Below are 113,019 nucleotides of genomic sequence, written 5' to 3' on the forward strand. Positions count from 1 at the left end.
CCCAGGGGGGGGTCCGGGGGTTCGGCGGACAATGCTCCGCCCAAACCCCCCCGGGCGCGAAACCCTTCCACAAAAACACCTTCGACCCCAACCCCCCCCCCCCCCTCGGTTCCCCCGGGGCCGTGGCTGCTCGTACGACCAGCCGAAACGAGCGGCCCCGGGATTGCGCCCCAGGGCCGTTCAGCAGGTCAATCCGTGAGAGGAAATCCCTTGAGTCCCATCATTGACATCTCCCGCGCCTCCTGGTGCACGGGCAGACAGCAGCCCGGACATGGACGACATGTTGCGCCGGGCCCGCATGGACGACCAGCGCCGTTCGCAGCGGCCGGCTCTTCCGGCCTGCGTCCCCGGCCTTTACGTCCAGCACCGCGACCGTGGCTTCGTCGCCCACATCACGGCCTCCGAGTTCGCCTTCAGCACGGTGCGCGGTCTGACCGTGTCCGTGCTGAAGGCGTACGGGGCCGGCCAGGCGACCGCAGACACCGCTGAGTGGCTCGTCTCCGAGCTGCTCGGCAACGCCGTGCGGGCCTGTGGTGATCACGTGCCGCTGGTCGTAGAGGTGTACGTCCAGGCGCAGCGTCCAGGTGAACGTGCATGACCCCGCCGCCGATCTGCTGCCGCGACGCAGCGCGGTGGCGATGGACAGCGACAACGCGGAGTCCGGGCGCGGCCTGGGCCTGCTGGACATGCTGGCGCCCGGCTGGGACGTCGTGTCCTCTCCGGTCGGCAAGCAGATTTGCTGCCACATCGACGCCAACTAGCTCAGCCCGCCGCCAACACACGAGTCAGCCCCGGGGATACCGCCCCCGGGGCTGGCTCGTACACGGATCTTTTTGGGAGGCCCAAATGAAGATGCGAGTGTCCGTCGCCCTCGTACGCAGCCACGCCTACGCGCCCGTCTCCACTGACGCGATCGAGCGACCCCGCGCCGCCTGCGTCGATGAGGACCCTGAGCTGTTCTTCCCGATCGGCGACACCGGCCCGGCGCTGCTCCAGATCGAGGAGGCCAAGGCCGTCTGCCGCCGCTGCCCGCTGATCGAGAGCTGCCTCGAGGGCGCGCTGGAGCGGGGGGAGGCCGCGGGCGTATGGGGCGGGATGTCTGAGAAGGAACGCCGTTCCCTCAAGCGCCGCGAGGCCCGCAAGCGCGCCGCGGCCGCCTCCGCCTGACGCCCGCCGTACGGGAGCGACAGCCAACTCCCCGCCCGCACCACACTGTTCCACCAGGCCAGCCGCCCGCTGTACCGGAGGGCCGGCCTTTCGCACGTCTGCGGCCCGGGAAAGTCTCGGGCTCGCTTCCCCTCGCCAGGAGAGCTCATGCAGCGCAGCACCCAGATCGACACCGCGATGACCACTACCGGCTCCACTCGGCTGCCGGACTCGCTGTGTACGCACACGCCGAAGTGCCCGACCGCCGACAGCCCGGACCGCGAAGCCGCCCACGCCGTGGCCAGCCACCCGGAGTAGGGCTGGAGCCTGCTGTGTAACGGCGCCATAGTCTTCGATGTTATGTCGATCTCGGACGCGGAAGAGGCTGCTGACCAGGGACACTACGAGACGGACATGTCTTCGTCAGGACCGGAGGCATTCTCCCTGCGGATCGAAGCAGATGAGTCCGTGCTCACGAGCCAGCGCAGCGGCGTACTCGGACACTTCCTCAGCTTTGCCATAGGACATGAGCAGGTACACGATCGGGCCCGATGCCTCGTCGAGGACCGGTGGCGACGCCCATACGACACTGCGCTCGTCGTCGGGGTATCGCGCCACGAGTGCTTGCACGTAGGCCGTGATGCGCGGCTCCGGAGGCACGATGACATCGTCCGATTCCAGGTAACGCTCGTAGAGCTCGTCGTAGGTCGAGCCTGCATGGTGATTGTCGAGGGGACGGTCACCGTCCCAAACAGCGAGGTCATAGCTCATGGGCGCATCGTCGCAGGCGGGAGCTCCGCTGGCGCCAGCAGGCCCCGAGATCGAACCTCCGCTCGTGACCCGTAAGAGGTCCTAGGCCAGGGTGCGGAGGCGGCGGATCTCGCCGTGGGCGGTCTCCAGAGTCGATGACACCGGCGACCTGCTCCCCGACGGCCGGATCGTTACCCGGCACCGCCCCACGACGGGGCGCTGGCCTTCCGGCTCACGGAGGCCCACGCGCTCATCGGGGGCACGTCCGGCAGCGGGAAGACCAACGCGGCGGCCGCGATACACAAGGCGGGGGCCCTGGCTGGTACCGCCGTGCCCCTCGAATGGCCTGACAGCTGCCTGATCCGCTCGTACCGACCGCTGCACCTTGGCGGCCGGGTCGGTCGGTGACGGGGAGCTGGACAGTCCCTTCCGCTACCGCCTGGCGGGAGCCGCGGACAGTTTCGAGCCCGCCCCCCAGCACTCCCCCGGACCCGCCGCCCGCACCACGGGCGACCGGCCTTTCGGCTCGCTGGGCAAGGGCCAGCTGTTCGCGGTCGGTGTCGACGTCGGCATCATGGTGATGATCGCGGTGGACCTTCTGATGGCCTGGCTCAAGCGTCCCATCAGTTGGATTCGCTACCCGGTGTGGCTGCTGACGGCCGCCACCGTCGTCCTCAACGCGGCCTCCGGAGCCCCGGAAGGGGCCTGGAAGCTGCTGGACTACGTCGCCGCCGGCGCCCACGGCGTCGTGCCGGTCCTCTTCATCATGGTGGTGGAGCTGGGCCGCACCTCGATCGACCGCGTCGTCCGACCTGACCAGGACGAACGGGACTCGATCCCGTGGCTGCGGTGGGTCCTCGCCCCGGTCGCGACGGCCCGGATCTTCCGCCGGATGCGGCTGGGGGCGTCACCTCCTACCCGGAGATGACCCGCCGCGACCAGCAGCTCATCGCTTACGAGCAGTGGCTCAAGCGCAAGTACAAGGGCGAGCTCTCTGAGGCGTCCGAGGATGAGCTGCGATGCGCGTGATCGTCCGGGCGTTGTCCTCGAACAGATGCGCCTGCATGCCCGCCGCCTGGGCAGCCTCGACGTTTACTGCGACATCGTCGATGAACAGACAGCTCTCCGGCCGCACCTCCAGGCTGGCGCATACGGTCTCGAAGGCACGTGGGTCCGGCTTCTCGATGTCGACCTCGTGCGAGTAGACGATCTGCTCGACCAGTTCGTCGAAGTGGTACAGCGACGTCTCCCGCTCCCGGGCGCCGACGAAGCTGTTGCTCAGGATGCCCAGCCTGCAACTCCCTCGCAGCCCTTGCGCATAAGCGATGAGTTCCTCGTTCGGCTTTCCCAGGTATTCCGCCCAGAGATCGGCCACGAATGCTTCAACCTGGGGCGCGTCGAACCCCAAGCGTGCTGCCACCTGCTCGTGAACCTCTCGTTCACTGATGCTCCCGACGCTCCCGGCTTGCCACACGTCGCGCATCCGCTCATGCACGGTGCCGAGCGGCAACTCCAGCCGCTCTTCCCATCGCTGCACGCACCCGGTTTCCGGCGTGATCTCCAGCACGCCACCGATATCGAGAATGACGCAGGTCGATGTCACTCGAACTCCCCCTCATAGCGGCCCTCCACGAAGGCGGGCAGGTGCAGGGATGCGAGCAGGTGCCCCAGCCGGGCGGGAACGCGTTCCACGCGTCGCTGCGACCGTCGTCGTACGTCTGTCACGCTGAACGCGAATCACCCTGTTCACCAAACGCTGGCCCGATTCACTGGATGCCGGCTCTTCTGCGTTCGATGTGCCGGCGCGGTCGCCGGTGCCCGGCAGGTCCTTGGCGAGCCTGCCTGCGAGTGCGCTCGCCGGGCATCGACCGGGTGAGGACGCAGAGTGTGAGCAGAGCGAGCGCCGGCAGCACGGCGACGATGATTCCCATCGGCAAGGCGTCGGTGGCGCCACCCGCGCCGGCCAGCGGAGCAAGTGCCCCGCCGATCATGAACTGGCTGAAGCCGAGCAGAGCGGCGGCCGACCCGGCGTGTCCACCGTGGTCGGCCAGGGCCTGGGCCGCGGCGTTCGGCATGACCAGGCCCACGCTGGAGACCAGGACGAACAGGCCGATCAGGAGCACGGGCAGGGGTGCCCGTGTCAGCACCGCGCCCAGGACCGTGGTGCCACCGGCTGTCGCGCCCAGCAGACCGGCGAGCAGCAGCACGCGGGCGCCTGCCCGGGCCACCAGCCGACCGCTGATCTGGGCGGCCGCAATGAGTCCGGCGGCGTTGACGGCGAACACGGCGCTGTACTGCTGCGGTGACAGGCCGTGGATTTCCTGCAGGACGAACGGCGAGCCGGAGATGTAGGCGAACATCGCCGCGAAGACCAGGCCGTTGGCCAGGACGTACCCGGTGAAGACCCGGTCGCTGAGCAGCTGCCCGACGACGGCCAGCAGCGGCTGGCGTGACGCGGAGGACCGGGTCTCCGGCAGTCCTACGGCGGAGGCCGCCAGCATCACGGCGCCGAGTACGGCCAGGCCCACGAAGATCCCCGGCCAGGCCGTGACGCGCAGTAGCTGGCCGCCGAGGACCGGCGCGAACACCGGCGCCAGGCCGGTGATCAAGGTCAGTGCGGAGAAGAGGCGTGCGGTGCGGGTTCCGGAGGTGCGGTCGCGGACCATGGCGTTGGCGATGACGATGCCGAACGCCCCGCCGATGCCCTGGACCAGGCGCAGGCCGATGAGTGTCCGGACGTCGGGTGCCACCGCGCAGAGCGCGCTGGCGATCGTGTAGAGGGCGAGGCCCGCCAGCAACGGACGCCGCCGGCCGTAGGTGTCGCTCAGCGGCCCGGCGATCAGCTGCCCGATGGCCAGCCCGGCCAGGCAGGCGGTGATGGTGAGCTGGGTGGCCGCGGCGCTGGCGCGCAGGTCGCCGGCGAGGTCCGGCAGTCCGGGCAGGTAGCCGTCGATGGACAGTGGTCCCAGGGCCACGAGCGCTGCGAGCAGGACGATGAATCGGGTTTGCCGGCCGGCGGCGTCGTTGCTCATGGCTCAGTACGCCACGGTGATGCGGCGGCGGATCGCGGTGCCGCTCTCGATCGTGTCGGCCAGGGCGATCGCGTAGTCGGCGTACGAGATCTCGCTGGCGCCGGCGTCGTCGGTGAGCAGTGTGTCGCCGCCGGTTCGGTAGGCGCCGCGCCGCTCGCCGAGGCCGATGTGCGCGGCGGGGGACACATAGGTCCAGTCCAGGCCGGTGGTTCCCCGGTAGAGGTCGAGCGCCTCGGCCTGCGCCTCGGCGTTGGCCTTCCACAGCGCGGGGAAGTCCGGGTCGTCCATGACGCGGGCGCCGGTCGGCGTGCGCAGGCTCCCGGCGCCGCCGATGGTGACCAGGCGGGTGGCGCCGGCTCGGCGGAGTCCGTCGATCAGCGCACGGGCGGCGCCGACGATCGTGGCGCGGTCGTTCTCCTGGCCGATCCGGGGGCCGACGGCCGACAGTACGGCGTCGTGGGAGGCGGCGAGGCCGGCGACCGCGGCGGCGTCGGTGACGTCACCGGTGGTCACGGTCAGGGCCTTGTGCTCGAGGCCGTCGAGGTGGCCGGCTCGGGTGACCGCGGTGACGGTGTGACCGCGACGCAGTAGTTCCTCGGTGGTAGGCCGGCCGATGTTGCCGCTGGCACCGAACAGGACGATCTTCATGTGTTGCTCCTTGGTTCTGATGGTCAGAGGACGGGCTGGCCGTCGGCGACGATGGCCGCGGTGATGCCGCGCTCGGCGGCGGCGTGCTGGAACCGCTGCTCGATGTCGGGTTGTTCGGTGTAGAACGGCGGATTGTGGAACAGGCCGTAGTGCATGGCGCAGACGGTGCCGGCGCCGAGTGCGACGGCGGCCTCGACGCCCTGCTCGGGGGTCATGGTCGCCGGGACGTTGGCCGCGTAGCCCTCGAAGTGGGCGATGACGCCGTTGACCGGGACGAACGCGACGTCGAACGGACCGTGGTCGCGGGCGATCTGCCACCAGCTGCCGTGCCACTGGGTGTCGCCGCAGTGGATGATCCGCCGGCCCGCGCCTTCGACGACCCAGGCGACCTGGTCGCAGTCGTTGCCGCGCCAGTCCAGCGAGGTCACCGGGGTGACGGTCAGCTTTCCGATGCGGCGTGACTCGCCCAGGTCCTGGGCAACGGGGGTGATGCCCACCTCGTGCAGCGCCGCCGCGCTCGGGGTGTGACAGCCGATCGTGCCGGTGGCCGCGATCCGGGCGATCAGGTCGTGGTCGTAGTGGTCGGGGTGCAGATGGGTGATGAGGGCGTGGGTGCCGGGCGGGGTATCGACCGGGTCGACCGGCCGGTGCGGCGGCCCCATCACCGGCGCCAGCGCAGCGACGTTCTCGAGCGGGTCGATCAGCAGGCGGGTGCCGCCGAGACGGATCTCGACGCCGGCCCAGGCCAGCCGACGCACCGAAAGGGTGGGGGTCATGGGCAGCGACGCTAGACCGGCGTTGTTGAGAAAGTCAACAAGGGAGTTTTGAATCTCAACGCCGCGATGTAGGGTGATGGCATGCGCACCTACGGGCAGTACTGCGGCATCGCGAAAGCACTGGACACCATCGGCGACCGATGGACCCTGCTGATCGTCCGTGAACTGCTCGCCCTGGGCCCGTGCCGGCACACCGACCTGCGCAACGGACTGCCCGGGATCGCCAGCAACCTGCTGGTCGACCGGCTCCGCGAACTCGAGGAAGCCGGCCTGATCCACCGAGAGGCCGCCCCACCGCCGGTGGCCACAACCCTGTTCTCCCTCACCGAGCGTGGCCGCGCGCTGGAGCCGGTGCTGCAGGAGCTGAGCCGGTGGGGCGTGCCGCTGTTGCGTGAGCCGGGCGGCAACGACACCTTCCGCACCCACTGGCTGGACGTGCCCGCCCGGGCACTGACCGACCACCGCCCCGACCAGCCGGCAATCGCCCTGCAACTGCACGCCGACGGCAGCGAGGACCTGGTCATCGAAGTCAAGGACGGCTCGGTGCACACACACGCCGGCCGGGTCGACCACCCCACCGCGTCCCTGACCGGACCGCCGCACCTGTTGGCCGCGACCCTGCTCGGCGACCTCGATCTGAGCGCCGCAGTACAGCAAGGCCTGCAACTCAGCGGCGAACGCGAGGCAGTACTGCGCATCCTGCCCCGCTGATCGACCGGGAGCTCACCGCCCTGGCCGACCACCTGGTCGCGCATGACCTGGTCCTGGAGATGCTCGCCGGGCCGCTGGCCGTCGAAGCCGAGCAGCAAGCGTGGGAGGAGCAGGGCGAGGACCGCAATCACGAAGTCTTCCCCCTCATCCTGAACGTCCGCGAGGTACTGCGCTCCAACGGCATCCCCCTCCGCCCCCACACCGCCGGATGCAGCACCGTCTCCGGCGACCACGCGGCGCCCGCGCTCGCTCAGTCCGCAGGACCGGCCGCCCCCACCGAACCGGAATCCACCGCTGACTGCCAGGCCGACGGCTGCGGGGGATGCCAACAACACTGAGGATCCGCCAGATCGATAGATGCAGATATGCGGCACCCGGATGTGCGCTCCACCACGAACCCGATCCAGTTGGCTCTGTGGCACGGGCGGGAGCGGCGACCATCTACGCGACGCACGCCAGCCTCGCCGACCCCGACCCGCCACCGTCCTCTACCGCGGCGCAGACACGGGGCGTGTTTCCAGCAGGCGAGCCGCGGGGCAACTGTTCATAGCCGGTCGTCTGCCCGGCCGCGCATCAGTAAGGGTCATGTTCGGGGGGACTGCGGTGGGCAGGCAAGCTGCGGGCACAGCAGACGACGGGGCGGCACAGTCATCGACGCTGTGCCGCCCCGTTGCTCGCCCCTGCACCACCACTCGCCTGGGTTCCCGCCCGGTGCCCCTCTACACACCATCGCCTGCATGCGTTACCTGAACAGCGCAGGATTCGTTGAGCTGGTCATCGCGCCCTGAACATCCGCCACCCCGCGGACTCGCGAGTCCTCCTGAGGGCCCCTCTGCCAGCGCCTGGCCCCGAGCCCTCACACCCGCTCCTTTTCGGGCGTCACGTTGCTTGAGCTGGTTCCGGTCTGGCTACTCGCACGGGGCCGGGGTTCGGAAGGCAGCCCCCGTGTGAGTCCTCCAGACCGAGGCCTGGAGGACTCACGCGTTGTGGTCGGCAGCAGCCGGGGGGATGCTGAAGAGGAAGCCGGGCAGGCGAAACGTATGACTTCGACCCGTGCACCTTTGGATGAGCGCATGGCTCCCTCTGCGGATCCCAAGCCGACTCCCGCCACCGCGGCAGCCGAATGTCTCCAGGCCGAGGTCGAACGGTTGCGCACGGAAAACCACCAGCTGCGCCAGGCCATCCCCGCCCACGCCATCGTCGACCAAGCTATCGGCGTACTGACCACACTGGGCCAGATAACCCCCTACGACGGCTTCACCGTGCTCCGAGAAATCTCCCAGCACACCAACACCAAGCTCCACCAGGTCGCCGAAGAAATCCTCAAGCACGCCCAAGGCGCCGCACTGCCCGACGTGCTGGCCGGCGAACTGCACGCGGCCCTCGCCCGACACACCGCCAGCGGGCGGCCAGACCCCTGACAGGCCGAACCGCCCTACCCCGCCCGGTGTCCAGCACGGGCAGCGCTAGGCTCCTCAGAGGGCGATGCGAGCCGTGACGCGCTTGTCGACCGGCTCTCGCTGGGCACCAAACCCTCTGCAACGGCCATCACGATCTCCAGACCGTGCTGGCCGCCCGGTCGGCATCCGCGGCCCGCGCCAGCGGCAGCACCGGGTCGGAATCCCACACCACGACTTCCACAACGACGCCGTCGATCCGCAGATCCATCAGCACTGGACCGGGCGCGTACTTACGGGCGTGGGTGACCAGCTCACTGACCACCAGCTGGGTGAGTTCCATACACCGCTGCGAGACCGCCACCCCGTGTTCGCTCTGGATGCGCCGCAGGGAAGTCGACGGCCAGATGACGGGCCTGAGCAATGGTCGTGCCGTTTCCCTCCAGAGCAACCGTGCTCTGCAAGAAAAAAGGCCCCGGGCCAGACCCGCAGTCCTGGCCCGGCGCCCCCGGTTGGCTCATCAATACCGCCGCCACCCGTTCCCACGCCGCGTCTACCCGCCCCCGCACAGAGCGAGCTGTGCTGTCACAGCAGGCTCCCCACCGTCGCGGCCTGCCCGGCAACGAGCTCCTGGACAGCCCGGCGACGTCCTCCACAGCCAGGCCGGCCGCGTCGGCGAGCGTGGCCAGGTCCACGGTGCGGCCGTCGACCAGCGGGCGGCGCACCACCGCCTCAGCGGCCGGGGCGAACTCGAACGTGCTCCCGGCTGCGGACAGCGTCACCGCGTCCTCGCCGCCCTCCAGCACCGCGCGGGCGGTCGTCAGCCGCACCCGCAGGCCGGGGTCGGCGGAACACCATCGATGCACGGCAGGCTCGGCACCATCCTGCCGACGGCCTGTCCATCGATCGCCGCCCGGTAGCGGGCAATCAGCGTCGGGTCGTCCAGCAGTTCAGCGAGCCGCTTGCACATCCCGTCCACGGCGTCAGCCCTGCACGTCCGGCGCGGCGACCAGCGGCAGGTCGCGCCTCCAGTCCTCGTGCGTGAGCAGCTGCTCGGACACCCACGCCATCAGCTCGGTCGCCGTGTGGGTCTGCAAGCCGCAAGTGACATGCAGGGAGCGGGTGCCCTGGTCGGCGGAGACCGCGTGCCACACGCCGCGCGGCACGTACAGCACGTCGCCCGGCCACAGGACCAGGTCGGCGACCGGCTCGGTGGGCGCCTCGCCCGGGTCCTCGATGTCGCAGTGACTCGGTGAGACTGATGGCGCCGCATGAAGCTGCCGCGACGGTGCCTGGCTGAGAGCCCCCGGCCCGTGACCAGGAGACGGGTAGGCCCCAGACGCGCCGCGTCATCGCAGCAGATGAGTTGTGGCTAGCTGCCGTCCGCGTGGAGTCATGGGCTCGCGTACGAGGACCAGTCATGGCATCCCACGCACGTAAGAACGCCGCTCGTCGGCAGCACGGCCTATCGGGCGCGAAGCGTCGCGCAGCGCTGCAGGACATCCGCAACGCTGTCCCGGCCGCTCCGCAGGCCAAGAACCCAAGGAAGATTCCGAGCGGAGAGGTCCACAAGGTGAGGTCTCGCCTTCGTTGCGCCGCGGTCGCGCCGAGGGGGAGGTTCGTCACTCCGCAGATCGTGGCCGCCTCAGGCGAAGTCTGCTGCGGTGATGCCGTCGGCATGTCCTGACGGCCACTCCACCAACTCGATCCGGTAACCATCCGGGTCCGTGAGCCACGACGTCTTCGGGCCGTGAGGACCGCCCGGGTACTGGAGGGGTTCTGGCCTCAGGCCGACTTCGGTCAGCGTCTCGAGGGTGGTGGCGAGCCTCTCCACTTGGATCGCGAGGTGGTCGAAACCGCTGCCCACGTCGACCGGTCTTTCGCTGGGGCGGTGGACCAGTTCGAGTGAGGCCGCCGGTTCATCGGGGAACTTGAGGATCACGAGGCGAGCCCCGTCGCCGCCCTCGACCCTGCCCAATTCGGCGTAGCCCAAGGCGGTGTAGAAATCAAGCGAGCGGTTCAGGTCGGTAACGCGGTAGGAGACGAAGAGCGTCTTCACGCGGCCTCCTCGGGTCGATGCACCCGGTAGCGAAGATGCGTGACGTCTCGATCCTCGAGCCGTCGGACGAGGTCGAGTTCGATGTGATCGCTACCCAGGTGGTCGAACAGCCGTCGACCGTCCCCCAGGAGGACCGGAACCAGGTGGATCTCCATCTCGTCCATCTGCCCCGCTCGGAGAAGTGCTTGGGCCGCCCCCGCCCCATGGACCATGACCGGCCGGTCCCCTGCGGCTGCGCGAGCCTGACGGGCGCAGTCCTCGACTTCTGTGACGAAACGCGCGTGGCCGGGTGGCACGTCCCTGTCATCCACATGGTGGGTGAGTACGAAGATCGGCACGCCGTCGTGGTGATCGCCCTGCCAGCGCCCGGCGAGTTCGAAGGTCCGACGGCCGGAGATCACCGCGCCGGTCGCCAGCGCCTCGCGGTAGACCTGGCCGCTCGGGCCGTCGGACTCCCGGTCGTCGAGCCAGTTGAAGAGCCGTCCACCATTGCGTCCGAGCTCCTGACCTGGCCGATCGTCCGGGCCGGCGATATAGCCATCGAGCGACATCGACATGTACAGCCGAATCGGATTGTTCATCCTGGTCTCCATCTCTCGTCCATGACACCGGGATCCGGCGTTTCCTGATGCGCCGACGGGGCGGGCTTGTCACAAGGAAGACTTTGGGCAACCGGCAAACTCATCGGCCCGACGCGCCGGCCTGTTGCCGGGCTGAGGGGGCAGGAGTCAGGCCCCGTGGATCAATTGCGGTCGGTCAGGCCGTGTGGCACGCGGAGCGTTCGACGAGGTGGCCGCGCTCGCCAGGTAACCATTCCGCTGCACGACCTGCTGCAATGGGACGACGAAGGCAAGGACCGACAAGCGGCCCTTGACCTGTTCGACGCATTCGGCTCAAAGGAGAAGACGTTGAATGCCAACATGGGCGGGCACACCGGCGCCCCGGGGAAGGCTTGCCCGACGGCGAGAGCGTGCGCGACTATCTGGAGGACAACAGACTGGCCTTTCTCGACGCGGCCCGAGCGGTCATGGGATAGCCCGCTGTAGGCCTCGAAGGTCATTCACAGGACAGTCCTTTAGTAGCAAGTGGGTCACGGTCCAGGTACAGGGCGCATACATAGCGGTGATCATCACGAACGGGCGGGTCAGCGGCCCGGCCATCGCCTTCGCCAAGCAGCAACGGCTCCACGTCTTCGACCGCCAGACACTCGCCACATGGGCGACCGGCTCACGCCCATTGTGAAAACTACTGCGAGCGATACCACCCCCGCACCGCTCGTCACCCTTGAGCTAAAGCACGGCCTGCGGACGGCAGCTGATGCTACGGGCCTTACGTCTAGAGGGAACCGGGCAATTTTGCCGGGTTCCCCCTATTTTCACGAGTCCCGATGCGCGGACTACGCCTGAGTGCGCTGACGTCAGAATGTCCGATCAGGTGCCAGGCTGTTGAAGAGGGGCTCTGTCTACGGCAAGGCTGAGCGGGTTACGGCGGCTTGGGCCAGCCGGCTGCGCAGAGTCCGGCGTCGGACGGTGAGGTTGGGTGAGGGACTGAGGGTTCGGGAGTCGTGATGTTATCGCCCAAGGCGGTCAGGATCCGGTTGAGGCGACGGGTGGGAGTCTCGGTCGGTGATGGCGTGGGGGCTGGATCAGGGCCGGCTGCGGCCGGGCAGCATGATCAGGCGAAGCCGGGCGGCACACCAGCGGCGTTCCCGCGGCCGGGCGCTATGTCATCGGGCCGGTCTCCAGTGTTGTTCAGGCCGATTCGAGGATCGGGCGGATCTCGATGGTCTCCGGGGTGGGGAGGCTCTTGGCCAGTTCGAGGGCTTCCTCGCGGTCGGCCACCTCGATGATGAACCAGCCGCCGAGGGTCTCCTCGCCGGCGTGGGCGGGCCCGTCGGTCACCGCTGATGTCCCGTCGGCCTGTGTGCGCACCGTCGCCGGAGTGATGTGCTCGGTCTCCAGGGCCTCGCCGCCGACCAGTTTCCCGGCGGCGGCGAGGCTGCCGATCCAGCCTTCGTATTCCTTGCGATATGCGGCCCGGTCGGCCTGGATCCGGCGGCGTGACTCGTCCGTCTCGAAGATCACGAGTGCGTATTTCATGAGGTTCCTCTCCGGCCGCCGTACAGGCAACCGCTGCTGATGGGATGTAAGGGGGGGCAGCCTGGTCAGGGGCCGCTGGTCGCGGCGATGCGGGCGAGTGCGCCGGTCTCCAGTGCGATCCACAGGGCGCCGTCGGGACCGACGGTGATTCCATGCGGTTCGGAATGGGGAGTGGGCAGGTCGTGGACGGTGACGGAGCCGTCGGGGGCGATCGTGCCGACGCGGTTGCCTCCCCACTCGGTGAACCATGGGGTGCCCTGTTCATCGACGGTGATGGCGTGCGGTCGGGCGGTGCGGTCGGGCAGCGGGAACTCGGTGATCTGTCCGTCGGGAGTGATCCGTCCGATCTGACCGGCGGCGATCTCGACGAACCACACGGTCCCGTCGTTGCCTGAGGCGATCCCCACCGGTGCTGCCGCCTTTGTCGGCAGGGGATGGATGGTGACCGCACCGGTCATGTCGATCCGGCCGATGGCGCCGGCCTGGTTGAGCGTGAACCACATCCCGTCGTCACCGGCGGTGATCGCGGAGGGGAAGGCGCCTGTGACCGGCAGCGAGAACTCGGTCATGTGGCCGTCGGCGGTGATGCGGCCGATGCGGTCGGCGGCTGTCTCGGTGAACCACAGGGCGCCGTCGGGTCCCGTCGCGATGCCGAATGGTCCGCAGCCGGGTGTGGGCACGTCGAATTCGTCGATGACGCCGTCAGTGGTGATCCGCCCGATCCGGTCGGCCCGGTACTCGGTGAACCACAGCGCACCGTCGGGTCCGGATGTGATGAGGGTCGGCCCGCAGGTGGGGTCGAGCCGGTGGCTCGTCGGCTCCTCACCGGGGACGAGGCGGCCGATCCGGCCGCTGTGGACGAGGGTGAACCACAGCGCGCCGTCCGTTCCCGTGGTGAGGGCGTAGGGTCCGGCCTCGCTGTCGGCCACCGCGTGCTCTTCGATGGATATCCGGGTCAAAGGGGCTTCCCCAAACCGTGCTCGGTGGCGATGTGTTCGATGTCGGCCGGGGCTCCCGCCATGATGGTGCGGGCGTGTTCGGTGACCAGGTCGGCGGGCCAGTCCCACCACGCGGCGCGCAGCAGCCGCTCGGTGTCGGCGTCGGTGAAGCGCTGTCGGATCGGTCTGGCCGGGTTGCCGCCGACGATCGTGTAGGGCGGAACGTCGGCGGTGACCACGGCACCGGCCGCGATGATGGAGCCGTCGCCGATCCGCACGCCGGGCATGACGGTCGTCTTGTAGCCGAACCAGACGTCGTTGCCGATGACCGTGTCGCCGCGGCTGGGCATGGCGGTGACGATGTCCAGGGTCTGTTCGGCCCACCGGCCGCCGAACATGGTGAACGGGTACGTGGACACCCCCATCGTCGGATGCTCGGCACCGGCCATCAGAAATGTGGTTCCCGAGGCGATCGCACAGTACTTGCCGATGATGAGACGCTCCGGCCCGTAGGCGTAGAGGACGTTGCGGTGCTCGAAGTCCGTGGCGCCGTTCGGATCGTCGTAGTAGGTGTACTCGCCCACGGCGATGTTCGGTGAGGTGACCAGCGGTTTGAGGAACACCACGCGGTCGTGGGCGGGCAGCGGGTGAACGGTGGTCGGATCAGGTGACAAGGTCGAGGTCCTTTGCCGGGTTGCGGGATGTCGCACACGGTCCGGGCCGGGCGTTGACGGGGCATGGCCCGGATTCGGCCTGACGCGGTGGGCGGTCAGGCGTTCTCGGGGCCGGGCGGGGTGGTGGCCCATTCGACGAACTGGACGATCACCCCGTTGGGGTCGGTGACCTGGAAGAGGCGTTCGCCCCAGGGCTCCTCGCGCAGCGGCATGGTGATCTCGACGCCCTCGGTGCGCAGCCGCTTCTCCTCGTGCTCGATGCCGGTGGTGGTGAAGGCGAGGATCAGGCCGGAGGCGTGCTGGCCGCGCTGGTCGGCCGGCAGCACCTCGGTGCCGCGGGCGAGCAGGACGATGTCCATCGCGGCGTCGTCGCGCGACAGGGAGGCGAACCCATCGGCGGCGGCCTGCTCGACGTAGCCGAGGCGGGTGGTGAAGAACCGCTGGGACGCGGCGACATCGTCGACGGTGAGCGAGACGGTGGACGCGGTGATCTGCAAGGTGCTTCTCCTCAGTGGTTTCCGGGAGGCGGATCGGGGGGTGCCGGGTGAGCTCAGGTCAGTAGCCGGAGCGGCGCGGCAGATTGCGGGCCTTCGGGGGAACTCGCCGGTCGGGTGCCGGGAGCGCGCGGGAGGGACGCCGATTTGCGCGGGGCAGAGCTGGGGCGCGGTTGTCGCGTTCGGCCAGAACCGGGCCGAACGTGACGGGCGCGACCCGAAGTGCGACGGGGCGGGACTCGAGCATGGGCACATCCGTTCTTCGCTCCGCAGGAAATTTGCGACGGACGTAAATTTATACCGACCCCCTTGAGGGTGTCAACATAAAAATGCGACGGGGGTAAGATTGCTCCATGACTACCAACGCCACCTCGTCCGCACCCCCTACCGGCCTGCGGGAATCCAAGAAGCAGGAGACCCGTCAGCTCATCTCCGACGTCGCCACCGGCCTGTTCCTCGCCCAGGGTTTCGAGCGGACCACCATCGCCGATATCGCCGCCGCCGCCCGGGTGGCGAAGAAGACGGTCACCAACTACTTCTCGCGCAAGGAGGACCTGGCCCTGGACCACCAGGACGCCTTCATCGCCACCCTGGCCGCTACGGTGACCAGCCGTCGGTCCGGCGAGTCGGCCCTGTCCGCGCTGCATCACGCCTTCACCGAAGCGGCTGCGAACGCCGACCCGGTCGCCGGGTTCTCCGGCCCTGACTTCGCCCGCATGATCGCCGACAGCCCCACCCTCTCCGCCCGACTGCGCGACCTGCGAGAGGCCGCGTTGGCAGGCGCCTTGGCCGATGCCACCGGCGCACTCCGCGGCGACATCACCCCCCGCACCGCCGCCGCCCTGCTCGGCGCCGTACACCGCACCCTGTTCCAGCGCATCCAGGAACTCACCCTCATCGGCCAGGACAACGCCCGGATCTCCGCCACTGTCACCGCAGAAGCGGACAGTGCCTTCGGCCTGTTGGCGCCGTCGCTCGCCGACTACGCCGCAGCGTGAGCCAGGCGCTCGTCGGCGTTCCGACGGTGCCCGGTCTGGGGCAGCCACCGAAACTGCTGTGCCGTCTCCCTGGATCTAGCTCTCGGCCAGTGCGGCATCGACGTACTCGACCTCGAACCCCTCGTGCCCCGCAGGCCCCTCCTGCAAGACCACCACGCCCCCCTCGACGCTGTACGGACGCTCCGAACGCAGGATCAAAGCCGCCGGCTTCCCCAGGAACAAAAGCTGCGGGCATTCGACTTCGAGACCAACCCCAATGCCGACCCGGCCACCGTCAGCACCCTCGCCACCTGCGACTGGGTCAAGGAGGGAGAGCCGCTCTGCCTCATCGGCGACTCCGGCACCGGGGGCCCCACCTACTGATCGCGCTCGGCACCCCCCTGCGATGCACGGCTTCCGGGTCCACTACGTGCCGGCCAACAAAGTCGTCAACGAGTTGGTCGAAGCTGCCGACGGGAAGCAGCTGTCGAAGACGATCGCGCGCTACGGCCGTGTCGATCTTTTGTGCATTGACTAACTCGGCTGCATGGAACTGGACCGCAGGGGCGCTGAGCTGCTGTTTCAGGTTCTGACCGAGCGTGAGGAGAAGAACAGCGTCGCGATCGCTTCGAACGAGAGTTTCAGCGGCTGGACCAAAACCTTCGCCGACCCCCGGCTCTGTGCGGCCATCGTCGACCGGCCCACCTTCGGCGGCAACTCATCCAGACCGGCACCGAGTCCTACCGCCTCACCATCACCCAGGCCCGCCGCCGCACACGAAAACACCGGCTGAGGACGTCAGGCCGCTACCGTCGCAAGATGGCTGAAGATCTTGAGAAGTTCAACACCGCGATGACCACCTGGCAGGAGTGGCAGGACGCCCCCTGGGGCCGACTGCGCTACTCGATCGCTGAGGCAAACCTGCTCCGTCACCTTGGCGACCTGGGCAGCGAATCGCTGCGCATACTCGACCTCGCCGGCGGCGACGGCGGAGACGCCATCCGCCTCGCGGCCCGCGGGCACCATGTCACCATCGTCGACTACGCACCCGCCATGCTCGCAGCGGCCACCGAGCGAGCCATGGCAGGCGGCGTGACGGAGCTGATCAACTGCGTCGAGGCCGACGCGACCGATCTGCCCCCCGACCTCGCCAACGGCGATTTCGATGTCGTGCTCTGCCATAACCTCCTGCAATACATGGACGATGTCCCAGGCACTCTCGCCTCGGCACTCTCCCCGCTGAAGACCGGGGGCCTGATCTCCGTCATGGCGATCAACCGGCACTCGGCTCCCTTGAACATCGCCGTCCGGCAGATGGACCCCGCAGCCGCGCTCGCCGCACTCGACACCGATCAGGCGCGGACACAGATGTTCAACTCGGCGTTGACGCTCCACACAGCCGAAGAGATCATCCGCACCTTGCGGGAGCTCGGATGCCGCGACGTCGCCCACTACGGCATCCGCAGCTTCTGCGACTACATCACCGACGACGCACGCAAGCACGAACCGGACTTCTACGCAGCCCTCGAACGCCTCGAACTCGCCACCACCGCCCGGCCGCCCTACATGCACACTGCCCGGCTCTTCCAGCTCACCGCCAGGACACCGAGCTAGGAATCGGGCCCTTCGCGGTGTCAGTTCTCATCGACATTTCGAAACTCTGCGATCGGCAAGTGCTGCCCCAACTCACCGACGTGTGGTGTCCGCTCTCGGTTACGAAGCCAACTGGCCCGCGCCTACTCGGCAAAGGGCACAACTCCAGGACCTTCGGTCCTGTTCCGGTCCTCTCGATGTGCCCGTGAAGCCGGTCTTCGGCCAGGTCGTGGGCGGCGAGGGGTGGCGGACCCCGTCCGGCCGGGTGCCCCCCCCCGCCCGGGATCGGGCGGAGTCACGTGCGACGGGTCGTCACTTCGCCGTCGTGTGGGTGCCGGTGGCCCACAGGGCTCCGCCCTTGCTGGGACCTCCGATGCTGCTGTAGATGACGAAGTTGCCGTCGTTCTGCATCTTCCGAAAAAGGTGGGTGCGATGGGCGCCGCCCATGGAGAGCGGTCCGGCCGGTCCGTTGATGACACCGAGGGAGATTGACCGAGGGAGATTGAGGTTCCTCGGCAAGGTGGTGGCGGAGGAACGCGGCCTCGGTTGAGGTGTCTTGACCGAGACCGGACTTCTGTGACCCGGCAAGGGACCGGGTCAGGGGATCGGTGGTGGTGCGCCGAGATCCGGGCGCTACTGTCGTCTCTCCATCGATCTAGATCGCAGGGGAACAGACTGTGCGCAACGCCGTTGTGACGCCCGAGGGGGACCAGATCCGCTGGGTTGAACTGCCGGGACAGGAGCCGGCCCGGGTCTACGTGCATGGGTTGGGTGCCACTTCGCCGGCCTACTTCGCGGAGGTAGCGGTCCATCCTCTGCTGGCCGGCCGCCGTTCATTGCTGATCGATCTGCTGGGCCACGGCATCAGCGACCGGCCGACGGGCTTCGACTACACGCTGGAATCACATGCCGATGCACTCGCCGCAGCCCTGGCTCGCGCGGATATCGTCGGCGCCGAACTGGTCGCGCACAGCATGGGCGGCTCGGTCGCCATCGTCCTGGCCGCCCGACACCCCCGTTTGGTCTCCCGCCTGGTCCTGGTCGACGCCAACCTCGATCCGATCGAGCGCACGCCCGCCACAGCGGGCAGCAGCGGCATCGCTGCCTATTCCGAGCAGGAGTTCCTGGCGGACGGCTGGGAAGAGGTCCGCGACCGGGTTGGCGCCCACTGGTGGTCCACGATGCGCCTGGCCGGCCGGGAGGCGCTGCATCGCAGCGCGGTCCACCTCACCCGCGGCACTGTCCCCACCATGCGTGAGCTGCTGCTGGACCTGAAGATTCCCCGCACCTACCTGCTGCCCGAGGCCGACTGCCCGCTCCCGGGCACCGACGCACTCACCGAAGCCGGAGTGTCCGTCATCGCGATCCCGGACTGCGGACACAACATCATGCTGGACAACCCGGAAGCCTTCGCCCGCGCTACCGCAGCGGCGCTCACGGACCGAGACCAGGATTAACCAGGTCGCCAAACCAGAGCGGGACGCGGACAGGGCCGCACGGTTTTCCTCGTGTGTGATGACGAAGGAGTAGGCCCGTGCGGCCCTGCCCCATCCTGCCTTCACCGGCATCTCCTACGCACATCTCGACCCTTTGATCGAGGAGTTGGCAGGTCTATGGACCGCGCGGTGCGAGTCCGCGCTGCATGAGCGGCGCAGCGGAAAGCTCAAGCAGCAGGGCACGGGACCACAACACGATTTGGCTTTCAGCCACCAAGTACTGGTCACCCTGGTCCACCTGCGTCGAGGGGGCGCATGGGCCGGGCTGGCGGCTGCCACATGCCGACACGGCTATGCGTGGCGGATGACGTCATACATGGTCGTGGAAGCAGGCGCCGGAAGCGGAACGATGTTCCAGCCGATCTCCTCCGCGCGCCTCTCGATCGCCTTCCGCGCAGCTTGGGCTGCCGCTTCATCCTCGAAGAAGGCAATGCTCAGCCCGTTGCCACTGACGGGATCAACGAGGTGATAGCTGCCATGAACGCCGGGGACGTTGGCGGCGGCGTCCAGCACCCAGTCACGATCGTCGGTCGGCATCGGTTCCCATACAGCCACGCGCGCGATCATCGCTGACCCCTGTTCGTCAGTGTGCCCAGGCTGCCGAAAGCAGATTCCCAAGCAGCGACCCCGTAGCCAACTGTGACACTCCACGTGGTCAACTGGCGCGCCAGGCCGCCAACGTGAACGCTGCTGTACCTACCCGGCCTGCCCACCAAGCCCCCACCCCACCGCATGCACACCTGTGCAGTCCCCCTGTGGGGGTGCCACCGAACTTCGAACGCGTGCCTTGGCGGACGCCAGTTCGTGTCATCGAAGATTGATCGCACTGGTCTGTTAGCCTTTCAGAGGCCGTGCGAGACATTGAGGAGGTGGTACCCGTGAACGTATCGACGTGGGTGCTCTCCTCAGGGGTCACGGTCGGGCGATAGGTCGTCGTCCAGGAGCGCCGTTCTGTGCACTCCCGAAAGGCACGACCATGCATTTCACTTCTCAACAGCGCCTCGACGATGGTGTCCTTGAGCGCGAATTCACCCTCGGCGAGATCCCCGGCATCCTGTGGACGCCTGACTCCGCCTCCGTCTCCGCACCGGCGTCGCTGATCCTGCTCAGCCCTCCTCCTGTCGGACTGCGCAAGGCATACCCCCGGTTGGTGGGACGAGCCCGGCACGCCGCGGCGGACGGCTTCGCATCGGCCACCATCGAACTCCCCGGAAACGGCGACCGGCCCCGCCTGCCCGGCACTGAGCAGGCCGTCGCCGACCTGCGCCGGGCGATGGAGGCCGGCGAGCCGGTCAGCGACGAGATCATCGACGCTCTCATCCTCCCCCTGGTCGACAAGGCCGTCCCGGAATGGCAGGCCGCCCTGGACGCCCTCCTGGCGCTGCCCGAGATCGGCGGCCCGGTCGGATACTCGGGGGGAGTGATTTCCATCGGCACCCGGTTGGCGGTGGTCGAGCCGCGTATCTCGGCCGCTGTGCTGTTCGCCGGAAGTTTCATCCCTCGCGCCATGTTCGAGGAGGCTCGCCAGGTGAGCATTCCGCTGCACGTCCTGCTGCAATGGGACGACGAAGGCAATGACCGACAGGCGGCCCTGGACCTGTTCGACGCCTTCGGCTCCAAGGAGAAGACGTTGAACGCCAACATGGGCGGGCACACCGGCGTCCCGCAGTTCGCTGGGGATGCTGCCGCCCAGTTCTTCGCCCGTCACCTGCGCTAGTGCTGTGACCGGAAACGGTCACCGCGGCTGCTGCAGCTCATTGTCGAGTATCGAATCGTCATCACCTAGGGGAGAGACCTGATGCGGCGCTGCTCCGTGCTCATTACCGTCGGAGTCACGGAGTGGTGCTGGCAGTTTGAAGGAGACATGACGGCTGTGGATGAGCCTGGGGCGTACGAAATCCGGATCCATGGATGCCTGAGCGGGCAGGAGGCATTGGGGCTGAAGGAACCGGTCAAGCGTCTGCTGTGTCCGGACCCTGACCACGCGCCGCCGTGTGACGTGCCGTGGAGTTGTTTCACCGTGTGTGACGACGAGCGGGCTGACGACAGCAGCGAGGCCACGGTTCTTGTCCTGGGCGTCTATGCAACAGCCAGGCAGGCTGCGCAGGTGGCTGACCAGGTGCGCGGTGTTGTGGGCGAGACCCGTCCAGTCACGGTGAGCGCGGCTGCTGCCGGACAGTTCGACGAGTTGGCAGAGCAGTATCGAATCGAACGCGCTGTCCGGCAGAGCTGAACGGGCAGGGCGCTGGTCTGGAGTGTCCGGTGCTGTGATCGCGAAGTTCGCCGGGTTGTTCAGGCTGCGGTTCTGAGAGGGCGTCCGCCCCAGCGGATGCCCTTCTCGCTGCGGATGCGGGCGCGTTCTTTGCGTTCGGCGGCCAGGACGTCGCGGTGGCGGGCGTTGGCGTTGCGCCAGCGCGGGTAAGTAGGCGTGCAGTGCCCGGGTCTGCGCGGTGTGGTTGGGATGGTGAGAGTTGGCGATGGTGAACTGCCTCAGCGGTCCGAAGTGCGCCTCGATCGGGTGCGCCCAGGAGGCGTAGGTAGGCATAAAGCACAGTTCGACCTTGTTCTTCTTCGCCCAGCAGCGGATGACGGCGCCTTTGTGGGCGGACAGGTTGTCCAGGATCACGTAAACGGGTGCGCCGTCCGGGCGGGCGGCGCGGATCGACTTCAGCGCGGTGAGCGTGTTGGCGGCATCCTTCCTGCGGCAGTTGCCGCCCCACAGAGTGTCCTCGCCGACCGAGGAGTAGCCATGGAAGTAGCGCACTTCATGGATGCGGTGGTAGGTGGCGGGCAGCCGGTCGGGACGCCCCTGTTCAGCCCAGCCCGAGCCCGCGGTGGGACGGATGCCGAGCGGGCCGAACTCGTCGAAGGCGAAGTCCCGGTCCGGGAAGCGGTCCAGGACCTCCTCGATCCGGTCCAGTTTGCCGTCACGCTCGGGGTCCGGGGATTCCTTCCTCGTCTTGGTGCGCTGGAAGGTGATGCCTCGGCGGGCGAGCAGGCAGCGTAATGCTTCGCGGCCGATGCGGATGACCCGGCCGTGGACTTTGCGCAGGTAGGTGACCAGCTTGCGCAGGGACCAGCGGGTGAAGGGCCGGCCGCGCTTGGCCGGTCGGGTGGTGGCCGTCGCCACGACGAACTCCTCGTCGTCAGGCTTGAGCAGGCGGGGACGGCCTCCCGCCCGCTGAGGGTCCAGACAGGCCAGGCCGATCTCGTCGAACCGGTGGATCACGTCCCGGACAGTGTCCTCGTTGCCCTGCACCAGCTAGGCGATCACCGGCACCCGGGTCCCGCCGGCCGAGGCAAGCAGCATCATCGCGCGTCGATATCGCACCGAACTCATGCTGTCCCGGCGCACGATCTGCTGCAGCCGCTGCCCCTCCTGATCGGTCAGTCTGCGCACACGGACAGGCTCGGCCACCGCGCCTCCAGCGGTCGGAGCGGACGTCACCGCACATTCAACCGCCACAGCCATCAACCCGGCGAACCTACGCGGTCACAGCGCTAGCCGCGGCCCGGCCCCGCCGCCAAGCCAGTGGACGGGAGGCGTGCCGCCGGGAGGGGACGCCGCTCATCAGGGACAGGACCCCGCCTCAATGGCGGGGGCAGGCCTGCGAGAGCGAACGACACAGTCGCCGCCCGGAGTCGATGCCCGACCAGGGCCACACTGCACGAGGGACCCACGCCCTCCCCCGCGTGATGCCCTCTCGCAGAGGGCCGCAGCCCGCAATCGACGACCCGGCGGGAGGCGGGCTCCGGTCGGCAAACAAGCGGGAAGAAGGGGCCGCTCGTGTTCCCCAGGCGTGACACAGCCCTCCCCGGCAAGCGGGGGAAGCGACGAGTCAGCGCTTGCGAGGTGACGGAGTGCCGGTTGTTCGTCAGCGGGTCGGGCTGCTCGCGGACAGCAGCAGGCCCGCGATCCGGCCGGGGTCGTCTGACATGGGCGAGTGCCCGCAGCCGGGCAGCCGGACATGGCGGGCTCCTGGCAGGAGCCGGGCTGCGCGGTGGGCCTGGTGCCGGGGCGTCAGAAGGTCCCGGGTGCCCCAGCCGACCGTCACCGGGACACCGGGGGTGAAGCCGGCCAGCCGGTAGGTGCGCGCTGCTCGGCGGGTGGCTTTGAAGCCGGGTGAGCGGGCCAGGTCGCGCAGGGCGCCGTCGGCCGCTTCCGGCGTCATCCGCCAGGGACACGCGACGAGTTGCCAGAACGCGAGCGTGCGGCCCAGGGGGCTGCCGGTCACCCGTGCCGTGCGGTGGCCGAGGCTCTCCGCCATCGTGCGCGCCATCCGCAGCGAGCCGAGCGCGTAGGCGGCCTCGGGGCCCGTCCACAGACCGATCGGGGACAGGGCGACGGCGCTGCCGACCACGCCGGTCCGGGCGAGTTCGAGTGCGACGGCCCCGCCGAGCGAGTTGCCGACGACGGGCGGGCGCGTGAGGCCGACCGCGGAGAACCACCTGGCGACCTGGGCGGCGAGTGCCTGGACAGTGGGGGTGGTGCCACCTGGCAGCTGGGGGCTGTCGCCGAACCCGGGCAGGTCGACGGCCACGACTTCGCGTTCGGGGATCAGCAGCTCGATGACGGGCACCCAGCCCTCCCGGTCCAGCTGCCGGATCACCACCAGGGGCGGACCCGTGCCGCGGCGGCTGCTGGCGAGCTGAATATCCGACATATCGGAAGCATAAGGGCATGATCAGTGGTCGCACGAGCTCATCGGGCCGTCCGCGCAGCGACGGCCGGTCCACCCGGCGGTGGCCAGTCGTGGCGCTTCTTCACACCCCCCGGCCCGGAAGTATCGAGGTTGCCGGAAGTCGCCATGTGTCAACGCGGCATATCCACACCAGCTCAGCCGCGTTTCCTGCAAATCCTCGAATTCCGTCGGTTCTTCAAGGGTCGCCGAAGATACCCAGACGATCCGCGCTCCCGCGCTGCCCGACGCGCCTGCACTTCCGCAGCCAAATGATCCCGAAACCGGCCGTGGTGTTGGACTGCCGTCAGCAGCCACGTCGGCGAATATGAGAAAGTGCAGCGCAGGTGGGCGCTGACGAGCACACCGGGAGAAACTGTGACCAGCGGTGATGCCGTCCTGGCCGAGCTAGTGGCGCGTTCGCGCCGCGTGCCTGCGGGGCAGGTCCCTTCGCTGGTCGAGGCGGCGGGACGACGCCTGGGCCTATCAGGGGCGTTGGTGTACCTGGTCGATCTGCAGCAGAGCCGGCTGGTCGCCTTGCTCTCGGACGACGCGCCGGGCGGCAGCGCGACGCTGGATATCGACGGCTCCCTGGCGGGCCTGTCCTACCGAACACAGCAAATCCAGCGATCCCGCGACGGCGCCACAGCCTGGTTGCCGCTGATCGACGGAGTCGACCGGATCGGCGTCATGAAGGTCACCGCGCCTTCCCTGGAACCTGAACTCCTCGACTCCTGCCAGGCTCTGGCAGGGGTGGTCGCGTTACTGGTTGTGTCCATGTCCACCTACAGCGAAGTGCTGATCGCACAGGAACGCTCGCACGCCATGACCATCCAGGCGGAGCTGCTGTGGGCTTTCATGCCTCCGCGCACGATCGGCACTCGGCAGGTCACCTCCAGCGCTCTCCTGGAGCCCGCCTATGACGCCGGCGGTGACGCCTTCGATCACAGTCTCACCGACGACGTCCTGCACCTGAGCCTGCTGGACGCCATGGGTCACGACCTGGCCTCCGGAGGCACCAGCGCTGCTGCCCTTGCGGCCTGCCGTGCCGCCCGCCGCGACGGGGGCACTCTGACAGACGTCGCCACCACCATCGACAGCACTCTCAACCAATGGCTCCCCGACCGCATGATGACCGCCGTCCTCGCCCGTCTCAACCTCGCCGACGGCTCGCTCACGTGGATCAACTGCGGCCACCCCGCCCCCCTCCTCATCCGCGACGGCCACGTGCTCCCACACGCCCTCGAACGCCCGCCACTGCCTCCCCTCGGCCTGGGACTCGACACCGGCGCCCCACTCACCGAGCACCACACCCGTCTCCAGCCCGGCGACCGCATCCTCCTCTACAGCGACGGCGTCATCGAAGCCCGCACAACCGAAGGCTCCCTCTTCGGCGAACAACGCTTGGGCGACACCGCCATCCGCTCCATGACAGCAGGTGACAACGCCCCCGAAACCCTGCGACGCCTGCTACAGAACATCCGCCGAGACCATCAACTGCGCGACGACGCCACCCTCCTGCTGGCCCATTGGCATCCCACGTGACCCGCTCCACGAACCGCACAGGGCAGGTGCTCTTGCACAACAAGTAGTTCAGGGTGTGCCGAGATTTAGGGCCCTGAGCACGACAGTGGCACCGGCTCCTACGTGGTCGGAACCTCGTACCCATGCGCGGTCTGCTCACGGTCAGCGCGGTGGCGCGCCATCAGCGCATCTGCGGCCAGCAGGGCCTGCTCGGCGGTACGGGCCCCGGTCATCACACAGAGCGTGTACGTGACGTCCGCAAGAGCGCAGCTGGTGCGGTCAGTGGGGCTCCCGTCGTGGTCAATGCTCGCTTGAGCGAACCGGGCCAGCACGGCCCGCAGCTCCTTCTCCGACGGAAGGATCATGACGACGTCCCTTCTCACCCATCACAGCGCACGACGGCCGGCGCCACCCTCAGGGACAGGCTGCACGCTTGGCTTCTCACGTCACCCTCGACACTGAACAGCGTCGAGCGGACCTCCAAGTGCCCAGCCCTATTCGGACTATGCCTCCGCACGTCCTGGACCGCCACGCGGGGCAACATTCGTCCGGCCGTGTTCAGTCGATCGGCGACGCTGCCGAGGCTCTCTGCGGAGGCTCGCGTGAAAAGCTGGGTATAAGGCTCGACCACGGGACGAGCAGCGGAGGACGAAAAGTGGACTGGGATCGGTTCGCGCAGCAGATGGCGTCGATGGCACGGGACCTTCTGACGCGGAATTCGGTGGATGCCACGCTGGAGCGGATCACCGCTTCGGCCACTGAGCTGGTGGAAGGCTGCGACGCGGCCGGCATCCTCGTTCTGCACGACCACACGGTGGAGACGCTCGCCCCCACCCACCGGCTGGTCATCGACAGCGACCAGCTGCAACAGCGCCTCGGCGAAGGACCTTGCTTCGACGCCGCCCACAGCTCGACGGGAGAGCGGGTCTTCCGCATCTCCGACCTCACCAGCGAGCACCAGCGCTGGCCCGCCTACGCCCCGCAGGCACACGAGCTTGGTGTGGGCAGCATGATGGGCTTCCTGCTATACACCGACGAGGAAGACCTCGGCGCGCTGAACCTGTACTCCCGAAAGCCCGGCGCGTTCACCGAGAACAGTGAACTGGCCGGCTGGCTGCTGGCCTCCCACGCGGCCGTCGCCTTTTCCAGCGCCCGCACCCACACCCAGATGGAACAAGCCGTCGCCACTCGCCACCTCATCGGCGAAGCCATGGGCATCCTCATGGGCGGCCACCACCTCACCGAAGAGCAGGCCTTCGACGTCCTGCGCCGCTTCTCCCAGGAGAACAACATCAAACTCCGCGAGGTCGCCCGCCGGGTCTGCGAGCAAGGCGGCCTGTCCTGATCCCGGATTGCCCACCAAGCCCCGGTTCTCTCTCCCCCCACACACACCTACGCCGTCACCTTCGCCCTCGCCGAAGGGCGGGCCCAAAGCCTCAACTTCCTGCGGGCGCGGGCGGTCAGGTCCACAAGCGGGGCTCGGCAGCGGGACGATGGGCTCGAGGCCGCGTTTCTCGCTCCCGTCGGGCGGGAACTCGAACTTGCGGCGGGTCAGATGCAGAAAGAAGATGAGACGCCGTGACTACGGACACCGGGAAGACAACCCCCCTCCAACGACCCGAAACGGGCTGGGCGAAGGCACGCCGCCTCCACGGGCGGCGCATGCGCACCTGCGTTCGAGCTACCTTCGACGCCGACACCGGCCAGAAGCGGTCGGGGGACGACTGGAACGTCGTCAGGGGCGAGGACTGACACCACGCACCACCCACCGGTATGCGTGGCGAAGCACCCACCTTCATGGTTGTAGTCATGGCCGACAAGGCGTACTCCTCCCGCGTGATCCGCGAACGCCTGAGTAAGCGCGGCATCCGTGCCGTGACCCCCGTGCGGGCAGATCAACGTGGCCATCGGCAGTGGCTGCGGCAACAATCTTCGACGCCATGTCTGTCTGCCCCGCCCCCCGGGACCATCCCCACATCGCACTGCTCCAGTGACGTATTCATCCAACTCGTGGTCAGGGATGGGCGCTTCCGGCTTTCCACGCCTGGAGCTACTGCTTCGCCTTCGATCAGTCGATTTGGTGAGGGCTGTTCGCCTTGGAGAGCAGTTGCGGGGAAAGGGTTTTGATCATGGTGTTGGTCCAGCGCATCTGCCGCAGGGTCTGCGGGTGGCAACCGGTGGTGAGTTCGAGCAGGCGGCTGTCGCTGGTGGCTTGTGCGGCCTGGGCGAGCATCTCCCAGTGGAGGGAGTTCCCGGTGGCGGCGAGATGGAGGGCACGCAGATCGCTCAGCAAGCGCAGGTCGGGTTCAGAGGGCTCCTCGAGGGTACGGCTGGGTAGCTCCGTTCGCTGCCGCGCAGTCGGCGGCACGGCGGGGCCGGGCAGGTGGAGTCCGTGGAGTTCGGCGGCGCGGGCGAGACGTTCGGCGTGCTCGTGTGACCAGCGGGCGAGGTCGGTGGCGACGTGGTGGACCTCGTGCTCGGCCGGGTGACCTGCGGCGGTGGAGAGCAGGTCCTGTTCCAGGGAGCGTTCGCCGTCGTACAGGGCTCGTAGGACGGTCGGGATACCGTTCATCGCCGCTTGCCTTCCGCGGATACGACGGTGTGCTGGGCCACGGCGGAGGGGCCGCCCGTAGTGGGCTGGGCGGATCGTGGGTCGGTCGGGGCGGAGGCCGTGGTGGTCGGTGCCGGGCAGTGGGCGCCGTTGGCCCGCTCGACGAGGGTCAGGCGGGCGGCGGCGGTTTTGAACAGTGGTTGTTTGGAGACCGGGTCCCAGTCGGTGACGGTGGTCTCGTTCGCGGCCCGGCCGCCGTCCTTTCCGGGGTGGTCGCCTTCCGGGGTGTCCCAGTAGCCGTAGTGGAAGGGCAGGAACACCATGCCGTCGCGGATGCCCGTGATCCGCAGACGTCCGAGCACCGACCCGCGCGGGCTGGTGACCTCGACCAGATCGCCCTCCGCCACGCCGTGCCGCACTGCTTCTGCGGCTGAGAGCTCCACCCACACGTCGGGGGCGGCGGCGTTCAGCTGCGGGGTGCGGCCGGTCTTGGTGCGTGTGTGGAAGTGGTAGAGGGTGCGGCCCGTGTTCAGTTGCAAGGGATACGCGTCGTCCGTCGTCTCGTGCGGCGGTAGATACTCCGCCGCTTTGAGGACTGCCCTGCCGTCGGGGTTGAGCGCCCGGTACTCGGTCTCGGACACGGACGCGCCGGTGACCAGGTCCCTGCCGTACGTCTCGCAGGCGTCGGGGGCGGCCCAGGTGATGCCGTCGGTGTAGAGCCGCTCCGTGCCCTCGGGTGTTTCGTGCGTGCAGGGCCACTGGATGCCACCGTTGGCCCGCAACCGTTCGTAGGTCAGGCCGGTGTAGTCGCACGGCCGGCCGCGGCTGCACTCCTTCCATGCCGCGAACGCGGACTCGGCGTCGTGCCAGGGGATGAGCGGGCGGTCGTCCTTGTCGCGGAAGTCCATCCTGCGGGCGTAGTCGAGCATGATGTCCAGGTCCGGGCGGGCGTCTCCGGGCGGGTCGACCGCCTTGTCGGAGAGGTGGACGGTGCGGTCTGCGTTGGTGAACGTACCGGTCTTCTCTCCCCAGGTCGCGGCGGGCAGGACGACGTCCGCGAGTTGGGCGGTCTCGGTGAGGTACAGGTCCTGGACGACCGTGAAGAGCCGTTCCTGGCCGAGGATGGAGCGGATGCGGTGGAGTTCGGGCAGGGACACCGCCGGGTTGGTGCCGGAGATCCACAGCATCTGGATCGAGCCCTGCTCGGCGTAGCGGAAGATCTGCATCGCGGGGGTCGGCGGTGCGTAGTGGGGGATGCGGGACGGTTCGACGTTCCACACGCGCGCGAGGTCGGCGACGTGTGTGTCGTTCTCCCAGTTGCGGAAGCCCGGCAGGTCGCCGTTCGCGCCGCACTCGCGGGTGTTCTGGGCGGTGGGCTGGCCGTTCATCTGCAACACCCCGCAGCCGGGGCGGCCGAGCATGCCGCGGATCAGCTGGAGGTTGTTGACCTGGCAGGCGGCCGCGGTGGCCTGGTGGGACTGGTAGATGCCCTGGAGCACGGTGGACAGCAGCCGTTCGGCACCGCCGAGGATCTCGGCGGCCTCGGTGATCCTTGCGGCCGGTACGTCGCAGATCCGGGCGGCCCAGTCCGGTGTGCAGTGGGCGACGCCCGCGGCGAGTTCGTCGAAACCCACGGTGTGCGCATCGATGAAGCCGCGGTCGATCCGGCCTGCGCGGATGATCTCGTGCAGCAGCGCGTTCAGCAGTGCCACGTTCGTGCCCGCGCGGGGAGCGAGGTGGGCTGTCGCGTGCCGTGCGACCGGCGTCGGGCGCGGGTCCACACACAGCAGGAGTGGCGGGTCGCCGCCCGCCAGACGGTCCAGGACGCGCATCCACAGCACGGGTTGGGTCTCGGCCATGTTGTGCCCGAACAGGGCGATGACGTCGGCGTGATCAATGTCCGTGTAGGAAGCGGGCTGCCCGTCGCAGCCGAAGGTCTCCTTGAGGGCCTCGGCGGCGGTCGCCGTGCACAGACGAGTGTTGCCGTCCAGATGGTTGGTGCCGATCCCCGCCCGGGCCATCACCGCGAGGGTGTAGTACTCCTCCAGGAACAGCTGCCCGCTGGTGTAGAAGCCGACGGATCCGGGCCCGTGCCGGTGCAGCAGATCCCGGGTCCGGTCGACCATCTGGGCCATGGCCGTGTCCCAGTCGCAGGGCACGAGGCGCCCGCCTCTGCGCACGAGCGGGGTCGTCAGCCGGTCCGGGGAGCGGTTTGCCTGCCAGGCGAACAGGTCTTTCGGTCCGAGCCGACCGCGGTTCACCCTGTCTTGGGCGCGGCCGCGCACCCCGACGATCCGCTCGCCGGCGACGGCAACGTCCATGGCGTCCCCGTTGGAGTGCAGGAGCGACGCCGTCCGCACCCACCGTTCTACCTGTTCGGCCGTCACGCCAGGCTCCAGGAAGGAGTCGACCCGGGCCGGCCACTGCGAGGCAGCGTCGTAGGGGGTGCGCTCGCCCCAGGGCTCAGCGATCCGGTCTACTTCGGTCCGCATGACCGACCTCCGTGCTGTCACACCGGTTTCGACGATTTGCGCCCGCCCTCGCCGGGTGGGCTGTCCGGCCGTACCCACTGACGCTCGCGACCGGCCGGCATTCCTGCTTGGTAAGCCCGTCAGAGGACGGCGCCCGGGTCCTCCGGCCGGATACGTCCGCGCCAGCCGCCGGTCTGTCCGCCGCCGCTCTCGACGTAGTCCTTGAACCGGGGCAGGTCGCCCTTCACCCGCCGGTCGATCACACCCAGCGCGTCCGCGCCCTTCTCGGCAACACTTTCGAGCCCACGTCCACCACGCTCAACCGCATGGCCCGCGAGTACCCGCGCCCAAGACCACCACTCAGGGGCGTCCTCGCCCCTCTGCGTAACCGAGCGAGGGCGGGCCACCGCCGGGCACGGTGACCTATTGCCCACATCGTCCCCGGCCGACAGCGGGCAATGGCCCTCCAGCGGGGCAGCCCACTTCAGCGGCCCAGTGCGTTCTCCAACTGCTTCTTGGTCATCGAGGAGCGACCGTTGATGTTGCGCTTTTTCGCCTCTGCGTACAGCTGGTCCTTGGTCGGGCCCTGCGCACCACTGTGCGAGCGCTGACCACCTCGTTGAGACGCCGACTTGGGGTCACGAGTCGAGGTCTTGCCGGCGGACTTCGACTCCCCCGACCTGGCCCGCTCCTTGTTCACCGTCCGGGCAGCGATCTCCTTGGCCCGCTTCGGCGACTCACCACGGTCCTGGGCGCTGCTCTTGACGTGTTCGTACTGGCGCTCCCGCTTGGAGCTCGATCCAGCCGGCATGGTGCGCTTCCTTTCTCATACGGAAAAGGGGATGGCGAAGTGTCTTCAGCAACATCACCACGGGAGGCGGCCACTCGCCCGCCGATCAGGGGTGTTCTGGCTGCCGGTCCGGAGGCACCCCGCCGCCTTGGCCACGGCCCTTGTCCCCCTTGTCCGTGCTCTGCCCAGGGCGGCCCTTCGCCTCGGCTTCCCGTGCTTTGATCTGGCCGCTCTGCTGCGGTGTACCGCCGGCCTTTTGACTGCGGCGCTGTTGCGGCTGCTGCGGATTGGACATCTGCGGGCACCTCGCTCGAGTTGGAGGCTGTTCGGCCGGACGAGTGCCCCTTCGGGCCCCGCCCGAAGCACATCGAAGCGGGACGAGGCCGGTTTCTCGATGACGCCGCCGGCCACCCGCACCTGGTCCCGCCGCGGCCATACACCCGTGGTCCGCGTGCGCGGCCGCTCCCGACGCCGCTTATCGGTGGCGGCCCTGGCCTGCTACGAGGCCGGCGACTCCTCACGGCTGATCTACCGGCCCTGCCCGGACGCCCGGCCCGATGGGCGCAAGAGCTTTTCTGGAAGGACTACCGCGACTTGATCCAGACTGCCTACCAACAATTGGCGGCCCGGTTGTGCTCGTCTGGGACAACCAGACACCCACCTCACCGCCGGCATGCGCCGCTACATCGCCGACCGCGAGTGGCTCACGGTCTTCCAACTGCCGCCCTACGCACCCGACCTCAACCCAGTCGAGGGCATCTGGTCCGTCCTACGACGCACCACCGTGGCCGATCGCGCCTCGCCGACCCCGATGACTTGATCACTGCCGTCCGACGCGGCCCACGCCAGCTCGAGTACCGCCACGACGTCCTCGACGGCTGCCTCACCGGCACCGGCTTCCGATGCCGGCCACCATGACGACATGACGCACTCAACGCGGTAGTCCGGGAGCCCTTTCCGTACTCAGATGTGCTGCATCCAGATATTGGGCTCTACGTAGGTGCCCTGATCAGCGGAGTGGTCGAGCCGTAGCAAGCTCAGCCCTTCAGGGATGACGTAGTCACCCGTTTCGGGGAACACCATGCCGGTCCACCCCTCCCATTCGGCGATCGTGCCGGTCATGGTTTGCGACTCGGGAGCCGCTGCGAGAATGCGGGCGCCCAGACGCTGGTGCGTCCGGATCCATGGATCCAGGGCCATGCCGTCCTCACGGGTCCACCTCATGAAGGCCTCGATGGACGTCAGCGGGTAGCGGGCTTTCAAGGTCGGGCGGACCGGTGCGATGACGCGCGGCCATCCTGCATCCTCGGCGAGTTGGCGCAGTGCTTTGAGTGTCTCCCCGGCCAGGCCGTGTCCTTTGAGTGACGGGGTGACGATTGCTCCGCAGATCACCAGGGTGTCGGGTTCGACGCCTTGTTCTCGGCCCTCCACGGCGCGGATCGTGGCCTGGGTGTAGCCAGTGGGGAGGGTCTCCGTTCGCCCATCCCACCGGATCGGTATACCCCAGCCGGTCGCGACGGGCATGCCGTGGTCGTCCACCAGCGTGAGATTGAGGTCGGCGAACCACTCCCTGATCCTGCCGATGTACTGCTTGGCCAGCCGATCGGCTGTGATGAACTCCGGGAAGCCCTCGCTGAAAAGCTCCTGCATCTGCTCATCAGGCCATGTGCGTGCGTCTGTTCGCTCAACAGTCAAGGTCACCGGCCCGTTTATAGCGCACCGGCTCAGAGGGAGCGACAGAGTTCTTATTGCTTGGGCTGGAGCAGGCCGCCGGGATCACGCCCTGTCGGCCCTCACGACACCACGCTTGGAAAGTCAGTGGTCCGGCCCGGCCGGCCCTCGCGGACGGCATCCATGGCGTCGGCGGCGGTGCCGCCGACGGCCCCAGCCGCCACGGGGCCCTTCGTGTCTGGCGGACCGCGCGTCGCATGCAGGCCACCACCGCCTGGCGCGAAACGCCGAGGCCGGGCCGGCGACTGGCAGCCCACCTGAGCGCAGTCGCCGGCCCGCCACCATCGACGCCGGGCTCTGCCTCGATGCGTACGGTGCGGCCAGGATCCACGGCTCCAGGGGGTGTCCGAGCCTGGAAGGCGCCAGGGTCGCGCCATCGCCTGAAAACTTGCAGGCGTCTGCCGGGCGCCGAACCGTTCGTCCATTTCCCGCCACTGGCTGCCGGTGCGGAATCGCTGCAGCGCTGGTGAGGCTGCGCGTTGGGGGGTCGGGTATCGGTGGCTGGGGGCAACTCCGTGGCGTGCGGTGTGAGCGTCAGGGCGGTCGATCGCACGGCCCGGAGTTCGCACTCACACGGTGCTCATCGTGGACAAGACCCTGGTGCCCACCCGCGACCACACAGTGGCCGAGCCGTCGAAGAACAGCCTGCTCATGGGCGTGCGCCAATGGCACTCAACACAGTTGCCCGTGCCGTCGGCCGTGATTGATCGTTTGAACTGGTGTGACGATCAGTACTGTCCGGGGTCGCATGACGGGTTGGACGTTGGCGGGCGCCCTGCTTGCGATGATGCTCGCCGGAGGCTGCGCAGCGCAGTCAGGGCCGGCGCTGCCCGCCTCGGAGCGGGGCCGCAGTGAATTGATCAAGGCCGCCCAGCAGGTGCTGGTGGACCGCTGTATGAGGACCCGCGGCGCCGGCGGCCCGGTGTCAGATGAGAAGGCGCTCTTCGGCACTGGCCCGGCGCAGCTGTCGGTCACTCTCGCCACGGGTTACACCGTCCGCATGCACACGGACGGTTGCCTGGCCCAAGCGCTGCGCTTCCTTTATGGCGATCAGGCCAGCTGGTTCCGCGCCGAAGTCATCGTCAACAATCTGCGCCCCGAGGCCGAGGCTCGACTCGGCGAAGACCCCAGGTATCGGGCGGCACTCGCCCGCCGGGCTGCCTGCCCCGACGACGACACCCGCTGCGTACGAGCCAGCGGACTTCAGGAGCTGCGGGCCGCGCTGGAGCCCGACCTGCTCACCGAGGTGCGTCGCGCGCACGGCAAGGAGATCGCCACCTACGACCGGCTGCGCGACCGCGCAGTACACCGGGCGGCCGACGTGCTGGCAGCCCGCCGTACCCCCCACTAGAAAGGTCACGACCCTTCATGATGAACAGGCTGCTCACCGCCGCTGCCGCAGCGTTCCTCCTCACAGTCGGTGTTACCGGAACCAGCCCGGTGAGCGCGGCCGACTGTCCCTCCGGCGAGTTCTGTGCCTGGGAGCACTCCGATTACACGGGCCAGCGCGCCAACTGGTCAGGGGACGACGGCTGGTGGGAGAGCTGGATCGCGGACGAGGACTCTTCCTGGGCCAACCACGGCATCTCAGGCCCAGGTATCAAGGACGTAGTCAAGGTCTACTCCCGAGCTCACCAAGGCGGCCACATGACGATCTGCCTCACCCCCGGCCAGGAGGTCAACTACAACGGCGCGGCCAACGACAACGGCGACTCCCATACGTGGGCCATGAGCTGCTGAACCCACGCGCATGGCCGGGTCCCCGCCGGACGCAGACCGGTGGGGACCCGGCCGCAGCAGCTCCGCGATCATTGCGGGACAGCTAGGGTCCGCCTTCAAAGATCATCGAGTGGTGGATCATGGTGGGGTGATACTCGCCGCTGGCTGTGTCCCCCGGCGTCCTTCTGGCACGCAGCGCACACCCCCGTCACCTCCCTCAACGATCTTGAGAGGTTCGTCGAAGCAGCAGAGGAACGGCATCGCCTCGCATGGGCGCACCACCTCCGGTTGCGAGCAGCGGACGCGGGCAGCACCCTCGCCCAGGTCCGCCTGGGGATGCTGTGGGAGGCTGCCGAGGACACGGAAGCGGCGGAGACTCTCTACCGGCAGGCCGCCGACGCCGGCGACACCGACGGCCTGGGCCGCCTGGCCATGATGCGGGAGGCGGCTGGAGAGCGGGAGGCCGCCGAAGCCCTGGCCCGGCAAGCCGCCAACGCCGGTAACACTGACGCACTGCATTCGCTGGCTATCGCGCGGGAGCGTGCCGGGCAGCCGGAAATCGCCGAGGCCCTGGCCCGACACGCAGCTGATGTCGGGAAAACCGATGTCCTGCGCCACCTGGCCGAGTTCCGACGGCGCTCCGGGGGCAGGGAGGGTTCCGAGGCCCTCATCCGCCAGCAGCCCCCGACACCGGGGTTCTGTTCGACCAGATCCACGCGGCCGCAGTTACCGCCTGAATTGGCGAAGATCCTGCGAACAGTCGACATTCGCGCAGGTTTCCTTGACTCTGGGGACCCGGATGACCTGGTCGTTTTGGCCGACCCGCAGCAGCAGATCGGGGACCGCGAGGGGGCCGAAGCCTTGTACCGGCAGGCCGCCGACGCCGGCTCCGGGGCTGCCCTGCCACGTCTGGCCGTGATACGAGGACAGGGCGGAGATCTTGAGGGCGCAGCGACCCTGGCACGGCAGGCCGCCAAGACCGGCAGCACGAGCGCCCTCATGGACGTGGCCGGCATGCGGCAAAAGGCCGGCGACCGGGAGGACGCCGAAGCCCTCTACCGGCAGGCCGCCGACGCCGGCTCACGGATCGCTCTGATCCGAGCGGCCGGCATGTGGGAAGACATAGGCAATGCGGCATCTGCCGACGCCCTGCTGCAGCAATGCACCAACGCAGGAGCGACGTCGGCCATACTCCATCCGGCATGGATTTCCTGGGCCGAAGAGAGGTGGCTCGTCCCGGCCCAACACTGGCCGTACGGATTGGACCCAGACGGCAGGCCGTCAGCGCCATGGAATCCACTCGACACGATGACTATTCCCAAGCGTCCGTCTTGACGCTGCGCAGTGATCGATATCCGTTTCCCAGGAGCATGCCGCCGAGGCCCGGGGGACAACGCCACCACGCGCTCGCCGACCTGGCGAAGCAATTGGCGATTGACCTGCCCGATCTTCCTGGCCGTCTTTGCATGTGCTGGGAGACCCCGGGGGGGTGCGGCGGCGTCTTCCGTAGCGGCTTTGCGCCGGCCTGACATGCTGCAGCGCAGTGCCGTGCAACGAAGCGCTGCGGGGGCGGCGTCGTGAGGTCTTCTTCGCTGTCTTCTTTGCAGGGTCAGAGGTCCATGCCGCTGCCGCTCGTCATGCGCACCGTGCCCCATCGGCCGGGCTTGGCACCCGCACCTCCAGGCCTCTGATTCCCAGGTAAAAGAGCGCCCATGTACTTCAGCATGCGCCGCGCCATGCTCCAGGCGCATGCTGGAAGGGCGGCGACGAACCCAGCTGCGGCGCAGAGATCTGTGACACCGCTTGAGGGACAGCCGCGGTACATCAAAAGGTTCTTGGTGGCCCCAGTGCGCCGGCGCAGAGCGCGCCCGCATGACCTGGCACCCGAACATTCCCCGAACCCCGGGCTCGCCTTGATCGTAACCACGAGGAGCGCGCGATGCCGGATCAATTGAACGCCGCACTTTCGGGACAGGCCCCAACAGCGCTTGCCGAAGACGTATCTCTCGCGACTCCCTTGGCCGCACCCCGCATCGCCGGTCGCGACGCTGTTTCGGCAGCTCTCGACACGTACCAGCAGTCCCTGGGCGCGCCTGAAGCCACAGTCCGACTCAAGGGTGACGAGGTGGAGGGGGTCGTCTACAGCGCGAGCCCCGGCGGACGAGAGACAGAGATCGCGGCGCTCGCCCGGCACAACGAGGCGGGCCTGATTGCCACCATCGACGTCTACGGCCGGCCCTGGCCATTCATGGCCGCTCTGCGCGAAGTGATCGCGAAGACCGACCCCAGCCTCGCGGACCCGAGCCTCGGAGCCGGACCGTATACCCCGGAGGGGCCGACGCCGATTTGGGTCGAGCATCCAGCCGTCCCCCCGCTGGCGGAGGACGTCACCCTGTACTCCCCGATCCTGAGCGAAGAGCCGACGGGGAAGGGTGTCGTCGGGCCTGTCCTCAAAGCAGCGGCGCAAAGTTTCAGCGACCTCAAGGTTCGTGCCGTCCTCGACATCGAGGGCCAATCGGGATTCGCGGTGGTGATCGACGAATACGTGGACGGTCACGTGCAGCAACTCGTCGAGATGTTCACGCTCAACGATGCGGGCGAGGTCGCGGCGATCCGCATCTTCACCCGCCCATGGCTCGTGACCGCCCACTTCCGGAAGAACATGTATGCCCTGCTGAAAGAAACTCTCGGACCCGAATTCTGGGAGGGGCCCGACCCGGAAGGCCCCTTGCCCACACCCTGACACGAGGCCTACGCCTGGACGCGGACCGGCTCCCCACCGGCATGGGGGACGAGCACCCCGACGTGCCGCTGACCCTTGAGAGTGGATGGTGCCTCAGCGCGATCCACGGTGGCCTGCTGGTCTGGGAGAACCCGGACGACAACGCGGTGGCTGGAAGGGAGTTGCGCGAGGCCACTCGCGAGGATCCGGCTCTTCGAGCTGCTGGCAGTCGACGGCTTCGGCGCCGGCGCTCCGCCCGGCCGTCGACGCGTTCGTCGGACGAATTCGCTACCCGGCGGCCGGAGCGCCGTGATACACAACCGCGGTGCAAAACATCTTGGAGTTCCCCGAGGTCCTGCGGCTGATCGAAGACCGCTCGGCCGCGTTCCGCGCTGCGATCGCGTCCGCCCCCGACCTTGACGTCCAGGTCCCGACCTGCCCGGACTGGACGCTGCGCGAACTGGCGCAGCACCTCGGTGACGGCCGCCGCCGCCCGGCCGCCATCGTCGCGGCGGGCCCGGGCGCTGAGCCCCCGGCGAAAACGGACCCGAAGGGCGCCCCGACCGCGCCCCGCGACCGCGAAGCCCTGGACGCCTGGCTCGCCGAGTCGACCGAGCTCATGCTCGACGCGATGCGCGAGGCCGGTCCGGACTGCGGCTGCTGGACCTGGTGGGGCCGCTCGCAGGCCCCGGAGACCAGCGGAGCCGTGGCCCGGCACCAGATCCAGGAGATCGCCGTCCACACCTACGACGCCCAGCTCACCCAGGGCGCCGCACAGCCGCTGCCGACGGACGTCGCGCTCGAGGGCGTCGACGAGTTCCTGACGACCGTCTCGGCGACGACCGTCCCCTGGCCGTTCAAGCCGGCAACCATCGACCTGCGCACGACCGAGGGCCGCTCCTGGCGCCTGACCCTCAACGCCGACGGTGTCCGCTGCGACGACCTCGCCGCCGACGCGGAGCCGGGCGACATGGCGATGCGAGGCGCAGCAAGCGAACTGGTCCTCTACTTCTACGAGCGCGTCCCGCTCGACGGCCTGGAGACCACCGGCGACACCGAGCCGATGGAGCAGCTCGCGGACTGGGACCCGAACGCGTAAAACGCGCATGTGTGACGCATCTGTGGGTGGTGTTTGCGCTCCTGCGGGCGCCACTGGGCCCGTGGTTGCGGGCACCGCGCGGCTGCGGGCAGGCTGCGGGCCTGCTCTCGCGCGACGACCTGGACCGGGCGTCCTGACGTTGGTCGTTCGCCCTCTATGAGGTCTTGCTCCGCGCCCGCCGGCGCCGGCCTGGTGGACGTCCAGACCGGCGGACGGGGCGACGTCACGCAGGGTCGCCGAGCGGCGGGTGGTCGAGCACGCGGGGCTTGTACTCGACCAGCTGGATGCGGCCGTCGAAGGTGCGGTGCTCGATCATCTCGAGGGCAACGTCCGGATAGCCGTCGTAGATGCGTTCCTCGCCCGTGGCCCCGGTGATCACCGGGAACATCACGACCCGGAAGCGGTCGACGAGTCCGGCTCGTAGCAGGGACCGGCACAGGCTGAGGCTGCCGATCGTGCTGAGGAGCCCCGAGCCGTTTTTCGACTTCAGGGCGCGGACCGCCTCGACGGCGTCGTCACGGACGAGCGTGGAGTTGGCCCACGTCAATGGCTCCTGGAGTGAGGAGGAGAACACCACCTTGGACGCTTGCGTGAGCTCGTCGACGGACGCCTCTTCTTCGGGCCTGAACTCTTCCTGGCCATGGGGGACCTCGCCTTTGGCGAAGCCCGACATCAGGCGGTAGGTGTTCGCTCCCATCAGGTAGGTGGCCTCGGGCTGCTCGCCGAGCCATGCGAGGTACTCCGGGCCCTCGAGGCCCCAGAACCCGGGCCATCCCTCTCCCGATGCGTAGCCGTCGAGGGAGGTGATGAAGTCGACGAGAAGCTCCGACATGGCGCTGTCCTTTCCTAGGTGTCATGAGCTTGGACCGGCCGGGAGCCACAAACTCATCGGCCGCGCTGTGGAGTAACGAGAAAACCCATGACGCTGCGGCTGATCAGGCCAGCGGAACGGCACTGCTTCGGAGGACCCGGAGGGCCGATTCCGGTCTCGATGACGGCGCCGGCACGGTCAGTAGGGTGCCTCGCGTAGAGCATGACGCCCAGCAACTAATCCGGCTGCCGGCGTCGGGCCGGTCACGAAGGCACGAGCGAGGTGGAGCGGGTCCGCGGCCGCGGCCAGGCGGGCGCGGATCGACTGCCCGGCACCCGGTGGTGCGGCGCAGGGAGCGAGCCGCACCACCGACCGGCCCACGTTCGAGCGGGGCCGCGCCGCCCCAGTGATGTCACAGCAGTTACTGCGCCTGGCGGCCAGTACCCTGACCGTCCCACGCGGGCATGTGGAGGTGGTTGTGGTCGACGACACCGAGCACGCTGAGAAACTCGGAGTCCGGCTCACCAACACCAAGACCAGCCGCGCCAAGCTCACCACCGAACGCCTCGCCGCACTCACCGACCTCGGACTCCAATGGACGCGACAGGATCAATACATGGGGTAAGTTCATGGATAAGTGAGAGGTTGTTCTTGAGTAAAGGTGCGGGGCGTGGCATCTGAGGAAGAGCTGTTCGCGTCCGTCGACGCGTTGTTGAATGAGGAGCCGCAGCTGCCGGCTCCGGCGGAACGTGCCCGGCTGCGTGAGGCCGCCGGCGTCACCCAGGCCCGCCTCGCCACCGCGTTGAAGACAACGACCCAGTCGGTGAAGAACTGGGAGAACGGCCGTAGCGAGCCGAAGTCGCCGCGGCTGGATGCCTACCAGCGGCTGCTGAATGGGTGGGCTGAGAAGTACCCGGCCCACGATCCGGCCTCGGCCGCCGCGCCGGTGCCGGTGCCGGCGGCGTTCGCCGCACCGGCCGCGTCCGAGGTGGAGACGACGGATGCCCTGCCCGATCGCGCCGTTCCAGCTGCGCAACCGGGGCGTCCCGGCACCCGGGCCGGCGCGACATCACGGCGTCCGACCGCGACGAAGACGGCGAGGCCTGCACTCGACCCGCGGTTCGAGCACGGTCCCCTCGCGGTGCTCGACGGTGACGGTTGCGCGTACGGCGTGGGCGGAATCGTGCTGGACTGCCCGGCGGCCACGGTCCCGGAGCTGGTGGAGTGGACGCTGCGCGAGTCCGGCCTGGGCGCGTCGAAGCTGCACCGCAACGGCAAGGACAGCGACCCCCTGATCGTCCTGACCGCGGCGGCCGCCGTGAAGCTGGGGCTGCCGGAACGGCTTGAGGGCCATGAGCAGCGCCGGTCGCTGCGTCTGCCGGAGGATCATCCGGTGGTCAAGCAGGTGGTGGGCGCGAAGTGGCAGCTGACGCAGCGGGGGTTCGGGCCGTGGGCCAGGATCTATCGCAAGGCGCAGGGCACTGAGCGGCAGTGCGTGCAGTTGGCGGTCCTGTCGTGGGACGCCCTCGATGAGCGGTCCTGGCCCGGGGTGGCGCAGATGGAGCCGGCCGACATCGCCCGCGTCCTGGGGGTGTACGCCCAGCGGGTCATCACCCCGCGCGGATCGACGGCTGTCTCGGGGCTGGAGCTGATGACGGCGCTGCGCCCGCCCACCCGCGCGGTGCGGGACGAAGCGAGCGGGAACTGGGTGTCCGGCCACAACCCCGGCTCGCTGGGCACCGATCCGATGGATCCGGCACCGCCGGAGGCCACTCCCGAGCACCCCGTGGTCGTGAACAGCGGCTGGAGTGGCGGCTTCCTGAATGAGGAGGCGTACCAGTGGGTGCGCGACGTCAGCCTGCTGACGGATGAGGAGTGCACACTGCCGTACGCGGTCGGTCTGGACCTCAACACCGCCTTCCTCGCGGCGGCTGCCCGCCTGGTCGTCGGCCTGTCCGCCCCGGACCACTTCCACGCCCCGACGTTCAACCCGAAGATCCCCGGGAGCTGGCTGGTCGACCTCTCCGACGTCGAGCTGGATCCGCGCCTGCCCTCGCCGTTCACCCCTGAGGGCACCCGTCCGACGGGTCCGGCCTGGTACCAGACGCACACCATCGCCTACGCGCAGGAACTCGGCTACAACGTCCGGCCCTTGGAGGCGTACCTGCGCCGCGAGACCGGCGCATACCTGGACCCGTGGCACGACCGGCTCAAGACCGCCTACGTCGACACCCTCGCCGACCTCGGGGTCACCAAGGATCTGGACGACTGCCAGTTCCTCGCCGCCATGGAGCGGCACAAGGACGTTGACCCCGCCCTGACGGCCGTCCTCGCCGCCATCAAGGCGACCGTCAAGGGCGGCATCGGGAAACTGCGGGAGCGTCCCCAGGGCAGGCGGTACAAGGAGGGTGAGCGGTGGCCTGCCCTCCAGCGGCCGACCTGGCGACCCGACATCCGCGCCGCCGTCATCAGCAAGGCCCGGGTCAACATGCACCGCAAGCTCACCAACATGGCCAGGATGACGGGCCTGTACCCGCTGGCCGTGCTGTCCGACTGCGTCGTGTACCCCAGCCCCGGCCCCTCGCCGCTGGACTTCCTGCCCTACGCCGCGTCCGGCAAGCCGCAGCCCGGCGGTTTCCGTCTCGGGCCCACGCCGGGCCTGGCGAAGCTGGAAGGCGTCCAGTCGATGCTCTGGGCGGTCGATCTGATGGAGAAGGGCTACAACCCCGCCCGCCACATCAAGGGCGGCGACGCCGTCCTCGACGAAGGCGAGTAGGCCGTGCCCGACACCGGCCCGACACACACGACCTGGTACCCGCTGGTCGACACTCGCGGTCACAACCCCACTGTCGAGAAGGGCTGAGCCGTGGCTGAGATCGAGGACGCCATCGAGCGCGCCGACCGGGAAGCGTTCACCCGCGAGCCGCCCAAGACGCTGAAGGGCCAGATCAATTACCTGATCAGGCAGCTCAAGACGACCCGGGCCGTTGCTGCGGAGATCGGCGTCAGCCAGCGGTCGGTGGAGCGCTACCGCAAGGGAGAACGCAAGCACCCGCCCCAGGCCATCGCCGAACGGATCGACGACGCGGTGCGGCAGCGCTGGCAGCCGCAGGTGCGCAAGCGCCGGCAGCGCCAGGCCGCCACCACGGGCGGGATCACGGTGGAGACCCGGGCCCGGTTCGGGTACACCGCGCCCATCGGCACGACCGACGACGGACGCTTCCGACGACTGACCGTGCACCTCCCCCCGGCGTACGCACAGCGCCTGTTCGACGCCCGCAACACAGGAGCCGGCGACCAGCAGATGCGCGCGATCATCGCCGAAGGATTCAGAGAGATCTACTTCCAGGACGGCGGAGCCCGCGCTCTCGGACTCTCCGACGTGGCCATCAATGACATCGACTACCTCGACCTGGACTACTGACCCTTTCACCTGCTTCCGAGACGTCAGCAACTCGACTGCCCCGCCGTTCGGGCCGTTTCCTGTCCGTACGGCCCGGCCGGTGGTCCCGGGCTTTCCCTCACCTGTCCGTCAAGGCCGTGCTGTCCGGCCTCAGCACTCCAGGTGACCTGTGGTGTGCACGGCGGCGTGCAGGGGCGTCATGCGGTGATCGTGTGCCCTCGCCGGCGGTCCGCCCTGCCGCTTTGGATAGGTGGTTGCTCATGTCCCTGACCGCGCCCGTTCCCTCCGCTTCCGGCAGTCCGGCGCCGCCGCTGTCGCAGAGCCCGGTCGACATTCGCCCGCAGACCACCGACGTGTCGGTCCTGCCGCCGCTGCGGTTCCACCACCCGGCGACGCTCACCACGCGACTGCACTTCGACGACCCGCGGCGCCCTCGGCACGACAGTGGCCCAACCAGCAGTGGACTCAGTGCCGATGGCGCTCCTGCCGACTGCGTACCGGATGACGACGGAACGGTGAAGGCCGAGCCGCCGCCGGGGCAGGAGTGCCGGCTCACGATTGGCGCTGACCTGTACGTCCTGGCGGACGTGCACTGGCATACGCCTTCCGAGCACACCGTCGGCGGCGTGGCGTTGCCGATGGAGCAGCACATGAAGTACGTACGGTCCGCCGAGGACGGGACCGTGTCCGGCGAGAGTGGCAGCGAGGACGCGGTGGTCGGCGTCTTCGTCCATACCGAGCTGGAGGACGTCACGGACCGCACGGTGGAGTGCCCGTCATGCGGAGAAGGCGCCCTGGTGGTCGGTCAAGGGCCCCTCTCCCTGACGTGCCGTGCGACGCCCTCACGACGTGCTCTCCGCCCCGGCCGGGGGTGGTCCCACGCCCGCCCCCGCCAACACGCCTCGCACCCGCGGGGTGAGCTGCGCTCCGGCGGCCGGTGCGGCGTCCGTCACCGCAGCGGTCAGAACTTCGCCGGTCGAGCGCTGAGGCAGTCCTCGCACAGGTGAATGTCCTTGCCGCACGAGGGCACGTACATGCCCAGGCACCCGTGGCATCGGGGTCGGGCATGTCTGGAGGCCGCCCTCCGTATCGGTGCCGGGCAGGTGGTGGGACCGCCCCTGCGCGGGCGCGGAGATCGGCGGCCGCCCGGTCGACGGCGTGACGCGTGCTCACCCCGCGGCACCTGTCGTCTCCGACCGTTCGCGAGGGACCAACCGCGGAGCGCCGAGGTTGACCCGGTAGCCGTACCGGCACGAGCGGCGCGAGACATGACCCTCATGTCGACGTTGCGAGAGCTGCCGCCGCGGCGGAGACTGACGAGTGACAACGGCACTGCAGAGAGCCTGGGCCATGGGCGACTATGTGGACCTTCCCGGCGTCAAGACGTGGTACGAGACCGACGGCAGTGGCGATCCGCTGCTCATGCTGCACGGCGGCTTCTGCACGAACGACACATGGGGAGCGCTACGGTCCGATCTCGCGGCGAGGTTCCGTCTCTTCCTCCCCGAGCGGCGCGGCCACGGGCACACACCCGACGTAGAAGGGCCTCTCTCCTACCAGGACATGGCGGACGACACCGTGGCCTTCATCGACACGGTCATCGACGGTCCGGCCCATCTCGTCGGATGGAGCGACGGGGGCATCGTCGCCCTGCTCGTCGCCCTCGCCCGCCCTGATCTGGTACGCAAGGTCGTGATCATCGGAGCGAACTTCCGCCCCGCTACGGAGTGCTGGGTCGAGCCCGCCATGCTCGACCGCATGACGCCCGACAGCTCTGATCTGGAGTTCTTCCGCGAGCTGTACGATCCGGTGGCGCCGGAAGGCCCCAACCACTGGCCGGTGGTCGCACGCAAGGTGATTGACATGTGGCGCACCGAGCCGTCCCTGACCACCGAGGACCTGGCCCGCATCAGTGCGCCGACTCTGGTCATGGTCGGCGACGACGACATGATGACGCTGGAGCACACGACCGCCCTGTATCGCGCGATCCCCCGCTCCGAGCTCGCCGTCGTGCCCGGAACCTCGCATGTGGTCCCGCTGGAGAAGCCCGCCGAGGTCAATCACCTCGTCATCGAGCACCTCACCACGGAACCCGTCGAGACCATGCTTCCCATCCGCCGCGCCCAGCCGGCAGCCTAGGCATCAGCGGTCCATGATCCCGTCCGATGCGGGCAGCGCCGCTTCAGTGCGGGGCGGTGCGGCGCTGCGCTGCGCTGCGCTGGGGCAGAGTGCGCATGCCGCCTCATGCCCGATCCGGATTCCCGCCGGTCGCAGCGGAAAAGCTCGGGGATGCGACATCGCAGGCACCGATGACGAAGCCCACCGGCCACTTGAGGTCCTTCCGACGCCTCATGGTGCGTCCGGCCTGGGATTCGATGACGCTTGTCGCGGGTTCGGAGGGGAAGCGAGGCCTGCGGCACGTGAGCACGCGGCCTGCGCTGTCCGGCACGAGGCCCGGTCGTGACTTCACCGCGCCGCTCAGCCGGCCCACCGGCCGGTGACGAACGTCAGCGCGAAGACTGTGGTCAGAGGTGTACCGACGCAGAGCAACGCGATACCGAGGCGCGGTCTGCGCAGGGTGGCCTCGGCCAGGGCGATCCACAGTGGCCACCACAGGAGCATCGACCGGGGGACGGACATGTACCAGTACGAGGTACCGAGCGCCCACAGGCTGCAGCCGACGAAGACGGCCTCGGGCCACCGGCGTCGCCGTACCAGCAGGCCGGCCGTGCAGAGCCCGATGATCATGGCGAGGAGTTCCGCTTGGAGCATGAGGGCGTAACCGGTCTTGAAGGTGTGGTCGAAGGCTCCGTTCCAGGTGTGCGCCCACGCCTCCCACGGAGTGTGGAAGGTGCGGTACCAACCGCGTTCCTGGGCATGCGTCCAGGCATTCCAGTCACCTGTGCGGCTTTCGAGATACCAGCTGTACAGGCCCGCCGGGAGGGCGGGCAGCGCCAGCCAGGGCAGTGCCGCCCAGTGCCCGCGTCTGCGGGCGGTCGTCAGGAAGTGCACGGCTATCGCGGCCGCGAGGAAGAGACCGCTGACGCGGACGGAGGTGGCGAGGGCACACAGGACGGCGGCGAGCGGCCAGTTGCCGCGCTGGGCGGCGAGCCAGGCAGGCAGCGCCAAGGCCAGGAACAGCGCTTCGGTGTAGCCGACGGCCAGGAAGATCGCACACGGCGAGAGCAGGAGGAGCAGGACGGTACGCCGGCCGGTGCTCCCGCCGGGCAGGCAGGATTCAGCGATGCGTGCCAGTGCCACCACCGCGACCGCGCCGGCGAGGAAGGAGATGAGCAGCCCTGCCAGGGTCCAGTGCGGAACGACCATGTGGACCGCGCGCAGCATGAGCGGGAAGCCGGGGAAGAAGGCCTCGCGGTTGTCCCAGTCCTTCTGCCACGGTCCGTCCGTTCCCGGGAAGTAGCCGTCGCGGGCGATGTTCAGGTAGTGGTTCCAGTCCCATTGCTGGAACGGGGCGAGCAGCGGTTCGGGCGTGTGGGCGGCCTGGTCGGGCGGGAACAGCCACCGCGCGCAGTAGACCGTGATCCACACCCCGGCCCGGGTCAGCAGGTACAGCCACAGCACGTCACGGTCGACGGGGCTCAACCGCAGCCACGGGCGGCCCAGGACGGGCTTGGCCCGGCGGCCCCTGGCGGACTCGTCGGCCCGTGCCGCAGGTGAGGAGTTCCGCGGCCGTGCGGTGGTGCGCGGCGCCGGTATGGTGACGCGCTCCTGACGTCCTGGTTGGACAGTCGGCATGGGCCCTCCCGGGGGCGTGTGGGCATGCGGGACCAGCCCGTGGTGCCGGGGCGGGCACGGGAGGGCAGGGGTTCGGGGCGATGGGGGTGCCCACCCGCCGGGGGGCGGGTGGGTGGTGCGGGCTCGCCGGCTACTGCTGTGTGGTTGCCGCGGGCGGGGGAGGCGTCGTCCGCGATCCCGACGGCAGCCTGGTGGTCGGAGGGGTCGTAGGAGTGCGCGACGGCGGTCCGGTCGAGGGAAGTTCGGAGGACTCCGCAGAGGGCGTGGTGGCCGGACCGGTCGGGGCCGGCTCCCCTGGCAGGAGCACGGCCGCGGCGGCTCCTCCCCCGCTCAGGGCCAGGCACGCGGCGACGGCCCAGGCGATGTGCCGCCGGTGCGCCCGCTGTCCCCGCGCGGTGATGTCCGACACGGGCACGGGGACCATCCGCTCGCGGCCGGACCGGGCGGCCTGTTCGAACAAGGACCGCAGCGGGTCCTGGGACTCAGGCATCGGGCGTCTCCTCGATCCGCGGGTCCTGGAGTCGGTGGGCGAGCGCGGCCCGGCCACGGGTCAGGTGCGTCTTGACCGTGCTGGCGGACAATCCCGTCTCGGCGGCGATCTGTTCGACCGTGAGATCGCACAGGTAGTGCAAAGTCAGCGAGCGGCGCTGCTGACCCGGCAGCTCCCGCATCGCATCGACGAGGGCGACCTGCTCCGGCCCCGGCCCTTCGGCGTGCTGCGGCACTCCGCTGCGCTGCCAGGCGTGCGAGGCGCGGCGGCGCGAACGCCACCTGCTTACCGCGAGGCGCCAGGCGACGGTGCGGATCCATGCTTCGGGGCGCCCGTCACGGTCGAGCCGGGACCGTCGGCTCCACCCCTTGACGAACGCCTCCTGCACCACGTCCTGCGCCTCCTGTAGGTCACCGAGCATCACGTACAACTGGCCCGTGAGCCGCCCGACCGTCTCGGCGTAGAACGTCTCGAACTCCTCGACGGTCAATGTGCCACTCCCGGATCTTTGCGTCATGGGGCATACGCCCGGCTCGAGCCGTCTGGTCGACATCGCTGGTGAGAAATCAGAGTGAGGGCGGTCACAGATCATCTGGAGCACGGACACGGGGAGCCGGCCCGGGCCCCATCGCATGGCTCATCCCGGGTGCCGCGGAGGCAGGAACAGCACCCGGGTTCATGGCAGAGGTGGTTCACCGCGCACGACGACCGCTCAGCCGCTTGAGAATCTTTTTCACGAATGGATTCACTCGGTCAGTAGCGTGCTAACTTCTTGCAACTTTCGACTCTGATGTCTCTGCCGACGGCCGGATCTGGAGTGAATGATGAGAGCTGCGCCAAGAGGTGTCCCGCGAGGATCCGTGGTCATGGTGACGGCGGGAGCGGTGATCCTCGCCGGTCTCGCGGTCATCACGCCGGCCGCCGCGCCGTCCGCCGCCGCCTCAGCGGCAAAGGCGTCGAGTGATCCGGTGGCCCTGAAGAACAGCGGGTCAGGGCAGTGCCTGGACGTGCTGGGGAACAACAAGGAACCCGGAGGCTTGGTCGGAGTCTATGACTGCAACGAGGACCCCAACCAGAACTTCTCCTTCCGACCCAACGGCGAACTCCGGGCGATGTCCGGCACGTTGTGCCTCACGGTCGTGGGCACGCAGCTGCGCACAGCCAGGTGTCAACCCGCGGGCACGCCCACGATGAGCATCTCGCCGAAGTTCTCCCGCGGCGTGTACAACACCCTCGTGCACTCGGCCACCGGTCAGTGTGTCGCCAAGCCGGCGAACAGCACACCGGAAGCAACCGGGGTCACACTCGAAACCTGCACCTTCACGAAGAATCAGCAGTGGACGTCCCCGACCGTCGCCACGGCCGCGCCGCCCAAGGACCTGCGAGGCGTGAACTGGTCGGCGGAGGGCGACAACTTCCGGGCCGACGCGATCGTCCCCTCCGGACTGAGCGCCGCGGACGGGTACGCGGCGACGTATGAGAAGGCGGTCCCCATCGTCCGCGAGTTCAAGCGGTTGGGTGCCAACACCATCCGCTTCGGTGTCAACGCGCCGACCCTGAACTGGGACGGTTACCGGGCGGCCCTGGACGCCGCTCTCAACGAGGACGTCAACGTCATGGTCGGGCTCTGGACCGGGAAGCAGAAGCGGTTCTACTACGACATCCCCAAGACCGAATTCGACATGGTCTGGAGCACACTCATCGGTGAGTACGGTTCCGACCCGCGCTTCTACGCGAACGTGGTGAACGAGCCGAAGGACGAGTCCGTGGGGTGGCAGGACTTCGTCAACAAGTTCCTGCACACCTATCCGCAACTGCCGCGCAACCAGGTCGTCGTCGCCGGCCGCGGAGACGACAGGTACCTCACCGCCGTGTGCCAGGACAAGCGGCTGAGCGGCACCGTCGTGAGCTACCACCAGTACAGCGTGTTCGAGCTCTTCCACAAGTCGGTGTCCGCCTGGAAGGCATCGATGCGCGAACGCCTCGGGATCCCCGCCGGGGCGGACACGTCGCTGTGCTCCCAGCGCACCGTCGTCACCGAATTCGGTGACTGGTCGCGGTCGGGCATCAACTACAACGGCCCTCGCGACAACGACATGCATGTCTCGTACATGTACGCCATGACAGAGATCATCCGGGACTCCGGGACGGGGAGCCTGTACTGGCCCGGCTACGGCGAGAACGACGCGTTCTCGCTGACGACGCGGGAGGGCAGCGGGGCGACGGCCACCTTGAAGGTGACCAACCCCTCGCTCCTCGACCGTATTCGCTACGCCTGGAATCTGTCCGCGAACGCCGGTGGTGACGGTCAGGAGACCCGTACGACGTACTGGGAGCCCGGGGATTCGAACCTCTGCCTCGTTCCGCAGGGCAACTCCGTGACGACGGGCGTGGATCTGATCGCCGGCTCCTGCGGCGCGGAGTACAGCCGCAGTTCGAAGGACGTCACCTCCAAGCTGAACGGGCAACTGGGCATGAAGTGGCTCTGCATCGCCCCCGCGGCCGCCTCTGCCGTGCAGGGCACGGGTGTCCGGCTCGCCCCGTGCGCCGACGGCGACAACTCCCTGAGGTGGACCCATCGCAGTGACGGTGCGATGGTTCACGACGCGAGCGGTCTGTGCCTGAGCGTGCGCGGCGGGACGCCGGTGAACGGTGCGAAGCTGGAGCTGAGCGCGTGTACCGCCGCGCCCCGGGAGTGGTCGCGCAGGTGATGGCACCGGCGGGTGCGGCAGTTCACCGTTCGTCCGGGTGAGCACGCCGGGCGGGAAGGCTGCCGCGGCGTATCGCGGAGATATGGCGGCCGCCAGACCCCGGCCATAAGTCCTCCTTGGTTGGCTTCGTTCGGGCCGGGTGCCGGTCACCCGTAGCCCGCTGTCGCTGCCGCCCATCCATGGAGGAATGCCATGTCTTCCCCGGCTCGCCTCACCCGCCCCCGTCGCCCCCACCTGCGCGTCCGGCACGCCCGGCTCCTCGTCAGCGCGACGGCCCTCGTCCTCGCCACCGCATGCGGTTCCGGAGCGGACGGCGTCCGGTCGGAGGGTCCCGCACCGAGTGCGTCCGACGCCTCGGATCCGGGCGGCGGCACGCCCGGCGCGGACGCCGCGGGCTCGGACGACAACCGCGACGCCGGTCTGAAATACGCCGCGTGCATGCGCGAGAACAATGTCGACGCCCAGGACCCCGATGCGGAATCGGGCCTGGTCAAGCTCCCGTCCGATGTGCCGCAGAGTCAGGTCAAGCGCGCCGAGAAGGTCTGCGGACAGAACCCCACCGGCGGGGCACAGCGAATCGACATGCCCGACGAGGTCCTGAATCACCCGGAAGTGCAGGCGCTGCGGCTGAAGTACCAGAAGTGCATGCGCGAGAACGGCTACAAGGAGCCCACGCCCGACGCGGAGGGCGGCATCGCCATCCAGGACTCCCCCGAACTGCGGGCCGCGCTGAAGGCGTGCCGGACCGAGGAGAAGCGTCTGAACGACCGGACGAAAGCCCTGAAGGAACAGAGCGACCAGTGACGACGGACATCCCGACATCCGATCGGCAGTCCGGCATGGATCCCGCCACGGACACCTTCACGGCAGAGCCCGGCAGACGCCGCTCCCGGCGGGGGCCGCTGATCGCGGCGATCACCGTGGCGGTGGTGGCGGTCGCGGGCGGTGGAGCCTTCCTGCTGTACGACCGCCCCTCGCCCCCCTCCGAGCCGGCCGGCGCGGCTCAACGTCCGTCGGCCACCGAGAAGGTGGTGCGTGGCGACCTGGTCGAGGAGGTGCGAGCCTTCGGCCCCGTGCGCTACTCCGGAGAGCGCGGGGTCAAGAACCAGATCCGGGGGATCGTCACCTGGACACCGGCCGGGAACAGCGGCATCGGCCGCGGCGAGAAGCTCTACGCTGTCGACGACAAGCCGGTCATTCTGCTGCGCGGAAACCTGCCCGCCTGGCGGGAGTTCGCGCCCGGGATGGCTGACGGCCGCGATGTGCTGGCGCTGGAGGAGAATCTCGCCGCCTTGGGCTACACCGGATTCACCGTGGACGACGAGTACTCGGAGAAGACGGCCGCCGCGGTGAAACGCTGGCAGAAGGCCGTCGGACTGCCCGCGACCGGAAAGATCGAGCTGGGCCGGGTCGTGTTCGCGTCCGGGCCGGTACGGATCGGCAAGGCCCTGGCCCGGGCCGGTGACGCCGCCGAGCCCGGCGCGGAGATCCTGCGGATCAGCAGTGCCGCCCAGCACGTCGCCGTGGAGATCCCGGTCGCGGAGCAGGATCTGGCCGTCAAAGGCACCAAGACCACGATCATGATGCCGGACGGCAGCGAGACCCCGGGGAGGATCGCTTCCGTCGGCGCCAACAGGCTGAACAAGGACGGCGAGAGCGTGGTGCCGGTGTCCGTGCGGCTGTCCGATCCGGATGCGCTGAAGAACGTGCAGAACACCGACGTCCAGGTCGTGCTGAAGCGAGTGGAAGCCCGCGACGTGCTGTCCGTGCCGGTCACGGCTCTGCTTCCGGCGGACCGGGGAGGCTACGCGGTTCAGGTCGTGCAGGGCACGCGCGTACGGCTGGTGCCCGTCAAGACGGGCGCGTTCGCCGACGGGCGGGCCGAGATCAGCGGCTCCGGCATCACCGAGGGCACCCGGGTGGGGGTGCCGAAGCTGTGACTCCCGTCAACTCCGGCCCGGTCGTCGAACTCGCCGGGGTCGGCCGCGCGTACGGGCAGGGCGAGCACCGCGTCCACGCGCTGCGGGACATCGATCTGACCCTGCGGCGCGGCGAACTCGTCGCCGTGGTGGGCCCTTCCGGATCGGGCAAGTCCACGCTGCTGAATCTGATCGGCACGCTGGACCGCCCCACCAGCGGCACCGTCCACCTCGACGGGCTGGCCGTGGGCGGCCTCGGTGACCGCCGGCTCTCGGCGCTGCGGGCCCACCGCATCGGCTTCGTCTTCCAGCAGTTCCACCTGGCCGACAACACGCCCGCCCTGGACAACGTCGCCGACGGTCTGCTGTACACCGGTGTGCCACGCCGCACCCGGCGCCGGCACGCCGAGGCCGCGCTGCGCCGGGTCGGTCTGCACCACCGGCTCCATCACCGGCCCCATCAGCTGTCCGGGGGTGAGCGGCAGCGCGTCGCCATCGCCCGGGCGGTGGTCGGCAACCCGCCGCTGCTGCTCGCCGACGAACCGACCGGGGCGCTCGACACCCGGTCCGGCCGGACCGTGCTGGAGCTGCTGCGTGATCTGCACCTGGGCGGCACCACCGTCGTGATCATCACGCACGACACGGGTGTCGCCGCTCAGGTCCCGCGCCGTCTGGAGATGCGCGACGGCCGGCTCGTCGGCGACACCGCCACCGGGCCGGACACCGGAGACGGACCGGGCGTGTACGACGCACACATACCAGGCGCCGGAGGCCAACCGGGCGCGGGCGAGGGGCCGGAGGCGGCGGCATGAGCGACACCCGACGTGGTGAGAGGAGCGCTGCCCGGCGCGGAAGACAAGCCGCGCGGCTGCGTACGGCGGACCTCGTCCGGCTGGGGGTGCACGGGCTGTGGACCCGGCCGGTACGGGCCCTGCTCTCCGCCGCGGGCATCGCCATCGGCATCGCCGCCATGCTGTCCGTCATCGGCATCTCGACGTCCAGTCAGGCGCACCTCGACGCGCAGCTCGACGCGCTCGGCACCAATCTCCTCACCGTGACCCCGGGCGAGGACCCGAACACCGGCCGTCCCGTACCCCTGCCCGCGACGGCCGCGGCCACCATGGGCCGGGCGGCCGGGGTCGACGTGGCCTCCGCCACGGGGGAGGTGAAAGGTGTCGCCGCCTACCGCAACGAGCGTGTGGACCCGGCCGAGAGCAACGCGCTGACGGTGCTCGCGACGGACCGCGGCCTGCTGCGCGCCCTCAACGGAACACTGAAATGGGGCAGTTGGCTCAGTCATGCCCCGACCCGCTATCCCACCGCGGTTCTCGGCGAGCGTGCGGCCTCCCGGCTCGGGGTGACCGGCCCGGGAGAGCGCATCTGGATCAAGGACCGCTACTTCACCGTCCTCGGCACCCTCGCGCCGAGCGCGCTGACACCGGAGCTGGACACCGCCGTTCTGGTCAACGCCGCAGCCGCCGAGCGGTATCTGGGTTATGACGGCAAACCGACCAAGGTGTACGAGCGCTCCGCGGACGCCCTGGTCGGGGCCGTACGGGCCCGGCTGCCCCGCGCGGTGAACCCCGAGTCGCCGCAGTTCGTCACGGTCAGCCGTCCCTCCGACGCGCTGAAGGCACGTCAGGCGGCCGAAGGCTCCTTCGACGGGCTGCTGCTCGGGCTCGGGGGTGTGGCACTGCTCGTCGGTGGCATCGGCGTTGCCAACACCATGGTGATCTCCGTGATCGAGCGCCGCAGGGAGATCGGCCTGCGGCGGGCCCTGGGCGCGGCGCGCCGGCACGTCAGCCGTCAGTTCCTCGCGGAGGCGCTGCTGCTGTCGGCCCTGGGCGGGGTGGCGGGTGCGGCTCTCGGGGGCGCTGTCACCTTCGGCTACGCCTACAGCCAGGGCTGGCCCACCGTGCTGCCCGTCACGGCGCTCCTCGGCGGCCTGGCGGCGACCGTCGTCATCGGGGCGGTCGCGGGACTCTACCCGGCGTTCCGGGCGGCGCGCACACCGCCGACGGTGGCGTTGTCGTCCGCATAGGAAGCGGCGGCAAGCTTGCCCGGGACATCATGCGCCTGCCGCCGAGGAAGGGAGAGGGCCGTGCGGGTACTGATCGTGGAGGACGACTCGTTCATAGCGGAGGCCCTGGTCGCCGGACTCAGGCGCGAGGCCATGGCTGTCGACCTGGCCATGGACGGCACCTCGGCCCTGGAGCACCTGGCCTGCGCCGCCTACGACGTGGTGGTCCTTGACCGCGACCTGCCCGGTGTGCACGGCGACGAGGTGTGCCGGGAGATCAACGAGCGGTACAGCGGGGTGCGGGTGCTGATGCTCACGGCGGCTTCCGCGCTGCACGACCGGGTGGACGGGCTGCGGCTGGGCGCCGACGACTATCTGCCCAAGCCGTTCGACTTCCCCGAGCTGACGGCGCGGCTCAGGGCGCTTCAGCGGCGGGCCGGGACGCCGCCGCCGCCCGTGCTGCGCAGCCTGGACCTACGTCTCGACCCGTTCCGGCTGGAGGCCTACCGGGGTGACCGGTTCCTGCGGCTGACCCGGAAGGAGTTCGCGGTGCTCCATCAGCTGATGGCCGCTGACGGCGGCGTGGTCAGCGCCGAGACGTTGCTGGAGAAGGCCTGGGACGAACACGCCGACCCGTTCACCAACGCCGTACGGATCACGGTCTCCACGCTCCGCCGCAAGCTCGGCGACCCGCCGGTGCTGCACACCGCGACCGGCGCCGGCTACTACCTGGCGCCGGCGCGGTGAGGCGCCTGTTGCCCCGGGCCGGGCGCCGCCGCGTCACCTTGCGGACCCGGCTGACCCTGACTTACGGGGCTCTCCTCACGCTGGTCGCCCTGACCTTGATCGCGCTGCTGTACGGGTTCATGAGGTACGTCCCCGTCTACAGCGAGACCATGGAATCTCCCGGTGCGCCGGACCGGGGCTCCGCGGGCGTCGGAGCCGGTTGGAAGTCTCCCGCGGAGAGCCTCGCCATCAGTGAAAAGTGCGACGGGGACCGGTCCCTGGCCGAGCTCCTGAGCGAGATCCGCTGGCTGCTGACCTCCTCCGCTGACGTGGGCCCCCGGTCGTACATCTGCGGGCCCTCCGCGACGGGGGCGGACAAAGGAGCCGGTACCTGGGTCTCGTCGTTCCAGGTCTCCACCAAGGAGGACTTCCTGCGTGAGCTGCTGCTCTTCAGCGCCGTCGCCCTCGCCGTCCTGCTGCTCATCGCCCTGTTCCTCGGCTGGATCGTCGCCGGGCGCATGCTGGCGCCGTTGCAGCGGGTCACCGCGACCGCCCGTGGCATCGCCGGATCGACCCTGCACGAGCGCATCACCCCGACGGGCCCGAAGGACGAGATCCGGGAACTCGCCGAGACCTTCAACGACATGCTGGAACGGCTGGACTCGTCCTTCGACGCGCAGCGCCGCTTCGCCTCCAACGCCTCGCACGAACTGAAGACTCCGCTCACCGGCATGCGCGCGATCCTCCAGGTGGCGCTGGCGGCACCGGAGGAGTACTGCCTCCAGGACGTAGGTCCGAAACTGCTCACCCTCACCACACGGTCGGCCGACATCCTGAGCGCCCTCCTCACGTTGGCCCGCGCCGATCAGGGCGGCGTCGAGAGGGCAGAGGTGGCGCTGGACGAGGTGGTGCGGGAGGCGGCCGCCCAGCACCGGGCCCAGGCGCGGGAGATGGACGTGGCCGTCACCGTCGACGCCGTCCCGGCCCGGGTCAGGGGCAACCCGGTCCTGCTCGGCCAGCTGACCGCCAACCTGGTCTCGAACGCGATCCGTCACAACCACGCGGGTGGGACGGCCGAGGTCAGGGTGGAGCGCGATCCGGGGCGGGGACGGGCCCGCCTCGTGGTGCGCAACTCCGGCCGGAGGTTCAGCCGGAAGGAGATCGACATGATGCGCGAGCCCTTCCACCGTCTCGACACCCGGCAGGCGGGTCGGGCGGGGCGCGGGCCCGCCGCCGGTCACGGCCTGGGACTGGCCGTCGCGGAGTCCATCGCCCAGGCGCACGCCGGAGAGTTGCGCATCGCCTCGCCGCAGGGGGGCGGGCTGGAAGTCACCGTCACGCTGCCGCTCGCGGACCCGGTCGAACAGGCCCCGTCCCGGCTCGCGCTCACGACGAAGTGCTCAAAAGAATGAGCATTCCCGGGAGCCTGGTGTCGGCAGGGTGATGCCGCCAGCAGCGACCTGCCGTCAGCCGGGTGATGCCGGGGCACTGCGGGAGCCGGCAGGCGATCAGCGCCCGGCGGCGGCGCCCGCCGAGCGCGGAAGGACTCTCAGCGGCCTGCGGTCGTACTGCTCTTTGACCAGCTCCAGATGTGTCCACGACTGGAGGTCCCGCACGCCGTCGATCGCCCGCATCCGGTCCAGGATGTCGATCGTCTCGGCCCCTGTGCGGGTGATCAGCGTGCCCACCGCGTCGCAGCGCCCCAACGTGCGCGCCAGGAAGTCCACCTCGGCCATGCGGCCGATCGCGCTCAGGGCCGTCGCGCCGTCGGTTTCGAGATGCAGTTGGAACCCGGTCATCCGGGTCATGCCGAACGCGGTCGGATTCACGATCCCGGTGATGGCGACGACACCGGACTCGATGAGCCGCAGCACTCGTGACCGGGTCGCTCCCCGGGACAGCCCGACCCGGTCGGCCAGATCCGCGTAGGGCATCCGTCCGTCCTGCCGCAGCAGGTTCAGCAGCCGGCGGTCCGTGTCGTCGAACTGCTCCAGGCTCTCCGGCTGGTGCGCCGCCGGGAGGTGCGACTCCTTGACCAGGTGGGTGTAGAGCAGCGTGTCGACGCACTGGACCCCGTCGACGGACCGGATGAGGCTCACCGTGTCGGCGAGGTTCGCCACGTCCGAGGAGCGCAGCTCGGCGACGATCGAGTGCCGGCCGGACACGATCGACACGAACGGCGTGTCCGGGAACTGCGCGACGGATGCCGCCACTTGGGCCGTGGTTCGGCCGTGCACCGCGAGGGAGAGGTGTCCGAACGCGTGGATCCCGTCGAACTCGGGATGCACCATGGCGACCACGCGCAGCGCGCCTGAGGCGAGGACGCGTTGCACCCGTGCCCGAGCCGCCGTCCGTGAGAGCCCGACCTCGGCGCCGAGCGACTCGTACGAGGCCCTTCCGTCGATGCGCAGCCGCTCGATCAGGGCGAGATCGAACTCGTCGAGCTCCATGCGGATCCTTCCTGGTCAGCCACCACGCCGGACCCTAGCAATCCGGCACTGCCGAGGTGCTGCCCCCTCTCATCATCGATCTTCGATACGTCTGCAAAAGCCGAACTGGACGACCTTTTCGTTCGCTCTCTCAGCAAAATACATCCGGAAAAGTGTTGACGGTGCCGTTTGGCAGACATAACCTCGCCGCCATGTCCAGGAACTCCAACACCGGCGGGGCCCGAGCGGGCTTTCTGTCGTCGTTGTTCGCACCCACAGCCGTCGCGGTGGTCGGCGCGTCCAACGACACGGCGAAGATGGGCGGGCTGTACTTCCAGCACCTGCTCAAGTCGTTCGACGGCACCAGCTACCCGGTCTCCCGCAGCGGCCGCCCCGTTCAGGGCGTCGCGTCCTACCCCTCGCTCACGGACCTCCCCGAGGTGCCGGACGTCGTGTTCGTCGCCGTACCCGCCGCGGCAGCGGCGGACGTGACCAGGGAAGCCGCCGACCTGGGCGTGCCGACTGTCGTCCTGCACACCGCCGGCTTCGCCGAGACCGGCGCGGCGGGCGAGGCCGCCGAGCGCGAACTCACCGCCTACGCGCGGGCCCGCGGCACGCGACTGGTCGGCCCCAACTCGATGGGCGTCTACGGCGGCGCCACCGGGGCCAACCTCCTCGGTCTGCCCGCGCGGCCGGGCGGCGTGGCCTTCATCTCCGCCAGCGGCACGCTCATCGAATCCCTCGCACCCAAGCTCAGGGCCGTCGGCCTCGGGTTCCGGAACGTGGTCGGCTTCGAGAACCAGGCCGACATCGAGATCCACGAGTACATCGAGTACTGCGCGAGCGACCCGGGCGTCGACGTGATCGCCGTCTATCTGGAGGGGATCAGGAACGAGAGCGGCCGGCAGTTCGTCGACGCCCTCCAAGTCGCCGCGCGCACCAAGCCGGTGCTCGTCCTGCGCGGGGCGCGGACCAGTTCGGGGCAGCGGTCGGCGGTCTCGCACACCGCGGCGATCGTCTCGCCGTCCATGATCTACGACGGGCTGCTCGCCCAGGCCGGGGTCATCGAGGTCGAGGACGAGTCCCAGCTCATGCCGCTGATCGAGGCACTGTCCATCGCGCCGCATGCCTCCGGCGACCGGGTCGCGATCATCGGCAACGGCGGCGGCTTCGCGACGCTCACCGCCGACGCGGTCGAGCGGGCCGGGCTGCGGGTCCCGGAATTCTCCCCGGAAGTGCAGGCCGCACTGCGGCAGGCACTCAACCCGCTGGCCGCGGTCGGCAATCCGGTCGACGCGGTCATCGACGACCACGGAGACGGGTCTCTGTGGGGCGAACTCGCGGACATCGTGGCGCGGGACGACATCGGAGCCGTGCTGAAGTTCGGCCTGTTCAAGGACGAGGCCGCACCCCGCGACCTCTCCTCCGTCGTCGGCGAGGCACAGGCTCTCGGCCGGGTCAGCAAGACGGCCCGGATCCCGGTCTTCGTCTACTCCCCCTACGGCGACGCCGACGACGCGATCGTCCGGGCCTTCGTGAACGAGGGCATCCCCGTCGTGCGCACGCCGCGCATCGCCGGCCGGGTGCTGGCGGCGAGCGCCTCGATGGGCGGCGGTCCCCGGGCGGCCGAGCAGCCGCACACCGACCGACGGGGTCGGGAGCCTTTGGCGGCCCTGTGCGAGTCCGAGAGTCTCGCGACGGTGGCGCGACTGGGGCTGCCGGTACCGGAGCACCGGTTCCTGACCGCGCGCGAGCTGGAGTCGGACGACGCGAACGCTCTCACGCTCACCGCCTCCGAGGTGGTGCTCAAGGTCGTGATCGACGGCGTGCACCACAAGTCGGACATCGGAGGCGTGCGCACCGGCGTGCCCGGCCACCAGGCCTGGGCCGGCGCCCGCGCGATGTACCAGCGGTTCGTCTCGTCCGGTGACCACGAGGTCGCCGGAGTCATCGTCATGGAACAGGTCACCGCCGACGGCCCCGAGGTGCTGCTCGGCGCGCGGCGGGACCCCGCCGTCGGACCGGTCGTCACGGTCGGCGCCGGCGGCGTACTGGCCGAACTCCTCCGCGACGTCGGGACCTTCGCCGCCCCGCTCACCGACGCCGAGGCCGTCGCGCTCCTCGACTCGCTGAAGATCGCGCCGCTGCTGCGCGGCTACCGCGGCTCGCGGGGTGTCGACATCGCACTGCTCGCCGCCCGGATCGCCGCCTTCAGCCGGGCGTTCGCCGAGGACCCGAGCCTGCAAGAAGTGGAGATCAACCCGCTCATGACGGCCGCGGAAGGGTTCTGGGCCGTCGACGCCATCGTTCGAAGAGAGGACGGGACACCATGCTGAGCACGAACGAAGTCCGACTGGAGGACATCCCCGGCCTGCTCGGGCAGACGATCGAGAGTCCCTGGATCAGCGTCGACACCCGGCTTCGAGGACTCTTCGAGGAGTCCACCATGATCGACGAGTTCATGACGCCGGAGGACCGGCTGCTGTACCCGGAGGGGCTGCTGGAAGGTTTCCATCTGCTCGGCCTGCTCGACCACTTCATCAGCAAGTACATCAACTGGGACATGAGCTCGACCTACGGCCTCAACTACGGCCTGGACCGGGTCAGGTTCGTCTCCCCCATGGTGGCCGGCCGGCCGCTGCGCTTCCGCACGACGGTCACCAAGGTGGAACCCAAGCACGACGGCTACCTGATCGCCTTCGAGTGCGTTCTCGAACACGAGAACGCCGACCGCCCCGGCATGACCGCCACATGGCTCTGCTACCAGCTGCCCACGGCCGGCGTCGCGACAGCCGAAGAGGGCGCTCGGTGACCTCCGCCGTGGAGGCGCTGCGGTGCGAACCGGAGCCCGAGCTCCCGCCCGTCGCCGCGCGCAGGCAACCGTGGCGCACCGGCTTCGCCGTGTTCCTGCTGGTCGCCGCCGCCTGGTCGGCCTACCTGCTGTCCCGCAACGAGCGGTTCGGCTGGGACGTCATCGGCAGGTATGTGTTCTCCGGACCCGTGCTGGACGGCCTGGTCCTCACGCTGTGGCTGACCGCGGTCTCGATGGCGATCGGCATCCTGCTCGGCATCGTCCTTGCGGTGATGCGCAGTTCGGAGAACTTCGTCATCTCGGGGCTGGCCGCGGCCTACATCTGGTTCTTCCGCGGAGTGCCCCTGCTGGTCCTGCTGGTGTTCTTCTACAACCTCGCCGCGCTGTTCCCGACGATCGGGGTGGGCGTGCCCGGCGTCTTCTCCGTCGTCGACCTGAACACGAACGCCCTGATCACCCCGGTGGCGGCCGCGATCATCGGTCTCGGCCTGAACGAGGCCGCGTTCATGAGCGAGATCGTCCGGGCCGGCATGCGCTCGGTCGACCGGGGGCAGATCGAGGCGGCGCGGGCGCTGGGGATGTCGCCGGATCTGGTGCTGCGCCGGATCGTGCTGCCGCAGGCGATGCGGCTGATCATCCCGCCCACCGCGAACGAGATCGTGAACATGCTCAAGACCACCTCGCTGGTGAGCGTCCTCGCGGTCGCCGACCTCATGTACTCCGTGCAGCAGATCTACGCGAGCAACTTCCAGACCATCCCGCTGCTCATCGTGGCGAGCATCTGGTATCTCGCGCTGACCTCGGTCCTCAACGTCGGCCAGTACTTCCTGGAGAAGCGGTACTCCAAGGGCATGCAGGTCCGTAGATCCCGGCGCACGCCGCGCCGGGCCGAAGGAGGGCCCCGATGACCACGTCCCCGACACCGCCGGACACGATCGTCCGGGTACGCGGCGTCCACAAGCGGTACGGCTCACTGAAGATCCTCAACGGGGTGAGTCTCCGCGTCGGGCGCGGTGAGGTCGTCTGCGTGCTCGGACCGTCCGGCTCGGGCAAGTCGACGCTGCTGCGCTGCATCAACCACCTGGAGAAGGTCGACGACGGCATCGTCGTAGTCGGCGACCACACCATCGGCTACGAGAAATCGGGCGGTGTGCTGCGCGAGTTGAGCGAGCGCAGGGTCTGCAGGCAGCGGACTGCCGTCGGCATGGTGTTCCAGCGCTTCAACCTCTTCTCGCACATGACGGTCCTGGAGAACGTCGTGGAGGCGCCGGTCCGTGTCCACCGGCGCAAACGGTCCGTCGTCGAGGCGGAGGCCGTCGAACTGCTGCGGCGGGTCGGGCTCGTGGAGAAGAAGGACGCCTACCCGGACCAGCTGTCCGGAGGCCAGCAGCAACGCGTCGCCATCGCGCGGACCCTGGCGATGGAGCCCGACGTGGTGCTGTTCGACGAGCCCACCTCGGCGCTCGATCCCGAACTCGTCGGCGAGGTGCTCGGCGTCATGCGGGGCCTCGCCCACGACGGACTGACGATGATCGTCGTCACCCATGAGATCGGATTCGCGCGCGAGGTCGCCGACCGCGTCGTGTTCATGGACGGCGGCGTCGTGATCGAGGAGGGCCCTCCCGCCGCCGTACTCGACGCACCGCGCGAGGAGCGCACCAAGGCGTTCCTGTCCCACGTTCTGCACTGAACACCGGCCCCTCGGACCAGCACCCGCCTCGCACCACCGCGCACCAAAGGAACCGCCCCATGGCCAGATTCGTGAAGTCCCTCTCCCTCGTCCTGCTCTCCGCAACGGTCCTGAGCGCGTGCAGCTCGGACCTGGTGGCCGACGACTCCGCTCCCGCGGGCAACCCGAAGGTCGTCGCCCTGCTGCCGGACGACATAGCCAGGAGCAAGACCCTGCGTGTGATGACCGATCCGACCTATCCGCCGCTGGAGTCCATCGACGGTTCGGGCAAGATGGTCGGCTCGGACGTCGACCTGATGAACGCCGTCGCCGAGGAGATGGGCGTCAAGGTCGAGTGGAAGCGCGGCTCGTTCTCCGGGATCATCCCCGGACTGGCGTCCGGCCGGTTCGACGCGTCGATCGCCGGTATGTACATCACCGAGGACAAGTTCAAGTCGGTCACCATGGTGCAGTACGCCGAGGCCTTCGATCAGATGCTGGTCCCGGTGGATCACCAGGGCCCGGAGCTGAACTCGTATGCGGCGCTGTGCGGCATGAGCGTGACCATTCCGCAGGGTTCCACCGAGATCCCGCTGCTCAAGGACGCCTCGCGCGAGTGCCGGGCCGGCGGTGAACCCGCCGTCGACATCAAGCAGTTCGAGAACGCCAACAACGCGCTGCTCGCGGTGACCAGCGATCGCGCCGACACCGCGCTGGTGACCAACGTCAACGCCGACTACGTCGTCGGGAAGCTGAAGGCGGACGTGAAGGTGCACGGACGGCTGCCCGGGGTGTTCCCCATGGGGATCACCGTGGCGAAGGAGTCGAAGGACCTGGCCGAGGCCGTCTCGACGGCGCTGCAGGAGCTGAGGAAGTCCGGCGAGTACGACTCGATCATGGCGAAGTGGAAGCTCGGCGACTCCGCCGTGGACGCGTTCCCCGTGAACCCGAAGTCCGCACCCGCCGCCTGACCGCCGGCGTCGGCCCTCGACACACCCCGATCACCTCGCACCCCCTCATGCCGTGCCGCGCCATGCACCTCATGCCGTGTCATGCCGTGTCATGCCGCAAAGGGTGCGCCGAACCGACCCGCGCATCGCGCGGGCGCTCATCACGAAAGGCAGGTAGGACCATGCCGCAGGACCGCACGATGCGCGGTGTCGCCGCCATCGTCGGGATCGCCGAGGAGGCGTCGCCCACGGGAGAGCTCGACATCTGGGGCCGAGCGCTGGAAGCCCGAGTGATCAAGGCGGCACTCGACGACGCAGGGCTGACCCTCGCGGACGTCGACGGCGTCGCGCACACGGATTCCTCGCTCGACCTGGCCGAATTCCTGGGCATCGCACCGGTGTTCAGCGAGGCGACCTACAACGGCGGCTCCAGCTTCGAGCTCTATGTCGAGAAGGCGGCGGCCGCGATCGCGGCCGGGCTCGCGCAGACCGTCCTGATCGTCTATGCGGCGACACCGCGTGGAGACCGTCGCCGCGGGGGCGGCGGCTGGGTCGATCCCCCCGGTCCGCGGGACGAGTTCGAGGTGCCGTACGGGCTGGGCCTGATCGGCTCCTACGCCCTGGCGGCGAACCGGCACATGAGCACGTACGGCACCACATCGGAACAGCTCGCCGCCATCGCGGTGAACACCCGGCGGTGGGCCGCCATGAACCCGCGGGCCAGGCTGCGGGAACCGGTCACGGTCGATGACGTGCTTGCCTCGGCGCAGGTCTGTTCGCCGCTGCGTCTGCTGGACTGCTGCCTGGTCACGGACGGTGCGGGAGCGGTCGTGGTCACGTCCGCCGAACGGGCCCGGCACCTGCGGAAACCGCCCGTGTACGTCCTGGGCGCCGCCACCGCTCACTCGCACAGGATGATCCACGCGATGCCGGACCTGACGGTGACACCGGGCGCGGTGTCCGGGCCCCGCGCGTTCGGTGCGGCGGGCGTCGCCCACAGGGACGTCGACCTGCTGATGGCGTACGACTCCTTCACCATCACGGCGCTGCTTCATCTGGAGGACCTCGGCTTCTTCGCCAAGGGCGAGGCCGCGCAGTTCGTCGCGGACGGCGGGACGGCACCGGGAGGCGCGCTGCCGATGAACACCAACGGTGGCGGACTGTGCTACACGCACCCCGGCATGTACGGGATCTTCCTCCTGACGGAGGCGGTGCGCCAACTGCGCGGTGAGGCCGGCGAACGCCAACTGGACGCGCCGGACATCGCGGTGGCCCACGGCACCGGCGAAATGCTGTCGGCGACCTCGACGGTCGTCCTGGGCACGGAGGGCACCCTGTGAGCCAGAGCGATTTCCTTCCCCCCGAGCGGCCGGGCACGGCGCCGTACTGGAACGCCACCCGGTCCAAGAGGCTGATGCTGCAACGCTGCCGGGCCTGCCGACAGTTGATCCACCACCCGCGGGAGGCCTGCCCGAACTGCCTCGCGCAGGACTTCGACTGGGCGGAGTCGACCGGACGGGGCAGCGTGCATGCCGTCTCTGTCCACCATCGCCCCTTCGAAGTCATGACCGCGCAGGAGTGCCCGTACGTCGTGGCCTTCGTCGACCTCGACGACGGAGTCCGGTTCCTGTCCGACATCGTCGGCCCCGACCGTCTGGCGGCCTCGGCCGGGGACCGTGTCCGGCTCGTCTGGAAGCCGGTGGCCGAGGGCTACCACCTCCCGGTCTTCGAACTCGACCGCACCCCCGACCGGTGACGGGCATCGCCGCCGCCCGTCCTCATCACGCAACACGAAAGGAAACCCACACCGTGGAGATCAAGGTGCCGCGTCATCTGGAGGACCTCCCAGCGGGTACGTCGTTCGGCACGGCCGGACGGACCGTCACCGAGGCCGACATCGTCAGCTTCGCGGGTCTGTCCGGCGACTACGCGCCCATGCATGTCGACGACGCCTGGAGCAGGGCGAATCATCCCTTCGGCTCGCGGTTCGCGCACGGGATGCTGGTCGCCTCCATGTCGTACGCGCTGCACACCCCCATGCTCGCCAGCCTCCATGTGGTCGCCTGGCTGCAGACCACCCGGCGGTTCGTGGCCCCGGTCCGGCCCGGCGACACGGTCACCGCGACCTGGACGATCGCCGAGGCCCGCGAGCGTGCCTCGGACCACCGCACGGGTGTCGTCACCGCCGACATCGAGGTCCACAACCAGGAAGGCGTCGTGGTCCAGCAGGGCAGCGACGTCTGGCTGGTCGAGCGGCGTCCGGAGGAGGGACGATGAGCGGCGGCACCGCGGGCGAAACCCGCGCGATGCCCGGCTCCCGAGGGCGCGTGGCCCTGGTGACGGGGGCCGGATCGGGCATCGGTCTCGCCGTGGCCCGGCGGCTCGTCTCGGACGGCTGGACCGTCCTGCTCGCCGACCGTGACATCGCGGCGGCCCAGGCGGCGAACGCGGCAGTGGGCGGGTCGGCGACCGCGTCCCGTGCGGTGGGGCTCGATGTGTCCAGGCGTTCGGACTGGTCCCGGGTGGTGCAGGAGGTCCGCGACCGGGAGGCCGGGCTCGACCTGCTCGTCAACAACGCGGGCATCACACGCGACCGGACGGTGGAGAAACTCACGGACGCGGACTGGCGGCAGGTGCTGGACGTGCATCTGACGGGCACTTGGCTGGGCTGTCAGGCGTTCCTGCCGCTGCTGCGCGAGTCGGGCGGAGCGATCGTGAACCTGTCCTCGGAGGGCCGCCACGGCTCGTTCGGCCAGGCCAACTACAGCGCGGCGAAGGCGGGCGTGGTCGGGCTGACCCGCACCGTCGCCCTGGAGCAGGCCCGGCACGGGGTGCGTGCGAACGCGGTCGCGCCGGGCCCGGTGGACACACCGATGCTGGCCGCCGTGCCCGGTGACGTGGTGGACGGCTGGCTCGATCAGATCCCGCTGCGACGCCTCGCCCGGCCCGCGGAGGTCGCGGCGGTGGTCGCTTTCCTCGGATCCGCGGAGTCCTCCTACATCACCGGGCATGTCATCGCCGTCGACGGCGGCTCCTCACATCCCTGAGAGGGCGGAAGAGGGCGGAGCGGACCGATCAGGTGGCCTGTGCCCGGATGGTGACGGACAGTTCGGTGGCGGATTCTCAAGAAAAGCCCAAAGGCCGTAGCCGTAGCCGTAGAGCTGCGCGCACAACGGAAGATCTGCTCGGCCCCGTCGTGCGGTTCGGCCCTCAGGGCCGGCTCCCCCGGCCCTGAGCCCGCCTGCAGCGCGAGCCCGGACTCCTGCGGGCCTTGCCCGAGTGGTGGACCAGAACCCGGTGGAAACCCTCCCCGTCCGCTTCCGGCAGGAGATCACCACGGCGCTCATGTGCATCAATGGCTCAACAGCAGGGCGAACAGACCGCCCGGCTCGCCTCCGGGACCCGGGAAAGCGCGGCGCATTGCTCGTCGGCTTGAGCAGTTGCCCGTCGCCAGGACACCCACGCCGCCCCGTCAGACGGTCGTGCCCCGCCCCACCAACAGCGGGCGGGCGGGGCGCCAGGGGTCGCCGCGGCGGCGGGACGCCATGCCGGACAGGGCTTCCAGCACGATGCGGTGGGCGAGGAACGCGGTCATGTCAGGGTAGTCGTGCGGCGTCGCGATATCGACGACGTCCATCCCGACGAGCGGCAGCTCACATGCCAACCGGTTTACGAGGTCCAGGAGTTGGCGTGTGGTCAGTCCTTCGGAGGCACAGGCGTCCGTGGTCGTGCCCGGCTCGCTCGTGCTGACGCCGATCGAGAGGAAGACGCCGAGGCAGTCGCGGACGGCGCTCGCCATCGCCTCGTCCGGTGACGCGGGCACCGGCCACCCATCGCCGGCCCCCGTACGCACGAGGCGGTCCGCCGGAACGGACCCTCCCGCCAGAAGGCCGCTCAGGGGCCGGCCGGGGCCGTGGCCGGGACGGTGCCCCGGGCGGGCGCTTCCGGTCTCGGCGTACGCCTCGACATGGACGACCGCGATCCGGTCCGCTCCGTGATGCCGCGCCACGCCGGTGATGTCGGGCAGGGCGATCGTGCGGTCCGTGCCCAGGACGAACGGCACCGCACCCGACCGCGCGATCCGCGTGACCGCCTCCGCCACGGCCGCCTCACTCCTGCCGGCCCCTCCCCCGTGCATCTTCACGTCTCCCGCGTCGAGCACCCGCAACTCCCGGAGCGCGTCCAGCCGCAGCGGCAGTACCGGCCGGATCCCCGCACGGGGGTCGGACGCCGCGCTGACGATCACCACGTCGGCGCCCGCGTACGTTCCGGGGTCGTCCAGCGAGCAGGAGCCCACCCCGAGGAAGGTGCTGTCCCGGCCGGGCATCCTCGCGTGGCGGCTCATAGCGGCTCTCCTAGCTTCCCGAAGGCATTTCCTGATGTTAAAGTCAGGAGACGGTCCTGACATTAAAGTCAGGGGCTGGGAGAGGCAAGGGCTGGAGAGGCAAGGGGCTGTGAGGGGAAAGAGGCTGTGACAGGATCCGATCCCGTGGACGACAAGCCGGGCAGCGGCGACGTGGAGACCCGCGAAGGCGCCGAGACCAGGACGCGCGGCGCCAGGGAGGGCATCCTCCAGGCCGCCGTCGAGCTGATCGCCCGAGACGGTTTCGACGGGGTACGACTCGCCGACATCGCCGGTCGTGCCGGTGTCTCCAACGCGCTGGTGCACTACCACTTCGACTCCCGTGAGCGGCTGCTGACCGACGCGCTGGCGTACTCGCTCACCAGGGAAGAAGCCCGCCTCGCACGCCGCAGCCGCCAGTCGCATCGTGACCGCCCCGCCGAGCGCCTGGCCGATCTCATCGACTTCGGGCTTCCTCTCACCCACGACGACGTCCTGGAGTGCCGTCTGTGGGCGGAGTTGAAGATCCGCTCCACCGGGTCCGCGGAGATGAGCGGCAAGCTGGCCGAGTTCCGCCGGCGTCTCCTCGAACCCCTCGCCGCCGTCGTCGACGCCGGGCTGCGGACCGGCGACTTCAGCGACTGCGACCCGGCCGACGTCGCGACCGTCGCCATGGCTCTCCTGGAGGGCCTGACCCACCGGCTGATCACCGAAACGGGCGGCCTCACCCTCTCCGACGCCAGGCGCCTGGCCGCCCGCCAGCTCACCCTCGCCGTGGGATACGCCGGTGACCTGCCGTTCCGGCCGCTGCCGGACCCCGGCCCGCAGAGCATCGACCTCCAGGCCCCCCGCCCCCGGCGCCGCCGCGCTCCTCGCCCCTCCTCCCGCCCCTGAGGGACCGGGACGGAGCGCCTCCCGCGCTGCGCGCCGCGACAGGCGCGTGCCTGGGGCCAACAGGCAGGGCGCGCAGGCTACTTGGCGGCGCCTGCGGTGAGTCCGGCCACGATGCGGCGCTGGAAGAACAGCACCACGAGGGGTTCCACGCCAAGCTCGCCGTCATCATCGCCGAGGTGCGGCGGTGGCACCCGCGCCCGGCGTGGTCGCGTCGTGCGGTGCCACGATCATCAGCGGCGGCGTCGGGGCGATGAGCGGCCATACCTGCCGAATTCGAAGGCGCCAATGAGTTCCGACGAGATGACGGTGACCTCGTTACGCCACGTCGGGGCCTCACCCGTCCCCGTCCGGGTGAACCAGGCCCAGGCGTCGGGCGTGGCATTGCGGACGGCACGCCCGGGTCGTGCGAGGGAAGTGGCCGGTGTCGGCGTAGCCCCAGCGCGTGGCGATCACGTAGACGGGTCCCTGACGTGTGCTCAGTTCCGCGCGGGCGCGGGCGCGGGCGAGTCGGCGGGCCCGGACGACGTCGGCGGCACGCGCTCAGCGTCCGCATCCGCATCAGCTCCCGCCCTGGTTCGATCGTGGCGACGTCCCGGCCGAGGGCGGCTGCCGGCCCGGCGATTCAGCGGACGAGGGCTTCGTTGGAGGGGGCGAGCACGCCCTTGCTGATGTGGGAGACGTCCTCCAGCCCGGTGCGCACGCCACGGGCGCCGTGCAACAGGGCCAGGGCGAGCAGGCGTTCGTGGTTGCGGCCCACGCAGGTCACGGTCCAGAACGCGTCCTCGGGAAGGGGGCGCAGCATCGCGTCCAGCGCCTGGGGGCTCGCGTCGATGCCTCGCGGCACTCCGAAGACCAGGTTGATCCTGAGCGGAGCGGGCAGCACGCCCTCGCGCAGCAGCCGCGCGCGGCGATGACATGCCCGACCTCGAAGGCCTCGACCTTCAGGGCCGTGTGCTGGGCGGTGGCCCGGGAGATGATCTCCCGTCCTGCGGCGGGTGATCCTTTTACGCCGGGGTGTCCGTCTCGATCAGTCCCAGTCGCTGGGCTTTCCGGACCGTGGACACGCGGTTGTCGCAGCCCAGTTTTCGGTAGATGCGGATGAGGTGCGTCTTGACGGTGGCCTCGGCGAGGAACAGGGCGTCCGCGATGGCCCGGTTGCCGTGTCCCTGCGCGAGAAGCCGTACGACCTCGATCTCCCGTCCCGTGAGGGCCGGTTGCTGCCCCGTCAGGTGACCGGTGAGGTGACTCGTCGCCCGGGGGTCCATCCCGGTGCCGCCGGCCGCCGCGGCGCGCACGGCCCGGAACAGCTCCGCGGGTGCGCTCGCCTTGAGGACATAGCCGCTGGCGCCCGCTTCGACGGCGCGCAGGATGTCGCTCCGGCTGCCGTAGCCGGTGAGCATGACGACTCGGGTCTTCGGGGCGGCGGCCAGCAGCCTGCGGGTCGCTTCGACGCCGTCGCCCCCGGGTACGGAGCTGTCCGGCAGTCTGAGGTCCATCAGCACGACGTCGGGCCGCAGCCGCTCGGCCAGACGCACGCTGTCCGTCGCGTCGCCGGTCTCGCCCACGACGGTGAGCCCGGGCTCACCGTCCAGGAGGGCCCGCAGTCCGGCCCGGACGACGGCGTGGTCGTCCACCAGCAGGAGCCGCAACGGCGAGGGCGGTGAAGCCTCGTTCATCGCGGGCCTGCCGCGGCGGTTGCGCGGACGGGCAGAGTCGCTTCGGCGCGCGTGCCTCGGTCCGGGGCGCTGTCGATGGTCAGGACACCGCCCAGCGGGCGGAGCCGCTCCGCTGCCGCGGCCAGTCCATAGCCGCGGCCGCTGTCCCTCGGGCCGGGCGCGCCGGAGGGGATGCCCCGTCCGTCGTCGCGGACCGTGACGGTCACCGTCGCGCCGGTCCCGTCCGGACCGGCGTCGCCGTACCCGAGGATGACCTGGATGTGGGCGGCGCGAGCATGCTCGCAGGCGTTGGCCAACAGGCCCCGGGCCACTTGGAGCAGGACCAGGGCGCGGTCCGTGGGGACGACAAACGGCTCGTGCTCGCGGTGGAAGGTGAGACGCGGTGCACGGGGTCCGCTCAGCGCCCGCGCGGTGTGCGCGCACATGTCGCGCAGTGCCGTCTCCAGGCCGTCCCGCTCCAGCGCGGGCGGGATGAGGTCCCTGATGAGATCGCGGGTTTCCGCCAGATGGACGTCGAGGGCGGTGACGACCGCCTTCACATGCTGCCTGGCCGCGTCGGGCGACCGGTCCCAGTCCCGCTCGGCGGCCTGGAGCAGCATGATGCTGCCGCCGAGTTCCTGCGCCAGGGTGTCGTGCAACTCCCGGGCGATCCGGGCCCTTTCGGCGTCGCGACCGGCCTCGCGCTGCCGTCGGGCCGCCTCCCGGGTCAGCCGCGGCTGGGTCCGGTGGAGGACGACGGTGGCCGCGAGGGCCGCGAGCGGGGCTGCCAGCAGCTCCGGGTCCGCGGCCCCGCCCCCGCTGCCGCGTACCAGCGCGCTCACCTGCAGCGTGGCGATGATGCCGAGCGCCGTGATCCGCGTCCACCGGCCGGGCATCCGCAGGGCGAGGACGGCCAGCGGTACCGACAGCCACGCGTATCCGGCGGCGAGCGGGGCGGGGACGGCCCAGGCCACGCCGGTCCACAGCGCTGACAGGACCGCGAGCCAGACCGGCCGGCCGACGGTACCGAGCCGGTCCCATCGGGCCGACCCGACGGCGTACAGCAGGCCCGTCAGCGTGGTGGTCAGGGCGACGGACCAGCACAGGCCGCTGTTCAGCTCGACCAGGCGCACCACCGTGCCCAGGGCCGCCACCAGGAACACCAGATGCGGCAGGAGTTCAGCCCATGAGGTCAGCCGACGTCGAGGCATGGCAAGGGAATTGGGGGGCACGGCGACAGCTTCCTGCGGCGGCTGGTCGGGACTCGGCAAGAGAGCAGAACTCTAAAGCCCCGTCCATGGGATCTCCGTAAGAGAACCGATGCGATCCGTGCGGGAGTTCAGGCCGTCCGTCCGAGAACCGGGGCGGAGGATCACCGCCCGGGGTGCAGGCCCAGCCGGCCCGGCGACGGCTCACCCTGGACCTCGCCGAAGTACAGGGCGAAGGTCTGCTTCAGCCGCTCGATCTGCGCACGGTCCTGCATGAAGCGGGGGAAACCGTCGAGGTGTGCGTTCGGGAACTGCCACACCGGCTTCAGTGCGGAGTTCGGGACGATGTCCTCGCGGACGGACCATCCGTTGAACGACGCCCTCTGACGCGCCTCGGACAGCTGCCAGTTGAGGTACAGCTTGGCAGCGGCCGGATGGGCGGCGCGCTTGAGGATCGCGGCCCGCTGTCCCCAGGCCATGAACGGCGCCTCGTCCGGGACCACCCACTTCAGCGTCGTCGACGGGGACACCGCGCTGCCCGCGGCGCCGACCCCGAGGGCCTTGTGCCCGGCGCCGACCGCCGCACCCGGGGTGTGCGTGCCGCGGGCGAACCGCGGCTGCTGCGCGGCGAAGGCCTCCACCCACTGCCAGCCGTAGGCGCGCCGGTAGAGGTCGAAGAGGTAGAGCACGGCGTCGTCGTCGTGCGGGTAGGCGGAGGCGATGGCACCCTTCCAGCGCGGGTCGACGAGATCCTGCGGTGTCCTGGGCACGTCGGCCCCGACGGCGCGGGGGTCGTACAGGAAGCTGAAGGCGTAGACCATCAACGCCGTCCACGCCCCGTCCGGGTCCTTCAACCCCCGGTGGACCTCGGCGAATCCGGCCGGCTTGTAGTGCAGCAGCTCGCCCTGGCGCTTCCAGCGGGTGAAGTCCTGCAAGGTCTGGAGCTGGACGACATCGGGGACCAGGGTGCCGGTCGCGAGCTGATGATCGACGCGTACGTCGTGAAACTTGCTGTAGTCCACGACGACCGTCAGGTCCACCTCGGGGAAGGCGGCAGCCCATGCCGTCCGTACGGCGGCCGCCTGGCTGTCCACGTCGCCGCCCTGATAGAGGACCAGCTTGCCGCCCTCGGCGACCGCCGCCTCGTACAGGTCCTGAAGTGAACGCCTCTCCTCACGCGGTGAGTTGCTCGTGCCGCCCGTGCCGGGGCGCGCGACCGCGGTGCCGGCCGCTGCCGAAACCGTGCCCGCCACGCCGAGGGCGAGGCCCGTACTCGTGGCGAGGAGGCGACGCCTGCTGAATTCCCCGGACATGAACGATCCTCTCGGTCAACCCGCCGCCAGGAGTCGGCGGCACGGGAAGCCTGCCGCGGCAGGCGCCCGCCGCTCGTCGTCCGCTCGGTGTCCGTCGTTCAACCGTTCGGTGGAATCGGGGGCGCTCGCCCGCCCCGTGCCTCCGTGCCTGCTCCTTCCGCTCGCCCAAAGCGGCGCACAGGGGCTTTCAGGTCCGGCACCGCTGTGCGGAAGTGATTCAGCTGCTGAGGGAGTTGTGCTGCTGGACCAGGTTGCGCAGCTCGCGGCGGCCCGCGAGGGAGAACTTCTGGTAGATGTGGCTGAGGTGGTACTCGACCGTCTTGCTGCTGACGAACAGCCTCGCGGCGATCTCCCTGTTGGTCAGCCCCCGCCCGATGAGCTGGGCGATGTCGCGTTCGCGGTCGGTCAGTTCGGCGAGCGGGAGCCGGGCCGCCGGGTGGGGCGAGGGGGGCCGGTGGGCGAAGTCGTCCTGGAAACGGGTGAGGAACGGCTCCGCGCCGAGGGCCGAGAGCAGCTCGCGGGCCTCGGTGAAGGACGCTGCCGCCGGCCGGTGCTCCCCCGACCCGCTCAGCAGCCGGCCGTGGCTGTGCGCGAGCATCGCCCGGTGCAGAGGCGGGTCGTCGACGCCGGCGGGACGCCCCAGGCCCTCGGTGAACAGGTCCCGGGCCCGCCTGCTGTCACCGCGTTCCTGGGCGAGGAGACCGGAGAGCCAGGCCACGGAAAGGCGCAGTGACGGGGCCTCCCTGCTCAGCGCCACCAGGTCGGCGAGGGCCGTGCCCGCGGCGTCCAGGTCGCCGGTGCCGATGAGCGCCTCGACGTACAGGGGGCGCCACCAGGTCTGGAACGCCAGCGGTCCCGAGTCGGGCCGGGCGTCGAGGAGGGCGCGCAGGGCGGTCAGCACGGCGGGGTGATCGCCCGCGGCCTGTGCCAGGACGGCTTCCGCCAGGGCGACATGGGGCGCCCCGTAGACCGGCATCTCCCGCGTCCACTGTTGCGACTGCTGGGCGAGCCGGCGTGCCCGCTGCCACTCGCCGCGCCCCGCGGGCACCCAGGAGGCCACGGCGTAGGCGTACGAGAAGGCCCAGGGTTTCTCCTCGGCGTCCGCGATGGCCAGGGCGAGGTCGGCGTTGATCACGGCCGCGTCCCAGTCGCCGAGGAAGTACTGCGAGGCCGCGAGGTTGGCGTAGGTGAACTCCGCCGTCACGGCGCAGCCCTCGGCGCGGGCCATGTCCAGGGCGGCGGTGAGCTCGTGCTGGGCGTCGGCGAGGTCACCCGCCCACATGTGGAGCATGCCACGGTAGCCGCGCTGGATGGCCCGCTCCGCGGCGGAGTGCGTGGGGGCGGTCCGGGTGATGGTGTCGTACTCGGCCAGAGCGGCGCGTGCTCCGCGAGCGTACGCGCGTGCCAGCCCCCAGGTGCCGAGCGCCCAGGGCGCGAGCTGTGGTTCGAGGGGATCGGTCGCCAGCACCTCGCGCAGCAGGGGTTCGGCCTGTGCGCCACGGCCCTCCAGGATGTGGTTGATCCCCAGCCAGGTGCCCGCCATCGCGGATACGAAAGCGGTGTCGGCCTCGGCCCGGCTACCGCGGAGCGCCTCGGTGAGCAGGGCGGCGGCGCCGGGCTCTCTGCGGGGCGTCGCGTAACCGCCCAGGACCAGGCTGCGCAGCGGGCCCGGCTCGGCGGCCTCGATCCGGCTCAGCAGCGGCTCCACGCGGGTGTACTGCTGCGCCCAGAGCAGATGGGCCGCGGCGATGAGCAGCAGACGTTCCCGCTCGGCGCGGGTGGCGGCCACTTCCGACGCCCACAGCAGCAGGGTCGCGGCCCTGTCGTCCTCGCCGCCCGTGTGGCTGTCGGTGGCGGCTTGTTCCAGTTCGCGGGCGAGCTGTGCGTCGCTGCCGTGGGTGGCCGCGACCCGGTGCGACCAGCTGGCGGGACGGTCGACGAGGGTGGCGGCGGCCGCGTGCAGCTCCCGCAGCCGGCGGGGTGCGACGGCGTCCAGGATCGCGTCGCGTTGCAGTGCGTGGTCGATCGCGACCGGGGTGGTCGGATGGCTGGGCCACCAGCGCACCATGCCGTTCGCCAGCAGGGGTTCCAGCGCGGAGTCGGGCTCGGGGACGGAGGCGACCTGGGCGGCGGTGGCCAGGGGAGCCGGGCCGCTGAGCACGGCGATGCCCTCGACCAGGCCGCGTGCCGGGCCGGGCAGGGCGTCCAGCTGGCGGCGCAGGGCCTGGGCGAGGGAGGTGGGCACCGGCAGGGAGGTCTGCTGGCGGGACACCCGCTCCAGCGGGACCTCCGCGAGCAGTGTCTGGAGGTACAGGGCGTGGCCGTCGGTGTGGTCGCGCAGCCGTTCGACCGTTGCGGTGGCGACGGAGCGGCCGTACACGCGCGCGGCCAGTTCGGCCACGTCGGTGGTGTCCAGTCCGGTCAGGGTCAGGTCGCAGCTGTGCGGCATGCCGGCGATCAGACGGGGCAGGTCCAGCCCTCCGGCCTGGCCGGGGTCGGTGCTGCTGCGGGCGATCAGCACGGTCAGTACGGCGTCGGCCTCCAGTCGGCGCAGGACGAACCCGAGTGCCTGGGCGGAGGGCCGGTCGGCCCACTGGACGTCGTCGACGACGATCAGTACCGGTCCGCCGCTCTGCAACTCACCGATCAGCTCCAGCAGTTCCGCGCCCACGTGGAAGGGTTCAGCGGTCGGGGTGGTGCCGGCGAGCAGCGGGAAGCGGCTGAGCAGGACGGACGGGACGCGGGAGGTGAGCTGCCCGATCACGCCGTAGGCCAGGTCCTCCTCCGCCGTGTCACAGGCGGCGCGCAGGACCGGGTGGTTCTCCGGGGCCAGACGCGCGAGCCAGTGGCGTACGAGGGCGGTCTTGCCGATGCCGGCCGGGCCCTGGACGAGCACACTCGATGCCTTGCCGCACCAGGCCTGGCGCAGGCACTGGTTCATGCGTTCCAGCTCGGCGGCGCGTCCTACGAAGGTGGTGTCGCCGTTGGCGCTGACCACGGCACGCTGCTCCTGGCGGTCGGAGGCGCTGCGGCCGGCGTCCTGCGGGCCCAGCAGGTCGGAGGCGCCGGGGGCCTGAGGCGTCACGGCGGAACCTCCCTTGTCGTCCCGGGGCCGGGTGGGCTCCCGTGCGCCGGGTGACGCACTGAGTGGCCCGGTGCGCGGGGCCGCGCCCTGTCACGGTCGGCGGCGCGCGGCTCGATACCGTCCCCTGGGCGAAAATGTTAATCACTCCCGGGATGCTTCGCCCTCGGTCGTTCGGGCTCGGGGCGCGCAACCGGCCCCAGCCGCCGTTACCGTCGGTAACTGGAGGTTCCTTCCAGTGCGCCGCAGCCCGGTGTGACCAGCATGGAAAGAACCATGCTGAACAGTTCTGTCGCGCCCGTGGCCACCACGGAGTCTCCGTCCCGTCCGACGCCGTCCGGTCCGTGCCCGTCGGATCCGGACGAGGACACCGTACGCACCTGGCTGGGCGGCGTCGGCGCCCAGCGGGTCGTCGCCCGGCCAGGGCCGCTGCACGGGCTGCACGATCTCGCCGCCGGCTGGAGCCTGGAGCATCCCCGTGGGCTGCCCGACCACCTCGTCCAGTTCGTCGCCGCGGGGGCCTGCACCGTGTCGGCGGAAGGGGAGCACCGGCCGCTCACCGCGGGCAGCGTGCTGTGGATCCGTCCGGGCGCGCCCTTCGTGCTGCGCGGTGCCGGGCACCGGCCGACGACCGTCCACCGCTTCCGCCTGACCGGGGACCCGGCCGCCGACGCCCCGCTCGGCCCCGCCCTGTGCCTGGAGGACGCCTGGGACCTGAGCGCCCCGTTCGACGCGCTGACGGCGGAACTGCCGTCCGCGCTGCCGTACCGGGACGAACTCGTGCGCGGTCTGCTTCTCATCCTGTTCTCCGCGCTGTTCCGGCGGGCGAGCTGGCGGCCGGGCGGTGTGCTGCTGAGCGCTTCGGCGCGCTACGCCGTCGAGGACTTCGTGGACAGCACCCTCGCCCAGCGCCCCCGGGTCTGCGATCTGGCACGGGTCGCCGGGCTGTCCCCCGACTACTTCACGCGGGTCTTCCGCCGGACCTTCGGCATACCGCCCCGGGAGTGGATGGTCGCCCGGCGCATCCAGCGGGCGGCGGTGCTGCTCCAGCGGCACGACCGGTCGGTCGCGCAGGTGGCGGCGGACCTGGGCTACACCGACTCGTTCCTGTTCAGCAGGCAGTTCAAGGCGGTCACGGGGCTCGCCCCACAGAACTACCGCAGCAGGACGGGGCGTTCGGCCGCCCGCGCGGTCGGCGGGTGAGGAGCACGGCCCGCTGAGCGGGAGCACCGTCAGCCGATGAGGACCGTGGATGTGGCGATCACTCGGGAGGTGTGCCGGCGCGCGGGATCGTTGCACGTCGTGGCAGGGTCCTGAGCGCGGGCCGCCGGCCTGCCGCCGATGAACACCGTGGCGCTGCCGCGGGAGACCGTGCCCCTGTTGTCGGGCGGCGTGCGGAACACCCCGGCCGGCGGTATGTGCGGCGGAGTGTTGAGCGCGACGCTGCCCTCGGTCGCGGCCGGCCTGCCCGCGATGAGCACGGTGGGGCAGCATCCCTCCACCAGGGGGCCCGTGAAGGGCAGCGAAACGGGGGTGGAAACGGGGCCTCCGGCCGAGGGCATCATCACGATGTGCGTGTCCATGCCCACGATGTGGTCGCCGAGGGCCGCCGCGGGTTGTCCGGGCATGTCTTCCTCCTGCTTCGGATCTTCCCGACAGGTCGACAGGTCTACGGGTGGACAGATCGACAGTGCACGGCCGTTTTCATTCCGTGGTGACCAGGCGGCCCGAGAAGTAGACGGCCGGGGTGCAGGTCCTCGCACCGGCGGGCTCGACGAGTGTGCCGGGCGCGCGGCAGCTGACGGCGAGGACGACCTCCTCGCCGGGCCCGAACCGGATGGGCTCGTCGTAGTGCTCGTCCTCGTTGCTGAAGGCGTCGAGGGCGAGCCGGCGCAGCACCGTGTCCCCGCGCTGGAGCCTGATGACGCCCTTGTCCGCGGCGACGTTCTCGAAGACGACGTCACTGACGAAGAGCGTCGCGTCCTTGGGCACGGTGTAGCGGGCCCGGGTGTCGAATGCGGCCGAGGGCCGCGCATCCGCCTCCACGCGCTGGTCGAAGGCCTGGCCGTCCCCGCTTTCGCCGTCTCCTTCCGGGTCGGGCCCGCCCGGGCCGCCGCCGGAGGGCTGCCCGGTCTCGCTCTGCCCGCCGCTCGCACCGGGCGAGGGCAGCAAAGGGGGCAGGTCCGCTGCCCCGGGCGGCGGCGACGGTCCCGAGGGGGACGGCCCGGGAGAGGTGCCGTTCGAGGGCGATGGGGACCCTGAGGGGCCGTCGCTCGGGTTGGCCACGGGGGGCAGTTGCTTGCGGGCCTCGGACTCGACACTGGGTTTGAGGACGAACAGCCACAGGGCGATCAGGGCCAGGACGGCGGCTCCCACCGCCATCACGAACTTCACCACCGCGTCGGAGAGCAGGGCCGCCTGGACGACGGCCCCGTCCGCGGTCCGCTCCTGCACTGCGGACTCGCCGTGGTGTACCACCAGCACCTGGAACGGCAGCGACAGATCGGCCCCCCGCCACCGTCTGGTGAGGGGGTTGGCCTTGACCGGGACGAGGGCGCCCTTGCCGTGGGCGACCACGGTCTCGGGGTAGACGAAGGCGAAGCGCAGGGCGGAATCCCGGTCGGAGGCGTACATCCGTACCCGCAGCGGGGCGTTGCCGCGGTTGTCGACGACCGCGTGGAAGCGCGCCCCGAACCGGGTCCGCTTGGTGGTGGGGGCCAGTTGCACGTCGAAGTCGGTGAACGGACCGACGGTCACGCTGGTCTCCTCGACCACCGAGCCCTCGATGTCCTCGTGCGACATCACACGCAGCGCGAACGGCACCTCCCCGGCGGGGAGTTCGGCCGACCGGGGCGGTGTGAACACCAGCTCCACACCGACGGACTGGTCGGGGAAGACGTTGACCTCCGACGGTTCGACGCGGATCCAGGCCTTGGCGTCGCCGACGATGTCCAGCTCGAACCGGTCCACCACGGAACCGGAGTTGCAGATCTGCGCCGGTCGCCGGGTCTCCTCTCCGGGAACGGCCGGCTCGTCGTCGTCCAGCAGCAATACGATGGCGCCCACGCGGTCAGCTTTCACCGCCCCGCTGTGGGGGACGTAGCGACGACGGGGCGTCGATTAGGGCCAGGTGATCTGCACGAAGGGGCTGAATCGCGGGTCACGGCCGGTGATTTCGCGCCGTCGCCGCGGCTGCGAGGTCACAGGGGTCGACACCGGCCACGCCACTGCCCGTACAGGCACAGGGCTTTGCCCCACCGCCCTCCCCGGGGGACACGCACGGGCCGGCACGGAGTTGCGAGCATGACGCGGCAGGGTGCGCCGCGGCCCGGGCCGAGGGCGCCGGACCGAGAGCCGGCCGTCGTCGACGGGCGCGCGTCCCGACGGTCGACCGCGGGGGATGTGACGGATGGCGGATGCGATTCAGCGCGCCACACAGGGTTTCGCGGCACTCGCCGTGGCGGCCACGCTGGTGACGGTCGGCGCGACGGTCTACGAGCGCCGCGCCCCGGACCCGTCGGTCGACGCCACCGGCAGCGGCACCCAGTCCCTGCCCCGGCCCTTCGACACGGCCGCCCCTCCCGCGCCGGGGCCCTCGCCTTCACCCTCCCCCTCCGCGGATTCCTCCCGGACGGTGACCGCCACGGGCGTCACCCTGCCCGCCACCGTCTACAGGGCCTATGTCGAGACCGAGAGCCGCGTCGGTCGGTCCCAGCGGTCGTGCGGGCTGCGGTGGCCGATGCTGGCCGGCATCGGCCAGGTCGAGTCCGGCCAGGCCCACGACGGCGCGCTCACCACGGGCGGCGACACGGTCGAGCCCATCGTCGGCCCCACTCTCGACGGCAACGGGTTCGGCGCGGTCGCGGACACCGACGAGGGGCGGCTCGACGGCGACACCCGGTGGGACCGGGCTGTCGGGCCCATGCAGTTCATCCCCGGCACCTGGGCGGTGTGGGGCACGGACGGCAACGACGACGGGAAGGCGAGCCCGCACAACATGTACGACGCGGCGCTGAGCGCCGGGCGCTACCTGTGCGCCGCGAACCCCGACCTGTCCGACCGGCGGCAGTTGCGCACGGCGATCCTCACCTACAACAGGTCGGGCAGCTACGCCGATACCGTCCTGGCCTGGATCGACTACTTCTCCGGCACGCCGGCACCCGAAGCCGTCCCCGGCCCGAGCGTCACCCCGTCCACCGGCCCCTCACCGTCGGATTCCGGCTCCGAGCCCCCGCCGTCGCCCTCGCCCAGCGGCTCCGACGACGTGCTCCCCGCAGTGAGCGGGTCGTCCAGCGCCCCTCCCGCGGACCCGCCCGAGTCCTCCGGCATCTCCTCCCCTCCGCCCAGCGGGCCGCCGGGGACCGAGGACGAGGAGGACTGAGCGGGGGCTCAGCCGGCCTCCTCCGCGGCCGCGACCTGGCAGCCGCTCAGCGCCCTGCCGATGCGCCGGGTGCGCGGGGAGTCCGACAGGACCGCGCCCAGCAGCTTGCGGGTGTAGGGGTGCTGGGCGTCGTCGATGACCGCCTGGGCGGGTCCGTGTTCCACGACCGAGCCACGGTAGAGGACATGGACCTCGTCACTGATGCGCCGGACGACGTCGAGGTCGTGAGTGATGAACAGGTAGGCCAGGCCGTGCTCCTGCTGGAGCCGCAGCAGCAGGTTGAGGATCTGCGCCTGCACGGAGACGTCCAGCGCCGAGGTCGGTTCGTCGCAGACCAGCAGGTCGGGGCCGGTGGCCAGGGCCCGGGCGATGCAGACGCGCTGGCGCTGGCCGCCGGACAGCTTGTGCGGGTAGGAGTCCGGGTCGACGGAGCCCATGCCGACGGACTCCAGCAGTTCGCGCACCCGCTGCCTGCCGTCCTTGCCGTACATGCCGTGGGCGCGCAGCGGTTCGGCCACGACGTCGTTGAGGGTGAAGCGCGGGTCGATGGACTCGTAGGGGTCCTGGAAGACCATGCCGACGTTGCGGCGGAACTCCCGCCGGGCCTTTCGGCCCTGCACGGGCGCGCCGCGGTAGTGCACCCGGCCGGAGTCGACGGACTCCAGTCCCACGATCACCCGGGCCAGGGTGGACTTGCCCGAGCCGGACTCTCCCACGAGGCTCGCGGTGGTGCCCGGACCGAGGTCGAGGCTGACGTCGTCGAGGGCGGTGAAGGAACCGAACTTCTTGGTGACGCCCCGCACGCTGAGCAGCGGCGGCTGTTGTTCCCCGGTCGTCATGAGGGAAGCTCCAGATGGTGACAGGCCGCCTGGCGGTCCGCGCCGAGCAGGCGGGGTTCGGGCAGGACGGTCCGGCAGCGGTTGTCGTCCGCCTTGGGGCAGCGGGGGTGGAAGGGGCAGCCGTCGGGGACTCCCCCGGTCGGCGGTGAGCCGGTGATGGTGGTGAAGATCTGCTTGGGCCGCGCGGTGCGCCCCTCCTGGAAGCAGCGCAGCAGGGCCTGGGTGTAGGGGTGGCGGGCGTCCTCGAACAGCGAGACCACATCGCCCTGTTCGACGATCCGCCCGCCGTACATCACGGCGACATGATCGGCGATCTCGGCGACCACGGACATGTCGTGGGTGATCCACAGGACGGTCAGTCCGCACTGCTGCTGCAACCGGCCCACCAGGGCGAGGATCTCCGCCTGGACGGTGACGTCCAGGGCGGTCGTCGGCTCGTCGGCGATGAGCAGCCGGGGCCGGAAGGCCAGCGCGATGGCGATGACGGTGCGCTGGCGCATGCCGCCCGACAGCTCGTGCGGGTAGCAGCGCGCGACGCGTGCGGGGTCGGGGATGCCGACGTCGGCGAGGTTCTGCACGGCCAGGGCCGCGGCCTCGCGGCGGCCGGCGCCGTGCCGGACCCGGTGCACCTCGGCGATCTGAGTGCCCACGCGCACCACGGGGTTGAGGGCGACGGACGCGTCCTGGGCGAGGTATGCCGCCACACTCCCCCGGGCCTCGCGCAGTGGCCGGCCGCGCAGCGCGGCGAGGTCGGTGTCCCCCACGTGCACCGATCCGGCGGTGATGCGCGCGTCCGGCGGAAGCAGCCGGCTCGCCGCGAGGGCCAGCGTGGACTTGCCCGAGCCGGACTCGCCGACCAGGGCGGTGGTGGTGCCGGCGGGGATGTCCAGGTGCGCGTCGCGCAGCGCGGTGGTGGCGCCGTAGGCCACGGTGAGCCCGTCGATGCGCACGTCGTCGCCCAGCACCACCGGGGCGGAGTCCAACACGGTCACAGTGCCTCCGTCTTGACGCGCGGGTCGATGAACATGCGGGTGAGGTCGGCGGTCAGATTCCCGAGGACGACGATGACGGCGACCACGACCACCGTGCCGGTGAGCAGCGGGCGGTCCAGGTTGGCGAACGCCTCGGTCTGCAGCAGGCCGACGCCCGGCCAGGCGAAGATCTTCTCGACGAAGACGACGCTGGAGAAGAAGATCGCCACGTCCATGCCGAGCATGGTCACCACCGGGGAGGCGGTGTTGCGGGTGACGTGCCGCAGCAGGATCCGCCGCCGGCGCAGCCCCTTGGAGACGGCGGTGCGCACGTACGGCGAGGCGAGGGCGTCGCGCATGCTGTCGCGGACGACGTTGGCGTAGAAGGGTGCACCCAGGACACCGAGGGTGATGGCGGGCAGCACGATCTTGGCCACGCCGGTGCCGCCGTCGATGGGGAACAGCGGGATCTCGTAGGCGAACAGCAGCAGCAGGGCGAAGCCCAGGGAGAACGCGGGCACGGACAGCAGGCCGACGTGGAAGGTGGCCAGCAGCCAGCTGCGCTTGGGCCGCAGCGCCTCCCAGGTGCCCCACAGGGTGCCGAGGACGAGTTCGATGGCCAGCGCGGCGGCGGCCAGCATCGCGGTGGCGGGAATACGGTCGAGGATCAGGGACAGCACGGGGGCGTCCTTGGCGTACGAGGTGCCGAGGTCGCCGGTGGCCGCCCCGGCCAGGTAGTGACCCAACTGGCTCAGCAGCGGGTCGTTCAGGTGCAGTTGCTCCCGGATCTGTGCCAGGACCTCGGCGCTCGCCTTGGGGCCGGCGATGCTGCGGGCCGGGTCGCCGGGCAGCACGTACTGGAGCACGAAGGTCAGCAGCAGCACCGCGAAGATGGTGAGCAGACCCAGGAGGATGCGGATGCCTATGCGTCGAGCCATGAGTGTCTCTTCGAGAGAGGGTTACGGCGGTTGAGCCCTTCGGCGATGAGCACGAAGGCCAGGACCGTCGCGATGACGAGGACGAGTGGGACGACCATGGTGTGCGGGGCGTACATCATGCTGTTGGAGCCGTCGGCGAGGAGGTTGCCGAGCTCCGGGGTGGGCGGCTGGATGCCGGCCCCGAGGAAGGACAGTCCGGCGCCGACGACCACGACGGAGGCGCCGTTGAGGGCGGCGACGTTCAGCAGGATCGTCGACAGGTGGGGCAGGACGTGCCGGCGCAGTACGGTCCGCGGCGGTACCCCGTGGGCGAGGGCGGCCTCGACATAGCCGCGCGAGCGCAGCCGGGTGACCTCGCCGTGCACGAGTCGGGCCGTCCAGGCCCAGTACAGGGCGGTGATGACGACGATGGCGCCGGTGCGGCCGCGACCCACGATGCTCGCGAGCGCGAGGCCCGACAGCACGGTGGGCACGGAGAGGAAGACGTCGACGAGCCGCATCAGCACCTGGTCGATCCAGCCGCGGTAGAAGCCGGCGACCAGGCCGACGACCGTACCGAGACCGACGGAGGCCAGGTTGGCGAGCGCGGCGATGATCAGGGTGGAGCGCAGCCCGTGGGCGGCCCGGGCGAGCATGTCCCGGCCGATGGCGTCCGTCCCGAGCAGGTGCCCGGACGTGCCCACTCCGCCGGGCAGTCCCTGGTCGGTCAGCGACGCGGTGTGGATGCGGTAGGGGGAGCCGGTGAGCGGCGCGAGCAGGGCCAGCAGGGCGAGGGCCGCCAGGAGCACGACGCCGGTGAGCCACAGCCGGCGGCCGGCGGGGGCCGTCGCGGCGCTCACCGCCTCGGGGGCGGCCTTGGCGGCGACGGGCGAGGTGACAGTCAGACCGCTCATCGCCGCCCCGTACACAGAGGTCCGGCGCCCTGCCTGGCCGGGCCACCCGGTGCACGACCGCCGGCGGCGCCGACGGCTGCGGTGGTGGTCCGGACAGTGGTGTGCCGGCCGGTGGTGTGCCGGGCGGTGGTGTGCCGGGCCGGGGGCGGGTCCATCGGGCGGTGGTGGCTTTCGCGGCGGGGGTGCCGCCGTCTCCCCGGCCGTCGGCAGGACCTGCCGTCGGCCACATCGTCGTGGTGCATAACCTCTGGTCCTCTCCTGGCTCCGCCGCGGCGCCGGGTGGCGCGTGCCGGCGCCGGGCCGGGGGTCGGGAGCGGGCGGTGGCCGACGGCCGTCCGCCCTCACGTGGATGGTGGTGTACTCGAGGTGGCCGACCGCTGCGGGAGGCAGGGGGCCCGGGGCCGCGGTACGAGCCCGATGCGCGGGATCCGCGGCTCGCGAACGCGGTGAACACGGAGCGGGGAGCGAAGGTCCGGGGCTAGCGAGCGGTCGGCTCGCCCGCGGCGGACGGCGGGATGGTCGCTGACGGCGGGGTGGTCGCCGGTAAGCGGCGGACGGTGGTGAAGGCCTGTTCCCTCACGATCGCTCTCCTGTCGTATGGGCCCGGTTGCCCGGGCCCGGGGCGACTACGCTCGCGGAAAGCTCTTGCAGACACCGCGACAGTAGAGAGAGGCTCCGGGCACGTCAAGAGTTCGGCAGCCCGTCTTCTTCCTGTTGCCTGACTGACCCATAAGTCAGCTCAGACCCCGCGAACTCCACCCGGACACCGCCACGACGGCCTCACCCACGGCTATCCTCCCAGGCCAGCCCCGCATAAACGGGGAATGCCAGGAAGCGGAGACGCCGCCGGAGCATCACCCGGCAACCGTGGGATTCGATCGCGACGAGACGTATCTTGCTGACTGACGTGTCAATCATCCTGCCTCGACGAAAGGCTCACTCTCGATGAGCGATATGGTGACCGGCGTGGTCCGTAAAAAAGTTGTCCTGCGGCGCGAGGAGATCCTCGACGCGACGGTGGAGCAGATCAAGCAGCGCGGTATCGCGGCGACCCGCATCACCGATGTGGCAGGCGCCCTGAGCGTGAGCAGCGGCTTGATCTACTACCACTTCGAGACCAAGGAGCAGTTGATCGAGGCGACGTTCGCGCATGCCGCGCGCAACGAGCTGGACGCGGCCCGGGCCGTGCTCTCCCGCCCCGCGCCGGTCGTGACCCGGCTGAAGGCGCTGCTGCGGGTCTACAGCCCCGCCGCCAAGGCGGTGCCGGGCTGGCGGCTGTGGATCGACGGCTACTCCGCCGGGCTGCGCGACCGGGGCCTGATGGAGGTCATGCAGGACCTGGACGGCGAATGGAAGAAGATCTTCACCTCGTTGATCGAGGAGGGCATGGCGGGCGGCGACTTCCACTGCGAGGACGCCCGGGCGGCGACCTGGCGGATCACGCTGTTCCTCGACGGCCTCGCCGTGCAGATGGTCGCGCGGCGAGGTGCCCTGAAGCGGGACGAGGCCATGCTGTGGATGCGTGAGCGCACCGCCGCGGAGCTCGGTATCGACCCGGAGGTCCTGGGCCCGCGGCGGTGAGCGAGGGGCGGTGATCCCGCGGGCGGCTAGTGCCCCCGCCGGATCCAGTCCTGGAGGTGGGGCGCCTCGGCGCCGATCGTGGTGGGCTCCCCGTGCCCGGTGCGGACCACCGTGCCCGCGGGGAGGTTCAAGAGCCGCTCCCGGATGGACGCGATGATGAGGGGGAAGCTGGAGTACAGCCGTCCCGTCGCCCCCGGGCCGCCCTGGAAGAGCGTGTCGCCGGTGAAGACCGTCGACAGCGTGGGGGCGTACAGGCACACCGCTCCCGGTGCGTGACCCGGTGTGTGGATCACCGTGAGGTCGACGCCCGCCACGCTCAAGGTCTGCCGGTCGTGCAGCTCCCCGTCGGGCAGCAGTTCGGGGTGGGTCAGCTTCCACAACGGCAGATCGTCGGGGTGCAGCAGCACGGGCGCGCCGGTCGCGGCGGCCACGGCGGGGGCGGCGGCGATGTGGTCGTTGTGCGCGTGGGTGCACACGACGGCCCGCAGCGCGCGTCCGCCGAGCAGGCCGAGGACGGCCTCGGCATCGTGGGCGGGGTCGATGACGATCGCCTCCGTGTCGTCACCGACGACCCAGACGTTGTTCTCGACCTGCCAGGAGCCGCCGTCCAGGGTGAACTCCCCCGAGGTGACCAGCCTCTCGATGCGGACGCCGCTCACAGCACCACCACCGAGCGCAGGACGTCGCCGTCCTTCATCCGCGCGAAGGCGTCCTCCACGCCGTCCAGGCCGATGGTCTCGGTGACGAACGCGCCCAGGTCGATCCGGCCCTGCCGGTGCAGGTCGACGAGCATCGGGAAATCGCGCGAGGGCAGGCAGTCGCCGTACCAGGACGACTTCAGGGAGCCGCCGCGGCCGAACACGTCCAGCAGCGGCAGTTCGAGCTGCAACTCGGGCGTGGGGACGCCGACGAGGACGACCGTGCCGGCGAGGTCCCGGGCGTAGAAGGCCTGCCGGTAGGTCTCGGGGCGGCCGACGGCGTCGATGACGACGTCGGCTCCGAAGCCGCCGGTCAGGTCGCGGATGGCGCCGACCGCCTCGGTGTCCCGGGAGTTGACGGTGTGGGTGGCGCCCATGGACCGGGCTGTCTCGAGCTTGCGGTCGTCGATGTCCACGGCGATGATCCGGGCGGCGCCGGCCAGCCGGGCCCCGACGATCGCGGCGTCGCCGACACCGCCGCAGCCGATGACGGCGACGCTGTCGCCCCGGCCGACGTTCCCGGTGTTGATCGCGGCGCCGATGCCCGCCATGACACCGCAGCCGAGCAGACCGGCCACGGCCGGCGCGACCTCCGGGTCGACCTTGGTGCACTGACCGGCGGCCACCAGCGTCTTCTCGGCGAACGCGCCGATGCCCAGCGCCGGGGAGAGCTCGCGCCCGTCCTCCAGGGTCATCCGCTGCCGGGCGTTGTGGGTGTCGAAGCAGTACCAGGGCCGGCCGCGCTGACAGGCCCGGCAACGCCCGCAGACGGCGCGCCAGTTGAGGATCACGAAGTCACCGGGTTCGACCTCGGTGACACCGGGGCCGACCTGCTCCACGACTCCGGCGGCCTCATGGCCGAGCAGGAACGGGAAGTCGTCGCCGATCCCGCCCTGCCGGTAGTGCAGGTCGGTGTGGCACACCCCGCAGGCCTGGACGCGCACCACCGCCTCGCCCGGGCCCGCGTCCGGCACCAGAACCGTCTCCACTCGAACCGGGCCGTCCTTCTCCAGGGCCACGACCCCCTGTACCCGCTGTGTCATGTCGTCTTCCTTCCATCCGTGCGTGATCAGGGCACCGGGCCCGTGCACCGGCGAGCACACCGACGGGTGGGCGGACCCCACGGGGACCGTATGGCTGTACTGATTCGCGAGTCAATATTTCGGTGGCGTGATCCACTGCGGTCAGGCGGCTTCTTGCCCCTTGTTTACTGCTTGACAGCGGATATGAGGCATCTGTTGACTGATTCGAAGGTCAGTATCTGACATCCAGCGCTCCTGCCTCTGCCTCTGCCTCTGCCCCTGCCCCTGGAGACCTCTCATGACCATCACCCGGGCGCCGGCCCTGTCCGCGGGACGCTGGGAGTACCGCGTCGCCCTCGTCGCGCTCGCCTGCGCGAGCGCGGTGTGGGGATGGTCGTACATCGCCGTGGTGTGGCTGCTGCCGGAGATGGAGGCCGCCAGCATGGTGGCCGCCCGGTTCCTCGCGGCGGGCGCGATCCTGGTCCTGCTGCGTCCCCGGGCGGTGTTCTCCCTCGGGCGTCGCACGGCCGTCGCCGGGGCGGCCCCCGGCCTCTGCCTGGGGCTGGCCACCCTGCTCCAGACGGAAGGCCAGCGCTACCTGTCGGCGTCCCAGTCGGGCTTCCTGGCCTCGCTGTTCGTCGTCCTGACGCCGCTGGTGGCGTGGGCGGCGTTCCGGGTCCGGGTGACGCCCGGTGTGGGGGCCGCGGTGATCGTGGCGACGGGAGGCCTCGCGGTCATCTCCTTCAACGGGGTCAGTGTGGGCATCGGCAGCTGGCTGACCCTGGCCGGTGCCCTCGGGTACGCCGTCCAGATGGTGCTGCTGTCCCAGTTCGGGGACCGCCGGGCGGTGTACGGCATGACGGCGGTGCAGATGCTGGCGGCCGGGCTGATCGCGTCGGTGGGCCTGCTGCGCTCGGGCCCGGACCTGCCGGACACCGGGCCCGGCTGGGCGTGGCTCGGCTATCTGACCGTCATGGCGACCCTGTTCATGTACGGGGTGCAGACGTGGGCGCAGGCCCGGGTGCCGGCCGCCGCCACCGCCGTCGTCATGGCCTGCGAGCCGCTGTTCGTCTCGCTGTTCAGTTTTCTGATCGGCTCGCCGCCGGGTACGCGCACCCTCGTCGGCGGTGCGTTCATCGTGGCCGCCATGTATCTCGTGCTCCGGCCGGCGAAGGCACCGGCACCGGCGGCGCTGTGACGCTGCGGGGCCGCTAACTCCCGCACGCGCGGCCGTCGACCCTGACATCGGAGACCCAGGCGGCGCCGTAGGCCTGTCCGCGCAGCACAACCCCGATGGTGAACGTCGCACCCGCAGGCTGCGTGCGCTCGTACGACGGGGCGGTCACCGTCACGACGTCGCCCGCTTGCGTGGACTGCCCGTACCAGGTCTCGACGGACACGTTGTCCGGGACGCGGAACGTCACCTTCCAGCCCTCCCCCAGCGCCGGTCCGGTCGTGACGACGAGGTCGCCCCGGACGCCGTCGGGCCAGGAGTCCTGCGGGGTGAAGGCCGCCCGGCAGACCGGGGCACCTGACTGCTCGTCGTCGGGCAACTGTCCGCTCTTCGACACACTCGGGTCCGGCGACGGTTCGTCCTCTGCGGACGATTCCGACGGCACGGGTGTGCTGGAGGGACCGTGAGTGTCCTCGTCTCCGGGAGCTGTTGAGCCGCCCGGCTGCGGGCTGCCGGACGGGGTGGCGAAGACAGGGGGGAGGATCTCGCCGGGCCCCGCCGGCGCCGCCGGGCCGTTCTGCGAGGCGGACTCGTCGCGCAGGAACAGCGGCGTGAGCGCGAGCAGCACCAGGGCGGCTCCGGCCGCCCACAGGCGCCTGGTGCGCAGGACGCCCGCGGAACGGGCCGGGAAGGAGCCGGGACCGGGCGGCCGCCCGATCAGTCCCACGGGCTCCTGGGCGAGCTGTCTGCGCCGTCTGGCGACGTACACGGTGCCGTGCCAGCGAAGAGCGGCACCGGCCACGATCTGCGGCAGCAAAGGGCTTTGGACATTCAGGCACTGGAAGGCGTCGTCGCAGCCGGGGCACTGGTCCAGATGCCCCAGCAGATCCGGCGGGGTGGGACCGGAGCCCTGCCGCGCCGTCGCCTCCAGCAGCCCGGCATAGGAACGGCAGACCGGGTTTTGCACCTGGAGCGTGTGGGCCAGCCGGGCGCGTTCACGGAACTCGGCCGTCACCCGCAGGATGTCCTCGGCGGCCCCGGGGGCCGGCCGGTCGAGTCGCCGCGCGACGACCTCGTCGGACAGCCCCTCGACCCGGGCCCACCAGAACAACTCGCTGTCGGGGGCGTCCATCGCGCGCAGGGCGCGCACCGCCAACGGCAGTTCCGGGGCGTCGCCGCCGCCCTGCCGGCCGGCCTTGCCCGTCTGCGCCCACTCGACGAGTGCGGGCGCCAGCACCGGACGCCCGGCCGGGGTGCGCGCCCACTCAACGGCCGTGTCCAGTACGGCGTTCAGCACGACCGGGACGGTGGGCAGCCCTTCAGTGTTTCCTGCGTACGGGGCACTGGCGAGGCGTTCCTCGGCCTGCTCGGCCAACCGCTCGGCGGCGGCCGTGTCCCGCGTGCACAGCTGCGCGTAGACGAGAACGGGGCCTGGCTCGTCCTCCCACAGCCGACGGCCGATGTCCGGGGCCGGGCCCGCCGTGTCGATGACCGAACGGCGGGCCGACGGGTACCGGGCGAACGGCTTGGACACGGTTTCCCCTCCCCCTGCTCGATCGTGACGCGAGGCGTGCGAGCCGGCCTCCTCCCGGAGCCGGATCCTGCCCCCTCGCACGCGTCGACGAGCCTGGCACGGGGCATCCGCTGATTCAAGATCTGTTCGGCGGGGCCAATTCCCTTGCAATTGGGGAGGGAATGGCGTCCGTCCGCCTGCCGGAACGGGGTTCCGCCCATCTGGCCGGGCCAAGCAACTCGCCGTCCTGGGCACGCGACTGGCCCGGTACTGCTTACCCATGGGTAGGAACCAGCCTGCTTCACAGGAGAATGCTCATCTCTGGTGAGCGATCGCGCGCTTCGCTCAACTCCCCGCGCACCTCCGCTGTTTCGGCCGGATCGCCGACAGGAGAGAGCGGTTTCCCCTGGATGAGGTCTTTCCCGTTGCCTGGAATTCATCATTCCCTTCACCCGAAGAAACGGTTTATCTGTAGAGCCGCACCCGCGAGGGCCAGATGTTTTCGGCCCACGTCCGGCGACCTCGGCTTTTCACGGGCTGGGGTCGGAAGCCTGCGGGCGGGGACGGGGTGCCGGGCCGGGGACGTCGGCCGCCCGCGGGGACGCGGGAGTGACCGAGGGACGGAGAGCCGAGACCGGGGGGACTCGGACCCTCCCGGTCCCTGCCCATGAAGCTGCAGGTCAGAGCGTTTCCAGGGTCGCAAGAAGGGACCGAAGGGACTCAACCTCCCCCTTATCAGCGGAGAATACACACGCAGTATGAATAGATGACTTATATGTACGCGTACGCGAGCGCACACATGAGAACCAACCCTAGAAACGCATGGAGCGCTGATAACTAGGGATCTCAGTCCCTTCAGACCCTGTTTCGGCATCGAAAACCGCGCTGACCGGCAAAAACACCTCAGGGACCGAACGTACTCCGCCCCCTTGGGCTTCAGACCCTGCCGGGGGAACATCTCGTCCCCATGGGAACAGACGATCGGATTACTGTGCTTCTGTGGCGTCGGGAGTTTTAACGGCGGGTGGACCCGGGTGGGGCCTGCCCGGCTATCGGGCAGGAGGGACTCAAGGGACCGGAGTACTGATAGAACGTGATGCGGAGCCCAGCGCTTCCACTCATCTCCGCTCACAACTCCTGCGAGAAGAACAGTCCCTACCGTCCAGGACGACCACGTGCCTTCGACTGCGAACGACTTCCCCGTGACACTGGTGAATGCGGCGCGCTGGTGCGCCGCGCACGGACCATCGGTCCGTCCACCGGTGCCCGGGCTCGCGACGCCCGCGGCGGGCGGCGGCATGAGCAGAACGGGCCGTCCCCGCCCGCTGGCCTGTCTGTGCCCGGCTCAGGGGAGCGCGTGAGCGCCGGCCGCAGCGTGCGCTTCGACGCGGTGGTGGCAGCACAGCAGATGCTCGACTTCGAAGCCCTGGAAAGCGTCATGCCGGGGCCTGCGGCGCCCGTTGAGGGCCCCGACGCCGCCCCGGCCCCGGCAGCGCGTGCGGACGGCCTTCACGGGGCTCTTCCCGAGTCTCTGACGGACCGGGGCAACGCCAAGCTCTTCATCGAGCGGTTCAGCCGCCAGTTCCGCCATGTGGACGGCCTGGGCTGGTTCTCCTGGGACGGGTACCGCTGGCAGCGCACCGGCGGAGAGAAGGCCGCTCTGTGGGCCGCGGGCGAGATGGCCGAGGCCATGCCCGACAGCGACCCCCAAGGGCGCTTCACCGAGCGCGAGTTGTCCGTGCACCGCAGGCGGACCCTGTCGACGGCCGGCATGAAGGCGTTGCTGGCCCAGGCAAAGGCGTCACCGAGGCTGTCCGTCGAGCCCGACAGCCTTGACGGCGATCCGTACGCCTTGTGCACCCCGTCGGGTGTCATCGACCTGCACACGGGACTGCTGCACCCTCCCGACCCGGAGCGCGGCTGCCACTCGCGCGCCACCAGCGTCTCCGCGCAGGCCATGCCGATACCGCGGTGGCAGCGTTTCCTCGAGGACACCTTCGGGGACGACGACGAGGGCCGGGAGATGATCGACTTCCTGCATCTCATGCTCGGTTACTCCATCACCGGCGATGTCGGCGCCCAGGTGCTGCCGTTCCTGCACGGCGAGGGGAAGAACGGCAAGTCGGTGCTGCTGGACGTGATGATCCAGATCCTGGGCGACTACGCGGACGCCGCTCCCCCGGGGTTCCTGATGGACCGTGGATCGTTCTCCGAGCACTCCACCGAGCTGACGGAACTGCACGGGCGGCGCCTGGTGGTGTGCAGCGAGCTGAAGCCCAACGACAAGTTCGACGAGGCCCGGGTGCGGCTGCTGACAGGCGGCGACAAGATCAAGGCCCGCCGGATGCGGCAGGACTTCTTCTCCTTCACGCCGACCCACCATCTGTGGCTGCTGGGCAACCACCGTCCCGAAGTCTCCACCGGGGGCTTCGCGTTCTGGCGCCGGATCCGGCTGATCCCCTTCGAACGCGTCGTGCCCGACAAACGCAAGATCGACAATCTCGCCTTCGAACTCGTCCGGGACGAGGGCCCCGGAATCCTGCAGTGGCTGGTGCAGGGGGCGAAGAAGTACCTCACCACCCGGGACCCGCTCACCGGACCGGACCGCGTGCGCATCGCCACCCACGCCTACGCCACGACCGAGGACCACATCGGGCGCTTCCTCGCCGAGTGCTGCACGCGGGACGCGGAGCCCAGCGCCGAACTCCGGGTCGAGCAGGGCCTGCTGTACGCCGCCTACAGTGCGTGGTGCCAGGCCGGGGAGGGTATCCGTCCCGCCAGCACGCGGACGTTCGCGCTCCGCGTCCGGCAGGAGGTGGGGCTCAGCAGCCCGGCCGAGATGATCAAATCCAACGGCAGGAAGTACTATCCCGGCATCGGACTGGTGGTGGACTAGGTGTCGCGAAATGATCGGGCGCGCTGCCCGGAACGGGCGAAACGCTTCGCGGCCCGTGAGGGCGGCTCATACGATGGCAGCAGGCCGGACACCGAAGTCGGCACCGGACGTCGTGCTCCGGCCGCAGCCGGCACGGCCCGCCTCGGATGGTCGAGCTCGGCGGGCCGGAGGATGGAACAGGCGGCCGGCCGTTCCCCGGCGGACCGGAACGAGGAGGAATCGAGGTCATGAGTTCGCTACTGAGCGACAGCGATCTCACCTACGAGGCCCAGGTGGTGTGGCTGGAGAACGTGGGCAGCCTCGATTACGTGCGCCAGGCCCTCGACAAGACACCGCGCCGCCGTAACAAGCCACGGTACGCGCGCGACGGGCGCATGGTCGGATACACGGAGCTCGACGACTCGGCCCCGGCCGATCCCGACAGCGGGCTGTACCGGCGGCGCGTGTTCTTCCTGCTGCCGCACGACCGTGACAACCAGCCCGACGGGATCTACCGGAAGGGGGCCCCGGGCGAGGCGGTCGACCCGCGGACCATCCGCCCGCGCAAGGTCGGCGAGAAGACGCCTCGCTCCCAGCGCGGGCCCGCCGCCATGACGGGCTGACGAGCTCTGGGTCGAGGGGCTGCGAAGCTACCCTCCCCCGGCTCGTCCGTGCCATACCGGCCATCCGGGGGCATCCGGCCTGTTCGGGCCGCCGGGCCGCCGGGCGGTCGGGCGGTCGGTGCGGCAGCCGCCCGGGGGCACGAGCGGTTACGCGACGGGGGGCAGCTGCACCAAGGCCACTCCCCCGGCATTGCGCGGCCCGGGGCGGCCACCGGATGCCGGGGCGGCTGCCGCGCCGTGTGTCACAGGGGCAGTGTTATCCCGAGCTTGCGCATGGCGGAGGAGGGCGGGCCGCCCTCGGAGCGTTCCGTCTTGTAGCCCTTCACTCGGGCCTGGAGCGTCCGCGGGTCCACCGCCTCGGCGGGCGCGCTCTTGGCGTACAGGCCTTCCGGTTCGCTGTCCCGGTCATGGGGCAGCAGCCAGAAGACGCGCCGGCGGAAGGTGCCGGAGGCACGGGAGGCCTTGGCCGTGGGTCCCAGGAGGGCGTAGCCGACCATGCGGCCGTCACGGTGGTAGGCGGGCTTGCCCTTGCGCGTGGGCAGACGGTCCAGACTCTGCCGGACGTAGTCGAGGTTCTCGACGTCCTCCAGCCAAAAGAGCGAGGTCTCGTGGCTGATCTCGTCCTCGGTGATCAGGGAGCTCATGCGCCTGCGTCCTCCTGGTCGGTGAGCAGTCCGATACCCGGGTAGTGCTTACGCTGGTTGGACAGGACCATCTCCTTGGGCGAGGCGATTCCTACGAGTTCCCGAGTGCGGGCGGCGAATGCCCTCGAGGACATCAGTGGTGCCCCTTCATTCTGGCACCAGGTCTTGTACGCGGCGTAGAGGGCCGTCTGCTCGGCCCTCAGATCCGGCCCGAGGACACAGGCCTCGTCGTAGAAACGGCCGGTGTGGTCCTCGGTCTCGGCGTAGGCGGTCGTGGCGATGCTGACGCGCTCGGGGCCGGTGAGGTCGCGGTCGCCGGCGAGGTAACGGCGGGCGCCGTCGATGAGCCAGCCCAGGATGCCCGGCCCTTCCTCGGTGACCAGGATGTCGGCCAGGTTGTCGATCTTCCGGTGGTCGGGCACGACGTGCTCGAAGGGGATCAGCCTCATGCGGCGCCAGAACGCGAAGCCGCCGGTGCCGACTTCGGGACGGTGGTTGCCCAGCAGCCAGAGCTTGTGGGTCGGGGTGAAGGAGAAGAAGTCCTGGCGCATCCGGCGGGCCTTGATGCGGTCGCCGCCGGTCAGCAGCTTCACGCGGGCCTCGTCGAACTTGTCGCCGGGCTTGACCTCCGAGCAGACGATGACGCGGCGGCCGTGCAGTTCGGCCAGATCCGTCGGGTGTCCCTCGTAGGGGCGGGCCATCAGGAACCCGGGCGGGGCCGCGTCCGCGTAGTCGCCCAGGAGCTTCATCAGAACGTCGAGCAGGACCGACTTGCCGTTCTTGCCGGAGCCGAACAGGAAGGGCAAGATCTGCGCACCCACGTCGCCGGTGAGGGAGTACCCGAGGAGCAGTTGGAGATAGTCGATCATCTCGCTGTCCTCGGCGGCCTCGCCGAAGGTGTCGGTGAGGAACCGTGCCCAGCGGGGCGTGGGGCCGTGTTGCGGGCCCACCGTGGTGGACCGGGAGTGGAAGTCCTTGTTCGGGTCGGGGTTCTGCACCAGCCCGGTGCGCAGGTCGACGATGCCGTCGGGCGTGCACAGGGCGTAGGGGTCGGCGTCCAGGCGGGCGGCGTTCAAAACCATGCCGGGGGCGGACTTGGCCTGGGCGAGCATGGCGTTGATGCCGGTGGTGGACAGGGCCCGGCGGCGGTGCTGTTGCAGGGCGGTCGTCGTGAAGGCGCCGCGCGGATCGTGGGCGGCGATGCTTTCGGCGAGATCGCCCGCCGCCCACAGGACGGTGTCGTCCTCGTCGATCTGCCAGCGGGTGGTGTCCCAGCGGTACCAGCCGATGCCGGGCACGTGCCGGTAGTCGTTGGCGTACAGCTTCACGAACAGCTTGGCGTTGCCGCGGTCGGTCAGGGTGTCCGGCAGCAGCCCGTCGGCCGTCGCAGCGGCCGACGGGGCACGGTCGCTGCCGTCCCGCGCCGGGCGCGGGACGGTGGTCGCGCCCTGAGCACGGATCTGAGCGGCGACGGCTTCGGGGTTGAACTCGAAGAGCGCTTCCGGCTTGGGTGACGTCACGAACGCCTCCCTCCTCCGTGCAGGGGCTTTTCCTGGCCTGCGGTCAGACCGCTGCGGATGATCTGCTCGATGCGTCGCGTCTGCCCCGGGCGGGCCGCCACTGCGGCTTCTCGCAGCGCCTGTTCGGCCTCGTCCCGGCCGAGGCGGCCCGCGGCGACCAGTCCGCCGAGTGTGAAGGCGGCACGGTTGAGGGCGTCGGAGAACCCGGCCCCCTCGGCGACCTGACCGCAGGCCTCCACGGGGGCCAGCACGGCAGCGAGGACGTACTGGACACGGTCCCTGCCGCCGCCCGCGGCGAGCACGGCCTGCCGGGCGCGCGGCGGGACCGGCCTCGGGGCGGGGATGTGCGGTGCGGGGAGATGTCCGGTGCGTTCCAGCTCCTGGGCGAGCCAGAGAGGCAGCGGCGCCGGCTGCCGGGGCTGGCCGACGGGTGTGTAGGTGCCGTGCCGGGTGGTGGTGCCGGGAGCGACGATGTAGCTGCCGTGGGCGCGGATGTCGACCTGCCAGGCCAGGGCGCGGCCCCTGCCGGATCCGACGGAGGACTGCCAGCGGCGGCTGTCCCTGGCCCGGTACCAGACATGCAGGCCGCCCGAGGGGGTGCGCACGCGCAGGGTGGTCTCGTCGTCCGCGGGGCTCGGCCTGCCGCGCAGTGCGGCGAGCAGGGCCAGGGTGTGAAAGCCGTTGGCCAGGCCGGTGAGGTCGACGTGGTCGGCGATGGGGATGCCGGGCAGGATGCGGTCGCGGGTGGGCGGTTCGGCATGGTGGGCGTCGATGTCGATGACGACCAGCTCGGCCGGGCCGCAGGAGACGCCGATGCCGTACTCGGGGTGGTTGCCCCACCAGTCGCCGATGCGGTTCTGGTCGAGGGTGGCGGCGTGGAAGCCGTGGCACCAGCGACCAGCGGGGAGGCAGGGGCAGGCGGTGGGCGGATGCGGTTTCGTGCGGCACTCACGACAGTTGGCGGCCGGCGTCTTGAGGCCTGCGGAGAGGGGGTGGACGGGCCATCCCCGGCGGGCACACCAGCGGGCGACCGCCAACGACTGCTCAGCGACTGACGGACGCTCGTCGCGCACCCGTGAGTCGCTGAAAGGAAACCGCAGTTCAGCAGACATGCACACCCCCTGACAGCGACCGAAGCGACTCAACGACGGACACACACTAGCGAACGTGACGCGAGGGAGCGTGGAGCACATGCGGAACGACGTACCTCTGTGTCGATGATGCGACCGGCTGAGGGGGGCACAGCGGCTGAACGGGCGGCGCAGCTACTGAAGGGGCTTCGGTAGCTACTCAATCAGTCGAGGGAAAAGGCCAGTTCAGAGGGGGTGGCCGAGGAAAAACAGCGACTGAAGCGACTGAAGCTCTCTATATATCACGCACACGCGCACACAGGAGTCCTTGATATATGCGGAACTTGAGTCGCTTCAGTCGCTACCTACTCTGGCATAGGGCCTCTGACCTGCGGTTTTATCGCTCTACTGAAGCAGCGACTGAACAGTCGCTGAGTAGCTGGGCTTCAGTCGCTCCAGCTGAGCGGAGGAAAACCGGCAGCGACTGAAGCGACTGAGCCGGGCTCAGCGACTGAAGCGACCGACCAGGGTGCTCGGCACCACCCGCCGGCCGACGAGCCGCTCCCCCGCAGGCTGTTGGCTTCTTTCGGCGTTTCACATTCTGTGAATCGAGGATTCCCGGGGGCAGACTGCTCTCATGGCACGCAGCGGGCGAAGAGCTTCCTTGGCAGCTAAACCACTGGTCAAGCCGCAGATGCGCATTGGCCGGATCGATGCCGTGGCGGCCGCCGCAGAGCTTCGCAGACTGCACGAGAGTGCAGGGGATCCGGCCGTGGAGCGCATGCCCGCGGACGATGAGATCTACGGGGTCCTGCTCCATGCGGAAAAGAACGCCCCTGCCCTGCGCACCCTCTCTCAGGAAGTACAGCGGGCGGCGGCGTTGCACCGTGTGCGGTTGTGGGAGTACGTGCGGGAGCGGGCAGACGTCCATCAGGCTAGAGCGGTGGCTGCCGCACGGGCGGCCGGTGCCGAGTGGCTCCACCTGGCGCCGGCCTTGGCGGTGAGGGCCGCGAGCGCCGCCTACAACAAGGCTCGCCGACTGCACGCCGCACTGCTCACGGACGAGACTCCGCAGACTCCCCCGGTCCGGCGGACACCGGAGGCGGTTCGGGAGGCGGAGCGGCACCGCGCTCAGCGCAAGGCCGCCGAAGAGCGGGAGCAGGCAGAGGCCCGGCAGCGGAATCACTTGCTGATGCCGGTGGCACATCGTCTGCTGGAGCACCGGGAGGGTCTGGCCCCGGATGAGGATGCCGAGTACTGGCTCGACGAGATGACGGAAGTCCTCCCCAGCTGTGTCACCCCCACGCAGATGGTGAGCCTGGAGCGGTATCTGGACGCCGCGTTGCGTGCGCTGGCCCGTTGCGAACAGCGCACGGCTGAGCCCGTGGCGACGACGGAAGACGCCCGCGCCGCACTGGCTGCGGCCAGGCACTGGCAGACGCACTGAGCGGTGTCCGCCTGCACTGAGCAGTGTTCGGCCGCCCTGAGTCCGGTGTGCGTGCGATGTGCTCACTCGCGGTGCGAAGTTGCTTCTGCTGGATGGGGTGACGGTGCTTTGCTGGCAGAGGACTGACACTGCGGCCACTCCCCCGGTTCTGCGTCCCAGGAGTCCCGGAGGGTGATTACGACGTAATCACTTCCGCCAATCGGACATATCACACCTCCGATTGGCGGGACGTCAGCAAAACTAACGTGTCCTGACGTCAAAAGATCTTGAGCGTTAGTATGGTGTCCCCATGAATGCGCCAACCTTCCCCGGCGACCGCGAGAAGGTCGTCTCCAAGCTGCCGACATGGCTTCGGCAGAACCTCAAAGTCAGAGCCGCCCAGCACGGCGTCGAGATCCAGACCGCGGTGGAACAGGGCATCAGCGCTTGGTGTGAACTCGCCTCCGCCACTGCCTCCGTGGACACATCCGGTGCCGACTCCTTTTCCACCTTCCTTCCGGAAGGCCAGTGGGAGCAGTTCCGGGAGATCAGCACCGACCGGAAGGTGTCCCTCATTCAGGGACTCGCCCAGTCCGTGCAGTTGTGGCTCGACACCAACCCGGCCCCGGACGTGGAGCGCCCCGAGATCACCCGCCGCGTCGTCGTCTGCAATCAGAAGGGCGGAGTCGGCAAGACGGCCATCACGGCTGGACTCGGCGAAGCTCTGGCCGAGGACGCCGGCTCCCTCCACCCGGCCAGTGTGTCCAAGGCCCTCACCAAGGCGCTCAAGGCCAGCGAAACGCAGGGCGCCGACGCCGACGTGGACGACATGGCACTTGAGGTCGAGAATCTGCCCGGCCCCGGACAGCGGGTGCTCCTGGTCGACTTCGACCCCCAGTGCCACCTCACCAACCAGCTCGGCGCCGAGCCGCTGCCGATGAACGGCGACAGCCTCACCAACCACATGGCGGGTGACCCCAAGGGCGACCTGCGTGACCTCATCGTCTCCGTCGACGACGAGGCGTTCGACGGTCGGCTGCACCTGCTGCCCGCGTGCAACGACGCCTTCCTGCTGGATGTGCGGCTGTCCGCGGTGCGGGCGCGCGAAGCGGCACTGGAGAGGGCGCTCGCTCCTCTGGAAAGTGATTACGACGTAATCATCGTCGACTGCCCGCCGAGCCTCGGGCTCAGCATGGACGCCGCTGCCTACTACGGCCGTCGCCGCGAGGGAGAGAAGCCCGGCCAGTCGGGTGCGCTCATCGTGGTCCAGGCCGAGGACAGTTCCGCGGACGCCTACGAGCTGCTGACCACCCAGATCGACGATCTGCGCGGCGACCTCCAGGTCGACATCGACTATCTCGGCATCGTCGTCAACCTCTACGACTCCCGCCGCGGATACATCGCGACGTCATCGCTTCAGGGCTGGGTCGACATAAAGGATCCGAAGGTCGTCGGGCTCATCGGGGACCTCAAGGAACAGAAGGAGGCTGTCCGAGTGAAGAAGCCGCTGCTGTCGTATGCGCCCCGCTCCCAGCAGGCCGTCGGCATGCGTGCGCTTGCCAGGGAGGTGCTGTGAGCAAGGCCAGTCAGCTCGGAACCGGGCGGTTCGGTGGTGGGGCCCGGACCGTCAGCGCCCGTCGCCAAGCGGTTGCTGCGGCGACGGGCGTGCCTACGGACGGGGTGGCACCACCGACCGAACTCCCTCCGCATCGCGTCAGCCTGAACCCGGACAACCCTCGCTCGGACCTCGGCGATCTGACGGACCTCGCCGGCAGCTTGCGAACGCACGGGCAGAAGCAGGCCATCACGGTCATGAACCGGGACGCCTACATCAAGGTGAATCCGAAGCGCGAAGGCGATCTGGAACCGGACACGACGTATGTGGTCATCGACGGCAGCAGTCGCCTCGCCGCTGCCCGTGAAGCAGACCTCCCCACCATCAAGGTGATGGTGAGCGACGACCAGGGATCCACATCCGAGGAACTCCTTGAGTCCGCGCTGGTCGCCAACATCCACCGTCAGGACCTCGACGAGCTTGACGAAGCCCGCGCCCTGGAGCGGCTGCTGGCTATCCACGGGAGCCAGCGCGCCCTCGCCAAGCGGTTGCACCGTTCCCAGGGCTGGGTCTCTCAGCGCCTTGCTCTGCGGAATCTGACCCCTGAACTCCAGGCGCGTATCGGAGAGGAGCCGATCGATCTTCTGCGGGCAGTTGGCAACCGGCCCCCGGAGGAGCAGGAAGCGGCGCTGGAAGACCTGAAGGCGCAGCGAGCCGAAGCTCAGGCAGCGAAGGCGGCGCCACGTCCTCGGGTCGGCGTGGACACGCCGCCCGCGGCGCCGAGCACCGGTCCGAGTGATTACGACGTAATCACCGACGGCGCTGTAGGAGAGGACAGCAGCGGCAGCGGTGGGGGAGACCTCGCCGACCGGCGTAGTGATTACGACGTAATCACCACGGGAGGCGACGGAGACACCGGAGGCTCGGACGGTGTTGACGACGGGGGAGTGCCCGCCGGCGACGGGGGTGATTACGACGTAATCACTGAGGGCCCCGGAAGTGGTGTCGTTCTGGGCGGCACGGACAGCGAGCGGGCAGCGGTCCCGACCAGCCTTGGGCAGAACCCTCCGGCCGTGGCGACGGCCTCGGAGTCCGTTCCGGAGCCGCGCAGCGACCGTCGTGCGGAACCTCAGCCCGCTTCTTCGGACACCGTTCCGAAGACCCGCGAGTTGACGAAGATCCCCTACGACGACGGGATCTTCGTGGCGATGCACCTCATCCTGAAGATGAGCGACACCGAGTTCGACAAGATGCTGGTTCTTCTCAATCAGCACCAGCAGAAGAGGGGGAACCCCGCTACCGCTGCTGAGCAGTGACCGGGCCGTGGGAAAGCCCCTGCCGTTGGCAGGGGCCCGCCCTCGGTCCGGTCAGCGACCGAAGCGACCGAAGCGACTGGCTCTCCGGATTGCCTCGGCCGGTCCCTGGCCTTCCAGGGGCCGCCGCTCAGCCCTCCTGAGTGAGGATGCCGCGCTGCACATGGTCCCGGAGTTCGCGGCGGTTGGTGAAGCCCAACTTCTCGTAGACGCGGCTGAGGTGGTACTCGACGGTCTTGGAGCTGACGAACAGCTCTTTGCCGATCTCCTTGTTGGTCAGTCCCCGGCCGATGAGATGGGCGATCTCCCGTTCCCTGGCGGTGAGTTCGCCTGCGACGGCAGTATCGCGGGTGGTCGCAGCGGGTTGCGCCGGCCGGGAAACGTCGCGGGCGCAGCGTTCGAGGAAGGGCCGGGCCTGCACTTTTTGCAGACGCTGATGTGCCTCGTCGAACCACTTGCCGGCGATCGCCGTGTGCCCCGAGCGACGCAGGACCAGGCCGTAGTCGTGCGCCAGCAGTGCGGTGTGCAGCAGGGGCGCGTCCGACTCGTGCAGCGTCGCCAGGCGTTGCTCGAACGTGGTGCGGGCCTGTGGCAGGTCTCCGCGACTCGCGGCCAGCCGGCCGGACAGCCACGACGCGGATGTCCGCAGGCAGGGGATGTCCTCCGCGACGCTCCGCAGGTGTGAGATCTCGGCCTCCGCCTCGTCCAGCCGTTCCAGCCCGAGGAGAGCCTCCGCGTGCAGGGGCAGCCAGTACAGCTGCAACTGGCGGGGCCACCCTGCCTCCCAGCGTGCCAACGGCTCCACGGCATTCAGCATCGCCCGGTGATCACCGCGGGCCTGCGCATAGATCGCCCTGCTGACCGCGCACAACGCGGATGTGTGCGTCTCGTCCGCCCGGTCGGCGTCGGACCAGTTCTCCATGGCCCGCAGGTGTTCCAGCGCCGCTGCCCACTTGCCCCGTCCGGCGGAGAGCCAGGACAGAGCCGCGTACTCCCATGCGTACGCGGCCGTCTTGCCGTCGCCGTTGGCGGTAATGGCAAGGCCCCGCTCGCAGCTGATCGGGACGTCCTCCCAATCCCCGAGAAGGTACTGGCCGGTGGCCAAGTGGCCGTAGGCGAAGTCGGCCAGCGCGGACATTCCGTGCGCCATGCCCAGTTCCAGTGCTGTGCGGCAGTCGTCGGCTCCAGCCTTGAGCGAGCCTGAGGCGATCCGCAGGATTCCCTGCAGGGTGAGGAGAGCCACGTCGTGCGGCCCGACCTCGGGCGCGGCCCGTGGCACCGTCGGTGTGACCTGGGAAAGTTCCCGCAGCGCCGTCTGCGGTCCTTTGGCGAGGGCGAGCCCTGTGCACAGGTTGACCCAGGCAAAGGACGCGCCCGGGTCCAGCGCGAGCGTCCGGCGGGCTGCCTCGATGCCCTCGTCGTAGCGGCCGAGGAAGTTCAGAACGGCGCTGAGTGCACCACGCGCCATGATCTCGGTGCGGACGTCTCCCTCCTCCTCGCTCTCCGTCAGCGCGGCGGAGTAGTGTGCCTCGGCTGCCGGCAGTGTCCCGCGGTACAGGGCATGAGCTCCCAGCGCCAGGCTGCGCGCCGCGCAGGGTGCGCTGGCCCGGACGCGCAGCAGCAGCGCGGCGACCCGGGTGAACCGCTCGATCACCAGCAGTCGCTCGACCGCCGTGAGCAGGAGGCGCTCCCGTCCGGCTCGGGTCACTTCCAGGTCGGCCGCCCACAGCAGCAGGGTCGCCGACCGGTCTGCCTCACCGGCGGTGAACGCCTCGTCCGCGGCGTCGACCAGTTCGGCGGACAGCCGGAGATCGGAGGGCTCGGCCGCGGCGACTCGGTGGGCCCAGGCCGTGTGCCGGTCCACCAGGTGGACGGCTGCCGCGTGCAGGCGTCGCAGCCGGTGTGGGGGGATGGCCTCGATGACGGCCTGCCGTTGCAGCGCGTGGCCGATCTCTACAGGGACCGCAGGTTCGTCGGGGCGCCAGCGCACCAGTCCGGACGGCAGGGCGGCCTCGAGGGCGGACGACGGGGCTTCCACCTCCGCGAGCCAGCCGACCTTTGCGAGGGGGGAGGAGGTGCCCAGCACTGCGGCGGCCTCGACGAGAGCTCGGGAGGGCTCGGGCAGATGCGCGAGCTGGGACCGGATGGCGGCTGTCAAGGAGGGGGGTACGGGCAGTCCCGTGAGCGAAGCCTCGGTCAGGTCGCTGTCGGGCAGCTCTGCCAGCAGGGTGCTCACATACAGCGGGTTGCCGCCGGTGCGGTCCCGCAGGCCTTCCGCGAGGGCCGTGGTGACCCGCTGCCCGGTGACCCGGGTGATCAGCTCTGACACATGCTCGACGTCGAGTCCGCGCAACGCCATCCGTACGCTGCCGGGCACCGCGCCCACCAGCCGTCGCAGCACGTCGTCTCTGTGGGTTTCACGTCCGTCGCCGGTGCTGCGGGCGGTGAGTACCGCGAGCACGGAGTCCGCCTCCAGCCGCCGCAGCACGAAGGAGCACGCCTGGAGGGAGGCCACGTCAGCCCACTGCACGTCGTCGATCAGCAGCACGACGGGCTGCTCGGACTGGAGGGAACCCAGGAGCTCCAGCAGCCGGCTGCCCACGTCGTACGGCGGTGTTGAAGCCGGGATCACCCCTTTGAGCAGCGGAAGCTCGCCGACCAGTGAGTCCGGTGCCGACGAGGTCAGCTGCTGGAGAGCCCCGAAGGCGAAGTCCTGCTCTGCCGCGTCGCAGCGTGCTCGCAATACGGTGAACCCGCTCAAGGAGGGGTCGGTCAGCCAGTGGCGGAGCAGTTCGGTCTTGCCGATGCCCGCTTCTCCCTCGACGAGCACCAGTCCCGGCCGCCCGGCGCAGGCGGCCAGGGCACACTCCCGCAAGCGAGCCAGCTCGGCTTGCCTGCCGACGAACGTGCCCTCGACGTGCATGGGTGATCACCTCGTCAGGGGGAGGGGCCACCCCCGTGCTTGGACGCCAATTCTCCCACGGCACTGCTCTCGCCCGACTGCCCGACCGTGGCCAATGACAGAGAGTGAGGGGTGGCAACAATGGGTGACTCGACCCGTGGCGAGAGTCTCCGTTGCCGGGACAGCGCTGCCCCAACAGGACTTGCGCCAGCAGGCGTTCAGCGTGAACAACCAACTGGTCCGCCCATTCGGGAATTTGACGCATGCAGTCGGCAGTCCACGACAAGTGGCCCAATTCTGAAGGTACTTCGCCCACCCGCGCATGCTCGGTGCGCACTGTCGACTTCGATCCCCGAAGCTCCGGGTTCGCCAACTGGCGGATAGGTAGGGTGCGGACGCGGTGTCCCGGCCGGGGCCCGATTCCCCCACCCAAGAGACCCCCATGAAACGCGTCAAGGGCACAGGTCTGTGCTCACTGGTCTGCGCTGCCGCGCTGTTCGTCACGGGATGTGCGGACACGGCCCCTGATCCGGCCGAAGCCGCCCCACAGGCGGAGGCGCCGCCCCCCGGCTCACCGGGGGAGCAGCCCCCGGACCCCGACCGCAGCCACGCCCGCAAGGACGCCTCGGCCACCTCCGGGAGCGCCGAGAAGTCCCGGACGCTCCCTGTCACCCCAGGCGGGAGCGGCACGGCCTCCGTCACCCGCCCCTCGGACAGAACGTTCGGCGGGGACACGGGCACCCGGGTCACCCTCGTCGCGTACGATGCCGCCTCTCGCAAGGCCGTCGTACGCCATGACGCCCGGGGGCCGGCTGCCGCCCTGCGCAAGGGTGATGTCGTGGCCGGCCCACCGACCAAGGCCTCTCCCAAGGGAGCCCTGTTCAAGGTGACCGGAGTGGGGTCCGTAGACGGCCGGAAGACGGAACTCACCACCGCTCCGGCGAGCTTGGCGGACGTGCTCGGCTCCCGCACAGCCAGTGGGACGGTTCCCGTGGCGCCGTCCGCCTGGACGGTGGACCCGCTCATCAAGGGACTGGATGTGGTGCGTGGCCTGGCCGGAGGCGGGAAGACCGACGCCACGGCAGCCGCAGGAAAGCCCCTGCGCCTCGAATTCGACGCCCATGTCCCCATGTTCGGCGGCAAGCCCTGGCTGGAGCGTGAGACCCGGATCGGGGGCTTCTTCGAGTTGACGCCCGAGGTCTCCTTCGCCTACGACGGCCGGGGCACGGCCGATGCCTCCGACGCGACCGCCTCCGTGAAGGTGAGCGGGCCCTACCGGGCGGGCTGGCGTCTGAAGGGCCCTGTGCGGGCGCCGAGGATCGCACCCCGCATCCCCCTCGCCGTGCTCGCCGCCTACCCGGTCATCATGGTCGGCTCCGTGCCCGTCGTGGTGTCGCTCAAGTTGCAGCTCGTCCTTCAGGTGCGGGTCGACGGTTCGCTCACGGTGGACGTCGAGCAGACGACCGGCGGCACCATGCGGATCGGTACCCGGTACACGAAGGAAACGGGTTGGAAGGGCGACGGGCACGCCGACGGAAAGCCCGTGGACAAGGGCACCGCCGAGGTGTCCGGGGACGGTGACCTGCGCGTGCTGCTGGGCCCCGAGGCGAGCATCGGCCTGTACGACGCGGTAGGCATCGACGCGCTCTTCGGGCCGTACCTGCGGGTGAAAGCCGAACAGCCCGGCCTCGTAGGCGCGTTGAGGGACCGGCGCAAGGGCGAGTGGAGCGTGCACGGCGGGGTGACCCTGGAGGGTTCCCTCTTCAGCCGGATGCCGTTCACCATCCTCGGCATCCGCCCGACGCCACGCCTGCTCTTCCCGCTCATCACCGACGAGTGGCCCCTCGCGCGGGGCAGCCTGCCGCCTCTGCCGTGAGACGCCCGCGCGGCCCGTCGTGGTGGACGGGCCGCGGACGCTGCCGTGAGTCAGGAACTTCCTCCGAGACCGGAACCCGACGAGCCCATCACGGCCTCCTCGGCCTTGGCCGCGTCGAATGTCCGGGCGGCCGGGGGAGTGGCCGGGGGAGTGAACGGCTTGCCGAAGTCGGACAGCAGCATGTCCGTGACCTCGCCGTCCTTGGACTGGGCCGCCTTCAGGATGTACGGCTTCCCGTCGGTGGCGACATGAAGGGTGATGACGTCCTCGCCCGAGGTCACCTTCACCGAGACCGTGTTGTGGCCGTCGACCGTCGACTTGCCGCCCTTGACCGCGGAGTTCGACTTGACGTTCTTGCCGAGGTCGCCGAACTCGCAGTAGAGCGAGAGCAGGCCCAGAGAGAACGAAGCGTCCTTGGTGCCGTGCATGTACTTACCCTTGGCGTCGGGCACCGCCGCGAGGAGAGATTTTCCTTCTTCGCTGGCGTAGTAGGCGGCTTCGTCCTTCGGCTTGACCCACACCTCGTCCTTCTTACGCAGCACCTGCTGCGGGGAGGTGACGGTGACCGTACCGGCGCAGTTGCCCTTCCGGTCCATGGTCAGATCGACGCCCTCGGGCACGACCAGGCGCTTGGTAGGTGCCGCGTCGGTCGCCGCCACGGCCTTGTCGACGATCGCCTTCGCGGAGAGATTCTCCACCCCGTTGGGCGCCTGCTGCTCCCCGCCGTCATTTCCGCCGCCGTCCTGCCCGCCGCCGCCGTCCTTGCCGTCGCCGTTCGTGTTGCCGCCCGCGTCGGCGCTGTCCTTGCCCTTGGTGGGCTTGTCGTCGCCGGAGTCGCTGGAGCACCCGGCGGCACCGAGCACGACGACCGCGGATACGGCGGCGGCCAGCGCCTGGTACTTCCTTGCCATGACTGTTCCCATCCTCGAACTCGTTTCGGCGTTCACCGGTGGACCCCGCCGCCGGTACCGAACGCGGGATCCATGTGAGCACGGGGCACTGACAGTGAATGGCGGGCGAAACAGTCCCGAAGGCTCCGGCGCTGATGGCCGAAAGTGCGAATTCGGCGGTAGGCGAGGGTTGTTCACCAACAGAACCGGTTGCAAAGGGGAGAAAGAGGGCCCTCAGCGTAAGAGTGTGCCGGGGCGAATCGCTCAATTTCCCTGAGCAAAGAGAGGTTATCTCTTGTCCGGTGCGAAGCGTGCATGCCCGTTGAGCACTGTGTTGTGCGGTAAACCATCGCCACCGGCGGGACAAAAGCGTGCCGCTACCGTGTGTGAATGAGTGAGGAGATCTGGACCGCGTTGCAGCGGACTTCTTTGGCGGACCTGAAGCGACGTGTGACGGTGGTCGACGCATTGCTGACGGACACTCAAAGAGTCACTGTCACCGGGGCAGAGCGCTTCGCTCACCACAACGGCGGCGGGGATTCGGCGGTCTGGTACTTCACTGCCGACGGCAGAATCCTGCTGCTCACCCAGTGGCATGAATCGGAACTGAATACCTACGGTGACCACGACGAAGCGGACGAGGACTTCGCCGTGCAGGACTCCTACTTCGACGGGGTGCCGGCGGACCTCGTCGGGCTGATACGCAACCAGCCCGAGACGACGGAGTCGTTCAACATCAGGACACGCCTGGGTGACAGCATCCACAGTGCCACGGGTGTCTTCTGGTTCGACGGCGTCCGCTGGCGGGTGGCCGAAGGATTGGTCGAGCACTGCCGGCGAAAGAACATCGACATGTACGAGGAATCGGGGCTGTTCTGCATCGATTCCTGTCTGCTCGGTGAGGAGTTCACGCCGGAGCGATACTTCGCCCACCATCGATGCGCCCATGACCTCGGCGAAATGGAACAGCGAACCGCAATGGATGAGATTCGAGCGGCTTTCGCCCGCCACGCGCGAGGCGAGCGGGCACTCGGATCCATCGACGGAGAGGGCTGGTAGGTAGCTATGGAAGAGCCGCGTCGCCTCGGCGGCCGGTACGAGCTGGGCCAGGTGCTCGGCCGTGGTGGCATGGCGGAGGTATACCTCGCGCATGACACCCGGCTCGGCCGCACCGTGGCGGTGAAGACGCTGCGCGCGGACCTGGCGCGCGATCCGTCTTTCCAGGCCCGGTTCCGCCGGGAGGCCCAGTCGGCCGCCTCGCTCAACCATCCCGCGATCGTGGCGGTCTACGACACGGGCGAGGACTACATCGACAACGTGTCGATTCCGTACATCGTCATGGAGTACGTCGACGGCTCCACGCTTCGTGAACTGCTGCACTCCGGCCGTAAGCTGCTGCCGGAACCGGCCATGGAGATGACCGTCGGCATTCTTCAAGCCCTGGAGTACTCCCACCGCGCCGGCATCGTTCACCGTGACATCAAGCCGGCGAACGTCATGCTGACGCGCAACGGCCAGGTCAAGGTGATGGACTTCGGCATCGCCCGTGCCATGGGCGACTCCGGCATGACGATGACGCAGACCGCGGCCGTGATCGGCACCGCCCAGTACCTCTCGCCTGAGCAGGCGAAGGGCGAGCAGGTCGACGCCCGCTCGGACCTCTACTCCACCGGCTGTGTGCTCTACGAGCTGCTGACCGTCCGTCCGCCGTTCGTCGGCGACTCCCCGGTGGCCGTGGTCTACCAGCACGTTCGCGAGGAGCCGCAGGCTCCCTCGGTCTTCGACCGGGAGATCACGCCCGAGATGGACGCGATCGTCCTGAAGGCGCTGACCAAGGACCCGAACTACCGCTACCAGTCGGCCGACGAGATGCGTGCCGACATCGAAGCCTGCCTCGACGGCCGGCCCGTCGCCGCGACCGCCATGGCGTACGCGGGCCAGGGGGGTGCCGGTGACTGCCCGTCGGCCGCTCCGCACGCGTCGACCGGTGCCGCGGCACCCCCGTCGATGCTGCCGCCGATGAACCCGGACGACGGCGGCTACGGCTACGACGACCGCCCCGACCGGCGCCGCGGCCCGCAGCGCACGTCTCACACCTCCACGGTCCTGCTGGTCGTCGCAGGCGTCCTCGTCCTGGTCGGCGCCCTCCTGATCGGCCGCTGGGTCATGAGCGACGGTGGCGACGCCAAGGGCGGCGGCACCGGCAGCAGTGTGGGCAGTGAGACCGTGGCGGCTCCGGACTTCGTGGGGGAGACCCGGGTGAGGGCCGAAGAGCTCGCCGCGCAGAGGGAGTTGAAGCTCTTCTTCGAGAAGAAGCCCTGTGAGGATCAGAGCAGGGGCAAGATCTGCGCCCAGGACCCGGCCGCCGGTACGGATGTGACGAAGGGGTCCACGGTCAGGCTGGTGGTGTCGACCGGGGCGCCGAAGGTCGCGGTGCCCAGCGTGACCGGTCTGGATGTCGAGGCGGCCAGGGACAAACTGGAGGATGACGCGTACGCCTTCGTCGTCAGGACGGAGAGGCGGGTGTCTCCCGAGCCCGCGGGAACCGTGCTGGAGCAGGACCCCGTCACGGGCACGGAGGTGGAGAAGGGGACGACGGTCACCCTCGTCGTCGCCAAGACCGAGCAGGAGCCCAGGCAGGAGGAGAGGGCCACGGTTCCGGACGTCGTGGGGATGACCTGCGAGGCGGCGAAGGCGCGGATGACGGCGAACGATCTCGTCGGTGAGTGCACCGAGCAGGAGACCGGCGATCCGAACCGGATCGGCAAGGTCGTCTCGACCACGCCGGGGGCACTTCAGCAGGTCGACAAGAAATCCACGGTGCGCATCGTCGTCGGCAGGGCTCAGCGCAGCGAGCAGGTCACGGTCCCGGACGTCGACGGCCAGGACCTCAGGGCCGCCCAGAGCATGCTCCGGGCCGCCGGGCTGGAAGTCGGTGAGATCACCGGCTCGCGCGATCCCCAGTCACGTGTCCTCGGCTCCACCCCGCCTCCCGGCACCCGGGTCGACAAGGGCACAACGGTCGGTCTGTTCACCGCCGACCGGCGGGGCGACGATGAGGATGCGGAGGAAGAGTAGGAGCGGTCGAGCACTGACGTGGACAGACGGCTCACGGCGCTCGGTCGGCCGAGCAAGGGTCTGGGGGCTGCCTCCCCTCGCTTCGGTCGCTCCTCCTCACCCCGCCACGAACCGCAGGTCAGAACGTTGCGAGGACGTGCTGAGCGACTGAAGCGACTGGCGTTCGCACTTGGCCGGGGTGCGCCGGTGCCGTCCCCCGGAAGTGGCGCCCCCGCCGGGGACCGTGACGGCGCCCGGGAAATGATCAGAATTCTGAGCGGGGGATTGCGGGGGACCGGGCCGCCCGTGCGAGGCTGCCGAGGTGACGACGCAGAAAGACCGGACCCGGGACACGGGTGAGGAACGGCTGCTGTACGGGTGCATGGGTCTCGGCGGGGCCTGGGACACCACCCCGTACGGCCCGGCGGAGATCGACCAGGCCGAGGCCGCGATCGAGGCGGCGCTCGGCATCGGCATCACCGTGTTCGACCACGCCGACATCTACCGGCACGGCAAGTCCGAGGCGGTGTTCGGCGAGATCCTCGCCCGCACGCCCGGGCTGCGCGAACGTATCGTGCTCCAGACCAAGTGCGGAATCCGCCTGGCCGAGGACGGTCTGCCCGGCATGTACGACTTGCGCGGCGAGCACATCGTGCGCCAGGTCGAGGCCAGTCTCGGACGGCTGCGTACGGACGTCATCGATGTCCTGCTGCTGCACCGGCCGGACCCGCTGGCCGACCCCGAGGACATCGCCCGCGCGCTTGGGTCGCTGCACCGGCAGGGACTCGTGCGCAGCTTCGGGGTGTCCAACATGAGCGCCGCCCAGATCTCCCTGCTCCAGGCCCGGCTGGACGTCCCGCTGGTCGCCGACCAGTTGGAGATGAGCCTGGCCCGCAGGGACTGGCTGGAGGCGGGCGTGCTGGTCAACACCGTCGAAGCGGCGTCCGTCGGCTTCCCGGAGGGGACCCTGGAGCACTGCCGGGCGAACGGGATCCGGCTCCAGGCGTGGGGCGCACTGGCGCGGGGCCGTTTCACGGGCCTTGAGGAGACGCCCGAGGAGCGGGCGACGGCCGCGTACCTCTCCGCGCTCGCCGAGGCGAAGGGCACCACCGAGGAGACGATCCTGCTGTGGTGGCTGCAGCGGCATCCGGCGCGGATCGCCCCGGTGGTGGGCAGCGCCCGCCCGGACCGCATCCGCGCCTGCGCCGACGCGGCCCGCCGGGAACCGGAGCTCAGCCACGAGGAGTGGTACCGCCTGTGGATCACGGCACGCGGCGCCGCACTGCCGTAGCCGGGGACGAAGCACCGGGTGCACCGGGCGGTGCCGTCAGCTGCCGGCGTCGTCCGTGCGGTGCAGGCGTGCCCGGTAGGCGAGGGGAGCCTCGCCGTAGTGATTGCGGAACGCGCGCGAGAAGTACAGCCGGTCCTTGACGCCCACCCGTTCGGCGACGGCCCCGACGGGCATGTCCGTGAAGCGCAGCAGGCGGGCAGCCTCCACCATCACGCGTTCGGTGATGAGCGTCCTCGGCGGGTGGCCGGTCGCCCGGGACAGGGCTCGCCACAACGCACCGGTGGAGACGTGCAGTTGCCGCGCGTAGTGACCCACGTCGTGGTGGCGGGGAAAGTCGCGCTCCAGTGTCTCGGCGAAGCGGCGGGCGAGCCGGAGGTCCGCCGGTGTGTCGAGCCGCGTGGACGGGGCCCGTACGCGCCAGCGTTCGGTCCACGACAGCAGGGTCATCAGGAGATGGCGGTGGATGTCCGTGCTGTGGGCGTCCGCCGGGCGGTGGCTCTCGGCGGCGAGTGCGCGGACCACGGCGTCCAGATGCTCGCTCTCCTGCGGTGGTACGTCGAGCGTGAGGATGCCGTGCTCGCTGAACAGGCGTGCCGGGTCCGACGGTGAGCCCGGCCGGGCGTGCAGGAGTTCATCGCCGAAGCGGATCACGGCACCGGAGATGTCCTGCGCCGTCTCGAAGCGGTGGATCTGACCCCTGCGGGTCAGCATCACGGTGTTCGCCGTGACGACGGCGGGCTCACCGTCGAGAAGGTGCCGGCCCTCACCGCTGCTGGTCCAGAACAGCTCATGGAACGCGTGCCGGTGCGGGCTGCGGACCGGGCAGGACTCGTCGGTGAAGGTGTCGTTGTCGAAGAGGATCACTTGCAGGGCGGGGGCGGCCATGACCAGCCGCTCGGTGACGACGTCGCCCCGGCCCCGGGCGGATGTGCTGCTCAGGGGGAGCCCTGCCTTTCGCCTGCGCCGTGCCGACAGCATGTCAGGGCGCTGTCGGCACGAGAAGCGGGATTCACGCTGCATGGCCCCTTAGGGCAGATCGTTGCGGACGACCTCGCCGCCCTTCATGACGAAGCGGACGTCGTTGTAGGAGGTGGGGTCCTCGGGGTCGCCGGTCACGGCGATGAGGTCGGCGTATTTGCCCGGGGTGATGGAGCCGATGCGATCCTCCCAGCCCATGCACTCGGCGCTGGTGAGGGTCGCGGACCTCAGTGCCTGGAGGGGTGTCATGCCCCATTCGCACATGGTGGCCAGCTGACGGGTCTGCAGGCCGTGCGGGAAACAGCCGGCGTCGGTGCCGAACCCGATCCGCACCCCGGCCTCCACCGCCTTGCGGAAGCTCTGCCGTTGCCGCTCGGTCGCCGCGTCGTTCTTGGCCCGCTGCTCGTCGTCGAACTGCTCGGGGTGCTTGTTCAGCCAGTCGCTCCACCAGATGTCGGCGGACAGGTAGGTGCCGTGCTCCAGCATCAATTCGATGCTCTCGTCGTCGAGTTCCGTGCCGTGCTCGATGGAGCGCACCCCGGCCCGGATCGCCCACTTGATGCCGTCGGTGCCGTGCGCGTGGGCGGCGACGTATGCCCCGTACCACTGCGCCTCCTCCACCGCGGCCCGGATCTGCTCCTCGCGCAGTTCGGGCGCGCCGGGGACAGTGCCGGGGGTCAGCACGGCCCCGGTGGCGATGAGTTTGATGACGTCGGCGCCGCCGGTGAGGATCTCGCGGACGCGTTCGCGGATGTCGGCGACGTCGCGCACCGCGCCGAGCCGGTACTGCCGGGGCAGTTCGATACCCGGGGTGAGGCCGACGATCATGCCCCCGCCGGTGGAGACACCGACGAAGGCCCCCGCGACCGCCATGCGCGGCCCGGGCACGACGCCCCGGTCGATGGCGTCGCGCAGCGCCACGTCCACGAAGGCGTGGAAGGCGCCGACGTCCCGGACGGTGGTGAAACCGGCGTTGAGGGTGTCGCGTGCGTGCACCACCCCGTCGAGCGCCAACTGCGCACCGGACTGGCGCAGTTCCTGCATGAAGTCGCCGCAGCCGGCCGGGCCCACCAGGTGGGTGTGCAGGTCGACCAGTCCGGGGGCGAGCGTCGCCTCACCGAGGTCGATCAGCCGCATCCCCTCGGGTACCGGTTCGCCGCCCGGCCGTACGGCGGTGATCCGCTCGCCCTCGACGACGACGATGCGATCGGGCAGCACCGCACCCGCCTCGACGTCCACCAACCGCGCGCAACGCAGTGCAACGGCCATCTGCTTCCCTCTCTCCTTCTACGGCGCACGGGACGCCGTGGTCAGCGACCGACCCACAGCCGGTCGTAGTAGGTGCCCGTCTCGCCGCGCATCTGGTAGTTGTGGATCTCCGGCCGCCTGGCGCCGAGGAAGTTCATGTTGGCGAGGAACACCGCGGGCGCGTCCCGGACGAGTTCCTCCTCGACCTGCGCCAGCAGTGAGTTGGCCGCTTCCACGGTGCGGCTCCTGCGGGCCTGGGCGGTGAGGTCGTCCACCCGCTGGTTCTTGTAGCCGGTGTAGTTGTACGAGCCGTCCGAGGTGTAGTTGGACGACACCATCTCCGCGGCGCTGTTCAGGCTGAGGTAGAGGCGGCTGCCGTACATGTCGCCCTCGCCCTTCGCCGTGATCTGGTCGAAGGCGGGCTGGCCCATGGGCCGCAGGTCGATGTCCACACCCACCTCGGCCAGTTGCTGCTGGAGCACCTGGGAGAGCAGGGGCCACGGTTCCTGGGTGCCGAGGGGGAAGTCCAGCTTCAGGCGCTTGACCCCGGCCTCGCGCAGCAGGGCGCGGGCCCGGTCCGGGTCGTAGGTGTAGGGCTTCGCCGTGCGCTGGTACCGGTCGAGGTTCTTGGGGAAGGGGGAGCCCCACGGGTCGGACAGTCCGAAGGTGACGCGCATGAGCTGTTCGCGGTCCACCGCCCAGTTCAGGGCCTGCCGTACGCGCCGGTCGCGCAGTTGTGGGCGCTTGAGGTTGAGGGCGAGCCACTGGTTGCCGCGGATCGGCACGGGGTGGACGAACTTCTCGCGGATCCCCGGGTCCGCGGTGAACCGGGCCGCCTGGCTGGAGACCAGGCCCTCGCCGAGGACGTCGACGCTGCCGCCGTTCAGCTGGAGCGACTGCATCGCGTAGTCGATGCCCCAGCGGTACTCGACGGTGTCGATGAGCGGGGTGCCCGGCCAGAAGTACTTCTCGAAGCGCTGGAAGGTGGCCCGCTGGCCCTTGCCGTCGTAGCGCGTGATGCGGAAAGGGCCCGTGCCGACGGGCGTGCGGCCGAAGGAGCTGCCGAGGCGGCGGATCTCCTCGGCGGGCAGGGCGGCGGTGTAGGGCTGGCACAGCAGCGCCAGCATGAGGACGTCCGGTTCGGCCAGCCGGATGCGCAGGGTGTGGGAGTCGAGGGCCTTCAGCCCGCTGACCTTCTTGGCCTTCTGCTCGTAGAACGCCTGCGCGCCCTCGATCCCGAAGAGGTAGCTGGCCGCCCAGGAGGCGACGTCCGGGTCGAGGACTCGGGTCCAACTCTCCACGTAGTCCTGCGCGGTGACCGGGCGGCCGTTGTGGAACCGTACGTTCCGGCGCAGCGCGATCGTGTAGGTCAGGCCGTCCTTGGACACCTTCGGCAGGGCCGCGGCGGCCAGCGGGGCGGGCCCGCCGTTCTGCCCGTCGTAGCTGTAGAGCGGGGAGTGCAGGACCGTCGAGAT

At 69.9% G+C, this 113,019-nt stretch carries 103 protein-coding genes and 9 pseudogenes (1 of these 112 cut by a window edge); 61 read left to right on the forward strand and 51 right to left on the reverse strand.

The genetic code is table 11. The features are described from left to right. Positions 1-271: 271 nt before the first annotated feature. The 4 genes and pseudogenes from ACZ7L5_RS29445 to ACZ7L5_RS29460 form a co-directional block, all read left to right on the forward strand. On the forward strand, positions 272-598 hold the full coding sequence (locus tag ACZ7L5_RS29445; protein WP_471520238.1) for a hypothetical protein: 327 nt from the start codon (positions 272-274) through the stop codon (positions 596-598). Next, entirely contained in the window at positions 591-761 is a 171-nt protein-coding gene (locus ACZ7L5_RS29450) for an ATP-binding protein (RefSeq protein WP_471520240.1), read from the forward strand. Before ACZ7L5_RS29445 ends, ACZ7L5_RS29450 begins: the two co-directional genes overlap by 8 nt. Before the next feature lie 91 nt (positions 762-852). Then, positions 853-1,167 (forward strand): WhiB family transcriptional regulator, encoded by a 315-nt coding sequence (locus tag ACZ7L5_RS29455; RefSeq protein WP_471520874.1) that lies wholly within the window; start codon positions 853-855, stop codon positions 1,165-1,167. A gap of 177 nt (positions 1,168-1,344) precedes the next feature. Further along, a pseudogene (locus ACZ7L5_RS29460) lies at positions 1,345-1,461 on the forward strand (DUF5999 family protein); the annotation flags it as partial. Between the two features lie 108 nt (positions 1,462-1,569). On the opposite strand, the gene ACZ7L5_RS29465 reads toward ACZ7L5_RS29460, so the two are convergent. After that, positions 1,570-1,917: a hypothetical protein gene (locus ACZ7L5_RS29465; RefSeq protein ID WP_471520242.1), complete on the reverse strand. Its 348-nt coding sequence runs from the start codon at positions 1,915-1,917 to the stop codon at positions 1,570-1,572. Between the two features lie 364 nt (positions 1,918-2,281). Here ACZ7L5_RS29465 and ACZ7L5_RS29470 point away from each other — a divergent pair, with 364 nt between their 5' ends. Continuing rightward, positions 2,282-2,824, forward strand: a complete 543-nt coding sequence (locus tag ACZ7L5_RS29470; RefSeq protein ID WP_471520244.1) for a DUF2637 domain-containing protein — start codon at positions 2,282-2,284, stop codon at positions 2,822-2,824. A gap of 39 nt (positions 2,825-2,863) precedes the next feature. Here the strand turns inward: ACZ7L5_RS29470 and ACZ7L5_RS29475 are convergent, their stop codons facing one another. The 4 genes from ACZ7L5_RS29475 to ACZ7L5_RS29490 all read right to left on the reverse strand — a co-directional run bounded on the left by ACZ7L5_RS29475 (position 2,864) and on the right by ACZ7L5_RS29490 (position 6,352). Further along, the gene (locus ACZ7L5_RS29475) at positions 2,864-3,499 is read right to left on the reverse strand and encodes an HAD family hydrolase (protein WP_471520246.1); all 636 of its coding nucleotides are present in this window, start codon (positions 3,497-3,499) and stop codon (positions 2,864-2,866) included. A gap of 163 nt (positions 3,500-3,662) precedes the next feature. After that, positions 3,663-4,928 (reverse strand): multidrug effflux MFS transporter, encoded by a 1,266-nt coding sequence (locus ACZ7L5_RS29480; protein ID WP_471520248.1) that lies wholly within the window; start codon positions 4,926-4,928, stop codon positions 3,663-3,665. Between the two features lie 3 nt (positions 4,929-4,931). Further along, on the reverse strand, positions 4,932-5,576 hold the full coding sequence (locus ACZ7L5_RS29485) for an NAD(P)-dependent oxidoreductase (protein WP_471520250.1): 645 nt from the start codon (positions 5,574-5,576) through the stop codon (positions 4,932-4,934). Between the two features lie 23 nt (positions 5,577-5,599). After that, positions 5,600-6,352 carry an MBL fold metallo-hydrolase gene (locus ACZ7L5_RS29490; RefSeq protein WP_471520252.1) on the reverse strand — a complete coding sequence of 251 codons (753 nt, stop codon included), beginning with the start codon at positions 6,350-6,352 and terminating at the stop codon, positions 5,600-5,602. Positions 6,353-6,433: 81 nt separating this feature from the next. Here ACZ7L5_RS29490 and ACZ7L5_RS29495 point away from each other — a divergent pair, with 81 nt between their 5' ends. From ACZ7L5_RS29495 to ACZ7L5_RS29505, 3 genes and pseudogenes are all read left to right on the forward strand, one after another. Then, complete coding sequence (locus tag ACZ7L5_RS29495; protein WP_471520254.1) at positions 6,434-7,063, forward strand: winged helix-turn-helix transcriptional regulator; 630 nt, start codon at positions 6,434-6,436, stop codon at positions 7,061-7,063. 74 nt (positions 7,064-7,137) lie between these two features. Continuing rightward, positions 7,138-7,401: pseudogene (locus tag ACZ7L5_RS29500) on the forward strand (hypothetical protein); the annotation flags it as partial. A 735-nt stretch (positions 7,402-8,136) separates the two neighbouring features. Further along, positions 8,137-8,484: an ANTAR domain-containing protein gene (locus ACZ7L5_RS29505; protein ID WP_471520256.1), complete on the forward strand. Its 348-nt coding sequence runs from the start codon at positions 8,137-8,139 to the stop codon at positions 8,482-8,484. 54 nt (positions 8,485-8,538) lie between these two features. On the opposite strand, the pseudogene ACZ7L5_RS29510 reads toward ACZ7L5_RS29505, so the two are convergent. The 5 genes and pseudogenes from ACZ7L5_RS29510 to ACZ7L5_RS29530 all read right to left on the reverse strand — a co-directional run bounded on the left by ACZ7L5_RS29510 (position 8,539) and on the right by ACZ7L5_RS29530 (position 11,100). Further along, a pseudogene (locus ACZ7L5_RS29510) lies at positions 8,539-8,981 on the reverse strand (ATP-binding protein). A gap of 174 nt (positions 8,982-9,155) precedes the next feature. Next, positions 9,156-9,326 (reverse strand): annotated as a pseudogene (locus tag ACZ7L5_RS29515) (hypothetical protein); the annotation flags it as partial. Between the two features lie 117 nt (positions 9,327-9,443). Continuing rightward, complete coding sequence (locus ACZ7L5_RS29520; protein WP_471520258.1) at positions 9,444-9,635, reverse strand: JmjC domain-containing protein; 192 nt, start codon at positions 9,633-9,635, stop codon at positions 9,444-9,446. A gap of 470 nt (positions 9,636-10,105) precedes the next feature. After that, positions 10,106-10,519 (reverse strand): VOC family protein, encoded by a 414-nt coding sequence (locus ACZ7L5_RS29525; RefSeq protein WP_471520260.1) that lies wholly within the window; start codon positions 10,517-10,519, stop codon positions 10,106-10,108. After that, the gene (locus tag ACZ7L5_RS29530; RefSeq protein WP_471520262.1) at positions 10,516-11,100 is read right to left on the reverse strand and encodes a dihydrofolate reductase family protein; all 585 of its coding nucleotides are present in this window, start codon (positions 11,098-11,100) and stop codon (positions 10,516-10,518) included. Before ACZ7L5_RS29530 ends, ACZ7L5_RS29525 begins: the two co-directional genes overlap by 4 nt. Positions 11,101-11,316: 216 nt before the next feature. On the opposite strand from ACZ7L5_RS29530, the pseudogene ACZ7L5_RS29535 reads away from it, so the two are divergent. Both ACZ7L5_RS29535 and ACZ7L5_RS29540 read left to right on the forward strand, forming a co-directional pair. Further along, positions 11,317-11,472: pseudogene (locus tag ACZ7L5_RS29535) on the forward strand (alpha/beta hydrolase); the annotation flags it as partial. Positions 11,473-11,551: 79 nt separating this feature from the next. Then, positions 11,552-11,761, forward strand: coding sequence for a restriction endonuclease (locus ACZ7L5_RS29540; RefSeq protein ID WP_471520876.1), 210 nt, complete (start codon positions 11,552-11,554; stop codon positions 11,759-11,761). A gap of 509 nt (positions 11,762-12,270) precedes the next feature. On the opposite strand, the gene ACZ7L5_RS29545 is transcribed toward ACZ7L5_RS29540, so the two are convergent. From ACZ7L5_RS29545 to ACZ7L5_RS29560, 4 genes are all read right to left on the reverse strand, one after another. After that, a complete protein-coding gene (locus ACZ7L5_RS29545) occupies positions 12,271-12,618 on the reverse strand; it encodes a YciI family protein (RefSeq protein WP_471520264.1) in 348 nt (115 codons plus the stop codon). Positions 12,619-12,683: 65 nt separating this feature from the next. Beyond that, entirely contained in the window at positions 12,684-13,577 is an 894-nt protein-coding gene (locus ACZ7L5_RS29550; RefSeq protein ID WP_471520266.1) for a Vgb family protein, read from the reverse strand. Continuing rightward, positions 13,574-14,230 carry a CatB-related O-acetyltransferase gene (locus ACZ7L5_RS29555; protein ID WP_471520268.1) on the reverse strand — a complete coding sequence of 219 codons (657 nt, stop codon included), beginning with the start codon at positions 14,228-14,230 and terminating at the stop codon, positions 13,574-13,576. Before ACZ7L5_RS29555 ends, ACZ7L5_RS29550 begins: the two co-directional genes overlap by 4 nt. A 95-nt stretch (positions 14,231-14,325) precedes the next feature. Beyond that, positions 14,326-14,727 carry a VOC family protein gene (locus ACZ7L5_RS29560; protein ID WP_471520270.1) on the reverse strand — a complete coding sequence of 134 codons (402 nt, stop codon included), beginning with the start codon at positions 14,725-14,727 and terminating at the stop codon, positions 14,326-14,328. A 350-nt stretch (positions 14,728-15,077) separates the two neighbouring features. Between ACZ7L5_RS29560 and ACZ7L5_RS29565 the strand changes: the two genes are divergently transcribed. The 4 genes and pseudogenes from ACZ7L5_RS29565 (at position 15,078) to ACZ7L5_RS29580 (ending at position 18,751) form a co-directional block, all read left to right on the forward strand. Continuing rightward, entirely contained in the window at positions 15,078-15,722 is a 645-nt protein-coding gene (locus tag ACZ7L5_RS29565; RefSeq protein WP_471520272.1) for a TetR/AcrR family transcriptional regulator, read from the forward strand. 178 nt (positions 15,723-15,900) lie between these two features. Further along, a pseudogene (locus ACZ7L5_RS29570) lies at positions 15,901-16,469 on the forward strand (ATP-binding protein); the annotation flags it as partial. A gap of 51 nt (positions 16,470-16,520) precedes the next feature. Next, positions 16,521-17,315, forward strand: coding sequence for a class I SAM-dependent methyltransferase (locus tag ACZ7L5_RS29575; RefSeq protein WP_471520878.1), 795 nt, complete (start codon positions 16,521-16,523; stop codon positions 17,313-17,315). 656 nt (positions 17,316-17,971) lie between these two features. Further along, positions 17,972-18,751, forward strand: a complete 780-nt coding sequence (locus ACZ7L5_RS29580; RefSeq protein WP_471520274.1) for an alpha/beta fold hydrolase — start codon at positions 17,972-17,974, stop codon at positions 18,749-18,751. 330 nt (positions 18,752-19,081) lie between these two features. Here ACZ7L5_RS29580 and ACZ7L5_RS29585 read toward each other — a convergent pair whose 3' ends face one another. Next, positions 19,082-19,357: a hypothetical protein gene (locus ACZ7L5_RS29585; RefSeq protein ID WP_471520276.1), complete on the reverse strand. Its 276-nt coding sequence runs from the start codon at positions 19,355-19,357 to the stop codon at positions 19,082-19,084. Positions 19,358-19,766: 409 nt separating this feature from the next. Between ACZ7L5_RS29585 and ACZ7L5_RS29590 the strand changes: the two genes are divergently transcribed. Further along, complete coding sequence (locus tag ACZ7L5_RS29590; protein ID WP_471520278.1) at positions 19,767-20,507, forward strand: dienelactone hydrolase family protein; 741 nt, start codon at positions 19,767-19,769, stop codon at positions 20,505-20,507. A 147-nt stretch (positions 20,508-20,654) separates the two neighbouring features. Next, positions 20,655-21,023, forward strand: a complete 369-nt coding sequence (locus tag ACZ7L5_RS29595) for a hypothetical protein (RefSeq protein ID WP_471520280.1) — start codon at positions 20,655-20,657, stop codon at positions 21,021-21,023. 59 nt (positions 21,024-21,082) lie between these two features. Here the strand turns inward: ACZ7L5_RS29595 and ACZ7L5_RS29600 are convergent. Both ACZ7L5_RS29600 and ACZ7L5_RS29605 read right to left on the reverse strand, forming a co-directional pair. Then, a pseudogene (locus ACZ7L5_RS29600) lies at positions 21,083-22,208 on the reverse strand (IS630 family transposase). Between the two features lie 457 nt (positions 22,209-22,665). Then, a complete protein-coding gene (locus ACZ7L5_RS29605; protein WP_471520282.1) occupies positions 22,666-23,454 on the reverse strand; it encodes an alpha/beta fold hydrolase in 789 nt (262 codons plus the stop codon). A gap of 393 nt (positions 23,455-23,847) precedes the next feature. Here ACZ7L5_RS29605 and ACZ7L5_RS29610 point away from each other — a divergent pair, with 393 nt between their 5' ends. Further along, positions 23,848-25,014 carry a PP2C family protein-serine/threonine phosphatase gene (locus tag ACZ7L5_RS29610; protein ID WP_471520284.1) on the forward strand — a complete coding sequence of 389 codons (1,167 nt, stop codon included), beginning with the start codon at positions 23,848-23,850 and terminating at the stop codon, positions 25,012-25,014. Positions 25,015-25,112: 98 nt separating this feature from the next. Here the strand turns inward: ACZ7L5_RS29610 and ACZ7L5_RS29615 are convergent, their stop codons facing one another. Further along, positions 25,113-25,358 (reverse strand): DUF5133 domain-containing protein, encoded by a 246-nt coding sequence (locus tag ACZ7L5_RS29615; protein WP_471520286.1) that lies wholly within the window; start codon positions 25,356-25,358, stop codon positions 25,113-25,115. Between the two features lie 290 nt (positions 25,359-25,648). Here ACZ7L5_RS29615 and ACZ7L5_RS29620 point away from each other — a divergent pair, with 290 nt between their 5' ends. From ACZ7L5_RS29620 to ACZ7L5_RS29630, 3 genes and pseudogenes are all read left to right on the forward strand, one after another. Further along, positions 25,649-26,338, forward strand: coding sequence for a GAF and ANTAR domain-containing protein (locus tag ACZ7L5_RS29620; RefSeq protein ID WP_471520288.1), 690 nt, complete (start codon positions 25,649-25,651; stop codon positions 26,336-26,338). Between the two features lie 233 nt (positions 26,339-26,571). Beyond that, a complete protein-coding gene (locus ACZ7L5_RS29625; RefSeq protein ID WP_471520290.1) occupies positions 26,572-26,745 on the forward strand; it encodes a hypothetical protein in 174 nt (57 codons plus the stop codon). Between the two features lie 45 nt (positions 26,746-26,790). Continuing rightward, positions 26,791-26,904 (forward strand): annotated as a pseudogene (locus ACZ7L5_RS29630) (IS5/IS1182 family transposase); the annotation flags it as partial. 157 nt (positions 26,905-27,061) lie between these two features. On the opposite strand, the gene ACZ7L5_RS29635 reads toward ACZ7L5_RS29630, so the two are convergent. From ACZ7L5_RS29635 to ACZ7L5_RS29650, 4 genes and pseudogenes are all read right to left on the reverse strand, one after another. Continuing rightward, positions 27,062-27,565 (reverse strand): hypothetical protein, encoded by a 504-nt coding sequence (locus ACZ7L5_RS29635; RefSeq protein WP_471520292.1) that lies wholly within the window; start codon positions 27,563-27,565, stop codon positions 27,062-27,064. After that, a complete protein-coding gene (locus ACZ7L5_RS29640; protein ID WP_471520294.1) occupies positions 27,562-30,036 on the reverse strand; it encodes a molybdopterin oxidoreductase family protein in 2,475 nt (824 codons plus the stop codon). The genes ACZ7L5_RS29635 and ACZ7L5_RS29640 overlap by 4 nt, the downstream gene beginning before the upstream one ends. Before the next feature lie 119 nt (positions 30,037-30,155). Continuing rightward, positions 30,156-30,308, reverse strand: a pseudogene (locus ACZ7L5_RS29645) (SRPBCC family protein); the annotation flags it as partial. Positions 30,309-30,499: 191 nt separating this feature from the next. Beyond that, positions 30,500-30,826, reverse strand: coding sequence for a plasmid stabilization protein (locus ACZ7L5_RS29650; protein ID WP_471520296.1), 327 nt, complete (start codon positions 30,824-30,826; stop codon positions 30,500-30,502). A gap of 652 nt (positions 30,827-31,478) precedes the next feature. Between ACZ7L5_RS29650 and ACZ7L5_RS29655 the strand changes: the two genes are divergently transcribed. Next, on the forward strand, positions 31,479-31,625 hold the full coding sequence (locus ACZ7L5_RS29655; RefSeq protein ID WP_471520298.1) for a transposase: 147 nt from the start codon (positions 31,479-31,481) through the stop codon (positions 31,623-31,625). A 143-nt stretch (positions 31,626-31,768) separates the two neighbouring features. On the opposite strand, the gene ACZ7L5_RS29660 is transcribed toward ACZ7L5_RS29655, so the two are convergent. Continuing rightward, on the reverse strand, positions 31,769-32,506 hold the full coding sequence (locus ACZ7L5_RS29660) for a hypothetical protein (RefSeq protein ID WP_471520300.1): 738 nt from the start codon (positions 32,504-32,506) through the stop codon (positions 31,769-31,771). A gap of 778 nt (positions 32,507-33,284) precedes the next feature. Here ACZ7L5_RS29660 and ACZ7L5_RS29665 point away from each other — a divergent pair. The 5 genes from ACZ7L5_RS29665 to ACZ7L5_RS29685 all read left to right on the forward strand — a co-directional run bounded on the left by ACZ7L5_RS29665 (position 33,285) and on the right by ACZ7L5_RS29685 (position 38,076). Further along, complete coding sequence (locus ACZ7L5_RS29665; RefSeq protein WP_471520302.1) at positions 33,285-33,887, forward strand: hypothetical protein; 603 nt, start codon at positions 33,285-33,287, stop codon at positions 33,885-33,887. Between the two features lie 20 nt (positions 33,888-33,907). After that, the gene (locus ACZ7L5_RS29670) at positions 33,908-34,276 is read left to right on the forward strand and encodes a peptidase inhibitor family I36 protein (RefSeq protein ID WP_471520880.1); all 369 of its coding nucleotides are present in this window, start codon (positions 33,908-33,910) and stop codon (positions 34,274-34,276) included. Positions 34,277-34,543: 267 nt separating this feature from the next. Further along, on the forward strand, positions 34,544-35,590 hold the full coding sequence (locus ACZ7L5_RS29675; protein WP_471520304.1) for a tetratricopeptide repeat protein: 1,047 nt from the start codon (positions 34,544-34,546) through the stop codon (positions 35,588-35,590). 604 nt (positions 35,591-36,194) lie between these two features. After that, positions 36,195-36,998 carry a hypothetical protein gene (locus ACZ7L5_RS29680; protein WP_471520306.1) on the forward strand — a complete coding sequence of 268 codons (804 nt, stop codon included), beginning with the start codon at positions 36,195-36,197 and terminating at the stop codon, positions 36,996-36,998. 304 nt (positions 36,999-37,302) lie between these two features. Continuing rightward, a complete protein-coding gene (locus tag ACZ7L5_RS29685; protein ID WP_471520308.1) occupies positions 37,303-38,076 on the forward strand; it encodes a maleylpyruvate isomerase family mycothiol-dependent enzyme in 774 nt (257 codons plus the stop codon). A gap of 223 nt (positions 38,077-38,299) precedes the next feature. Here ACZ7L5_RS29685 and ACZ7L5_RS29690 read toward each other — a convergent pair whose 3' ends face one another. After that, positions 38,300-38,908: a dihydrofolate reductase family protein gene (locus tag ACZ7L5_RS29690; RefSeq protein ID WP_471520310.1), complete on the reverse strand. Its 609-nt coding sequence runs from the start codon at positions 38,906-38,908 to the stop codon at positions 38,300-38,302. A gap of 388 nt (positions 38,909-39,296) precedes the next feature. Here ACZ7L5_RS29690 and ACZ7L5_RS29695 point away from each other — a divergent pair, with 388 nt between their 5' ends. From ACZ7L5_RS29695 to ACZ7L5_RS29715, 5 genes are all read left to right on the forward strand, one after another. Beyond that, positions 39,297-39,512, forward strand: a complete 216-nt coding sequence (locus tag ACZ7L5_RS29695; protein WP_471520312.1) for a hypothetical protein — start codon at positions 39,297-39,299, stop codon at positions 39,510-39,512. 45 nt (positions 39,513-39,557) lie between these two features. Continuing rightward, positions 39,558-41,663, forward strand: coding sequence for a telomere-associated protein Tap (gene tap, locus ACZ7L5_RS29700; RefSeq protein WP_471520314.1), 2,106 nt, complete (start codon positions 39,558-39,560; stop codon positions 41,661-41,663). A 90-nt stretch (positions 41,664-41,753) separates the two neighbouring features. Beyond that, on the forward strand, positions 41,754-42,311 hold the full coding sequence (gene tpg, locus ACZ7L5_RS29705; protein WP_471520316.1) for a telomere-protecting terminal protein Tpg: 558 nt from the start codon (positions 41,754-41,756) through the stop codon (positions 42,309-42,311). Positions 42,312-42,550: 239 nt separating this feature from the next. Next, positions 42,551-43,297 (forward strand): hypothetical protein, encoded by a 747-nt coding sequence (locus ACZ7L5_RS29710; protein ID WP_471520318.1) that lies wholly within the window; start codon positions 42,551-42,553, stop codon positions 43,295-43,297. 343 nt (positions 43,298-43,640) lie between these two features. Continuing rightward, the gene (locus ACZ7L5_RS29715) at positions 43,641-44,429 is read left to right on the forward strand and encodes an alpha/beta fold hydrolase (RefSeq protein WP_471520320.1); all 789 of its coding nucleotides are present in this window, start codon (positions 43,641-43,643) and stop codon (positions 44,427-44,429) included. A gap of 339 nt (positions 44,430-44,768) precedes the next feature. On the opposite strand, the gene ACZ7L5_RS29720 is transcribed toward ACZ7L5_RS29715, so the two are convergent. The 3 genes from ACZ7L5_RS29720 to ACZ7L5_RS29730 all read right to left on the reverse strand — a co-directional run bounded on the left by ACZ7L5_RS29720 (position 44,769) and on the right by ACZ7L5_RS29730 (position 47,026). Then, complete coding sequence (locus tag ACZ7L5_RS29720) at positions 44,769-46,046, reverse strand: mannosyltransferase family protein (protein WP_471520322.1); 1,278 nt, start codon at positions 46,044-46,046, stop codon at positions 44,769-44,771. 130 nt (positions 46,047-46,176) lie between these two features. Continuing rightward, positions 46,177-46,536: a hypothetical protein gene (locus tag ACZ7L5_RS29725; RefSeq protein WP_471520324.1), complete on the reverse strand. Its 360-nt coding sequence runs from the start codon at positions 46,534-46,536 to the stop codon at positions 46,177-46,179. Beyond that, on the reverse strand, positions 46,529-47,026 hold the full coding sequence (locus ACZ7L5_RS29730; protein WP_471520326.1) for a SigE family RNA polymerase sigma factor: 498 nt from the start codon (positions 47,024-47,026) through the stop codon (positions 46,529-46,531). The genes ACZ7L5_RS29725 and ACZ7L5_RS29730 overlap by 8 nt, the downstream gene beginning before the upstream one ends. 376 nt (positions 47,027-47,402) lie before the next feature. On the opposite strand from ACZ7L5_RS29730, the gene ACZ7L5_RS29735 reads away from it, so the two are divergent. The 7 genes from ACZ7L5_RS29735 to ACZ7L5_RS29765 all read left to right on the forward strand — a co-directional run bounded on the left by ACZ7L5_RS29735 (position 47,403) and on the right by ACZ7L5_RS29765 (position 55,324). Continuing rightward, positions 47,403-49,247, forward strand: a complete 1,845-nt coding sequence (locus ACZ7L5_RS29735) for a ricin-type beta-trefoil lectin domain protein (protein ID WP_471520328.1) — start codon at positions 47,403-47,405, stop codon at positions 49,245-49,247. Between the two features lie 192 nt (positions 49,248-49,439). Then, on the forward strand, positions 49,440-50,051 hold the full coding sequence (locus ACZ7L5_RS29740) for a hypothetical protein (protein ID WP_471520330.1): 612 nt from the start codon (positions 49,440-49,442) through the stop codon (positions 50,049-50,051). Continuing rightward, positions 50,048-51,187, forward strand: a complete 1,140-nt coding sequence (locus ACZ7L5_RS29745) for a peptidoglycan-binding protein (RefSeq protein ID WP_471520332.1) — start codon at positions 50,048-50,050, stop codon at positions 51,185-51,187. Before ACZ7L5_RS29740 ends, ACZ7L5_RS29745 begins: the two co-directional genes overlap by 4 nt. After that, a complete protein-coding gene (locus tag ACZ7L5_RS29750; RefSeq protein WP_471520334.1) occupies positions 51,184-51,978 on the forward strand; it encodes an ABC transporter ATP-binding protein in 795 nt (264 codons plus the stop codon). Before ACZ7L5_RS29745 ends, ACZ7L5_RS29750 begins: the two co-directional genes overlap by 4 nt. Next, complete coding sequence (locus ACZ7L5_RS29755; RefSeq protein WP_471520336.1) at positions 51,975-53,207, forward strand: ABC transporter permease; 1,233 nt, start codon at positions 51,975-51,977, stop codon at positions 53,205-53,207. The genes ACZ7L5_RS29750 and ACZ7L5_RS29755 overlap by 4 nt, the downstream gene beginning before the upstream one ends. A 60-nt stretch (positions 53,208-53,267) precedes the next feature. Beyond that, positions 53,268-53,933, forward strand: coding sequence for a response regulator transcription factor (locus ACZ7L5_RS29760; protein ID WP_471520338.1), 666 nt, complete (start codon positions 53,268-53,270; stop codon positions 53,931-53,933). Further along, positions 53,930-55,324, forward strand: coding sequence for a sensor histidine kinase (locus tag ACZ7L5_RS29765; RefSeq protein ID WP_471520340.1), 1,395 nt, complete (start codon positions 53,930-53,932; stop codon positions 55,322-55,324). The genes ACZ7L5_RS29760 and ACZ7L5_RS29765 overlap by 4 nt, the downstream gene beginning before the upstream one ends. Positions 55,325-55,420: 96 nt before the next feature. Here the strand turns inward: ACZ7L5_RS29765 and ACZ7L5_RS29770 are convergent, their stop codons facing one another. Then, positions 55,421-56,362, reverse strand: coding sequence for an Lrp/AsnC family transcriptional regulator (locus ACZ7L5_RS29770; RefSeq protein WP_471520342.1), 942 nt, complete (start codon positions 56,360-56,362; stop codon positions 55,421-55,423). 191 nt (positions 56,363-56,553) lie between these two features. On the opposite strand from ACZ7L5_RS29770, the gene ACZ7L5_RS29775 reads away from it, so the two are divergent. The 9 genes from ACZ7L5_RS29775 to fabG all read left to right on the forward strand — a co-directional run bounded on the left by ACZ7L5_RS29775 (position 56,554) and on the right by fabG (position 64,819). Next, complete coding sequence (locus ACZ7L5_RS29775; protein WP_471520344.1) at positions 56,554-58,677, forward strand: acetate--CoA ligase family protein; 2,124 nt, start codon at positions 56,554-56,556, stop codon at positions 58,675-58,677. Further along, a complete protein-coding gene (locus tag ACZ7L5_RS29780; protein WP_471520346.1) occupies positions 58,671-59,153 on the forward strand; it encodes a hotdog family protein in 483 nt (160 codons plus the stop codon). Before ACZ7L5_RS29775 ends, ACZ7L5_RS29780 begins: the two co-directional genes overlap by 7 nt. Further along, positions 59,150-60,061, forward strand: coding sequence for an amino acid ABC transporter permease (locus tag ACZ7L5_RS29785; protein WP_471520348.1), 912 nt, complete (start codon positions 59,150-59,152; stop codon positions 60,059-60,061). The genes ACZ7L5_RS29780 and ACZ7L5_RS29785 overlap by 4 nt, the downstream gene beginning before the upstream one ends. Continuing rightward, positions 60,058-60,843, forward strand: coding sequence for an amino acid ABC transporter ATP-binding protein (locus ACZ7L5_RS29790; RefSeq protein ID WP_471520350.1), 786 nt, complete (start codon positions 60,058-60,060; stop codon positions 60,841-60,843). Before ACZ7L5_RS29785 ends, ACZ7L5_RS29790 begins: the two co-directional genes overlap by 4 nt. A 59-nt stretch (positions 60,844-60,902) precedes the next feature. Next, on the forward strand, positions 60,903-61,793 hold the full coding sequence (locus ACZ7L5_RS29795; protein ID WP_471520352.1) for an ABC transporter substrate-binding protein: 891 nt from the start codon (positions 60,903-60,905) through the stop codon (positions 61,791-61,793). Between the two features lie 161 nt (positions 61,794-61,954). Then, positions 61,955-63,112 carry an acetyl-CoA acetyltransferase gene (locus tag ACZ7L5_RS29800; RefSeq protein ID WP_471520354.1) on the forward strand — a complete coding sequence of 386 codons (1,158 nt, stop codon included), beginning with the start codon at positions 61,955-61,957 and terminating at the stop codon, positions 63,110-63,112. Next, positions 63,109-63,528 (forward strand): Zn-ribbon domain-containing OB-fold protein, encoded by a 420-nt coding sequence (locus ACZ7L5_RS29805; RefSeq protein ID WP_471520356.1) that lies wholly within the window; start codon positions 63,109-63,111, stop codon positions 63,526-63,528. The genes ACZ7L5_RS29800 and ACZ7L5_RS29805 overlap by 4 nt, the downstream gene beginning before the upstream one ends. 53 nt (positions 63,529-63,581) lie before the next feature. Continuing rightward, complete coding sequence (locus ACZ7L5_RS29810; protein ID WP_471520358.1) at positions 63,582-64,049, forward strand: MaoC family dehydratase; 468 nt, start codon at positions 63,582-63,584, stop codon at positions 64,047-64,049. Then, on the forward strand, positions 64,046-64,819 hold the full coding sequence (gene fabG, locus ACZ7L5_RS29815) for a 3-oxoacyl-ACP reductase FabG (protein WP_471520360.1): 774 nt from the start codon (positions 64,046-64,048) through the stop codon (positions 64,817-64,819). Before ACZ7L5_RS29810 ends, fabG begins: the two co-directional genes overlap by 4 nt. Positions 64,820-65,244: 425 nt before the next feature. On the opposite strand, the gene ACZ7L5_RS29820 is transcribed toward fabG, so the two are convergent. Beyond that, positions 65,245-66,117 carry an arginase family protein gene (locus ACZ7L5_RS29820; protein ID WP_471520362.1) on the reverse strand — a complete coding sequence of 291 codons (873 nt, stop codon included), beginning with the start codon at positions 66,115-66,117 and terminating at the stop codon, positions 65,245-65,247. Between the two features lie 144 nt (positions 66,118-66,261). Here ACZ7L5_RS29820 and ACZ7L5_RS29825 point away from each other — a divergent pair, with 144 nt between their 5' ends. Then, positions 66,262-67,008, forward strand: coding sequence for a TetR/AcrR family transcriptional regulator (locus ACZ7L5_RS29825; protein ID WP_471520364.1), 747 nt, complete (start codon positions 66,262-66,264; stop codon positions 67,006-67,008). A 622-nt stretch (positions 67,009-67,630) separates the two neighbouring features. On the opposite strand, the gene ACZ7L5_RS29830 is transcribed toward ACZ7L5_RS29825, so the two are convergent. From ACZ7L5_RS29830 to ACZ7L5_RS29850, 5 genes are all read right to left on the reverse strand, one after another. Next, complete coding sequence (locus ACZ7L5_RS29830; RefSeq protein ID WP_471520882.1) at positions 67,631-68,008, reverse strand: 3-keto-5-aminohexanoate cleavage protein; 378 nt, start codon at positions 68,006-68,008, stop codon at positions 67,631-67,633. Between the two features lie 4 nt (positions 68,009-68,012). Next, entirely contained in the window at positions 68,013-68,684 is a 672-nt protein-coding gene (locus ACZ7L5_RS29835; RefSeq protein WP_471520366.1) for a response regulator transcription factor, read from the reverse strand. After that, positions 68,681-69,895, reverse strand: coding sequence for a sensor histidine kinase (locus tag ACZ7L5_RS29840; protein WP_471520368.1), 1,215 nt, complete (start codon positions 69,893-69,895; stop codon positions 68,681-68,683). Before ACZ7L5_RS29840 ends, ACZ7L5_RS29835 begins: the two co-directional genes overlap by 4 nt. Positions 69,896-70,035: 140 nt before the next feature. Beyond that, complete coding sequence (locus ACZ7L5_RS29845) at positions 70,036-71,184, reverse strand: ABC transporter substrate-binding protein (protein ID WP_471520370.1); 1,149 nt, start codon at positions 71,182-71,184, stop codon at positions 70,036-70,038. A 217-nt stretch (positions 71,185-71,401) separates the two neighbouring features. Beyond that, entirely contained in the window at positions 71,402-74,269 is a 2,868-nt protein-coding gene (locus ACZ7L5_RS29850) for a helix-turn-helix transcriptional regulator (RefSeq protein WP_471520372.1), read from the reverse strand. A gap of 273 nt (positions 74,270-74,542) precedes the next feature. On the opposite strand from ACZ7L5_RS29850, the gene ACZ7L5_RS29855 reads away from it, so the two are divergent. Continuing rightward, positions 74,543-75,469: a helix-turn-helix domain-containing protein gene (locus tag ACZ7L5_RS29855; RefSeq protein WP_471520374.1), complete on the forward strand. Its 927-nt coding sequence runs from the start codon at positions 74,543-74,545 to the stop codon at positions 75,467-75,469. A gap of 29 nt (positions 75,470-75,498) precedes the next feature. Here the strand turns inward: ACZ7L5_RS29855 and ACZ7L5_RS29860 are convergent, their stop codons facing one another. Beyond that, a complete protein-coding gene (locus tag ACZ7L5_RS29860) occupies positions 75,499-75,894 on the reverse strand; it encodes a PAAR domain-containing protein (RefSeq protein WP_471520376.1) in 396 nt (131 codons plus the stop codon). Positions 75,895-75,970: 76 nt separating this feature from the next. Beyond that, the gene (locus tag ACZ7L5_RS29865; protein WP_471520378.1) at positions 75,971-77,332 is read right to left on the reverse strand and encodes a COG1470 family protein; all 1,362 of its coding nucleotides are present in this window, start codon (positions 77,330-77,332) and stop codon (positions 75,971-75,973) included. 343 nt (positions 77,333-77,675) lie between these two features. Between ACZ7L5_RS29865 and ACZ7L5_RS29870 the strand changes: the two genes are divergently transcribed. Continuing rightward, positions 77,676-78,647 carry a lytic transglycosylase domain-containing protein gene (locus tag ACZ7L5_RS29870; RefSeq protein ID WP_471520380.1) on the forward strand — a complete coding sequence of 324 codons (972 nt, stop codon included), beginning with the start codon at positions 77,676-77,678 and terminating at the stop codon, positions 78,645-78,647. Between the two features lie 8 nt (positions 78,648-78,655). Here ACZ7L5_RS29870 and ACZ7L5_RS29875 read toward each other — a convergent pair whose 3' ends face one another. Genes ACZ7L5_RS29875 through ACZ7L5_RS29890 form a run of 4 tightly spaced genes read right to left on the reverse strand, consistent with a single transcriptional unit; the run spans position 78,656 to position 82,288 of the window. Beyond that, a complete protein-coding gene (locus tag ACZ7L5_RS29875; RefSeq protein WP_471520382.1) occupies positions 78,656-79,486 on the reverse strand; it encodes an ABC transporter ATP-binding protein in 831 nt (276 codons plus the stop codon). Beyond that, positions 79,483-80,478 (reverse strand): ABC transporter ATP-binding protein, encoded by a 996-nt coding sequence (locus ACZ7L5_RS29880; protein ID WP_471520384.1) that lies wholly within the window; start codon positions 80,476-80,478, stop codon positions 79,483-79,485. Before ACZ7L5_RS29880 ends, ACZ7L5_RS29875 begins: the two co-directional genes overlap by 4 nt. After that, complete coding sequence (locus tag ACZ7L5_RS29885) at positions 80,475-81,395, reverse strand: ABC transporter permease (protein WP_471520386.1); 921 nt, start codon at positions 81,393-81,395, stop codon at positions 80,475-80,477. Before ACZ7L5_RS29885 ends, ACZ7L5_RS29880 begins: the two co-directional genes overlap by 4 nt. After that, positions 81,380-82,288: an ABC transporter permease gene (locus ACZ7L5_RS29890; protein WP_471520388.1), complete on the reverse strand. Its 909-nt coding sequence runs from the start codon at positions 82,286-82,288 to the stop codon at positions 81,380-81,382. The genes ACZ7L5_RS29885 and ACZ7L5_RS29890 overlap by 16 nt, the downstream gene beginning before the upstream one ends. 945 nt (positions 82,289-83,233) lie before the next feature. Here ACZ7L5_RS29890 and ACZ7L5_RS29895 point away from each other — a divergent pair. Next, positions 83,234-83,869, forward strand: coding sequence for a TetR/AcrR family transcriptional regulator (locus tag ACZ7L5_RS29895; RefSeq protein WP_391403385.1), 636 nt, complete (start codon positions 83,234-83,236; stop codon positions 83,867-83,869). A 26-nt stretch (positions 83,870-83,895) separates the two neighbouring features. On the opposite strand, the gene ACZ7L5_RS29900 is transcribed toward ACZ7L5_RS29895, so the two are convergent. Together ACZ7L5_RS29900 and ACZ7L5_RS29905 are read right to left on the reverse strand one after the other, a co-directional pair. Then, on the reverse strand, positions 83,896-84,528 hold the full coding sequence (locus ACZ7L5_RS29900; protein WP_471520390.1) for an MBL fold metallo-hydrolase: 633 nt from the start codon (positions 84,526-84,528) through the stop codon (positions 83,896-83,898). Continuing rightward, entirely contained in the window at positions 84,525-85,610 is a 1,086-nt protein-coding gene (locus ACZ7L5_RS29905; RefSeq protein ID WP_471520392.1) for an S-(hydroxymethyl)mycothiol dehydrogenase, read from the reverse strand. Before ACZ7L5_RS29905 ends, ACZ7L5_RS29900 begins: the two co-directional genes overlap by 4 nt. Before the next feature lie 277 nt (positions 85,611-85,887). Here ACZ7L5_RS29905 and ACZ7L5_RS29910 point away from each other — a divergent pair, with 277 nt between their 5' ends. Next, positions 85,888-86,787: a DMT family transporter gene (locus tag ACZ7L5_RS29910; RefSeq protein ID WP_471520394.1), complete on the forward strand. Its 900-nt coding sequence runs from the start codon at positions 85,888-85,890 to the stop codon at positions 86,785-86,787. A gap of 13 nt (positions 86,788-86,800) precedes the next feature. Here the strand turns inward: ACZ7L5_RS29910 and ACZ7L5_RS29915 are convergent, their stop codons facing one another. After that, complete coding sequence (locus ACZ7L5_RS29915) at positions 86,801-88,297, reverse strand: cellulose binding domain-containing protein (protein ID WP_471520396.1); 1,497 nt, start codon at positions 88,295-88,297, stop codon at positions 86,801-86,803. A 1,387-nt stretch (positions 88,298-89,684) separates the two neighbouring features. Here ACZ7L5_RS29915 and ACZ7L5_RS29920 point away from each other — a divergent pair. Both ACZ7L5_RS29920 and ACZ7L5_RS29925 read left to right on the forward strand, forming a co-directional pair. Continuing rightward, the gene (locus ACZ7L5_RS29920) at positions 89,685-91,172 is read left to right on the forward strand and encodes a DNA primase family protein (RefSeq protein ID WP_471520884.1); all 1,488 of its coding nucleotides are present in this window, start codon (positions 89,685-89,687) and stop codon (positions 91,170-91,172) included. A 227-nt stretch (positions 91,173-91,399) separates the two neighbouring features. Further along, positions 91,400-91,774 (forward strand): DUF6009 family protein, encoded by a 375-nt coding sequence (locus ACZ7L5_RS29925; protein ID WP_471520398.1) that lies wholly within the window; start codon positions 91,400-91,402, stop codon positions 91,772-91,774. Between the two features lie 242 nt (positions 91,775-92,016). On the opposite strand, the gene ACZ7L5_RS29930 is transcribed toward ACZ7L5_RS29925, so the two are convergent. Genes ACZ7L5_RS29930 through ACZ7L5_RS29940 form a run of 3 tightly spaced genes read right to left on the reverse strand, consistent with a single transcriptional unit; the run spans position 92,017 to position 95,050 of the window. After that, positions 92,017-92,418 (reverse strand): DUF6009 family protein, encoded by a 402-nt coding sequence (locus ACZ7L5_RS29930; protein ID WP_471520400.1) that lies wholly within the window; start codon positions 92,416-92,418, stop codon positions 92,017-92,019. After that, positions 92,415-93,938, reverse strand: coding sequence for a DNA primase family protein (locus tag ACZ7L5_RS29935; RefSeq protein WP_471520402.1), 1,524 nt, complete (start codon positions 93,936-93,938; stop codon positions 92,415-92,417). Before ACZ7L5_RS29935 ends, ACZ7L5_RS29930 begins: the two co-directional genes overlap by 4 nt. Then, positions 93,935-95,050, reverse strand: coding sequence for a bifunctional DNA primase/polymerase (locus ACZ7L5_RS29940; RefSeq protein WP_471520404.1), 1,116 nt, complete (start codon positions 95,048-95,050; stop codon positions 93,935-93,937). The genes ACZ7L5_RS29935 and ACZ7L5_RS29940 overlap by 4 nt, the downstream gene beginning before the upstream one ends. Before the next feature lie 739 nt (positions 95,051-95,789). On the opposite strand from ACZ7L5_RS29940, the gene ACZ7L5_RS29945 reads away from it, so the two are divergent. From ACZ7L5_RS29945 to ACZ7L5_RS29955, 3 genes are all read left to right on the forward strand, one after another. Continuing rightward, complete coding sequence (locus tag ACZ7L5_RS29945) at positions 95,790-96,455, forward strand: hypothetical protein (protein ID WP_471520406.1); 666 nt, start codon at positions 95,790-95,792, stop codon at positions 96,453-96,455. 289 nt (positions 96,456-96,744) lie between these two features. Continuing rightward, positions 96,745-98,010, forward strand: coding sequence for a ParA family protein (locus ACZ7L5_RS29950; protein ID WP_471520408.1), 1,266 nt, complete (start codon positions 96,745-96,747; stop codon positions 98,008-98,010). 104 nt (positions 98,011-98,114) lie between these two features. Further along, positions 98,115-99,305 (forward strand): ParB/RepB/Spo0J family partition protein, encoded by a 1,191-nt coding sequence (locus ACZ7L5_RS29955; protein WP_471520886.1) that lies wholly within the window; start codon positions 98,115-98,117, stop codon positions 99,303-99,305. A 127-nt stretch (positions 99,306-99,432) separates the two neighbouring features. On the opposite strand, the gene ACZ7L5_RS29960 is transcribed toward ACZ7L5_RS29955, so the two are convergent. After that, the gene (locus tag ACZ7L5_RS29960; RefSeq protein WP_471520410.1) at positions 99,433-102,225 is read right to left on the reverse strand and encodes a helix-turn-helix transcriptional regulator; all 2,793 of its coding nucleotides are present in this window, start codon (positions 102,223-102,225) and stop codon (positions 99,433-99,435) included. Between the two features lie 421 nt (positions 102,226-102,646). Here ACZ7L5_RS29960 and ACZ7L5_RS29965 point away from each other — a divergent pair, with 421 nt between their 5' ends. Next, positions 102,647-104,080 carry a hypothetical protein gene (locus ACZ7L5_RS29965; RefSeq protein WP_471520412.1) on the forward strand — a complete coding sequence of 478 codons (1,434 nt, stop codon included), beginning with the start codon at positions 102,647-102,649 and terminating at the stop codon, positions 104,078-104,080. 50 nt (positions 104,081-104,130) lie between these two features. Here the strand turns inward: ACZ7L5_RS29965 and ACZ7L5_RS29970 are convergent, their stop codons facing one another. Next, positions 104,131-104,991: a hypothetical protein gene (locus tag ACZ7L5_RS29970; RefSeq protein WP_471520414.1), complete on the reverse strand. Its 861-nt coding sequence runs from the start codon at positions 104,989-104,991 to the stop codon at positions 104,131-104,133. A gap of 369 nt (positions 104,992-105,360) precedes the next feature. Between ACZ7L5_RS29970 and ACZ7L5_RS29975 the strand changes: the two genes are divergently transcribed. The 3 genes from ACZ7L5_RS29975 to ACZ7L5_RS29985 all read left to right on the forward strand — a co-directional run bounded on the left by ACZ7L5_RS29975 (position 105,361) and on the right by ACZ7L5_RS29985 (position 109,318). After that, positions 105,361-106,029 (forward strand): hypothetical protein, encoded by a 669-nt coding sequence (locus ACZ7L5_RS29975; RefSeq protein WP_471520416.1) that lies wholly within the window; start codon positions 105,361-105,363, stop codon positions 106,027-106,029. Between the two features lie 6 nt (positions 106,030-106,035). Next, positions 106,036-108,048: a Stk1 family PASTA domain-containing Ser/Thr kinase gene (gene pknB, locus ACZ7L5_RS29980; RefSeq protein ID WP_471520418.1), complete on the forward strand. Its 2,013-nt coding sequence runs from the start codon at positions 106,036-106,038 to the stop codon at positions 108,046-108,048. Between the two features lie 301 nt (positions 108,049-108,349). After that, a complete protein-coding gene (locus ACZ7L5_RS29985; RefSeq protein WP_471520420.1) occupies positions 108,350-109,318 on the forward strand; it encodes an aldo/keto reductase in 969 nt (322 codons plus the stop codon). Between the two features lie 36 nt (positions 109,319-109,354). Here ACZ7L5_RS29985 and ACZ7L5_RS29990 read toward each other — a convergent pair whose 3' ends face one another. The 3 genes in view from ACZ7L5_RS29990 to ACZ7L5_RS30000 are tightly spaced (at most 41 nt apart) and all read right to left on the reverse strand, a layout consistent with a single transcriptional unit that may run on beyond the window. Next, on the reverse strand, positions 109,355-110,338 hold the full coding sequence (locus ACZ7L5_RS29990; RefSeq protein WP_471520422.1) for a helix-turn-helix transcriptional regulator: 984 nt from the start codon (positions 110,336-110,338) through the stop codon (positions 109,355-109,357). A 6-nt stretch (positions 110,339-110,344) separates the two neighbouring features. Then, on the reverse strand, positions 110,345-111,565 hold the full coding sequence (locus ACZ7L5_RS29995; RefSeq protein ID WP_471520424.1) for a metal-dependent hydrolase family protein: 1,221 nt from the start codon (positions 111,563-111,565) through the stop codon (positions 110,345-110,347). 41 nt (positions 111,566-111,606) lie between these two features. Continuing rightward, positions 111,607-113,019, reverse strand: partial view of an ABC transporter substrate-binding protein gene (locus ACZ7L5_RS30000; protein ID WP_471520426.1) — the 3' portion only. The gene runs 261 nt beyond the window's last position; only the last 1,413 of its 1,674 coding nucleotides appear in the window; its start codon lies off the right edge, out of view; it ends in the stop codon at positions 111,607-111,609.

Source organism: Streptomyces sp. NPDC107528, assembly GCF_055639295.1.

Coding starts and splice junctions, on each gene's coding strand:
- ACZ7L5_RS29445 (WP_471520238.1), top strand. CDS start 272: ATGGACGACATGTTGCGCCGGGCCCGCATGGACGACCAGCGCCGTTCG.
- ACZ7L5_RS29455 (WP_471520874.1), top strand. CDS start 853: ATGCGAGTGTCCGTCGCCCTCGTACGCAGCCACGCCTACGCGCCCGTC.
- ACZ7L5_RS29465 (WP_471520242.1), bottom strand. CDS start 1,917: ATGAGCTATGACCTCGCTGTTTGGGACGGTGACCGTCCCCTCGACAAT.
- ACZ7L5_RS29480 (WP_471520248.1), bottom strand. CDS start 4,928: ATGAGCAACGACGCCGCCGGCCGGCAAACCCGATTCATCGTCCTGCTC.
- ACZ7L5_RS29485 (WP_471520250.1), bottom strand. CDS start 5,576: ATGAAGATCGTCCTGTTCGGTGCCAGCGGCAACATCGGCCGGCCTACC.
- ACZ7L5_RS29490 (WP_471520252.1), bottom strand. CDS start 6,352: ATGACCCCCACCCTTTCGGTGCGTCGGCTGGCCTGGGCCGGCGTCGAG.
- ACZ7L5_RS29495 (WP_471520254.1), top strand. CDS start 6,434: ATGCGCACCTACGGGCAGTACTGCGGCATCGCGAAAGCACTGGACACC.
- ACZ7L5_RS29505 (WP_471520256.1), top strand. CDS start 8,137: ATGGCTCCCTCTGCGGATCCCAAGCCGACTCCCGCCACCGCGGCAGCC.
- ACZ7L5_RS29530 (WP_471520262.1), bottom strand. CDS start 11,100: ATGAACAATCCGATTCGGCTGTACATGTCGATGTCGCTCGATGGCTAT.
- ACZ7L5_RS29545 (WP_471520264.1), bottom strand. CDS start 12,618: ATGAAATACGCACTCGTGATCTTCGAGACGGACGAGTCACGCCGCCGG.
- ACZ7L5_RS29565 (WP_471520272.1), top strand. CDS start 15,078: ATGACTACCAACGCCACCTCGTCCGCACCCCCTACCGGCCTGCGGGAA.
- ACZ7L5_RS29575 (WP_471520878.1), top strand. CDS start 16,521: ATGGCTGAAGATCTTGAGAAGTTCAACACCGCGATGACCACCTGGCAG.
- ACZ7L5_RS29585 (WP_471520276.1), bottom strand. CDS start 19,357: ATGATCGCGCGCGTGGCTGTATGGGAACCGATGCCGACCGACGATCGT.
- ACZ7L5_RS29590 (WP_471520278.1), top strand. CDS start 19,767: ATGCATTTCACTTCTCAACAGCGCCTCGACGATGGTGTCCTTGAGCGC.
- ACZ7L5_RS29595 (WP_471520280.1), top strand. CDS start 20,655: ATGACGGCTGTGGATGAGCCTGGGGCGTACGAAATCCGGATCCATGGA.
- ACZ7L5_RS29605 (WP_471520282.1), bottom strand. CDS start 23,454: ATGTCGGATATTCAGCTCGCCAGCAGCCGCCGCGGCACGGGTCCGCCC.
- ACZ7L5_RS29615 (WP_471520286.1), bottom strand. CDS start 25,358: ATGATCCTTCCGTCGGAGAAGGAGCTGCGGGCCGTGCTGGCCCGGTTC.
- ACZ7L5_RS29635 (WP_471520292.1), bottom strand. CDS start 27,565: ATGAACGGTATCCCGACCGTCCTACGAGCCCTGTACGACGGCGAACGC.
- ACZ7L5_RS29640 (WP_471520294.1), bottom strand. CDS start 30,036: ATGCGGACCGAAGTAGACCGGATCGCTGAGCCCTGGGGCGAGCGCACC.
- ACZ7L5_RS29650 (WP_471520296.1), bottom strand. CDS start 30,826: ATGCCGGCTGGATCGAGCTCCAAGCGGGAGCGCCAGTACGAACACGTC.
- ACZ7L5_RS29655 (WP_471520298.1), top strand. CDS start 31,479: ATGCGCCGCTACATCGCCGACCGCGAGTGGCTCACGGTCTTCCAACTG.
- ACZ7L5_RS29665 (WP_471520302.1), top strand. CDS start 33,285: ATGACGGGTTGGACGTTGGCGGGCGCCCTGCTTGCGATGATGCTCGCC.
- ACZ7L5_RS29670 (WP_471520880.1), top strand. CDS start 33,908: ATGAACAGGCTGCTCACCGCCGCTGCCGCAGCGTTCCTCCTCACAGTC.
- ACZ7L5_RS29680 (WP_471520306.1), top strand. CDS start 36,195: ATGCCGGATCAATTGAACGCCGCACTTTCGGGACAGGCCCCAACAGCG.
- ACZ7L5_RS29690 (WP_471520310.1), bottom strand. CDS start 38,908: ATGTCGGAGCTTCTCGTCGACTTCATCACCTCCCTCGACGGCTACGCA.
- ACZ7L5_RS29695 (WP_471520312.1), top strand. CDS start 39,297: ATGTCACAGCAGTTACTGCGCCTGGCGGCCAGTACCCTGACCGTCCCA.
- ACZ7L5_RS29710 (WP_471520318.1), top strand. CDS start 42,551: ATGTCCCTGACCGCGCCCGTTCCCTCCGCTTCCGGCAGTCCGGCGCCG.
- ACZ7L5_RS29715 (WP_471520320.1), top strand. CDS start 43,641: ATGGGCGACTATGTGGACCTTCCCGGCGTCAAGACGTGGTACGAGACC.
- ACZ7L5_RS29720 (WP_471520322.1), bottom strand. CDS start 46,046: ATGCCGACTGTCCAACCAGGACGTCAGGAGCGCGTCACCATACCGGCG.
- ACZ7L5_RS29725 (WP_471520324.1), bottom strand. CDS start 46,536: ATGCCTGAGTCCCAGGACCCGCTGCGGTCCTTGTTCGAACAGGCCGCC.
- ACZ7L5_RS29735 (WP_471520328.1), top strand. CDS start 47,403: ATGGTGACGGCGGGAGCGGTGATCCTCGCCGGTCTCGCGGTCATCACG.
- ACZ7L5_RS29740 (WP_471520330.1), top strand. CDS start 49,440: ATGTCTTCCCCGGCTCGCCTCACCCGCCCCCGTCGCCCCCACCTGCGC.
- ACZ7L5_RS29755 (WP_471520336.1), top strand. CDS start 51,975: ATGAGCGACACCCGACGTGGTGAGAGGAGCGCTGCCCGGCGCGGAAGA.
- ACZ7L5_RS29770 (WP_471520342.1), bottom strand. CDS start 56,362: ATGGAGCTCGACGAGTTCGATCTCGCCCTGATCGAGCGGCTGCGCATC.
- ACZ7L5_RS29775 (WP_471520344.1), top strand. CDS start 56,554: ATGTCCAGGAACTCCAACACCGGCGGGGCCCGAGCGGGCTTTCTGTCG.
- ACZ7L5_RS29780 (WP_471520346.1), top strand. CDS start 58,671: ATGCTGAGCACGAACGAAGTCCGACTGGAGGACATCCCCGGCCTGCTC.
- ACZ7L5_RS29790 (WP_471520350.1), top strand. CDS start 60,058: ATGACCACGTCCCCGACACCGCCGGACACGATCGTCCGGGTACGCGGC.
- ACZ7L5_RS29795 (WP_471520352.1), top strand. CDS start 60,903: ATGGCCAGATTCGTGAAGTCCCTCTCCCTCGTCCTGCTCTCCGCAACG.
- ACZ7L5_RS29800 (WP_471520354.1), top strand. CDS start 61,955: ATGCCGCAGGACCGCACGATGCGCGGTGTCGCCGCCATCGTCGGGATC.
- fabG (WP_471520360.1), top strand. CDS start 64,046: ATGAGCGGCGGCACCGCGGGCGAAACCCGCGCGATGCCCGGCTCCCGA.
- ACZ7L5_RS29820 (WP_471520362.1), bottom strand. CDS start 66,117: ATGAGCCGCCACGCGAGGATGCCCGGCCGGGACAGCACCTTCCTCGGG.
- ACZ7L5_RS29835 (WP_471520366.1), bottom strand. CDS start 68,684: ATGAACGAGGCTTCACCGCCCTCGCCGTTGCGGCTCCTGCTGGTGGAC.
- ACZ7L5_RS29845 (WP_471520370.1), bottom strand. CDS start 71,184: ATGTCCGGGGAATTCAGCAGGCGTCGCCTCCTCGCCACGAGTACGGGC.
- ACZ7L5_RS29855 (WP_471520374.1), top strand. CDS start 74,543: ATGCTGAACAGTTCTGTCGCGCCCGTGGCCACCACGGAGTCTCCGTCC.
- ACZ7L5_RS29860 (WP_471520376.1), bottom strand. CDS start 75,894: ATGCCCGGACAACCCGCGGCGGCCCTCGGCGACCACATCGTGGGCATG.
- ACZ7L5_RS29870 (WP_471520380.1), top strand. CDS start 77,676: ATGGCGGATGCGATTCAGCGCGCCACACAGGGTTTCGCGGCACTCGCC.
- ACZ7L5_RS29875 (WP_471520382.1), bottom strand. CDS start 79,486: ATGACGACCGGGGAACAACAGCCGCCGCTGCTCAGCGTGCGGGGCGTC.
- ACZ7L5_RS29885 (WP_471520386.1), bottom strand. CDS start 81,395: ATGGCTCGACGCATAGGCATCCGCATCCTCCTGGGTCTGCTCACCATC.
- ACZ7L5_RS29890 (WP_471520388.1), bottom strand. CDS start 82,288: ATGAGCGGTCTGACTGTCACCTCGCCCGTCGCCGCCAAGGCCGCCCCC.
- ACZ7L5_RS29895 (WP_391403385.1), top strand. CDS start 83,234: ATGAGCGATATGGTGACCGGCGTGGTCCGTAAAAAAGTTGTCCTGCGG.
- ACZ7L5_RS29905 (WP_471520392.1), bottom strand. CDS start 85,610: ATGACACAGCGGGTACAGGGGGTCGTGGCCCTGGAGAAGGACGGCCCG.
- ACZ7L5_RS29910 (WP_471520394.1), top strand. CDS start 85,888: ATGACCATCACCCGGGCGCCGGCCCTGTCCGCGGGACGCTGGGAGTAC.
- ACZ7L5_RS29920 (WP_471520884.1), top strand. CDS start 89,685: ATGCTCGACTTCGAAGCCCTGGAAAGCGTCATGCCGGGGCCTGCGGCG.
- ACZ7L5_RS29925 (WP_471520398.1), top strand. CDS start 91,400: ATGAGTTCGCTACTGAGCGACAGCGATCTCACCTACGAGGCCCAGGTG.
- ACZ7L5_RS29930 (WP_471520400.1), bottom strand. CDS start 92,418: ATGAGCTCCCTGATCACCGAGGACGAGATCAGCCACGAGACCTCGCTC.
- ACZ7L5_RS29940 (WP_471520404.1), bottom strand. CDS start 95,050: ATGTCTGCTGAACTGCGGTTTCCTTTCAGCGACTCACGGGTGCGCGAC.
- ACZ7L5_RS29945 (WP_471520406.1), top strand. CDS start 95,790: ATGCCCGCGGACGATGAGATCTACGGGGTCCTGCTCCATGCGGAAAAG.
- ACZ7L5_RS29950 (WP_471520408.1), top strand. CDS start 96,745: ATGAATGCGCCAACCTTCCCCGGCGACCGCGAGAAGGTCGTCTCCAAG.
- ACZ7L5_RS29960 (WP_471520410.1), bottom strand. CDS start 102,225: ATGCACGTCGAGGGCACGTTCGTCGGCAGGCAAGCCGAGCTGGCTCGC.
- ACZ7L5_RS29965 (WP_471520412.1), top strand. CDS start 102,647: ATGAAACGCGTCAAGGGCACAGGTCTGTGCTCACTGGTCTGCGCTGCC.
- ACZ7L5_RS29970 (WP_471520414.1), bottom strand. CDS start 104,991: ATGGCAAGGAAGTACCAGGCGCTGGCCGCCGCCGTATCCGCGGTCGTC.
- ACZ7L5_RS29975 (WP_471520416.1), top strand. CDS start 105,361: ATGAGTGAGGAGATCTGGACCGCGTTGCAGCGGACTTCTTTGGCGGAC.
- pknB (WP_471520418.1), top strand. CDS start 106,036: ATGGAAGAGCCGCGTCGCCTCGGCGGCCGGTACGAGCTGGGCCAGGTG.
- ACZ7L5_RS29990 (WP_471520422.1), bottom strand. CDS start 110,338: ATGCAGCGTGAATCCCGCTTCTCGTGCCGACAGCGCCCTGACATGCTG.
- ACZ7L5_RS29995 (WP_471520424.1), bottom strand. CDS start 111,565: ATGGCCGTTGCACTGCGTTGCGCGCGGTTGGTGGACGTCGAGGCGGGT.